96 protein-coding genes and 2 riboswitches (2 of these 98 only partly in view) are annotated in these 114578 nt (G+C 66.0%); of the genes, 57 read left to right on the top strand and 39 right to left on the bottom strand.

Going from position 1 to position 114578, the window contains the following annotated elements:
• From DES47_RS04515 to DES47_RS04435, 17 genes are all read left to right on the top strand, one after another.
• A protein-coding gene (locus DES47_RS04515; RefSeq protein ID WP_133699436.1) for an NADH-quinone oxidoreductase subunit A crosses the window boundary here: on the top strand, positions 1-130 show its 3' end. The gene continues 230 nt to the left of window position 1, outside the view; 130 of the gene's 360 nt are visible here — the last part of the coding sequence; the start codon falls outside the window, past its left edge; its stop codon occupies positions 128-130.
• 112 nt (positions 131-242) lie between these two features.
• On the top strand, positions 243-719 hold the full coding sequence (locus tag DES47_RS04510) for a NuoB/complex I 20 kDa subunit family protein (protein WP_047484384.1): 477 nt from the start codon (positions 243-245) through the stop codon (positions 717-719).
• A 12-nt stretch (positions 720-731) separates the two neighbouring features.
• Positions 732-1328, top strand: a complete 597-nt coding sequence (locus DES47_RS04505) for an NADH-quinone oxidoreductase subunit C (RefSeq protein ID WP_133699435.1) — start codon at positions 732-734, stop codon at positions 1326-1328.
• 74 nt (positions 1329-1402) lie between these two features.
• Positions 1403-2656: an NADH-quinone oxidoreductase subunit D gene (locus DES47_RS04500; protein ID WP_133699434.1), complete on the top strand. Its 1254-nt coding sequence runs from the start codon at positions 1403-1405 to the stop codon at positions 2654-2656.
• Between the two features lie 10 nt (positions 2657-2666).
• Positions 2667-3170: an NADH-quinone oxidoreductase subunit NuoE family protein gene (locus DES47_RS04495; protein WP_133699433.1), complete on the top strand. Its 504-nt coding sequence runs from the start codon at positions 2667-2669 to the stop codon at positions 3168-3170.
• Positions 3171-3184: 14 nt separating this feature from the next.
• Positions 3185-4522, top strand: coding sequence for an NADH-quinone oxidoreductase subunit NuoF (nuoF, locus tag DES47_RS04490; protein ID WP_208114918.1), 1338 nt, complete (start codon positions 3185-3187; stop codon positions 4520-4522).
• A 30-nt stretch (positions 4523-4552) separates the two neighbouring features.
• A complete protein-coding gene (gene nuoG / locus DES47_RS04485) occupies positions 4553-6880 on the top strand; it encodes an NADH-quinone oxidoreductase subunit NuoG (RefSeq protein WP_133699431.1) in 2328 nt (775 codons plus the stop codon).
• Positions 6881-6882: 2 nt separating this feature from the next.
• Positions 6883-7941 (top strand): NADH-quinone oxidoreductase subunit NuoH, encoded by a 1059-nt coding sequence (gene nuoH, locus DES47_RS04480; RefSeq protein ID WP_133699430.1) that lies wholly within the window; start codon positions 6883-6885, stop codon positions 7939-7941.
• Between the two features lie 13 nt (positions 7942-7954).
• Positions 7955-8452: an NADH-quinone oxidoreductase subunit NuoI gene (gene nuoI, locus DES47_RS04475; protein WP_133699429.1), complete on the top strand. Its 498-nt coding sequence runs from the start codon at positions 7955-7957 to the stop codon at positions 8450-8452.
• 40 nt (positions 8453-8492) lie between these two features.
• Entirely contained in the window at positions 8493-9140 is a 648-nt protein-coding gene (locus DES47_RS04470) for an NADH-quinone oxidoreductase subunit J (RefSeq protein WP_133699428.1), read from the top strand.
• A 1-nt stretch (position 9141) separates the two neighbouring features.
• The gene (gene nuoK / locus DES47_RS04465) at positions 9142-9453 is read left to right on the top strand and encodes an NADH-quinone oxidoreductase subunit NuoK (protein ID WP_133699427.1); all 312 of its coding nucleotides are present in this window, start codon (positions 9142-9144) and stop codon (positions 9451-9453) included.
• A 17-nt stretch (positions 9454-9470) separates the two neighbouring features.
• On the top strand, positions 9471-11510 hold the full coding sequence (nuoL, locus tag DES47_RS04460) for an NADH-quinone oxidoreductase subunit L (protein WP_133699426.1): 2040 nt from the start codon (positions 9471-9473) through the stop codon (positions 11508-11510).
• Between the two features lie 31 nt (positions 11511-11541).
• The gene (locus DES47_RS04455) at positions 11542-13017 is read left to right on the top strand and encodes an NADH-quinone oxidoreductase subunit M (protein WP_133699425.1); all 1476 of its coding nucleotides are present in this window, start codon (positions 11542-11544) and stop codon (positions 13015-13017) included.
• A gap of 13 nt (positions 13018-13030) precedes the next feature.
• Positions 13031-14512: an NADH-quinone oxidoreductase subunit NuoN gene (gene nuoN, locus DES47_RS04450; RefSeq protein WP_133699424.1), complete on the top strand. Its 1482-nt coding sequence runs from the start codon at positions 13031-13033 to the stop codon at positions 14510-14512.
• Between the two features lie 17 nt (positions 14513-14529).
• Positions 14530-14838 (top strand): DUF2818 family protein, encoded by a 309-nt coding sequence (locus DES47_RS04445; protein ID WP_133699423.1) that lies wholly within the window; start codon positions 14530-14532, stop codon positions 14836-14838.
• Positions 14828-15415 (top strand): NUDIX domain-containing protein, encoded by a 588-nt coding sequence (locus tag DES47_RS04440; RefSeq protein WP_133699422.1) that lies wholly within the window; start codon positions 14828-14830, stop codon positions 15413-15415. The genes DES47_RS04445 and DES47_RS04440 overlap by 11 nt, the downstream gene beginning before the upstream one ends.
• A gap of 31 nt (positions 15416-15446) precedes the next feature.
• On the top strand, positions 15447-15938 hold the full coding sequence (locus tag DES47_RS04435; RefSeq protein WP_133699421.1) for a DUF1178 family protein: 492 nt from the start codon (positions 15447-15449) through the stop codon (positions 15936-15938).
• A gap of 10 nt (positions 15939-15948) precedes the next feature.
• Here the strand turns inward: DES47_RS04435 and DES47_RS04430 are convergent, their stop codons facing one another.
• Complete coding sequence (locus DES47_RS04430; protein ID WP_133699420.1) at positions 15949-17355, bottom strand: FAD-binding oxidoreductase; 1407 nt, start codon at positions 17353-17355, stop codon at positions 15949-15951.
• The gene (locus DES47_RS04425; protein WP_166651854.1) at positions 17352-17696 is read right to left on the bottom strand and encodes a DUF2069 domain-containing protein; all 345 of its coding nucleotides are present in this window, start codon (positions 17694-17696) and stop codon (positions 17352-17354) included. The genes DES47_RS04430 and DES47_RS04425 overlap by 4 nt, the downstream gene beginning before the upstream one ends.
• A 91-nt stretch (positions 17697-17787) precedes the next feature.
• Here DES47_RS04425 and DES47_RS04420 point away from each other — a divergent pair, with 91 nt between their 5' ends.
• Positions 17788-19032 carry a YihY family inner membrane protein gene (locus DES47_RS04420; protein ID WP_208114897.1) on the top strand — a complete coding sequence of 415 codons (1245 nt, stop codon included), beginning with the start codon at positions 17788-17790 and terminating at the stop codon, positions 19030-19032.
• A gap of 60 nt (positions 19033-19092) precedes the next feature.
• On the opposite strand, the gene DES47_RS04415 is transcribed toward DES47_RS04420, so the two are convergent.
• The gene (locus DES47_RS04415; RefSeq protein WP_133699417.1) at positions 19093-19671 is read right to left on the bottom strand and encodes a helix-turn-helix domain-containing protein; all 579 of its coding nucleotides are present in this window, start codon (positions 19669-19671) and stop codon (positions 19093-19095) included.
• Between the two features lie 125 nt (positions 19672-19796).
• Here DES47_RS04415 and kbl point away from each other — a divergent pair, with 125 nt between their 5' ends.
• Genes kbl through DES47_RS04400 form a run of 3 tightly spaced genes read left to right on the top strand, consistent with a single transcriptional unit; the run spans position 19797 to position 22812 of the window.
• On the top strand, positions 19797-20999 hold the full coding sequence (gene kbl / locus DES47_RS04410) for a glycine C-acetyltransferase (RefSeq protein WP_133699416.1): 1203 nt from the start codon (positions 19797-19799) through the stop codon (positions 20997-20999).
• Between the two features lie 10 nt (positions 21000-21009).
• Positions 21010-21960, top strand: coding sequence for an NAD-dependent epimerase/dehydratase family protein (locus DES47_RS04405; RefSeq protein WP_133699415.1), 951 nt, complete (start codon positions 21010-21012; stop codon positions 21958-21960).
• A 21-nt stretch (positions 21961-21981) separates the two neighbouring features.
• On the top strand, positions 21982-22812 hold the full coding sequence (locus DES47_RS04400; protein WP_133699414.1) for a MipA/OmpV family protein: 831 nt from the start codon (positions 21982-21984) through the stop codon (positions 22810-22812).
• A 9-nt stretch (positions 22813-22821) separates the two neighbouring features.
• Here DES47_RS04400 and DES47_RS04395 read toward each other — a convergent pair whose 3' ends face one another.
• From DES47_RS04395 to DES47_RS04385, 3 genes are read right to left on the bottom strand one after another with little or no spacing between them, the layout of a single operon-like run.
• Entirely contained in the window at positions 22822-23148 is a 327-nt protein-coding gene (locus DES47_RS04395; RefSeq protein WP_133699413.1) for an Mpo1-like protein, read from the bottom strand.
• 15 nt (positions 23149-23163) lie between these two features.
• Positions 23164-23967: an alpha/beta fold hydrolase gene (locus DES47_RS04390; protein ID WP_133699412.1), complete on the bottom strand. Its 804-nt coding sequence runs from the start codon at positions 23965-23967 to the stop codon at positions 23164-23166.
• Positions 23964-25274, bottom strand: coding sequence for an O-acetylhomoserine aminocarboxypropyltransferase (locus DES47_RS04385; protein ID WP_133699411.1), 1311 nt, complete (start codon positions 25272-25274; stop codon positions 23964-23966). Before DES47_RS04385 ends, DES47_RS04390 begins: the two co-directional genes overlap by 4 nt.
• Before the next feature lie 92 nt (positions 25275-25366).
• Here DES47_RS04385 and DES47_RS04380 point away from each other — a divergent pair, with 92 nt between their 5' ends.
• Positions 25367-25834 carry a CBS domain-containing protein gene (locus DES47_RS04380; RefSeq protein ID WP_133699410.1) on the top strand — a complete coding sequence of 156 codons (468 nt, stop codon included), beginning with the start codon at positions 25367-25369 and terminating at the stop codon, positions 25832-25834.
• Between the two features lie 78 nt (positions 25835-25912).
• On the opposite strand, the gene DES47_RS04375 is transcribed toward DES47_RS04380, so the two are convergent.
• Both DES47_RS04375 and DES47_RS04370 read right to left on the bottom strand, forming a co-directional pair.
• A complete protein-coding gene (locus tag DES47_RS04375) occupies positions 25913-26278 on the bottom strand; it encodes a hypothetical protein (protein ID WP_133699409.1) in 366 nt (121 codons plus the stop codon).
• Positions 26279-26467 carry a hypothetical protein gene (locus DES47_RS04370; RefSeq protein WP_133699408.1) on the bottom strand — a complete coding sequence of 63 codons (189 nt, stop codon included), beginning with the start codon at positions 26465-26467 and terminating at the stop codon, positions 26279-26281.
• A gap of 119 nt (positions 26468-26586) precedes the next feature.
• Between DES47_RS04370 and DES47_RS04365 the strand changes: the two genes are divergently transcribed.
• The 8 genes from DES47_RS04365 to DES47_RS04330 all read left to right on the top strand — a co-directional run bounded on the left by DES47_RS04365 (position 26587) and on the right by DES47_RS04330 (position 36283).
• Positions 26587-27384 (top strand): DUF2189 domain-containing protein, encoded by a 798-nt coding sequence (locus tag DES47_RS04365; RefSeq protein ID WP_133699407.1) that lies wholly within the window; start codon positions 26587-26589, stop codon positions 27382-27384.
• Positions 27384-27602, top strand: coding sequence for a DUF2788 domain-containing protein (locus DES47_RS04360; RefSeq protein WP_133699406.1), 219 nt, complete (start codon positions 27384-27386; stop codon positions 27600-27602). Before DES47_RS04365 ends, DES47_RS04360 begins: the two co-directional genes overlap by 1 nt.
• Positions 27599-28216, top strand: coding sequence for a YitT family protein (locus DES47_RS04355; protein WP_133699405.1), 618 nt, complete (start codon positions 27599-27601; stop codon positions 28214-28216). The genes DES47_RS04360 and DES47_RS04355 overlap by 4 nt, the downstream gene beginning before the upstream one ends.
• A 58-nt stretch (positions 28217-28274) precedes the next feature.
• The gene (gene aroC, locus DES47_RS04350) at positions 28275-29372 is read left to right on the top strand and encodes a chorismate synthase (protein WP_133699404.1); all 1098 of its coding nucleotides are present in this window, start codon (positions 28275-28277) and stop codon (positions 29370-29372) included.
• A gap of 9 nt (positions 29373-29381) precedes the next feature.
• Positions 29382-30590, top strand: a complete 1209-nt coding sequence (locus tag DES47_RS04345; protein ID WP_133699403.1) for an MFS transporter — start codon at positions 29382-29384, stop codon at positions 30588-30590.
• Between the two features lie 149 nt (positions 30591-30739).
• Complete coding sequence (locus tag DES47_RS04340; RefSeq protein WP_133699402.1) at positions 30740-31903, top strand: efflux RND transporter periplasmic adaptor subunit; 1164 nt, start codon at positions 30740-30742, stop codon at positions 31901-31903.
• A 25-nt stretch (positions 31904-31928) separates the two neighbouring features.
• Positions 31929-35144: an efflux RND transporter permease subunit gene (locus DES47_RS04335; RefSeq protein ID WP_133699401.1), complete on the top strand. Its 3216-nt coding sequence runs from the start codon at positions 31929-31931 to the stop codon at positions 35142-35144.
• Between the two features lie 200 nt (positions 35145-35344).
• Positions 35345-36283 (top strand): exopolyphosphatase, encoded by a 939-nt coding sequence (locus DES47_RS04330; protein WP_133699400.1) that lies wholly within the window; start codon positions 35345-35347, stop codon positions 36281-36283.
• Positions 36284-36293: 10 nt separating this feature from the next.
• Here the strand turns inward: DES47_RS04330 and gntR are convergent, their stop codons facing one another.
• Positions 36294-37328, bottom strand: a complete 1035-nt coding sequence (gene gntR / locus DES47_RS04325; protein ID WP_133699399.1) for an HTH-type transcriptional regulator GntR — start codon at positions 37326-37328, stop codon at positions 36294-36296.
• A 161-nt stretch (positions 37329-37489) separates the two neighbouring features.
• On the opposite strand from gntR, the gene DES47_RS04320 reads away from it, so the two are divergent.
• Genes DES47_RS04320 through DES47_RS04305 form a run of 4 tightly spaced genes read left to right on the top strand, consistent with a single transcriptional unit; the run spans position 37490 to position 40843 of the window.
• Complete coding sequence (locus DES47_RS04320; protein ID WP_243748152.1) at positions 37490-37990, top strand: gluconokinase; 501 nt, start codon at positions 37490-37492, stop codon at positions 37988-37990.
• Positions 37987-38490 (top strand): TRAP transporter small permease subunit, encoded by a 504-nt coding sequence (locus DES47_RS04315; protein ID WP_133699398.1) that lies wholly within the window; start codon positions 37987-37989, stop codon positions 38488-38490. Before DES47_RS04320 ends, DES47_RS04315 begins: the two co-directional genes overlap by 4 nt.
• 3 nt (positions 38491-38493) lie before the next feature.
• Positions 38494-39798, top strand: a complete 1305-nt coding sequence (locus DES47_RS04310; RefSeq protein ID WP_243748151.1) for a TRAP transporter large permease — start codon at positions 38494-38496, stop codon at positions 39796-39798.
• A gap of 25 nt (positions 39799-39823) precedes the next feature.
• Positions 39824-40843 carry a TRAP transporter substrate-binding protein gene (locus tag DES47_RS04305; RefSeq protein WP_133699397.1) on the top strand — a complete coding sequence of 340 codons (1020 nt, stop codon included), beginning with the start codon at positions 39824-39826 and terminating at the stop codon, positions 40841-40843.
• A gap of 53 nt (positions 40844-40896) precedes the next feature.
• Here the strand turns inward: DES47_RS04305 and DES47_RS04300 are convergent, their stop codons facing one another.
• The 5 genes from DES47_RS04300 to gcvT form a co-directional block, all read right to left on the bottom strand.
• Positions 40897-41427 (bottom strand): SRPBCC family protein, encoded by a 531-nt coding sequence (locus DES47_RS04300; RefSeq protein ID WP_133699396.1) that lies wholly within the window; start codon positions 41425-41427, stop codon positions 40897-40899.
• Positions 41428-41594: 167 nt separating this feature from the next.
• Complete coding sequence (locus tag DES47_RS04295; protein ID WP_133699395.1) at positions 41595-42986, bottom strand: L-serine ammonia-lyase; 1392 nt, start codon at positions 42984-42986, stop codon at positions 41595-41597.
• Positions 42987-43077: 91 nt separating this feature from the next.
• The gene (gcvP, locus tag DES47_RS04290) at positions 43078-45972 is read right to left on the bottom strand and encodes an aminomethyl-transferring glycine dehydrogenase (RefSeq protein ID WP_133699394.1); all 2895 of its coding nucleotides are present in this window, start codon (positions 45970-45972) and stop codon (positions 43078-43080) included.
• A gap of 132 nt (positions 45973-46104) precedes the next feature.
• The gene (gene gcvH, locus DES47_RS04285; protein WP_133699393.1) at positions 46105-46479 is read right to left on the bottom strand and encodes a glycine cleavage system protein GcvH; all 375 of its coding nucleotides are present in this window, start codon (positions 46477-46479) and stop codon (positions 46105-46107) included.
• Between the two features lie 43 nt (positions 46480-46522).
• The gene (gcvT, locus tag DES47_RS04280) at positions 46523-47641 is read right to left on the bottom strand and encodes a glycine cleavage system aminomethyltransferase GcvT (protein ID WP_133699392.1); all 1119 of its coding nucleotides are present in this window, start codon (positions 47639-47641) and stop codon (positions 46523-46525) included.
• A gap of 49 nt (positions 47642-47690) precedes the next feature.
• Positions 47691-47798, bottom strand: a riboswitch (glycine riboswitch).
• Between the two features lie 9 nt (positions 47799-47807).
• Positions 47808-47914, bottom strand: a riboswitch (glycine riboswitch).
• A gap of 58 nt (positions 47915-47972) precedes the next feature.
• Here gcvT and DES47_RS04275 point away from each other — a divergent pair.
• The 4 genes from DES47_RS04275 to DES47_RS04260 are packed head-to-tail and all read left to right on the top strand — an operon-like array spanning position 47973 to position 51573.
• Positions 47973-48950 (top strand): rhodanese-like domain-containing protein, encoded by a 978-nt coding sequence (locus DES47_RS04275; protein ID WP_133699391.1) that lies wholly within the window; start codon positions 47973-47975, stop codon positions 48948-48950.
• Positions 48951-48966: 16 nt separating this feature from the next.
• Positions 48967-49776: a molybdate ABC transporter substrate-binding protein gene (gene modA, locus DES47_RS04270; RefSeq protein ID WP_133699390.1), complete on the top strand. Its 810-nt coding sequence runs from the start codon at positions 48967-48969 to the stop codon at positions 49774-49776.
• A 2-nt stretch (positions 49777-49778) separates the two neighbouring features.
• On the top strand, positions 49779-50450 hold the full coding sequence (gene modB, locus DES47_RS04265; protein WP_133699389.1) for a molybdate ABC transporter permease subunit: 672 nt from the start codon (positions 49779-49781) through the stop codon (positions 50448-50450).
• Positions 50451-50475: 25 nt separating this feature from the next.
• A complete protein-coding gene (locus DES47_RS04260) occupies positions 50476-51573 on the top strand; it encodes an ABC transporter ATP-binding protein (protein WP_133699388.1) in 1098 nt (365 codons plus the stop codon).
• 4 nt (positions 51574-51577) lie between these two features.
• Here the strand turns inward: DES47_RS04260 and DES47_RS04255 are convergent, their stop codons facing one another.
• The 5 genes from DES47_RS04255 to DES47_RS04235 are packed head-to-tail and all read right to left on the bottom strand — an operon-like array spanning position 51578 to position 55592.
• Positions 51578-52312, bottom strand: a complete 735-nt coding sequence (locus DES47_RS04255; protein WP_133699387.1) for an ABC transporter permease — start codon at positions 52310-52312, stop codon at positions 51578-51580.
• Positions 52309-53073: an ABC transporter ATP-binding protein gene (locus tag DES47_RS04250; protein ID WP_243748150.1), complete on the bottom strand. Its 765-nt coding sequence runs from the start codon at positions 53071-53073 to the stop codon at positions 52309-52311. The genes DES47_RS04255 and DES47_RS04250 overlap by 4 nt, the downstream gene beginning before the upstream one ends.
• Entirely contained in the window at positions 53049-54146 is a 1098-nt protein-coding gene (locus tag DES47_RS04245) for an ABC transporter permease (RefSeq protein ID WP_133699386.1), read from the bottom strand. Before DES47_RS04245 ends, DES47_RS04250 begins: the two co-directional genes overlap by 25 nt.
• A 28-nt stretch (positions 54147-54174) precedes the next feature.
• Positions 54175-55092 carry a glycine betaine ABC transporter substrate-binding protein OsmF gene (gene osmF / locus DES47_RS04240; RefSeq protein ID WP_133699385.1) on the bottom strand — a complete coding sequence of 306 codons (918 nt, stop codon included), beginning with the start codon at positions 55090-55092 and terminating at the stop codon, positions 54175-54177.
• 50 nt (positions 55093-55142) lie between these two features.
• Positions 55143-55592 carry a universal stress protein gene (locus DES47_RS04235; RefSeq protein WP_133699384.1) on the bottom strand — a complete coding sequence of 150 codons (450 nt, stop codon included), beginning with the start codon at positions 55590-55592 and terminating at the stop codon, positions 55143-55145.
• Positions 55593-55810: 218 nt separating this feature from the next.
• Between DES47_RS04235 and DES47_RS04230 the strand changes: the two genes are divergently transcribed.
• The 4 genes from DES47_RS04230 (at position 55811) to arsA (ending at position 60172) form a co-directional block, all read left to right on the top strand.
• Positions 55811-56305 carry an arsenate reductase ArsC gene (locus DES47_RS04230; RefSeq protein WP_133699383.1) on the top strand — a complete coding sequence of 165 codons (495 nt, stop codon included), beginning with the start codon at positions 55811-55813 and terminating at the stop codon, positions 56303-56305.
• A gap of 23 nt (positions 56306-56328) precedes the next feature.
• Positions 56329-56841 (top strand): arsenate reductase ArsC, encoded by a 513-nt coding sequence (locus DES47_RS04225; protein WP_133699382.1) that lies wholly within the window; start codon positions 56329-56331, stop codon positions 56839-56841.
• A gap of 7 nt (positions 56842-56848) precedes the next feature.
• Positions 56849-57922, top strand: coding sequence for an ACR3 family arsenite efflux transporter (gene arsB / locus DES47_RS04220; protein WP_133699381.1), 1074 nt, complete (start codon positions 56849-56851; stop codon positions 57920-57922).
• A 249-nt stretch (positions 57923-58171) separates the two neighbouring features.
• A complete protein-coding gene (arsA, locus tag DES47_RS04215; RefSeq protein WP_133699380.1) occupies positions 58172-60172 on the top strand; it encodes an arsenical pump-driving ATPase in 2001 nt (666 codons plus the stop codon).
• Positions 60173-60328: 156 nt separating this feature from the next.
• Here the strand turns inward: arsA and DES47_RS04210 are convergent, their stop codons facing one another.
• Both DES47_RS04210 and DES47_RS04205 read right to left on the bottom strand, forming a co-directional pair.
• Positions 60329-61744, bottom strand: coding sequence for a sensor histidine kinase (locus DES47_RS04210; RefSeq protein ID WP_133699379.1), 1416 nt, complete (start codon positions 61742-61744; stop codon positions 60329-60331).
• Positions 61741-62439 (bottom strand): response regulator transcription factor, encoded by a 699-nt coding sequence (locus tag DES47_RS04205; protein ID WP_133699378.1) that lies wholly within the window; start codon positions 62437-62439, stop codon positions 61741-61743. The genes DES47_RS04210 and DES47_RS04205 overlap by 4 nt, the downstream gene beginning before the upstream one ends.
• Before the next feature lie 191 nt (positions 62440-62630).
• On the opposite strand from DES47_RS04205, the gene DES47_RS04200 reads away from it, so the two are divergent.
• Together DES47_RS04200 and DES47_RS04195 are read left to right on the top strand one after the other, a co-directional pair.
• Entirely contained in the window at positions 62631-62933 is a 303-nt protein-coding gene (locus DES47_RS04200) for a c-type cytochrome (RefSeq protein WP_166651852.1), read from the top strand.
• A gap of 28 nt (positions 62934-62961) precedes the next feature.
• Complete coding sequence (locus DES47_RS04195) at positions 62962-64218, top strand: FAD-dependent oxidoreductase (protein ID WP_133699376.1); 1257 nt, start codon at positions 62962-62964, stop codon at positions 64216-64218.
• Here the strand turns inward: DES47_RS04195 and DES47_RS04190 are convergent.
• The 9 genes from DES47_RS04190 to DES47_RS04150 all read right to left on the bottom strand — a co-directional run bounded on the left by DES47_RS04190 (position 64187) and on the right by DES47_RS04150 (position 71447).
• On the bottom strand, positions 64187-65521 hold the full coding sequence (locus tag DES47_RS04190; protein WP_133699375.1) for an NAD(P)-binding protein: 1335 nt from the start codon (positions 65519-65521) through the stop codon (positions 64187-64189). The genes DES47_RS04195 and DES47_RS04190 overlap by 32 nt on opposite strands.
• A gap of 88 nt (positions 65522-65609) precedes the next feature.
• On the bottom strand, positions 65610-67292 hold the full coding sequence (locus DES47_RS04185) for an ABC-F family ATP-binding cassette domain-containing protein (RefSeq protein ID WP_133699374.1): 1683 nt from the start codon (positions 67290-67292) through the stop codon (positions 65610-65612).
• A 183-nt stretch (positions 67293-67475) separates the two neighbouring features.
• The gene (locus DES47_RS04180; RefSeq protein ID WP_133699373.1) at positions 67476-68666 is read right to left on the bottom strand and encodes an MFS transporter; all 1191 of its coding nucleotides are present in this window, start codon (positions 68664-68666) and stop codon (positions 67476-67478) included.
• The gene (locus DES47_RS04175) at positions 68657-69148 is read right to left on the bottom strand and encodes a MarR family winged helix-turn-helix transcriptional regulator (protein ID WP_133699372.1); all 492 of its coding nucleotides are present in this window, start codon (positions 69146-69148) and stop codon (positions 68657-68659) included. The genes DES47_RS04180 and DES47_RS04175 overlap by 10 nt, the downstream gene beginning before the upstream one ends.
• A 102-nt stretch (positions 69149-69250) precedes the next feature.
• A complete protein-coding gene (gene arsH, locus DES47_RS04170) occupies positions 69251-70006 on the bottom strand; it encodes an arsenical resistance protein ArsH (protein WP_133699371.1) in 756 nt (251 codons plus the stop codon).
• A complete protein-coding gene (gene arsC / locus DES47_RS04165; protein ID WP_133699370.1) occupies positions 69966-70391 on the bottom strand; it encodes an arsenate reductase (glutaredoxin) in 426 nt (141 codons plus the stop codon). The genes arsH and arsC overlap by 41 nt, the downstream gene beginning before the upstream one ends.
• 44 nt (positions 70392-70435) lie before the next feature.
• Positions 70436-70765, bottom strand: coding sequence for an ArsR/SmtB family transcription factor (locus tag DES47_RS04160; RefSeq protein WP_133699369.1), 330 nt, complete (start codon positions 70763-70765; stop codon positions 70436-70438).
• 59 nt (positions 70766-70824) lie between these two features.
• Positions 70825-71199: a BON domain-containing protein gene (locus tag DES47_RS04155; protein ID WP_133699368.1), complete on the bottom strand. Its 375-nt coding sequence runs from the start codon at positions 71197-71199 to the stop codon at positions 70825-70827.
• Between the two features lie 38 nt (positions 71200-71237).
• Entirely contained in the window at positions 71238-71447 is a 210-nt protein-coding gene (locus DES47_RS04150; RefSeq protein ID WP_133699367.1) for a hypothetical protein, read from the bottom strand.
• 396 nt (positions 71448-71843) lie between these two features.
• Here DES47_RS04150 and arsN2 point away from each other — a divergent pair, with 396 nt between their 5' ends.
• Positions 71844-73721 carry an arsenic resistance N-acetyltransferase ArsN2 gene (gene arsN2 / locus DES47_RS04145; RefSeq protein ID WP_133699366.1) on the top strand — a complete coding sequence of 626 codons (1878 nt, stop codon included), beginning with the start codon at positions 71844-71846 and terminating at the stop codon, positions 73719-73721.
• On the opposite strand, the gene DES47_RS29145 is transcribed toward arsN2, so the two are convergent.
• Complete coding sequence (locus tag DES47_RS29145) at positions 73609-74802, bottom strand: PEP-CTERM sorting domain-containing protein (protein ID WP_243748149.1); 1194 nt, start codon at positions 74800-74802, stop codon at positions 73609-73611. The genes arsN2 and DES47_RS29145 overlap by 113 nt on opposite strands.
• A 307-nt stretch (positions 74803-75109) precedes the next feature.
• On the opposite strand from DES47_RS29145, the gene DES47_RS04135 reads away from it, so the two are divergent.
• The 3 genes from DES47_RS04135 to DES47_RS04125 are packed head-to-tail and all read left to right on the top strand — an operon-like array spanning position 75110 to position 97104.
• Positions 75110-76741: a ShlB/FhaC/HecB family hemolysin secretion/activation protein gene (locus DES47_RS04135; protein WP_166651851.1), complete on the top strand. Its 1632-nt coding sequence runs from the start codon at positions 75110-75112 to the stop codon at positions 76739-76741.
• Positions 76738-77490, top strand: a complete 753-nt coding sequence (locus tag DES47_RS04130; protein ID WP_166651850.1) for a SapC family protein — start codon at positions 76738-76740, stop codon at positions 77488-77490. Before DES47_RS04135 ends, DES47_RS04130 begins: the two co-directional genes overlap by 4 nt.
• Positions 77491-77505: 15 nt before the next feature.
• Complete coding sequence (locus DES47_RS04125) at positions 77506-97104, top strand: leukotoxin LktA family filamentous adhesin (RefSeq protein WP_133699363.1); 19599 nt, start codon at positions 77506-77508, stop codon at positions 97102-97104.
• A 224-nt stretch (positions 97105-97328) separates the two neighbouring features.
• Here the strand turns inward: DES47_RS04125 and DES47_RS04120 are convergent, their stop codons facing one another.
• From DES47_RS04120 to DES47_RS04105, 4 genes are all read right to left on the bottom strand, one after another.
• Positions 97329-97856: a SagB/ThcOx family dehydrogenase gene (locus DES47_RS04120; RefSeq protein WP_133699362.1), complete on the bottom strand. Its 528-nt coding sequence runs from the start codon at positions 97854-97856 to the stop codon at positions 97329-97331.
• Between the two features lie 17 nt (positions 97857-97873).
• Positions 97874-98830 (bottom strand): Crp/Fnr family transcriptional regulator, encoded by a 957-nt coding sequence (locus tag DES47_RS04115; RefSeq protein ID WP_133699361.1) that lies wholly within the window; start codon positions 98828-98830, stop codon positions 97874-97876.
• 819 nt (positions 98831-99649) lie between these two features.
• Positions 99650-100369, bottom strand: a complete 720-nt coding sequence (locus DES47_RS04110; protein ID WP_133699360.1) for a hypothetical protein — start codon at positions 100367-100369, stop codon at positions 99650-99652.
• Entirely contained in the window at positions 100366-100821 is a 456-nt protein-coding gene (locus DES47_RS04105; protein WP_166651849.1) for a helix-turn-helix domain-containing protein, read from the bottom strand. Before DES47_RS04105 ends, DES47_RS04110 begins: the two co-directional genes overlap by 4 nt.
• A gap of 8 nt (positions 100822-100829) precedes the next feature.
• Between DES47_RS04105 and DES47_RS29140 the strand changes: the two genes are divergently transcribed.
• From DES47_RS29140 to DES47_RS04080, 5 genes are all read left to right on the top strand, one after another.
• The gene (locus tag DES47_RS29140) at positions 100830-101210 is read left to right on the top strand and encodes a DNA-binding protein (protein ID WP_243748148.1); all 381 of its coding nucleotides are present in this window, start codon (positions 100830-100832) and stop codon (positions 101208-101210) included.
• 340 nt (positions 101211-101550) lie between these two features.
• A complete protein-coding gene (locus tag DES47_RS04095; protein ID WP_133699358.1) occupies positions 101551-102249 on the top strand; it encodes a hypothetical protein in 699 nt (232 codons plus the stop codon).
• On the top strand, positions 102246-104300 hold the full coding sequence (locus DES47_RS04090) for a hypothetical protein (protein ID WP_133699357.1): 2055 nt from the start codon (positions 102246-102248) through the stop codon (positions 104298-104300). The genes DES47_RS04095 and DES47_RS04090 overlap by 4 nt, the downstream gene beginning before the upstream one ends.
• On the top strand, positions 104297-105307 hold the full coding sequence (locus DES47_RS04085; RefSeq protein ID WP_133699356.1) for a P-loop NTPase family protein: 1011 nt from the start codon (positions 104297-104299) through the stop codon (positions 105305-105307). The genes DES47_RS04090 and DES47_RS04085 overlap by 4 nt, the downstream gene beginning before the upstream one ends.
• Complete coding sequence (locus tag DES47_RS04080) at positions 105304-106638, top strand: hypothetical protein (protein ID WP_133699355.1); 1335 nt, start codon at positions 105304-105306, stop codon at positions 106636-106638. Before DES47_RS04085 ends, DES47_RS04080 begins: the two co-directional genes overlap by 4 nt.
• 196 nt (positions 106639-106834) lie before the next feature.
• Here the strand turns inward: DES47_RS04080 and DES47_RS04075 are convergent, their stop codons facing one another.
• From DES47_RS04075 to DES47_RS28630, 4 genes are all read right to left on the bottom strand, one after another.
• Positions 106835-107140 carry a helix-turn-helix domain-containing protein gene (locus DES47_RS04075; protein ID WP_133699354.1) on the bottom strand — a complete coding sequence of 102 codons (306 nt, stop codon included), beginning with the start codon at positions 107138-107140 and terminating at the stop codon, positions 106835-106837.
• A 220-nt stretch (positions 107141-107360) separates the two neighbouring features.
• The gene (locus tag DES47_RS04070; protein WP_133699353.1) at positions 107361-107954 is read right to left on the bottom strand and encodes a hypothetical protein; all 594 of its coding nucleotides are present in this window, start codon (positions 107952-107954) and stop codon (positions 107361-107363) included.
• A gap of 38 nt (positions 107955-107992) precedes the next feature.
• Positions 107993-108175, bottom strand: coding sequence for an MbcA/ParS/Xre antitoxin family protein (locus tag DES47_RS29700; protein ID WP_425057409.1), 183 nt, complete (start codon positions 108173-108175; stop codon positions 107993-107995).
• Between the two features lie 61 nt (positions 108176-108236).
• Positions 108237-108638: a hypothetical protein gene (locus DES47_RS28630; RefSeq protein WP_166651847.1), complete on the bottom strand. Its 402-nt coding sequence runs from the start codon at positions 108636-108638 to the stop codon at positions 108237-108239.
• Positions 108639-108972: 334 nt separating this feature from the next.
• On the opposite strand from DES47_RS28630, the gene DES47_RS04060 reads away from it, so the two are divergent.
• The 4 genes from DES47_RS04060 to DES47_RS04045 form a co-directional block, all read left to right on the top strand.
• Positions 108973-110550: an ATP-binding domain-containing protein gene (locus DES47_RS04060; RefSeq protein ID WP_243748147.1), complete on the top strand. Its 1578-nt coding sequence runs from the start codon at positions 108973-108975 to the stop codon at positions 110548-110550.
• An 83-nt stretch (positions 110551-110633) separates the two neighbouring features.
• Positions 110634-111773, top strand: coding sequence for a metallophosphoesterase family protein (locus DES47_RS04055; RefSeq protein ID WP_133699350.1), 1140 nt, complete (start codon positions 110634-110636; stop codon positions 111771-111773).
• Positions 111770-114436, top strand: coding sequence for an AAA family ATPase (locus DES47_RS04050; protein WP_133699349.1), 2667 nt, complete (start codon positions 111770-111772; stop codon positions 114434-114436). Before DES47_RS04055 ends, DES47_RS04050 begins: the two co-directional genes overlap by 4 nt.
• Before the next feature lie 62 nt (positions 114437-114498).
• On the top strand, positions 114499-114578 hold the start of the coding sequence (locus tag DES47_RS04045) for an HNH endonuclease (protein ID WP_133699348.1). The gene runs 790 nt beyond the window's last position; only the first 80 of its 870 coding nucleotides appear in the window; it begins with the start codon at positions 114499-114501; its stop codon lies beyond the right edge, outside the window.

The following is a 114578-nucleotide window of genomic DNA, read 5'->3' as shown; positions in this document are numbered from 1 at the left end:
CCTGTTTCCGTGGGCGGTGTCGCTGCGCGAAATCGGTGCCACTGGCTTCTGGGCGATGATGGTTTTTCTGGGCATTCTGGTCGTGGGTTTCATCTACGAGTGGAAAAAAGGCGCCCTCGACTGGGAATAAATGAAGCCCCTCGTCCGATGGATACATTGGCCGATCCCCCGAGGGGATGCGGGCCGGCTTGGGAGCGGCCCGGCGCTCGGCCCGCAGCGCGCTGTTGCAGATTGGAATAAATATGGGTATTGAAGGCGTTCTCAAAGAAGGCTTTGTCACCACCTCGGTGGACACGCTGATCAACTGGTCCAAGACCGGCTCACTGTGGCCAATGACCTTCGGCCTGGCCTGCTGCGCCGTCGAGATGATGCATGCGGGTGCCGCCCGCTATGACATCGACCGCTTCGGCATGCTGTTCCGCCCGAGTCCCCGGCAGTCCGACCTGATGATTGTTGCAGGCACGCTGTGCAACAAGATGGCGCCGGCGCTGCGCAAGGTCTATGACCAGATGGCCGAGCCGCGCTGGGTGCTCTCGATGGGCTCCTGCGCCAACGGCGGCGGCTACTACCACTACAGTTATTCGGTCGTACGCGGCTGCGACCGCATCGTGCCGGTTGATGTGTACGTGCCCGGCTGCCCGCCCACCGCGGAAGCACTGCTCTACGGCATCCTGCAGCTGCAGGCCAAGATCCGCCGTGAAAACACGATCGCGCGCTGAAGGCTGGCACAGATGAGCAAACTAGACACCCTCCAGCAAGCGCTGCAGACCCTGCTCGGTGAGCGCATCCGGTCGTTGACCAGCGCCCTGGGCGAGTTGACCCTGACCGTCGCCGCCAAGGACTACACCGAGGTGGCCACCACCCTGCGCGACCATCCCGAACTGCGCTTCGAGCAGTTGATAGACCTGTGCGGTCTGGACTACAGCACCTATAAAGATGGCCTGCACGAGGGGCCACGCTTTGCCGTGGTTTCGCATCTGCTGTCCATCAGCAAGAACTGGCGCCTGCGCCTCGTCGTCAACTGCCCGGAAGACGATCTGCCACGCGTCGATGCGCTGACCCCGGTGTGGAACTCGGCCAGCTGGTTCGAGCGCGAAGCCTTCGACATGTTCGGCATCATCTTTGACGGCCACGAAGACCTGCGCCGCATCCTGACTGACTACGGCTTCATCGGCCACCCGATGCGCAAGGACTTCCCGACCACCGGCCATGTGGAGATGCGCTATGACGCCGAGCAGAAGCGCGTCATCTACCAGCCCGTCACCATCGAGCCGCGCGAGATCACGCCGCGCATCATCCGTGAAGACAACTACGGCGGTCTGCACTGAGATGGCAAAGCTGCCGCGTCCCGCTTCCCAAGGTATTTCCGGCCACCGCGCATTGCGCGCTGCCTGAGGCTTCTATGGCTGATATCAAGAACTACACCCTGAACTTCGGTCCCCAGCACCCGGCCGCACACGGCGTGCTGCGCCTGGTGCTTGAGCTCGATGGCGAGGTCATTCAGCGCGCCGACCCGCATATCGGCCTGTTGCACCGCGCCACCGAGAAGCTGGCCGAGAGCAAGACCTTCATCCAGTCGCTGCCCTATATGGACCGTCTCGACTATGTGTCGATGATGTCCAACGAGCATGCCTACTGCCTGGCGATCGAAAAGCTGATCGGCGTTGATGTGCCGCTGCGCGCGCAGTACATCCGCGTGATGTTCTCCGAGATCACGCGTCTGCTGAACCATCTGCTGTGGCTGGGTGCGCACGGCATCGACTGCGGCGCGATGAACATCCTGATCTACTGCTTCCGCGAGCGGGAAGATCTGTTCGATATGTACGAGGCGGTGTCCGGTGCGCGCATGCATGCGGCCTACTTCCGCCCGGGCGGTGTCTACCGCGACCTGCCGGACAGCATGCCGCAGTATCAGGTCAGCAAGATCAAGAACGCCAAGACGATCGCACGCCTGAACGAGAACCGCTCGGGCTCGCTGCTGGACTTCATCGAGGACTTCTGCAAGCGCTTCCCGAAAAACGTCGACGACTACGAGACCCTGCTGACCGACAACCGCATCTGGAAGCAGCGCACCGTCGGCATCGGCACGGTCACGCCTGAGCGCGCACTGAACCTGGGCTTCAGCGGCCCGATGCTGCGTGGCTCTGGCATTGCCTGGGACCTGCGCAAGACGCAGCCCTACGAGGTCTATGACAAGATGGACTTCGACGTGCCGGTGGGTACCAACGGCGACACCTACGACCGCTATCTGGTGCGCGTCGAGGAGATGCGCCAGTCCAACCGCATCATCCAGCAGTGCGTGACCTGGTTGAAGGCCAACCCCGGCCCGGTGATCACGGACAACCATAAGGTGGCGCCGCCTTCGCGTGTCGACATGAAGTCGAATATGGAAGAGCTGATCCACCACTTCAAGCTCTTCACCGAAGGCTTCCACGTGCCCGAAGGCCAGGCCTACGCCGCCGTCGAGCATCCCAAGGGCGAGTTCGGCATCTACATCGTCAGCGATGGTGCGAACAAGCCGTACCGACTGAAGATCCGCGCCCCTGGCTTCTCGCACCTGGCGGCGTTGGACGAGATGGCCCGCGGCCACATGATTGCCGACGCAGTCGCCGTGATCGGCACGATGGACATCGTGTTCGGTGAGATCGATCGTTAATGGATCAGCGATGAGTACCGACTACATTCTTTCCGACGCCACCCGCGCTCGCTTTGATCGCGAGGTCGCCAAGTACCCGGCCGACCAGCGCATCTCGGCGGTGATGGCCTGCCTGTCCATCGTGCAGCAGGAGCAGGGCTTCGTGTCGCGCGAGAGCGAAGACGCGATCGCGGCCTATATCGGCGTTGCGCCGATCGCCGTGCACGAGGTCACGACCTTCTACAACATGTACAACCAGCGGCCGGTGGGCAAGTTCAAGCTCAACGTCTGCACCAACCTACCTTGCCAGCTGCGTGACGGCCAGACGGCACTGGACCATGTGTGCAGCAAGCTGGGCATCGAAGAGGGGGGCACCACCGCCGACGGCCTGTTCACCGTGCAGAAGAGCGAATGCCTGGGCGCCTGCGCCGATTCGCCGGTGCTGCTGGTCAACGACCGCCAGATGTGCAGCTTCATGAGCGAACAGCGGCTGGACGAGCTGCTGGACCTGCTCAAGACCAACGCCAACGCCTGATCGGGACCATGACGATGTTGGATCTCTCCAAATTTCAGGCCACGGGCGCCGAGACCTGTTTCCATGACCGCCATGTCGGCGCGCAGATCTATGCCGGCCTGGACGGCAAGAACTGGTCGCTGAAAGACTATGTCGCCCGCGGCGGCTACGAGGCGCTGCGCAAGATCTTGAAGGGTGACGGTGGCGAGGGCATGACCCAGGACCAGGTCATTGCCGAGGTCAAGACCTCGGGCCTGCGTGGCCGTGGCGGTGCGGGCTTCCCGACCGGCCTGAAGTGGAGCTTCATGCCGCGCCAGTTCCCGGGCCAGAAGTACCTGGTCTGCAACTCGGACGAAGGCGAGCCCGGTACTTGCAAGGACCGCGACATCCTGATGTTCAACCCGCATATCGTGATCGAGGGCATGGCCATCGCCGCCTACGCGATGGGCATCTCGGTCGGCTACAACTACATCCACGGCGAGATCTTCGAGGCCTATGACCGCTTCGAGGCGGCGCTGGAAGAGGCCCGCGCCGCCGGCTTCCTCGGTGACAACCTCTTCGGCAGCGGATTCAACTTCCAGTTGCACGCCTTCCACGGCTTCGGCGCCTATATCTGCGGCGAAGAGACGGCGCTGCTCGAATCGCTCGAAGGCAAGAAGGGCCAGCCGCGCTTCAAGCCACCGTTCCCGGCCAGCTTCGGCCTGTACGGCAAGCCGACGACGATCAACAACACCGAGACCTTTGCCGCGGTGCCCTGGATCATCCGCAACGGTGGCCAGCAGTACCTGGAAATCGGCAAACCCAACAACGGCGGCACCAAGATCTATTCGGTCTCGGGTGACGTCGAGCGCCCCGGCAACTACGAAGTGCCCATGGGCCTGCCGTTCTCCGAGCTGCTGAAGCTCGCCGGCGGTGTGCGCAAGGGCCGCACCCTGAAGGCGGTGATCCCCGGTGGTTCCTCGTCGCCGGTGCTGCCGGCCTCCATCATGATGGAGTGCACGATGGACTATGACTCCATCGCCAAGGCCGGCTCGATGCTGGGCTCGGGCGCCGTGATCGTGATGGACGACACCCGCTGCATGGTCAAGAGCCTGCTGCGCCTGAGCTACTTCTATATGCACGAGTCCTGTGGTCAGTGCACGCCCTGCCGCGAAGGCACGGGCTGGATGTACCGCATGGTCGAGCGCATTGCCAATGGCCATGGACGCATGGAAGACATAGACCTGCTGAACTCGGTGGCCGACAACATCCAGGGCCGCACGATCTGCGCGCTGGGCGACGCAGCGGCAATGCCGGTGCGGGCCATGATCAAGCATTTCAAGCACGAGTTTGTGCACCTGATCGAACACAAGACGGCCCTCGTGGCGGCCTGACGACGCAACGGATTGAGGCCTGGACTAGCTATGGTTGAAATTGAACTCGACGGCAAGAAAGTGCAAGTGTTGGAAGGCAGCATGATCATGCATGCGGCCGAAAACGCCGGCACCTATGTGCCGCATTTCTGCTATCACAAGAAGCTCTCGATTGCCGCCAACTGCCGCATGTGCCTGGTGGACGTGGAGAAGGCGCCCAAGCCGATGCCGGCCTGCGCCACGCCGGTGACGCAGGGCATGATCGTGCGCACCAAGAGCGAGAAGGCCATCAAGGCCCAGCAGGGCGTGATGGAGTTCCTGCTCATCAACCACCCGCTGGACTGCCCGATCTGCGACCAGGGCGGCGAATGCCAGCTGCAGGATCTGGCCGTCGGCTATGGTGGCAGCAGCTCGCGCTACACCGAAGAAAAGCGCGTCGTGTTCCACAAGAACATCGGCCCGCTGGTGTCAATGGAAGAAATGAGCCGCTGCATCCACTGCACGCGCTGCGTTCGTTTCGGCCAGGAGATTGCCGGCGTGATGGAGCTGGGCATGACCAGCCGCGGCGAGCACGCCGAGATCCAGACCTTTGTCGGCCGCTCGGTGGACTCCGAACTGTCGGGCAATATGATCGACATCTGCCCGGTAGGCGCGCTCACAAGCAAGCCCTTCCGCTACAGCGCCCGCACCTGGGAGCTGTCGCGCCGCAAGACCGTCAGCCCGCACGACTCGACCGGCGCCAACCTGATCGCCCAGGTCAAGAACAACCGGGTGATGCGCGTCGTGCCGCTGGAGAACGAAGACGTCAACGAGTGCTGGATCGCCGATCGCGACCGCTTCTCCTACGAGGCCCTGAACAGCGACCAGCGCCTGACTCAGCCTATGGTCAAGCAGGGCGGCCTGTGGAAGGAAGTCAACTGGACGGCGGCGCTGGAGTACGTTGCCAACGGCCTGAAGCAGATCAAGACGCAGCATGGCGCGGCCAGCATAGGCGCGATAGCCTCTGCACACAGCACCGTCGAAGAGCTGCACCTGTTGGCCGCGCTGGTGCGTGGCCTGGGCAGCGAGAACATCGACTTCCGCACCCATGCCGCTGACTTCAGCAACGCCGCACCTGCGGGCAAGGCGCAATGGCTGGGCCGCTCGGTGGCCTCGCTGTCGCAGCTGGACCGCGTGCTGGTGATCGGCTCCTTCCTGCGCAAGGACCATCCGCTGTTTGCCCAGCGCCTGCGTCAGGCAGCCCGCCATGGCGCCAAGATCCACAGCGTTCACGCGACCGAGGACGACTGGCTGATGAACGTGGCGCAGCGCGTCACCGTGGCGCCCAGCGCCTGGGTGCAGGCCCTGGCCGATATCGCGACCGCGATTGCACAAAGCAATGGCGCAACGGCTCCGGCCGCCGGCACCGCAACCGAACAGGCGCAGGCGATTGCCGCCTCGCTGCTGTCCGGTCAGCGAAAGGCCGTGCTCCTGGGCAACGCCGCCGCGCAGCACCCGCAGGCCGCCAGCCTGCTGGCGCTGGCCAACTGGATCGCCGCACAAACCGGCGCGACGGTCGGCTATCTGAGCGCCGCCGCCAACACGGTCGGCGCGCAGCTGGTCAAGGCGCTACCGGGGCAGGGCGGTCTGAATGCCGGCCATATGCTGTCCGCCGCCTCGCCGCTGAAGGCCGCGCTGCTGCTCAACGTCGATCCGCAGTTCGACACGGCCAACACCGCCGCTGCGCTGCAAGGCGTGGCCAAGGCCGATATGGTCGTGATGTTCAGCGCCTTCAAGACCGGCTTCGAACAGGCCGATGTGCTGCTGCCGATCGCGCCGTTCACCGAGACCTCGGGCAGCTTCGTCAATGCCGAGGGCCGCGTGCAGAGCTTCGTCGGTGTCGTCAAGCCTCAGGGCGAGACCCGTCCGGCCTGGAAGGTCTTGCGCGTGCTGGGCACGATGCTGGGCCTGCCGAACTTCGACTTCGAGACCTCGGAGCAGGTGCGCAGTGCCGCGCTGGGTGTGGACATGGACATGAGTGCGCGTCTGGACAACACGACGCAGGCCGCGATCAGCGTCGGCGCCGCAGCCAGCGGCATCGAGCGCATCGCCGACGTGCCCATCTACAGCACCGACGCGCTGGTGCGCCATGCCACTTCGCTGCAGCTGACCGCCGATGCCAGGAACGCCGCCGTGGCCGGCCTGCCGACCGCACTGTGGACGAGCTTGGGCCTGCAGGACGGCGACAAGGTCGCGGTCACACAAGACGGCGCCTCGGTGCAACTGCCCGCCCGCCATGACGCGGCCCTGCCTGCCAACACGGTGCGTGTGCCCGCCGGCCTTGCAGCCACCGCCGCACTCGGTGCGATGTTCGGCGAACTCTCGATCGCCAAGGTGTGACGATGATAGACAGCCTGAATCAATTCGGATCTTCGCTGCTGGGCGGCTTCTGGCCCGTGGTCTGGAACCTGATCAAGATCGTGGTCCTGGTAGCACCCCTGATGGGCTGCGTGGCTTATCTGACCCTCTGGGAACGCAAGGCCATCGGCTGGTCGCAGATCCGTCCCGGCCCCAACCGTGTCGGCCCCTTTGGTCTGCTGACTCCGATCGCCGACGCGGTGAAGTTGATCTTCAAGGAGATCATTGTTCCGACGGCGGCCAACAAGGGCCTGTTCTTCCTCGGCCCGGTGATGACCATCATGCCGGCGCTGGCCGCCTGGGTGGTGATCCCCTTCGGCCCGGAAGTGGCGCTGTCCAATATCAACGCCGGTCTGCTGTTCCTGATGGCCATCACCTCGCTGGAGGTCTATGGCGTGATCATTGCCGGCTGGGCCTCGAACTCGAAGTACGCTTTCCTGGGCGCGCTGCGCGCCTCGGCACAGATGGTCAGCTATGAAATCGCGATGGGCTTCTGCCTGGTCGTGGTGCTGATGGTCGCCGGCACGATGAATATGAGCGAGATCGTGCTCGGCCAGGGCAAGGGCATGTTCGCCGACATGGGCCTGAGCTTCCTGTCCTGGAACTGGCTGCCGTTGCTGCCCATCTTCGTCGTCTACTTCATCTCGGGTCTGGCCGAAACCAACCGCCACCCGTTCGACGTGGTCGAAGGCGAGTCGGAAATCGTCGCCGGTCACATGATCGAGTACTCGGGCATGGCCTTCGCGATGTTCTTCCTGGCCGAATACGCGAACATGATCCTGGTCTCCATCCTGGCCGTGACCCTGTTCCTGGGCGGCTGGCTGCCACCGTTCGACTTCCTGGGCTTCATCCCTGGCTGGATCTGGCTCGGCATCAAGACCTTTGTCGTCGTGACGACCTTCCTGTGGGTGCGTGCCACGTTCCCGCGCTTCCGCTATGACCAGATCATGCGTCTGGGCTGGAAGATCTTCATTCCGGTCACGCTGGTCTGGCTGGTCGTCGTGGGCCTGTGGATTCAGTCCCCGTTCAACATCTGGAAGTGAGAGAGATCTTCCTATGTCCGCAGTGACCTCCTTCAAGCACTTTGTGCAGAGCTTCATGCTCACCGAGCTGTTCAAGGGCATGCTCTTGACCGGCCGGCATTTCCTGTCGCCCAACATCACGGTGCAGTTCCCGGAAGAGAAGACGCCGCTGTCGCCGCGCTTCCGCGGCCTGCATGCGCTACGCCGCTACGAGAACGGCGAAGAGCGCTGCATCGCCTGCAAGCTGTGCGAGGCGGTATGCCCGGCGATGGCAATCACCATCGAGTCGGAAGTGCGTGACGACGGCTCGCGCCGCACCACCCGCTACGACATCGACCTGACCAAGTGCATCTTCTGCGGCTTCTGCGAAGAGAGCTGCCCCGTCGATTCGATCGTCGAAACCAGCATCTTCGAGTACCACGGCGAAAAGCGCGGTGATCTGTACTTCACCAAGGACATGCTGCTGGCCGTCGGTGACCGCTACGAGCCGAAGATCGCCGCCGAAAAGGAGGCCGACGCCAAGTACCGCTGATCGGGCGCCTGCCTGATCACCGTCCGCTTGCTGGAAACCTATGGATACCACGACCGCGCTGTTCTATGTTTTCTCCGCCGTGCTCTTGCTGGCGTCGTTTCGCGTCATCACGGCGCGCAGCACCGTGCACTCGGCGCTGTTCCTGATACTGGCCTTCTTCACTGCCTCCTGCATCTGGATGCTGCTGAAGGCCGAGTTCCTGGCCATCACCCTGGTGTTGGTCTATATCGGGGCCGTGATGGTGCTGTTTCTGTTTGTCGTGATGATGCTGGACATCAACACCGACAGCATCCGCCAGGGCTTCTGGAAGCATCTGCCACTGGCCGGCATCGTCGGCGCGCTGATTGCGCTGGAGATGGCTGCCATCCTGATGGGTGGTTTCCGCCTGACCGAGGCGCCGACCCTGAGTGCAGCGGCGCAAAAGCTGGGCAACACCAAGCTGCTGGGCATCGACCTGTACACCAACTACCTGTACCCGCTGCAGATCGCTGCCGTGCTGCTGCTGGTGGGCATCATCGCCGCCATCGCCCTGACCCTGCGCAAACGCAAGGACTCGCGCGCGATGAACCCGGCCGATCAGGTCAAGGTGAAGAAGGGCGACCGCCTGAAGATCATCAAGATGAAGTCCGTGGTGGAGGCTCCCGATGCTCCTGCCGCTCCCGACGCATCGAACAAGGGAGCCGCGTGATATGGGCGCTTTGACACTGGGCCATTTCCTGACCTTGGGTGCGATCCTGTTCGCGCTGTCGGTGATTGGCATCTTCCTGAACCGCAAAAACCTGATCGTGCTGCTGATGGCCATCGAGCTGATGCTGCTGGCGGTGAACCTGAACTTCGTCGCTTTCTCGCACTACCTGGGCGACATGGCCGGTCAGATCTTCGTCTTCTTCATCCTCACCGTGGCGGCGGCGGAGTCGGCCATCGGCCTGGCCATTCTGGTCGTGCTGTTCCGCAACCGTTCCACCATCAATGTCGATGAACTCGACTCCCTCAAGGGCTGAGCGAGGCGCACAAGAACATGTCTGCACAACTTTCACAGAACATGCTGCTCGCGGTGCCGATGGCACCGCTGGTTGGCGCCATCGTCGCCGGGCTCTTCGGCAAGCAGGTGGGCCGCCGCGGCGCGCACACCGTCACCATCCTGGGCGTCGCCATCGCCTTCATCCTGTCGGCCATGACACTGTGGAGTGTGGTCCAGGACGGCGCCCGCTTCAATGCCACCATCTATGAGTGGATGAGCGTCGGCAGCCTGAAGATGGAAATCGGCTTCCTGGTCGATGGCCTGACGGCAATGATGATGTGCGTGGTGACCTTTGTGTCGCTGATGGTGCACATCTACACCGTCGGCTACATGGAAGAGGACCCCGGCTACCAGCGCTTCTTCAGCTACATCTCGCTGTTCACCTTCAGCATGCTGATGCTGGTGATGAGCAACAACTTCCTGCAGCTGTTCTTTGGCTGGGAAGCGGTGGGGCTAGTGTCGTATCTGCTGATCGGCTTCTGGTACACCAAGCCGACGGCGATCTTCGCCAATATGAAGGCCTTCCTGGTCAACCGCGTCGGTGACTTCGGCTTCATCCTGGGCATCGGCCTGATCGTTGCCTATGCCGGCACCTTGAGCTACGCCGAGGCCTTCGCCAAGGCGCCCGAGCTGGCCAAGCTGAGCTTCGACATGCCGCTATGGGGTGGGGAGTGGATGCTGATCACCGTGACCTGCATCTGCCTGTTCATCGGCGCGATGGGCAAGAGCGCCCAGTTCCCGCTGCACGTCTGGCTGCCCGACTCGATGGAGGGCCCGACCCCGATTTCGGCGCTGATCCACGCCGCCACCATGGTGACGGCCGGCATCTTCATGGTCGCCCGCATGAGCCCGCTATTCGAGCTGAGCGACACCGCGCTGAACTTCGTGCTGGTGATAGGCGCGATCACGGCCTTGTTCATGGGCTTTCTGGGCATCATTCAGAACGACATTAAGCGCGTCGTCGCCTACTCGACCCTGTCGCAGCTGGGCTATATGACGGTGGCGCTGGGCGCCTCGGCCTACTCGGTGGCCGTTTTCCATCTGATGACGCACGCCTTCTTCAAGGCCCTGCTGTTCCTCGGCGCCGGCTCGGTCATCATCGGTATGCACCATGACCAGGACATCCGCAATATGGGCGGCCTGCGCAAGTACATGCCCATCACCTGGATCACGTCGCTCTTGGGCTCGCTGGCCCTGATCGGCACGCCGCTGTTCTCGGGCTTCTATTCGAAGGACTCCATCATCGAGGCCGTGCACGCCAGCCACCTGCCGGCCGCGCAGTGGGCCTACTGGGCGGTGGTCGTAGGCGTGTTCGTCACCGCCTTCTACTCGTTCCGCATGTACTTCCTGGTCTTCCATGGCAAGGAGCGCTTCCATCACAAGCCCTTCCCGGGCGAGCACGACCATCACGACGACCACGGCGAACACCATGACCCCCATGAGTCGCCCTGGGTGGTGACGGCGCCGCTGGTGCTGCTGGCGATCCCCTCGGTGGTGATCGGCTATCTGACGATTCAGCCCATGCTGTTCGGCGACTTCTTCAAGGACGCCATCGTCGTCAACACCACCCTGCATCCGGCCATGAAGGAGCTGTCCGAAGGCTTCCACGGTGCGGTGGCCATGGCCACGCACGGTCTGATGACACTGCCGTTCTGGCTGGCCCTGGGCGGCGTGGTTACCGCCTATCTGTTCTATATGGTCAAGCCGGCCATTCCGGCGGCGATCAAGAACGCCTCAGGCCCGATCTACAAGCTGCTGGACAACAAGTACTACCTGGACTGGTTCAACGAGAACGTACTCGCCGCGGGCACCCGCCTGCTGGGCACCGGCCTTTGGAAGGGCGGCGACCAGGGCCTGATCGACGGTCTGATCATCAATGGCTCGGCACGCGGTATCGGCAATGTGGCCGGCCTGGTGCGACTGTTCCAGAGCGGCTATCTGTACTGGTACGCGCTGGTCATGATTCTTGGTGTCATCGGTTTGATGACCTGGCAACTGTGGCCCTACCTCAACCTCAAGACCTTCCTGGGTCTTTGATCTTGAGCCACTACTCGGGCGGAGAATAAGAATGGGTTTGTTGAGTCTTGCCATCTGGTTGCCTATCGCGTCCGGTCTGCTCTTGCTGGCCCTCGGCCGCGATGATCAGGCCAAGGCCGTGCGCTGGGTCGCACTGATCGCGGCGCTGGCCAGTTTCCTGGTCACCCTGCCGCTGATCACCGGTTTTGACAACGCCACGGCGGCCATGCAGTTCAGCGAGAAGCTGGCCTGGATTGCCCGCTTCAATGTGCACTACCACCTCGGCGTGGACGGCATCTCGCTGTGGTTCGTGCCGCTGACGGCCTTCATCACCATCATCGTGGTGATTGCCGCCTGGGAGGTGATCACCGAGCGCGTCAACCAGTACATGGGCGCCTTCCTGATCCTGTCGGGTCTGATGGTCGGCGTGTTCTCGGCGCTGGACGGTCTGCTGTTCTATGTGTTCTTCGAGGCCACGCTGATACCGATGTACATCATCATCGGCGTCTGGGGCGGGCCGAACCGCGTCTATGCGGCGTTCAAGTTCTTCCTCTACACGCTGGCCGGTTCGCTGTTGATGCTGATCGCGCTGATCTATCTGTACTTCCAGTCGGGTGGCAGCTTCGAGATCCTGGACTGGCACAAGCTGCCGTTGGCCATGCCGGCGCAGACGCTGCTGTTCTTCGCCTTCTTCGCCGCCTTCGCCGTCAAGGTGCCGATGTGGCCGGTGCACACCTGGCTGCCCGACGCCCACGTCGAGGCGCCCACTGGCGGCTCGGTCGTCCTGGCCGCCATCATGCTGAAGCTGGGTGCCTATGGCTTCCTGCGCTTCTCGATGCCCATCGCCCCGGACGCCAGCCGCGAGCATGCCTGGTTCATCATCGCGCTGAGCCTGATCGCCGTGGTCTACATTGGCCTGGTGGCCCTGGTGCAGAAGGACATGAAGAAGCTGGTCGCCTATTCGTCGATCGCCCACATGGGCTTCGTCACACTGGGCTTCTTCATCTTCAACGAGTTGGGTGTGTCCGGCGGGCTGGTGCAGATGATCTCGCACGGCTTTGTCTCGGGTGCGATGTTCCTGTCCATCGGCGTGCTCTATGACCGCGTCCATTCGCGCGAGATCGCGGCCTATGGCGGCGTGGTCAACACCATGCCCAAGTTCGCGGCCTTCGCGATGCTGTTCACGATGGCCAACTGCGGCCTGCCGGCCACCGGCGGATTCGTCGGCGAGTGGATGGTGATTCTGGGCAGCGTGCAGTTCAACTTCTGGATCGGCGCGGTGGCAGCCACGGCCCTGATCTTCGGCGCGGCCTATTCGTTGTGGATGTACAAGCGCGTGTTCTTCGGCGCCATTGGCAACGACCATGTGCGCGAACTGCGAGACCTGAACGCCCGCGAATTCCTGATGATGGCCGTGCTGGCCGTGGCGGTGATCTGGATGGGTATCTATCCGAAGCCCTTCACCGACGTGATGCATACCTCGGTCGATGCGCTGCTCAAGCATGTCGCTGCATCCAAGCTGAACTGAGGGCGACTGGAAAATGAATAACATGAACTGGCTCCCGGTCTATCCCGAAATCCTGCTGCTGATCATGGCCTGCGTCGTGGCCCTGGTCGATCTGTTCGTCAAGGACGAGCGCCGCACGCCGACCTATTGGCTGACGCAGGTGTCGCTGGCAGCAGTGGCCGCCCTGCATCTGAGCTACTTCAACCGTGGCGACACGCTGTACGGCGTGCAGGGCATGGTCGTCACCGACCCGATGGGCCATTTGCTGGGCTTCTTTGCGGCCATCGCGATGATCATCACGCTCGTCTACGCGCGCCCCTATGTGCAGAGCCGCGACATGCTCAAGGGCGAGCTGTTCTCGCTGAGCTTGTTCACGCTCTTGGGCATCAGCGTGATGGTGTCGGCCAACAATATGCTGGTCATCTACCTGGGCCTGGAGCTGATGAGCCTGTCGCTGTACGCGCTGGTGGCGCTGCGGCGCGACCATGCGGTGTCCACCGAAGCGGCGATGAAGTACTTCGTGCTCGGTGCGCTGGCCAGCGGCTTCCTGCTCTATGGCATGTCGATGATGTATGGCGCCACCGGTTCGCTATCGATTCCGAAGATCTTCGAGGTCATCAGCTCCGGCCAGCCGAACAAGGCGGTGCTGGTGTTCGGCGTCGTCTTCATCGTCTCGGGTCTGGCCTTCAAGCTGGGCGTCGTGCCCTTCCATATGTGGGTGCCCGACGTCTATCAGGGCGCACCGACGGCCGTGACCCTGCTGCTGGGTGGCGCACCGAAGCTGGCGGCCTTTGCCATCACGCTGCGCCTGCTGGTGGACGGCATGATGGGCCTGGCGGTCGATTGGCAGCAGATGCTGCTGGTGCTGTCGGTGATGTCGATGCTGATCGGCAATCTGGCGGCCATTGCGCAGACCAACCTGAAGCGCATGCTGGCCTATTCGACGATCGCGCAGATGGGCTTCATGCTGCTGGGCCTGGCCTCGGGCGTGGTCAATGGCACGACCTTGTCGGCCGCCAATGCCTACAGCTCCTCGATGTTCTATGTCGTCACCTATGTGCTGACGACCCTGGGCACCTTCGGCATGATCATGATCCTGTCGCGCCAGGGCCATGAGGCCGAGAACATCAGCGATCTGGCCGGTCTGGCGCGCCGCAGCCCCTGGCTGGCCGGCGTGATGACGATCTTCATGTTCTCGCTGGCCGGCGTGCCGCCGACCGCGGGCTTCTACGCCAAGCTGTCGGTGCTGCAGGCCCTGGTCACCACCGGGTCGAGCTTCTACATCGGTATTGCCGTGCTCGCCGTGGTGCTGTCCCTGGTCGGCGCCTTCTACTATCTGCGCATCGTCAAGGTGATGTTCTTCGAGGAAGCCACCGACCTGGCCCCACTGAAGCCTGCCGGCGATGTGCGTGCGGTGATGGCGCTGAACGGCGCGGCTGTGCTGGGCTTCGGCCTGTTGCCCGGCGGCCTGATGGCGCTCTGCGCCGAGGCCATCGTCAAGGCGTTGGCCACCTGAAGGCAATGCACTGACACATGGGCCAGAGCGCTGCCGTCTGGCTGGTGCTGCTTGTTGCAGCGCTGGCCGCCAATCTACCGTATTTCAGTCCGCGCGTGCTGCTGGTCGGGCCGAAGCGCTATCCCAAGCCGTTCGCCTGGCGCTTGCTGGAACTGCTGCTGCTCGCCGCGCTGACTCTTGGCCTGGGCTTCCTGCTGGAAGCACGCCAGGGCCAGCGCCAGCCCCAGGGATGGGAGTTCTACGCGGCCTTCTTCTGCCTCTACCTGACCCTGGGCTTCCCTGGCTTCGTCTGGTGCTATCTGCGCAAGGGCTGGCATGAGCGCTGATGACAACGACGTCCATCTGATCGAGACCTGCGTCTCGACCGAACAGGTCTACCGCGGCCACTTTCTCGATGTCTGGCGTGATGTCGTGCAACTGCCCGACGGCAAGCAGGCCGGGCGTGAGTACATCAAGCACCCCGGTGCGGTGATGGTGATACCGCTGCTGGACGATGGCCGCCTGCTGATGGAGCGCCAGTACCGCTATCCGATGCAGCGCGTGATGCTGGAGTTTCCGGCCGGCAAGCTCGACGCAGGCGAGGCGCCTCTCGCCTGCGCCCAGCGCGAGCTGCTGGAGGAGACCGGCCACCGCGCCGCCGAATGGGCATATGCCGGTGTGCTGCACAACGCCATTGCCTACTCGGACGAGGGCATTCACATCTGCTTTGCCCGTGGCCTGGTGGCCGGTGCGCAGCAGCTGGACGAAGGCGAATTTCTCGAGCTCACCCGCTGCAGCGTGGCCGAACTCGACGCACTGGCCTGCAGCGGCGCGATGACCGATGCCAAGACCCTGATCGGCCTGCAATGGCTGCAGCGCTGGCAGGCAGGCGCCTGGCCCCTGAGCTGGCAAACCCTCACCTGAGCGGCGTGGCCATTCGCTCTATGATCCGTCCATGCTGGTACTGAATCTGTCTTGCACCCACGGCCACGGTTTCGAGGGCTGGTTTGGTTCGGGCGACGACTATGAGTCGCAGCAGCAGCGCAAGCTCCTCAGTTGTCCGATTTGCGGCAGTGAGCAGATCACCCGCCTGCCCAGCGCGCCAAGGCTGAATGTCTCGCATCTGCGCGGCGGTGCCCGGCCACCCGAGCCAGAGGAAGCGCCTGCAGCCAAGCCGGCGACCGCAACCGCCGTAGCAGCACCCGCCGCCCCGATGAACGAACAACTGCAGGCGCAGTGGCTGAAAGCCGTCGCTCATGTGATCAAGAACACCGAGGACGTCGGCGACCAGTTCGCCGAAGAGGCGCGCCGCATCCACTACGGCGAGGCCGAGCTACGCGGAATACGCGGCAGCGCCACCGCCGATGACACGGCCGCCCTGCTGGACGAGGGCATCGAGGTGGCTCAGCTACCGCTGCCGGTGGCCCGCAAGGGGCCGGTGCAGTGAGTCTGCGACTCTAAAGAACCCGGCCTGGGTTCAACAACCCTTGCGGATCCAATGCCTGCTTGATCGCTCGCATCAGGCCCAGAGCCACCGGTGACTTGCGCAGCGCCAGCTCCTCGCGCTTGAGCTGGCCAATGCCATGCTCGGCCGAAATCGAGCCCTGGAAGGCGGTCACCGCATCGAACACGATGGCGTTCACCGCATGCTCCTGCTCGCGCAGGAAATCGGCCGCCGAGCCCCCCTCGGGCGCCTGTACGTTGTAGTGCAGATTGCCGTCACCCAGGTGGCCGAAGTTGACCAGGCGCACACCGGGGAAGGCGGCCTTCAGCGCCGCATCGGTCTGGGCCACGAACTCGGGGATGCGCGACACCGGCAGGGCGATGTCATGCTTGATGTTCAAGCCTTCCTCGACCTGGGCCAGCGGAATCGACTCGCGCACATGCCACAGCGCCCTGGACTGCTCCAGGCTGGAGGCCACCGCCGCGTCCTCGATCACGCCGTTCTCCAGCGCCGTTTCCAGCAGGCCCTCGAACAGCGCCTGGGCATGGGCCTCTGACTCGGAGTCCGAGATCTCCAGCAGCACCGTCCATGGGCAGGGCGGCAGCGCCTGCGGCAGCAGCGGGAAGTGTTTTCGCACCAGCGACAGCGCAAAGTCGCCCATCAGCTCGAAGCCGGTCAGGCCCGAGCCCGCGCGCTGCTGGGCCAGGCCCAGCAGGGCCAGCGCCGAATCCAGCGTCGGGCAGGCGGCCAGCGCCGTCATCTTCGCCTGCGGGCGCGGATAGAGCTTCAGGGTCGCGCCGGTGATGATGCCCAAGGTGCCCTCGCTGCCGATGAACAGATCGCGCAGGTCGTAGCCGGTGTTGTCCTTGCGCAGGCCGCTCAGGCCCTGCCAGATCTCGCCCGCTGCCGTTACCACCTCCAGGCCCAGGCACAGCTCGCGGGTATTGCCATAGCGCAAGACCTGGGTGCCGCCGGCATTGGTGGCCAGATTGCCGCCTATGGTGCAGCTGCCCTCGGCGGCCAGGCTCAAGGGGAACAGCAGGCCCTGCTCGTCGGCCGCCTGTTGCAGCGCCTGCAGCACGCAGCCGGCGTCGACCGTCATCGTCAGATTGGCAGGATCCAGCTCGCGCACCTTGTTCATGCGCTGCAGGCTCAAGAGGATCTGGCTGCCGCTGGCATCGGGCACCGAACCGCCGACCAGGCCGGTGTTGCCGCCTTGGGGTACGACGGCCACGCGATGCTCGGCACACAGCCTCATCACCTGGGCCACCTGTGCGGTCGAGCCCGGCCGCACCACGGCCAGGGCCTTGCCCTGGAAGCGCTTGCGCCAGTCCAGCTCGTAGGACGAAAGGTCACCCTCGCTCAGCACCTGACTGTCGCCCAGCGCCTCGCGCAAGCCCTGCAGCAGGGCGGCGCTCATGATGAAACTCCAGCAGCGGCCAGCTTGGCGGCCTTCAAGCGCCCGCGCACATGCCAGGCGCAGGCCACGAACAGCAGCACGCTGAGCACGACCTCGGCGGCGGCCAGCTGGGCGCTGATGCCGCGGTCGCCATAGGCACGCACTGAGCCCTCGGCGGCATAGAGCCAGACCAGTAGGCTCAACCAGCGGAAGGTGTACATGCGGTAGCGCCAGATCCCCAGCACGCCCAGCATCAGCGGCAGCGCCTTGATGGCCAGCGTGCCGCGACCGGTGGGCGACAGCCACAGCTCCCAGGCCAGGCACAGGGCGATCAGGGCCAGCAGGCTGACCAGGGCCAGCATACGGCTTTGGCGAGCGCCGGGGGAGGGGAGCGAAAGCGGCGAGGCAGCGCTTGGAGAGATGGGGGCAGACATGGCTGGCATCATAGCCAGCATGAACGCTCTTCCTCCATCGACCCAAGACAAAGCGCGTGCCTGGCTGCAGCATGCCAACGAGACCTGGGCCACGCTGCAGCGCTGGCCCTGGTGGGACACGCTGCGCACACTGCGCATCCGCTTCCGCGACGACCGCCTGGGCCTCACCGCCGGCAGCCTGACCTTCACCACCATCATCTCGCTGGTGCCCCTGCTGACGGTGATGCTGGCCCTGTTCACCGCCTTCCCGATGTTCTCGTCCTTCCAGATCGCGCTGGAGAAGTACTTTCTGCAAAGCCTGATACCGCCCAATATCGCCAAGCCGGTGCTGGGCGCATTGACCCAGTTCGCCAGCAAGGCCAACCGAGTCGGATCGGTCGGTCTGGTCGTGCTGGTGTTCACCGCGCTGGCCCTGATGCTGACGATAGACCGCACACTCAATGCCATCTGGCGGGTGCAGCGGCCGCGGCCCATCGCCCAGCGTGTGCTGGTCTATTGGGCGGCGCTGACCCTGGGGCCGCTGCTGCTGGGCGCCAGCCTGGCCTTGACCAGCTATGCGCTGTCGGCCGGCAAGGGTTTCGTCAGCGCGCTGCCCGGGGGCCTGAGCTTTCTGCTCAATCTGATCGAGTTCGTGGTGCTGGCCATCAGCGTGGCCGGCCTGTTCCACTACGTGCCCAATACCCATGTGCGCTGGCGCCACGCAATGGCCGGCGGCCTGTTCGTCGCCGTGGGCTTCGAGCTGGCCAAGCGCGCGCTGGCCTGGTATGTCAGCCAGGTGCCGACCTACTCGACGATGTACGGCGCCTTCGCCAGCCTGCCCATCTTCCTGGTCTGGATCTATCTGGGCTGGGTGATCATGCTGCTGGGCGCCGTGGTGGCGGCCTATGCGCCCAGCCTGCAGATGCGCGTCGTGCGCCAGATCGAGGAGCCCGGCTATCGCTTCGAGCTGGCCCTGCGCGTGCTGCGCCAGTTGCGCCAGGCCCGTGGCGAGGCGGCCCATGGCTGGTCGGCGCTGGAGTTGGCCGACCAATTGCAGACCGACCCACTGCAACTGGAGCCGGTGCTTGACGTGCTGCAGGAGTTGGACTGGATCGCCCGGCTGGAGGAGGCGGGCGATCAACGCCTGACCCTGCTGTGCGAGCCGGCCAAGACGCCGGCCTCACCGCTGCTGCAGGCCCTGCTGCTGGTGCGCACACCGCATCTGGAGAGTGTCTGGCGACGCGGGGATTTGACCGATGCGACGCTGGCGGACTTGCTTGACTGAGTCCCGGGTTTCATCCGGGCTACAAAGCCCCCGTAGCCCGGATGCAATCCGGGGCCACGATCAGCTGTGCAATACCACCAGCAAGGCCGTCGCCACCGTCTTGCCCGTGTTCCGTATCGCATGCGCGCCATCGGCGCCATAGCGCGCCGTCTCGCCGGCTTTCAGCCTCTGTACCGAAGCCGCTGCGCTGACCTCCAGGCTGCCGCTGAGCACACTCAGATGCTCACGCGAACCGGGCTCATGCGCCGCTGACTCCAGCGCGCCGCCGGGCTGCACCGTCAGCTCGTACCACTCGAACTGGCCGGCCAGATCGATAGGCCCGAGGATGCGCAGCTGGCACAGGCCATCCGGGCTGCTCATGCTGGGCGTGGCATGGGCCGCGACCGTCTCGATCGCCGGGGCCGCCGGCCGCTCACCGCCCAGCAACTCGGACAACTCGACGCGCAGGGCATTGGCCAGCCGCCAGACCACGGCCACCGTCGGATTGGCCTGGTTGCGCTCGATCTGCGACAGCATCGACTTGGACACCCCAGCGCGGCGCGACAGTTCGTCCAGCGACAGGCCCTGGCCCTGGCGCATGGCCTGCAAGGTGGCGCCGACACGGGGGGGCTCTAGTGCGTCTTGGCTGGCATTGGACATGGCTAGGTTTTGAGGCAAAGTGGCTTGACCAGAAAAAGCAAATCTAAGATACTGCACGCAAGTTCGATATATCGAACTGTGTTCTGTTTAACGGATTTTCACGATTGTGCACCAGGAGCCCGACCATGACCACCCGCGATGACTTCTACGCGCACCTGCAGGCCGAGCTGGCCGGCATACGCGAGGCCGGCCTGTACAAGACCGAGCGCGTGATCACCACGCCCCAGGGCGCCCGGGTCCACACGCAGGACGGCCGCGACGTCATCAACCTCTGCGCCAACAACTACCTGGGCCTATCGTCCCATCCGGCCGTCATCGAGGCCGCGCATGAGGCGCTGCGCACCCATGGCTACGGTCTTTCATCGGTGCGCTTCATCTGCGGCACGCAGGACCTGCACAAGACGCTGGAGCAGCGTCTGTCAAAGTTCCTTGGCACCGAGGACACCATCCTCTACGCCGCCGCCTTCGACGCCAATGGAGGCCTGTTCGAACCGCTGCTGGGCGAGCAGGACGCCGTCATCAGCGACGAGCTGAACCACGCCTCCATCATCGACGGCATCCGCCTGTGCAAGGCCAAGCGCTACCGCTACAAGCACAACGACATGGCCGATCTGGAGCGCTGTCTCGAAGAGGCCAAGGCTGCCGGCGCGCGCTTCACCCTGGTCTTCACCGATGGCGTGTTCTCGATGGACGGCAGCATCGCCCAGCTCGACAAGATGCGCGAGATCACCAACCGTTACGGCGCCCTGCTGGGTATAGACGAATGCCATGCCTCGGGCTTCATGGGCGAGAAGGGCAGGGGCACGCATGAGTATCGCGGGGTGCTTGGCCAGATCGACATCATCACCGGCACGCTGGGCAAGGCCCTGGGCGGCGCCTCGGGTGGCTTCACCAGCGGCCGCAAGGAAGTGATCGAGCTGCTGCGCCAGCGCTCGCGACCCTATCTGTTCAGCAACACGGTGGCGCCCAGCATCGTCGGCGCCTCGATCGCCGTGCTCGATCTGCTGGAGGCCAGCACCGCGCTGCGCGACAAGCTGGAGGCCAATACCCTGTACTTCCGCAGCGCCATCCAGTCCGCCGGTTTCGACATCAAGCCCGGCACCCATCCGATCGTGCCCATCATGGTCTACGACGCGGTCAAGGCCCAGGCCTTGAGCGCGAGGCTGTTGGAGCTGGGTGTCTATGCCGTCGGCTTCTTCTTCCCGGTTGTGCCCAAGGGCCAGGCGCGCATACGCGTGCAGGTCTCGGCCGGCCACGAGCGTGCGCAGCTGGAGCAGGCGGTGGCGGCCTTCACTCAGGCCGGCCGCGAGCTGGGCCTGATCGCCTGAGGATGCATCCATGAGCCCCAAGATATTGATCATCGGTGCGAACGGCCAGATCGGCACCGAACTGGCGCTGAGCCTGGCGCAGAAGCACGGCTTCGACAGCGTCATCACCAGCGATGTGGCCCCCACCGGCCGAGTGCCCGGCCTGCGCCACGAAATGCTGGACGTGACCGACGCCGCGGCGCTGACCTCGGTCGCCCAGCGCCACGAGATCACGCAGATCTACCACCTGGCCGCGGCCCTGTCGGCCAGCGGCGAGAAGCACCCGCAATGGGCCTGGAACCTGAATATGGTGGGCTTGCTCAATGTGCTGGAGCTGGCCCGCCAGATGCGCATGGATCGCATCTTCTGGCCCAGCTCGATCGCCGCCTTCGGCCCGACCACGCCGCAGCAGCACACGCCCCAGTCCACCGTGATGGACCCGACCACCGTCTATGGCATCTCCAAGCTGGCCGGCGAGCGCTGGTGCGCCTGGTACCACGCCAACCATGGCGTCGATGTGCGCAGCCTGCGCTATCCGGGGCTGATCAGCTACAAGACCCCGCCCGGCGGCGGTACCACAGACTATGCGGTGGACATCTTCCACCAGGCGCTGAAGAGCGGCCGCTACAGCTGCTTCCTCGAAGATGGCCAGGCCTTGCCGATGATGTATATGCCTGATGCGCTGCGCGCGACGATAGAGCTGATGGAGGCCCCCAGCGCCAGCATCAGGCAGCGCGACAGTTACAACCTGGCCGGCGTCAGCTTCACACCGGCGCAGATTGCCGCGGCCATCCGTGAAGAGCTACCCGGCTTCGAGATCAGCTACGCCCCCGATTTCCGCCAGGCCATCGCCGCCAGCTGGCCGCAGTCCATCGACGACAGCGCCGCGCGCGAACACTGGGGTTGGCGCGCCGAGTACGATCTGAAGGCGATGGTGACGGATATGTTGATGCACCTCAAGGCGGCGATGCCGGCGGCCTGAACACGCTGCTATGCTGGACTGATGATCAGCCGCGGCCTCAAATTCAGCCTGTTATTCCTGGGGTCAGCCCTTGCCTGTGCATGCCATGCCCAGGCCGCCGACGCCCCACGTCTGCACTACGTGCTGGGTGCCCACATCAGCAGCCAGCCCGAATATGCGGGCGCGCCGAACAACAAGAGCCATCTGTCGCCGCTGTGGGCGGTGCAGTACGGGCGCTGGCGCATCAGCAGCTCGGGCGCCGGCCAGGTGATGGGCTTCGGCGAGGAGGTCCAGGGGCCGGGCGCCAGCACCGAACTGATCAAGAGCGATGCCCTGCGCCTCGGCCTGGCGCTGCGCGTGGACAGCGGCCGCAACTCCAAGGATTCGGTGCGCCTGCAGGGTCTCCCCGATGTGCCCCGCACCCTGCGTGCACGGCTGTTCGGCAGCTACGCCTTGACGCCGGAATGGCTGGCCTCGGCCGCCTGGTCGCAGGACCTGCTGGGGCGCGAGGGCGGCGGCATCCTGAACCTGGATGTCGGCTACCGCCTGCGCCAGACCCGCCACACCGAATGGACCGCCGGCGCCGGCATCACCGCCGGCACGGCGCGCAATCATCAGAGCTATTTCGGCATCACCCCTGCGGGCTCCATCGCCTCGGGCCTGCCGGTTTTCACTCCGGGCGCGGGCCTGCGCGATGTACATGCCGGCGTCGGCTTCACCCACGCCCTGAGTTCGCGCTGGATACTGTTCGGCTCGGCCGGCGTGTCGCGGCTGCTGTCGAATGCGGCGTTGAGCCCGCTGGTGCACCAGCGGCAGGGCAGTTCAGTGGGGCTGGGTCTGGCCTATCGGTGCTGCCGGTGGGGGCAGGACTGAATACGTCGGCTAGAACGGTACCTTGCCCGTCCAGATGTCCCTGTACATCACCCAGTCACCCATGAAGCTGTAGAGCGGGCGCTTGAACGAGGCTGGCCTGTTCTTCTCGAACACGAAGTGCCCGATCCAGGCAAAGCCGTAGCCGCACAGCAGTGCATACAGCACGAAGCGCAGCTGGCCGGTGGTCAGCAGCAACGCCAGGCAGACCAGCACCAGGGTGCTGCCCAGGAAGTGCAAGCGTCGGCAGGTCGGGTTGCGGTGTTCGCTGAGGTAGAAGGGGTAGAACTCCGCAAAGCTGTGCATGGCCTTGGGATCTCTCGTGCTGCTGCCGTCCATTGCGGTGCTCCTGGTTCAGGCACCCAGCGCCTGTCTCATCGCATTCAACACCTGTTCGGGCGCCTCCGTCATCAGTGAATGCCCCGCGTCGACCGTCAGCACCTTGGCCTTCAGCGCGGCGGCCAGCTCCTTGGTCTGCTTCGGTGACGTCATCTGGTCGCGGGTGCCGAGAATCAGCGTGCTCGGGCAGCTGAGCTTCGCTGCGTCATTGAGGCCCTGGTCATAGCTGTTGCACAGCTGGAAGTCATGCTCGAACAGATTCAGGCCGGTTTGCCCCGCCTGGGTGCGCCGCATCAGCGCCCGCTCGGCGCCATGCAGCCAGGTGCCCGGGCCGGGATAGGATGGCTTGGGCGCCCAGGTCGAATGCGAGAAGCTGTTGACCATATCGATGGCCTGCAGCGGCCGTTCGCGGGCGGTGGCCAGCAGGGCGTCCGACACCTTCATCGGATAGGCCGTGCCCAGCATCACCAGATGGCTGGCGCGCTGCGGTGCCAGGCCGGCCGCGGCCAGCGCGATCAGCGAACCCATGCTGTGGCCCACCAGGGCGGCACGCTCAACGCCGACGGCATCCAGCAGGGCCAGCACCCAGCGGGCCAGCGCCGGCATGTCGGCCAGCGGCTGGCCGCCGCTGCGTGCATGGCCCGGCAGATCGACAGCCAGCACACCGTGACCATGGTGGGCGAACCAGCGCGCCAGCAGGGTCCAGTCGCTGTGGTCATGGATGGCGCCGTGGATGAATACAACGCAGGGCAGGGCAGGGTCGAAGGGCTTGCCGCCGGTGTAGGCATAGGCCTCGACGTTGTTGACGATCAGCTTCATTGCGCCTTCTCCGCGGTCTTCAAGGCACGCTTCAGATCGTCGAGCAGATCGTCCGCGTCTTCCAGGCCTATCGACAGCCGTATCGTGCCGGCAGTGATGCCGGCCTGGGCCAGCGCCGCGTCGTCCATGCGGAAGTGCGTGGTGCTGGCCGGATGTATGACCAGCGAGCGGCAGTCGCCGACATTGGCCAGGTGCGAGAAGATCTTCAGCGCCTCGATGAAGGCCTTGCCCTGCTTGCGCGAGCCCTTCAGGTTGAAGCTGAACACCGAACCAGCGCCGCGCGGCAGCAGCTGCATGGCCAGTCCATGGCTGGGATGCGACTCCAGATCGGGATAGCCGACGCTTTCGACCAGCGGATGGGCGGCCAGGAACCGGGCCACCTTGCGGGCATTGGCCACATGGCGCTCCATGCGCAGCGACAACGTCTCGATGCCCTGCAGTATCAGCCAGGCGGTGTGCGGGCTCATGCAGGCGCCGAAGTCGCGCAGGCCCTCGCGGCGAGCGCGCAGCAGAAAGGCGCCGACCGTGCCTTCTTCGGTAAAGGTCATGCCATGGAAGCCGGCGTACGGCTCGCACAGCTCCGGGAACAGGCCGTGTTTCGCGTGTGCGGCATCCCAGTCGAACAGGCCGCTGTCCACCAGCACGCCGCCGACCACGGTGCCGTGGCCGGACAGGAACTTGGTCGCCGAGTGATAGACCAGATCGGCTCCATGCTCGAACGGTTTGATCAGGTACGGCGTGGTCAGTGTCGAGTCGACCAGCAGGGGCAGATGGGCCTCGTGGGCGATCTGCGAAATGTTCGGGATGTCCAGCACATCCAGGCCCGGGTTGCCCAGGGTCTCGCCGAACAGCAGCTTGGTGTTGGGCCGTATCGCCGCGCGCCAGCCGTCCAGATCACCCGGCTTGACGAAGGTCGTGGCAATGCCGAAACGCGACAAGGTGTAGTGCAGCAGATTGTGCGAGCCGCCGTAGAGTGCGCTGCTCGACACGATGTGCGAGCCCGCGCCACACAGCGTGGCGATGGCCAGGTGCAGGGCCGCCTGGCCGCTGGCCGTGGCAATGGCGCCGGCGCCGCCTTCGAGGGCCGCCACGCGCTCCTCGAACACGGCCGTGGTCGGATTGGAGATGCGGCTGTAGACATGGCCGGGCCGCTCCATATTGAACAGTGAGGCCGCATGCTCGCTGCTTTCGAACACGAACGAGGTCGTCAGATGCAGGGGCACGGCGCGCGCGCCGGTGGCCGCATCGGGGGCGGTGCCGGCATGCAGGGCCAGCGTATCGAAGCCGGGATCGGCGTATCCAGACATGGTGTCTCCGGGGTGTTGATGGCCTCGATTGTGTGCTATGTTGGCCACAAGATTCGCAGCCATCTTGAGCCATCCAGGGCGAGGAGACCCCCATGAAAGTCGTTGATATCTTGCGCGTCAAAGGCGGCACCCTGTTCACCGTGTCACCCGATGAAACATTGGCTCGGGCGGTCACGACCATGGCCGAGAGCGACATCGGTTCGCTGGTGGTGATGGAGCATGGTGACCTGGTGGGCATGCTGACCTTTCGCGAGGTCATTGCGGCGGTGGTCAAGAACGGCGGCAGCGTCGGCACACTGACCGTGCGCACCGTGATGGACGACCATCCGCTGACCTGCACGCCCGAGACCGAGATCGACGAGGTGCGCCGCATGATGCTGGGCCGCCATGCCCGCTATATGCCGGCGCTCAACGGCCGCACGCTGATGGGGGTGATCTCGTTCTATGACGTTGCCAAGGCGGTGGTCGACAGCCAGGACTTCGAGAACCGGATGCTCAAGGCCTATATCCGCGACTGGCCCGTCGACCAGGAGGCGCCGGCCGAGGACGGCAAGACCTGAAACCCTGCGCCTACCGCAGCTAGCTGTTCTCGATTCTGGCCGCCGTGCCGTTGCGTTTGACCGTCTCCAGCGCGGCATTCATCTTGGCGGGCTGGCATAGCAGTCGACGCGCTTGGCGGCGAGCTTCTTCAGATTGGAGTCGTTGCCCTTGGCTTCCGACAGGTGGATCTTGCCCGACTGGGCTGCGGCGATCAGCCGGGCCGAGAGCAGAAAGCCGGCGTTGGCGCCCACGGTCAGGCCGAGGAAATCATCGGGGAACTGCCGACGCGGCTTGGTCATCACCTCGGGGTTGCAGAAGAGCACCACGGTCTCGCGATAGAGCACCACGGAATAGGGGCCGAAATAGGTCCGTTCGCGTTTCAGGCCCGGAGGGAGCCGGCCCAGCGAGGTGCCGCTCTCCAGATCGACCAGCCCGCGCTTCCAGGACCGGGGCCTGAGTTCCACCTAATAGGCGGGCTTCAGCAACTCGGCCGCCTTGCCCAGCAATTCGACATACATGCCCTTGAACTCGCCGTTCTCGACAAAGGCATAGGGCGCATCGTCGTCGTCGCCGAACAGCACGACCCTCTCGACCGCGTGCGCACCGGGTGCAAGACAGGCAAGGACCACACAGCAGACGAGCGGGTGGCGCATGACAATCTCCTGGTTGAAGACACGGTCCCTGGCTATGGTCCGGTATCGCCATGGCACCATCGCTGGGGCTTGTCTTGCGTCAAGCCGAATATTCCTCCCTGATGTCAGCATAGCGCCCAATGACCCATCGTCTCGCTCAAAAAGCCCTGCAGGAGTCGCGCAGCTTCGGCGTGCGCCGCATCCCGGTCCTGCGCCCCCTGGGTTGGCTGGCCCGCGGCTGGACCGATCTGATGCGATGCCCCTTGCCCGGTCTGCTGCACGGTCTGGCGCTGGCCCTTTTCGGCGCACTGCTGTTCTGGCTGGCGCGGCACAAGTTCTGGTTGCTGGCCGGCGCCTTCTCCGGCTTCTTGCTGGTCGCGCCGATACTGGCCACCGGCCTGTACGCGGTCAGCCGCGCGCTGGAGCGGGGCGAGAAGGCCTCGCTGCGCACCGCCATGGCGGCCTGGAAGCCGCATGACGGCCGCTTGATCGTGTTCGGCCTGCTGCTCGCCTTTGCCGGCACCGGCTGGGTGATGACCTCGGCCTCGCTGATCACCGGCCTGGCGCCGGGTTTGGTCAATACGCCGACGGACTTTCTGCGCCATGTGGTGCTGGCCGAGCAGGGCCATCTGTTCGAACTCTGGCTGGGCCTGGGCGCGGTGCTGGCCGCGCCGGTGTTCGCCTCCAGCGTGGTCGCCATTCCCTTGCTGCTGGATCGGCAGATCGGCGTGCTCGGCGCCATATTCACCAGCTGGCGCGTTGTCATGGAACACCCGCTGCCGATGGCGCTGTGGGCGGCTCTGCTGTTGGCGTTGACGGGCCTGGGGATTGTCAGTGTGCTGCTGGGTCTGGTCGTCGTCGCGCCCTGGCTGGCCCATGCCAGCTGGCATGCCTACCGGGACGTGGTCGACACCTCGGGATTGCGGGAGCGGCCCTGATGTTCGGCTATACGGAGGAGCAGATCTCCTGGTTCGGCCTGAGCTTCGGCGTCGGCGCCTTCATGCTATACATGGTGTTCATCATCTTTCAGCTGGCGCGCGAGTCCAAGGCGGGGCGATTCGGCACCTTTGTGCTGTTCCTGGGACTTGGCGTGGGGCTGATAGGCTTTGCCGCCAAGGGCCTGATCAAGTTCTTCATGTCCGGCATCGTGGAATGAACGTCGCCACCCCGGCCATGCCGCCGCGCCACACGCTGTTTGACGATGCCCAGGCGCTGCTCACCGGCACGCTGTTCGTCGCCATCGGCCTGCTGCTGTTGCGCCAGGCCGGTCTGGTCACCGGCGGCACCGTGGGCCTGGCCTTTCTGGCCCATTACGCGACCGGACTGCCCTTTGGCGCGCTGCTGTTTCTGGTCAATCTGCCGTTCTACTGGCTGGCCTGGCGGCGCATGGGCAGGCGCTTCACGCTGAAGACCTTTGCCGCGGTGAGCCTGCTGGCCCTGCTCAGCGAACTGCTGCCCCGCTGGATCAGCCTGCAGTCGGTGCATCCGCTGTTTGCTGCCGTGGCCGGCGGGCTGCTGGTCGGCGCGGGCTTCATCATGCTGTTCCGTCACCGCGCCAGCCTCGGCGGGCTGAATGTGCTGGTGCTGTGGCTGCAGGAGCGTTTTGGCTGGCGTGCCGGCATCGTGCAGATGGCCATCGACGCGCTGATACTGCTGAGTGCCTGGCCCTGGATAGATGCGCAGCGCCTGGCCCTTTCGGTGCTGGCCGCAGCGGCGATGAACTTCGCGCTGGCGGTGAACCACAGGCCCGGGCGCTATATGGCCTTCTGATGCGTCCCGGCGCCGTCGCGGGGCTCTAGAATCGGACTCCGCTCACCCAGGAATCCGCATGTCCGGCAGCACTTTCGGCGAACTTTTCTGTGTCACCAACTTCGGCGAAAGCCATGGCCCGGCCATAGGCTGCGTGATTGATGGTTGCCCGCCCGGCATGGCCTTGAGCGAGGCCGACATCCAGCCCGAGCTGGACCGCCGCCGCCCCGGTACCTCGCGCCACGTGACACAACGCAACGAGCCCGACCAGGTGCAGATACTGTCCGGCGTCTACGAGGGCAAGACCACCGGCACGCCGATCTGCCTGCTGATCCCCAACACCGACCAGCGCAGCAAGGACTACGGCAATATCCTCGACACCTTCCGCCCCGGCCACGCCGACTACACCTACTGGCGCAAATACGGCCTGCGCGACCCACGCGGCGGTGGCCGCTCGTCGGCGCGGCTGACCGCGCCCATGGTCGGCGCCGGCGCGATCGCGCGCAAATGGCTGTTCGAGAAGTACGGCACCCAGTTCCGTGCCTGCATGACGCAGCTCGGTGAGCTGAAAGTGCCGTTCGAGGGCTGGGAACACACCTCGCGCAACCCCTTCTTCGCCGCCAATGCCAGCAGCATCGCCGAGATGGAGGCCTATATGGACGCGCTGCGCAAGAGCGGCGACTCGGTCGGCGCGCGCATCCATCTGGAGGCCACCGCCGTGCCGGTGGGCCTGGGCGCGCCGCTGTTCGACAAGCTCGACTCGGACATCGCCTACGCCATGATGGGCATCAATGCCGTCAAGGGTGTCGAGATCGGTGCCGGCTTTGCCTGCGTCGCGCAGCGAGGCAGTGAGCATGGCGACGAGCTGACGCCGCAGGGTTTTCGCAGCAACCACTCTGGTGGCGTGCTTGGTGGCATTTCGACCGGGCAGGACCTCAGCGTCGACATCGCCATCAAGCCGACCAGCTCGATACGCACGCCGCGCGCCTCGATCAACCGCGAGCTGGAGCCGACCACGGTCGAGACCTTCGGCCGCCACGACCCCTGTGTGGGCATACGCGCCACACCCATCGCCGAGGCCATGCTGGCCCTGGTGCTGATGGACCATGCGCTGCGCCATCGGGCGCAATGCGGTGATGTGAGCCTGCCGGTCCCGGCTATCGCGGCGCATAGCTGATCGCGGCGGATGCCCAGCAGCCTCAGCGCCGAGCAGTCCCGGCAAACCCTGTTCGCCTGCGCAAGCCTGTCCTGCGCCTACTTCGCCTATGTCGGCCTGTTCAGCCCCTTTGCCCCGCTCTGGTACAAGGAGCAGGGCCTGTCGGTATTCGCACTGGGCATGCTGGCCTCGCTGTCGAGCTGGACGCGCCTGTTCGCCCCCTACGTCTGGGGCACGCTGGCCGACCGCAGCGGCGACCGGGTCAGGCTGATCCGCTTCTCCTGTGCTGCCACCCTGGTCAGCGCGCTGGCCTTTCTGCTGCCGCTGAACGTCTGGACCCTGGGCCTGGCCGTGCTGGCCATGTTCACCTTCAATGCCGCCATCGTGCCGCTGACCGAGACGGTGGTGGCCTCGCAGCTGGTGACCCGCGAGGGCGGCATGGACGCCAAGCGCTACGGCCGCGTGCGCGTCTGGGGCAGCGTCGGCTTTATGGCCTCGGTGCTGGTGTTCGGCGCGCTGTTCGAGCGCGTCGGCATGGGCTACTTCCCCTGGGTGGTGCTGGGCAGCCTGCTCATGATGCTGGTGATGGCCTGGCGGCTGCCGGCCCACCATGACGAGGCCCGCCACGCCCATGCCCCGGCGCCGCCGGTGATGCAGGTGCTGGCCAAGCCCGAGGTGCGCTGGTTCTTTGCCGGCCTGACCCTGACCGTGCTGGCCCATGCCAGCCTCTATGCCTTCTTCAGCCTCTATCTGGACTCGCTGAACTACAGCAAGCCGGTGGTCGGCGGGCTGTGGGCGGTGTCGGTGCTGGTCGAGATTGTCTGGTTCGCCTTCCAGGGCCGTTGGCTGGACCGCGTGTCGCTGCACGGTTGGTTGCTCGCGGCGGCGCTGGCCTCGGCGCTGCGCTTTGCGGCCACGGCGGCCTTCGGCGCCGAGCTATGGGTGCTGGTGGCCGCACAATGCCTGCATGCGATCACCTTTGCCGCCCAGCACACCGCCTGCATCGCGTTGATCTCTCGCTATTTCCCGGGCCGCCTGCGCGGCCGTGGCCAGGCACTGTATTCGCTGATCGGCTACGGCCTGTCCGGTGTGATCGGCGGCCTGGGCGGCGCCGCACTGGCCAGCCGCTTCGGCTATGCCAGCGTGTTCTGGGCCGCCACCGTGGCGGCGCTTCTGGCGGCGCTGTGCTGCTGGCGCAGCATGCGAATGGACAGCGGGCAGATCAGCCGAGCCTCCTGAGCCAGACAACGCCCCAGGGCCTGTCCGCACCGGTTGCAGCCCATCATTGGATAACTGCAATTCGTCGCACTTGGCCTTTTGATTGCAAAGTGCGACCCTACACTGCGCGCAGTTTGTTCAGATTGAGACCAATTCAAGAGGGGATGACCATGCGCAAGCAGTGGCTGATTGGCGGAGTGACCGCGGTGCTCGTGGCGGGTGGTGCGACAGCGTTCTTTTTGACCAGCGACCAGGCCTCGGCCAAGTCGAAGAAGGAGGGCGGCGAGAAGCAGTCCCCGGCGCTGGAATTCGTCGGCAGCGAAGTGGTGCGGCCCACCCAGGCCAGCATCGCCTCGGTGATCGAGTTCTCCGGCCCGCTGGTCGCCCCCGGCACCGCCGTGGTGCGCGCAAAGTCCGCCGGCACCCTGCTCAGCTTGAATGTCGCCGAGGGCAGCCGCGTCAAGGCCGGCCAGGTGCTGGGTCAGGTGGACCTGGAAGAGCTGCGTCAGCGCGTCGTCGAGCGCAGCGCCTCGGTCGAATCGGCCCGCGCCCAGGCCGAGCAGGCCGAGCGCCAGCACCGCGCCAACGAAGGCCTGGCAGCGCAGAAGTTCATCGCCCCGACCGCCCTGGAAACGTCCAAGGCGGCCATGGAAGCGGCCCGCGCACAGTGGCTGTCGGCCAAGGCGCAGCTGGAAGGCAGCAACCTCAGCCTGCGCAATGCCGCGCTGCTGGCGCCTATCAGCGGCGTGGTCTCCAAGCGTCATGCGCTGCCCGGCGAAAAGTTGGCCATGGAGCAGCAGGTGCTGACCATTGTCGATCTGGCCAAGCTGGAGCTGGCTGGCTCAGTGGGCACCCACGAGGTCAGCCGGCTGACGCCGGGCATGGCCGTGCAGGTGCAGATCGAGGGCGCCGATGCTCCGGTCGAGGCCCGCATCGCCCGCATCGCCCCGGCCGCCGAACCTGGCACCCGTTCGATCGGCGTGACGCTTGAACTGGCCAATCCCAAGGAGCTGTTCCGCGCCGGGCAATACGCCACCGGCAAGGTCAGCATCAGCGACGAGGCCTCACGCCTGACCGTGCCCATCGCCGCCATCGGCAGCACGGCAGGCCAGGAACATGTGTGGATGATAGAAAAGGGCGCCCTGGTGCGCCGCATCGTCACCACGGGCCGCCGCGACACCCGCGAGGGCCGGGTCGAGGTGCTGCAAGGACTGACGGCCGAGGCCCAGGTGCTGGGCGCCCGCTTCGACAATCTGCGCGAGGGCGCCAAGGCCTCGATCGTGGCGACCAAGCCCCGGGTCGCCAGCGCGGCCACCGGTTCCACCGGCAACTGAATAACAACAATAAGGAGCGGCGATCATGTGGATGACCCGTGTTTCCATCCAGAACCCGGTCTTTGCGACCATGGTGATGGTGGCCCTGTGCGTGCTGGGCCTGTTCTCCTACGCCAAGCTGGGTGTCGAGCAGATGCCCGACATCTCGCTGCCCGGCGCCTGGATCGATGTGCGCTACCCCGGCGCTTCGCCTGAGGCCGTCGAGCGCGAAGTCGCCAAGCCGCTGGAAGAGGCGATGAACTCGATCGCCGGCGTGGACCGCATCCAGTCGCGCAGCTTCGAGGGCCGCGCCCAGGCCAGCGTCGAGTTCACCCTGAACACCGACATGAACCGCGCGATGCAGGACCTGCGCGACCGCGTCGCCGCCGCGCAGGCGGCCTTCCCCAAGGACGTGAAGGCGCCGACGGTGTCACGCTTCCAGGCCGACAATGCCCAGCCGGTGGTGGTGATGGCCCTGATGAGCCAGACCCGGCCGGCACGCGAGCTGTCGATGCTCAGCGAGCTGATCATCGCCAAGCGCCTGGGCCGCGTCGAGGGTGTGGCCAAGGTCGAGGTGGGTGGCATGGTGACGCGCGAGGTGCGCATCGATCTGGACCCGCTGCGCCTGCGCGCCTATGGCGTGACGCCGGCCGAAATCTCCAAGGCCCTGGCCGAGGCCAATGCCGACCAGCCCGTGGGCCTGCTGTCCGACAAGAACGCCGACGCCATCCTGCGCGTCGAGGGTCGGGTCAAGGACCCCAAGCAGTTCGCGAGCATGGTCGTGGCCCGCCGTGGCAATCTGGTGCTGACCCTGGGCGACCTGGGCACCCTGGTCGAGCGTGAGCGCGAGGCCGACAGCGTGGCCCGCATCAACGGCTCGCCGGCCGTGACCTTCAATGTCTTCAAGCAGCAGGACGCCAACATCGTCGCCACCGGTGACGCGGTCAAGGAGGCGATGGCAGAGTTGCGCAAGCAGCTGCCCAAGGACACCGAGCTGCGCCTGATCTATGCCAACAGCGACTTCGTCAAGGGCTCGCTGACCGGCCTGAAGCACACGCTGATCGAAGGCGCGCTGCTGACGGTGGCCATCGTCTTCCTGTTCCTGCACAGCTGGCGCTCGACCATCATCACCGGCCTGACCCTGCCGATCGCGGTGATCTCCAGCTTCATCGCCGTCCATGCCTTCGGCTTCACGCTGAACTTCATGACGATGATGGCGCTGAGCCTGTGCATAGGCCTGCTGATCGACGACGCGATCGTGGTGCGAGAGAACATCGTGCGCCACGTCGGCATGGGCAAGGACCACCACCGCGCCGCCGAGGACGGCACCAACGAGATAGGTCTGGCGGTGATGGCCACGACGTTCGCCATCTGCGCCGTGTTCGTGCCGGTGGCCTTCATGGGCGGCATCATCGGCAAGTTCTTCTACCCCTTCGGCATCACGGTGGCGGTGGCGGTGCTGGTGAGCCTGTTCGTCAGCTTCACGCTGGACCCGATGCTGTCCTCGATCTGGAAGGATCCCCCGAGCGATCGACTGAAGCGCCTGCCGGTGTTCAAGCAACTGATTGGCGGCACCGACTGGCTGATGGACTGGATGCATGGCGCCTACGAGCGGTTGATCCACTGGGCCTTCTCGGGCCGGCGCTACCGCCTGTTCGTGCTGCCGATTCCGGTCTGGGGCCGTCCGTTCTCGGCCGACGGCAAGCGCGACCGCACGCAGGCACGCCGCCTGCGCCTGGCCACGGTCACGCCGCGTGGCCTGGTGCTGATGGGCGGTGTCGCCAGCTTTGTGGCGGCCCTGGGCCTGGCGCCGCTGGTCGGCAGCGAATTCGTGCCGCAGACCGACCAGGGCTTCACTCAGCTGACCCTGCGCATGCCGGTGGCGTCGAGCCTGGAGCGCGGCAATGCCAAGGTGCTGCAGGTCGAGGAGCTGCTGTCCAAGTTCCCCGAGATCAAGACCGTTTCCACCGTCGTCGGCAGCACCGGCGAAGGCATGGCCACCGGCCGCAACCAGGCGGTGCTGAACATCTCGCTGGCCGACCGCGCCGATCGCAAACGCAGCCAGAAGCAGATCGAGGACGCGATCCGCGACGAGATCGCCAAGCTGCCGGGCGTCGAGATGAGCGTGGGCTTCGACCGCCCGGTCTGGATCACCATCCTGGGCAGCGACCCCGAGGTGCTGACCCAGGTCGCCAACCAGTTGGTCGAGACGATCAAGAAGGTGCCCGGCGCGGTGGACGTGGAAACCACCGTCAAGCCCGGCCTGCCGGCCTTTGCCGTTCGCCTGAAGGACTCGGCCGTGCGCGAGCTGGGCCTGACGGCACCGCAGATCGCCGCCTCGTTGCGCGCCTACGTCAATGGCGACGTGGCGACCTACTGGACCACGCCCGACGGCAACCAGGTCGAGGTACTGCTACGCCTGCCGCGCGAGCAGCGCGAGCGCATCGAGCAGATGAACAAGCTGCCTATCGCCTTCGCCAAGGACGGCTCGCCGATCTCGCTGGACCAGGTGGCCACCATCGAGCAGGTGTTCAACCCTGAGGTGATACGCCGCCAGAACCTGCAGCGCCGCGAGGCGGTGTATGCCGGCGTGCAGGGCCGCACCTCGGGCGAGGTCAATGAAGACGTGAAGAAGATCATCAAGGCCACCGAGCTGCCCCCGGGCACCAGCTTCATGGTGGACGGCGCCGGCAAGCAGCAGGCCGAGGCATTCAACGGTCTGCTGGGTGCGATGGGCCTGGCGGTGATCTTCATCTATATCGTGCTGGCCAGCCAGTTCGGCAGCTTTGTGCAGCCGATTGCCATCATGGCCTCGCTGCCCCTGTCGCTGATCGGCGTGATGCTGGCCCTGCTGCTGACCGGCTCCACCCTGAATGTGTTCTCGATGATTGGTCTGGTGATGCTGATGGGCCTGGTGACCAAGAACGCCATCCTGCTGGTGGACTTTGCCAACCATGCCCGCAAGGCCGGGGCCAGCGTGCCGGAGGCCCTGCTGCAGGCCGGCCTGATACGGATGCGCCCCATCATCATGACGACGATGGCGATGATCTTCGGCATGCTGCCGATGGCCATAGCGCTCAACGAGGGCGGCGAGATCCAGGCACCGATGGGCCGCGCCATCATCGGCGGCGTCATCACCTCGACCCTGCTGACCCTGGTCGTTGTGCCGGTGCTGTACTCCTATCTGGTACGTGAGCGCAAGCCGGCCAGGAAGTCGGCTGCGGCGGCGGACGACGGGATGGTGGCGGTGCCGGCGGAATAGGCATCGACAGCACTTGCAGCCAAGAAGGGCACCCGAACGGTGCCCTTTTTTCGTTCTGCCGCCGAACACCGTCGTGCAATGGGTGGCCAAGCGTTAACTATTGTTTCAAATGAGCCATCAGCCATTGGAAGCGGGCCGCCGCTGGGGGAGGGTGCTGCCTATCATGCGGGATACCGTTCCCTGCCGAGATAGGACGCCCCATGAGTCAAGAGCAAAAGAAATTCCGCCTGGTCACCCGCAGCGACTTCGATGGCCTGGTCTGCGCCGTGCTGCTCAATGAGCTGAAGCTGATCGACGAGATCACCTTCGTCCACCCCAAGGACATGCAGGACGGCAAGATCGCCATCACCGAGCGCGACATCACGACCAATCTGCCCTATGTGCCCGGCGCCCATCTGGTGTTCGACCACCATGAGAGCGAGACGGTGCGCAATACGGGCGAGCGTAAGAACCACATCATCGCGGCCCATGCCCCGTCGGCGGCCCGTGTGGTCTACAACTATTACGGCGGCAAGGCGGCGTTTCCGCGCATGAGCGACGCAATGATGGATGCCGTGGACAAGGCCGACTCGGCCCAGTTCAGCCGCGAGGAGATCCTCGAGCCCAGCGACTGGGTGCTCCTCAACTATCTTATGGATTCGCGCACCGGCCTCGGCCGTTTCCGTGAGTTCCGCATCAGCAACTACGCGCTGATGATGGACCTGATCAAGTACTGCGCCGATCACGATATCGGCGAGATCCTGGCCCTGCCCGACGTGGTCGAACGGGTCGAGTTGTACTTCCAGCACACGGCCCAGGCCCGCGATCAGATCGAGCGCTGCACCACGGTCCACGGCAATCTGGCCGTGCTGGACCTGCGGGGCGAAGAGACCATCTTCGCCTGCAACCGCTTCATGATTTACGCGATGTACCCCGAGACGAATATCTCCATCCATGTGATGTGGGGCCTGCAGAAGCAGAACACGGTGATGGCCACCGGCAAGTCCATCCTTGACCGCAGCAGCAAGACCAATGTCGGCGAGCTGATGCTCAGCTATGGGGGCGGCGGCCACCAGGCGGCCGGTACCTGCCAGATTGCCAACGACCAGGCCGACGCGGTGCTGGCGGAGCTGATCGCCAAGATCAATCTGGACGGCTGAGCGCCATCGCTCAGCTGCTCCCGCGCCGCACGATCTCGAAGCCCAGATCCAGCTGCGGCCGCTCCACCGCTTCGCCTCGCATCAAGGCCATCAGCATCCTCGCCGCCTCGGCGCCGATGGCGCTGCGCGGCGTGCGCACCGTGCTCAGTGGGGGCAACATCTGGTCGCTGCCGGTCAGGTCATTGAAACCTGCCACCGCCAGTTGATCGGGCACCTTGACGCCCAGGCGCAACGCAGCCAGCAGGGCGCCCTGGGCGAGGTCGTCGTTGTTGAAGAAGATCGCGTCCACATCGGGCGCCTCGCGGCGGATCTGCTCGAACAGGGCACCGCCCAGCGCCAGCGACGAGCGTTGTGGATCCAGCCATTCCAGCTTCGAATCAACCAGGCCGGCGGCTTGCATGGCCTGCCGGTAGCCCTGCAGTCGCTGCAGCGTGCGCGGGTCCAACTGGGCGGCGGCGAAGGCGATGCGCCTGCGGCCGCTGTCCAGCAGATGCTGGGTCATCGCCTGGCCGGCGTCCGACTGCGAAAAGCCGACGCTGTAGATGCCCGGCGCGGCCACCGTTTCCATCACATGCACACAGGGCACGCCGCTGCCGGCGATCAGCTGCTTGACCGCCTCGGTGCGGTCGAAGCCGGTGACGATCAGGCCGGCCGGGCGGTGCAGCAGGTAGCTGCGCAGCAGGGCCTCCTCTTCGGCCGGATCGTAGTGGGTGACGCCGATCAGCGTCTGATAGCCCGCCGGCAGCAGGCTGCGCTGCACGGCGTCCAGCAGATCGACGAAGAGGGCGTTGCTCAGCAGCGGGATCAGCACCGCCACATGGCTGCTGCGGCTGGAGGCCAAGGCGCGGGCAGCGGGGTCGGGCACATAGCCCAATAGCCGGACGGCCTGCTGCACCCGTTCGACCAGTTCGGGCGCCACGGCCCGCTCGCCGCGCAGCGCGCGCGAGACGGTGATGGGGCTGACGCCGGCGGCCTGCGCCACGTCGGCCAGGGTGGCCCGGCCACTGGAGCGGGGGCGACGCGTTGGTGCGGGACTGCCGGTCATTGGTGCGTGTTTTCCCTGATATGGTGCGTTGCGACTTGCGCCTAGGATAGCGCTATCCGATCCTCCGGTGCAAGCGTGTTAACACCACAGCAGCAGGGCGGGACGGCTCAGGGCGATCCAGCATCGCCTCTTTTTTGAATCAACAGGATAGCGCTATCCAAATGCAGAGCGTGGTTGTCATGGGTGTGGCCGGTTGCGGCAAATCGAGTCTGGGCCAGGCCTTGGCCGAGGCCCTGGGCTGGGTCTATATCGAGGGCGATGCCCATCACGCCCCGGCCTCGATCGCCAAGATGCGTGCCGGCATTGCGCTCACCGATGCGGACCGCAGCGGCTGGCTGGACACATTGGGCGCCGAGTTGGTGCGCCACCCGCAGGGCGTGGTGCTGGCCTGCTCGGCACTGAAGCGAGCCTATCGCGAGCGCCTGCGCGCGGCGAGGCCCGGCCTGGGCTTTGTGTTTCTGGAGATCACCCGCGAACTGTCGCTGCAGCGCGTGGCCGAGCGGGCCGCAGACCATCTGTTCCCGGTCAGCCTGGTGGACAGCCAGTTCGCCGCGCTGGAGTCGCCTGTCGACGAAGTCGGGGTGCTGAGCGTCGACGCCGCGCTGAGCCGTGGCGAACAACTGAACCAGGCACTGGCCTGGGCGAAAGGAGAGGGCGCATGAATGCGGAAACCCTGAAGAAGCCCTGGTGGCAACGCGCCAGCGAGGGCGCGATGGCGGCCTGCCTGGCGGTGATGGCCACGGCCGTCTTCGTCAATGTGGTGCTGCGCTACGGCTTTGGCAGCGGCGTGGCGGCCAGCGAGGAACTGTCGCGCCTGCTCTTCGTCTGGATGGTGTTCATCGGCGCCGCCGCGGCCTATCCCTTGGGCGAGCACATGGCTTTCACCAGCCTGCTGCTGCCGCTGCGCAACAAGCCGCGCGCCATGCTGGCCATGACGCTGTTGATACGCGCGGCCGTGCTGCTGGCCTGCGTGCTGGTCGGCTGGGGCGCCTGGCAGCAGGTCGTGGTCGGCCTCGGCAGCCATTCGGTGGTGCTGGGCTACTCCAGCGCCTTGCTGCCGCTGCCGGCCTTTCTGTGTTCGCTGGCCATCGGCTTGATGGCCCTGGTGGAGTTGCTGCGCCGCGCGCCGCTGGACTTCGGCCATCACGTCGATGTGGAGTGATTGATGATGCTGGCTTTGAGCAATGAGGCGCTGGCCTTTGTGATCTTCTGCCTGGGCATGCTGGTGCTGATGGGCATGGGCATGCCCATGGCCTTTGCCCTGGTGCTGACCGGCGCCGCCATGGCCTGGTCGCTGGACTTCTGGGATACGCAGCTGCTGGCGCAGAACCTGGTGGCCGGCGTTGACAGCTTCCCGCTGCTGGCCGTGCCCTTCTTCATCCTGGCCGGCGAGCTGATGAATGCCGGCGGCATCAGCCGGCGCATCATCACCATGGCTCAGGCGTGGGTGGGCCATATCCGCGGTGGCCTGGGCTTTGTCGCCATCGGCGCGGCGGTGCTGATGGCCAGCATGAGCGGCTCGGCCCTGGCCGACACCGCAGCGCTGGCCACCATCCTGCTGCCCATGATGCGAGCGCACGGCTACCCCATGCACACCTCGGCCGGGCTGATCGCCTCGGGCGGCATCATCGCCCCCATCATCCCGCCGTCGATGCCCTTCGTGATCTATGGCGTGACGACCAATACCTCGATCTCGGCGCTGTTCCTGTCCGGCATCGTGCCCGGGCTGATCATGGGCCTGGGGCTGATCGTGGCCTGGAAGCTGCAACTGCGCAAGATCGATCTGCCGGCCGGTATTGCGCTCCCGATCAAGGAGCGGCTGAGCGCCACCGTCAAGGCCTTCTGGGCGGTGCTGATGCCCTTCATCATCATCGGCGGCATGAAGTCGGGCCTGTTCACACCGACCGAGGCGGCCGTGGTGGCGGCCTTCTATGCGCTGGTGATCGCCTTCTTCATCCACCGCGAGCTGAGCCTCACCGAGCTGCACGGCGTGCTCGTGCGCGCAGCCAAGACCACGGCGGTGGTGATGTTCCTGTGCGCCGGCGCCCAGGTGGCCAGCTACATGATCACGCTGGCCGATCTGCCCGGCACCCTGACCGGCTGGCTGGGCACCCTGATCGAATCGCCACGCCTGTTGATGGCGGTGATGATGGTCACCCTGGTGCTGATCGGCACCGCGCTCGACCTGACCCCGACGATCCTGATTTTCGCGCCGGTGATGCTGCCCATTGCCGTCAAGGCCGGTATAGACCCGGTCTACTTCGGCCTGATGTTCGTGCTCAACGGCGCCATCGGCCTGATCACGCCGCCGGTGGGCACGGTGCTCAATGTCGTGGCCGGGGTAGGCCGCATGTCCATGCACCAGGTCATCAAGGGCGTGAACCCCTTCCTCTTGACCTACACCTTGATATTGATCCTGTTCACCCTGTTCCCGCAGATCGTCATCGCGCCGGTGGCGTGGATGCGCTGATTTTTCTCATCCCCAAGGAGACCTCATGAACCAATTTCGTCGCACCTTGCTGGCCCTGACGGCCGCATCGTTGGCCTTCGGCGCCAGCCTCGCCCAGGCGCAGGACATCAAGCCCCGCCTGATCCGCTTCGGTTACGGTCTGGCCGAGGCCAGCAACCAGGGCCGCGCCACCAAGGTGCTGGCCGAGAACGTCGAGAAGCTCTCCGGCGGCAAGATGAAGCTGCGCGCCATCGGCGGCGCGGCGCTAGGCCCGGACACGCAGATGCAGCAGGCACTGATCGGCGGCGCCCAGGAGATGATGGTCGGCTCGACCGCCACCCTGGTGGGCATCACCAAGGAAATGGCGCTGTGGGACACGCCCTTCCTGATCAACAACACCAAGGAGGCCGACGCGCTGCTTGACGGCCCCATCGGCGACAAGGTCAAGGCCAAGCTCGAAGAGAAGGGTCTGGTCGGCCTGGTGTATTGGGAGAATGGTTTCCGCAATCTGACGAACAACAAGAAGCCGGTCGCCAAGCTCGAAGACCTGGACGGCATCAAGCTGCGCGTGATGCAGAACGCCGTCTATCTGGACAGCTTCAAGACCCTGGGGGCGAACGCCATCCCGCTGCCGTACTCCGAGCTGTTCACCGCGCTGGAGACCAAGGCCGTCGATGGTCAGGAGAATCCCTACAACACCATCCTGTCGGCCAAGTTCTACGAGGTGCAGAAGTACCTGACGGTGACCAACCACGTCTATGCGCCGTGGATCGTGCTGGTCAGCAAGAAGTACTGGGACGGCCTGAGCAAGGACGAGCGTGCCGTGCTGCAAAAAGCCGCTGCGATCAGCCGCGACTTCGAGCGCAAGGACACCCGCGAAGAGGCCTCCAAGGCCCTGGGTGAACTCAAGGCCAAGGGTATGCAGGTGACCGAGTTGAGTGCTGCCGAAACCGGCCGCATGCGCGACAAGCTGACTCACATCAACGCAGGCATCGCGACCAACGTCGGCATGGAGCTCTGGAACGAGACCCAGGCCGAGTTGGCGAAGATACGCGCGAAGAAGTAAGCGTCGGCTTGAAGCGAACAAAGGCCCGCAGCTGCGGGCCTTTTGCATGGCGGCTACTTCTCCGCCGCCGCCTTCATATTCGCCAGTCCGGTCTCGAAGTCCTTGCCAATCATCTTGTCCATGCTGACGAACACGCTCATCAGCTTGGAGACATAGTTCATCGGCCCCTGCATCACCCAGACCACCTGGGTACTGCCATCGGCCTGGGGCTGAAAGCTGAAGGTGGTGCGGTTCTGCGCCTCGAAGGGATCGAAGAAGTCGAGCTTGATCTGCACCTGGCTCGGCGCGGTGCTGTCGGTGATTTCCATGCGGCCGCTGCCCACATCCTTGTTGCCCTTCCATCCGTAGACAGCGCCTTTGCCAGCCGGCGCGCCGCTGTGCGTACGCGTCATCGTCGAGTCCAGCTTCTCCCAGGGCGACCAGGCCGTCCACTGGTGAAAGTCATTGACCAGCGGATAGATCTTCTCGGCCGGCGCCTTGATGGTGATCTGGCGCTGCACGCTGAACGAGTCCGGGCGCGTGGCCGCAAAGCCGAGCAAGCCGACGATCAGAACAACGAGGCCTAGGGCAATACTTTTGAACATGGCTTTCTCCTGTGTTTCGGCGAAGGTTGGCGGCATTCCCGCACATGCAGAACGACGATTGGCGCGTCTTGCTTTCGACGGATCGCAGCCGTAGCCCGGATGCAATCCGGGGTTTGTGGCCTGATTCACGGTCGACGCCCCGGATTTCATCCGGGCTACCTCTCCGTTTAACACTCGACAATATTGACCGCCAGCCCGCCGCGGGCCGTCTCCTTGTACTTGGTCATCATGTCGGCGCCGGTGTCGCGCATGGTCTTGATGACCTTGTCGAGGCTGACGAAGTGGGTGCCGTCGCCGCGCATGGCCATGCGGGCGGCGTTGATGGCCTTGACCGAGGCGATGGCGTTGCGCTCGATGCAGGGGATCTGCACCAGGCCGCCCACCGGATCGCAGGTCAGGCCCAGGTGGTGCTCCATGCCGATCTCGGCGGCGTTTTCCACCTGTTCGGGCGTGCCACCCATGACCTGGCAGAGCGCACCGGCGGCCATCGAACAGGCCACACCGACCTCGCCCTGGCAGCCGACCTCGGCGCCGGAGATCGAGGCGTTTTCCTTGTACAGGATGCCGATCGCCGCGGCGGTGAACAGAAAGTCATAGACGCCGCGCTCGGTGGCACCCGGCACAAAGCGTGTGTAGTAGTGCAGCACCGAGGGGATGATGCCGGCCGCGCCATTGGTCGGCGCGGTGACGACGCGGCCGCCGGCGGCGTTCTCCTCGTTGACGGCCAGCGCGTAGAGGTTGACCCAGTCCATCACCTGCAGCGGATCGCGCAGCGCGGCCTCGGGGTTGGAGGTCAGGTCTCGGTACAGCTGCGCGGCGCGGCGCTTGACCTTGAAGCCACCGGGCAGGATGCCCTCGGTCCTGCAGCCGCGCACCACGCATTCCTGCATCACCTTCCAGATGCGCATCAGGCCGGCCTCGGTCTCGGCATCGCTGCGCCAGTGGCGCTCGTTGCGGCGCATCAGCTCTGCAATGCTGACCCCATGCTCGGCGCACAGGCGCAGCAGGTCGTCGCCGCTGTGGAAGGGGTAGGGCAGCACGGCCGTGTCCGGCGCGATCACCTTCTGCTTGCTGCCATCGCTGGCCACCTCGTCGCTGACAACGAAGCCTCCGCCGACCGAGTAGTAGGTGCGCTCCAGCAGCAGCTCGCCCTGCGCGTCGTAGGCCGCGAAGCGCATGCCGTTGGCGTGGAAAGGCAGGCTCTGGCGGCGGAAGAACACGAGGTCCTTGGCCTCGTCGAAGGCGACTTCGTGCTCGTTCAGCAGGCGCAGCTTCGAGCCCTCGCGTATGCCGGCCAGTATCTGCGGCACGGCCTCCACGTCCACCGTGTCCGGCTCATGGCCGGCCAGGCCCAGCAGCACGGCCTTGTCACTGCCGTGGCCCTTGCCGGTGGCGCCCAGCGACCCGTACAGCTGCGAGACCACGCGGGTGGTGCGCTCCAGCACGCCCTCATGGCGCAGGCGCAGCGCGAACAGGCGGGCGGCGCGCATTGGGCCGACGGTGTGCGAGCTCGACGGCCCGATGCCGATCTTGAACAGGTCGAATACGGAGATGGCCACGATAGTGCTCCTTCAGAAGTCCAGCAGATGGAATAACGGCCATGCCCTTCGTGAGGACATGGCCGCTAGGTTCAGTCGGCGTGCAGCCGTATCAAGCGTAGTCGCTGACGGGAGGGCAGCTGCAGCTCAGGTTGCGGTCGCCGTAGACGTTGTCCACACGGCCCACCGGCACCCAATACTTCACACGGCGCAGCGACGCCACCGGATAGGCCGCCTCGTCGCGGCTGTAACCATGGCTCCAGTCGGCCTTCATCAGGTGCTCAGCGGTATGCGGGGCGTTGATCAGCGGGTTGTCCTCGCGGCTCCACGTGCCTTGCTCGACCTTCTCGATCTCGCCGCGGATGGCGATCATCGCGTCGCAGAAGCGGTCCAGCTCGGCCTTCGATTCGCTCTCGGTCGGCTCCACCATCAGGGTGCCGGCCACCGGGAAGCTCAAGGTCGGGGCATGGAAGCCGTAGTCGATCAGACGCTTGGCCACGTCTTCGGCGCCCACGCCGGAGCTGTCCTTCAGCGGGCGCAGGTCGAGGATGCACTCGTGGGCCACACCGCCGCCCTTGACGCCTTCGATGTTGCCGCTGAAGTGGATGTCGTAATAGCCGTCCAGGCGCGCGGCCACATAGTTGGCCGACAGGATGGCGACCTCGGTGGCCGATTGCAGGCCCTCGGCACCCATCATGCGCACATACATCCAGCTGATCGGCAGCACGGCCGCATTGCCCAGCGGCGCGGCGGACACGGCACCAATGGCCGCCTCACCGCCAATACCCGCTGTGCGATGCGCCGGCAGATGGGGCACCAGATCGGCGACCACGCAGACCGGGCCGACGCCCGGGCCGCCGCCGCCGTGCGGGATGCAGAAGGTCTTGTGCAGATTCAGGTGGCTGACGTCACCGCCGAACTCGCCCGGAGCCGCCACACCGACCAGCGCATTCATGTTGGCGCCGTCAACGTAGACGCGGCCGCCGTGGCTGTGCACCAGCGCGCAGATCTCCTTGACCTGGGTGTCGAACACACCGTACGTCGACGGGTAGGTGATCATGATGGCCGCCAGATTGGCGCTGTGCTGCTCGCACTTGGCCTTCAGGTCCACCAGGTCGATATTGCCTTCCTTGTCGCACTTGGTGACGACCACCTGCATGCCCACCATCTGGGCCGAGGCCGGGTTTGTGCCGTGGGCCGACTCGGGGATCAGGCAGATCTTGCGATGGGCCTCGCCACGCGCCTCATGCCAGGCCTTGATGATCAACAGGCCCGCGTACTCGCCCTGCGAGCCGGCATTGGGCTGCAGTGAGATGCCCGCATAGCCGGTGGCCTGGCACAGCCAGGCGCGAAGCTGCTCGTCCAGCAGTTCGTAGCCCTTGAGCTGGTCGCGCGGAGCGAACGGGTGGATGTTGGCGAACTCGGGCCAGGTGATGGGAATCATCTCGCTGGTTGCGTTCAGCTTCATCGTGCAGGAACCCAGCGCGATCATCGTGCGGTCCAGCGCCAGGTCCTTGTCGGACAGCATGCGCAGATAGCGCAACATCTCCGTTTCGGAGTGGTGGGTGTTGAACACCGGATGCGTCAGGTAGGCGCTGGAGCGGGCCAGCTCGACCGGGATCAGCGCGGCAATGCCCTTCTCGAACGACTCAAAGCCGATCACGGGCTTGCCTTCGGCGAACACAGCCAGCACGCCATGCAGATCGGCGCGGGTCGTGGTTTCGTCCAGCGAGATGCCGATGCTGGTGGCAGAGGCGCGGCGCAGGTTCATGCCGGCCGACACTGCCGTGGCCAGCAGGACCTCGGTCTTGGCGCCGGTGTTGACTTCCAGCGTATCGAACGAGGTTTCGTGCGCCAGGGTGAATCCAAGCGACTTCAGCCCTTGCGCCAGGATGGCCGTGTAGCTGGCCACGCGCAGGGCGATGCGCTTCAGGCCCTGCGGGCCGTGGTAGACGGCATACATGCTGGCCACGACGGCCGGCAGCACCTGGGCGGTGCAGATGTTCGAAGTGGCCTTCTCGCGGCGGATGTGCTGCTCGCGGGTCTGCAGCGCCAGGCGGTAGGCAGGCTTGCCGTGCGAGTCGATGCTCAGGCCGACCAGGCGGCCGGGCAGCGAGCGCTTGTACTCGTCCTTGCAGGCCATGTAGGCGGCGTGCGGGCCGCCATTGCACATCGGCATGCCGAAGCGCTGGGTCGTGCCGATGGCGATGTCCGCGCCCTGTTCGCCGGGCGAGGCAATCAGGGTCAGCGCCAGCAGGTCGGCGGCGGCGATCAGCAGACCTCCCTTGGCATGCACGGCATCGGCAATCGGCTGCAGCGCGCGCACGCGGCCGGTCACGCCGGGGTATTGCACCAGCGCGGCAAAGCACTCGGTCTGGCCGGCGGCCTCGGCCGGGCCGACGACGACGTTGATGCCCAGCGGCTTGGCGCGGGTCTGGATCACTTCCAGGCTTTGCGGCAGCACGTCATCGGCCACGAAGAAGGTCTGGCTCTTGCTCTTGCCCACACGAGCGGCCAGTGTCATCGCCTCGGCGGCCGAGGTGGCCTCGTCCAGCATCGAGGCGTTGGCGATGGCCATGCCGGTCAGGTCGCAGATCATGGTCTGGAAATTGACCAGCGCCTCCATGCGGCCCTGCGAGATTTCGGCCTGGTAGGGCGTGTAGGCCGTGTACCAGGCGGGGTTCTCGAGCACGTTGCGCAGTATCACGCCCGGGGTCAGGGTGCCGTAATAGCCCTGGCCGATGAAGCTCTTCAGCACCTGGTTCCTGGACGCGATGCCCTTGAGTTCCGCAAGCGCCTGGGCCTCGGTCAGCTCGGCGGGCAGCTGCATCGCATTGGCGCGGGCAATCGAGCGGGGCACGATGGCTTCGATCAGCGCGCGGCGCGAGGCCGAGCCGATCACCGACAGCATCAGCGCCTCGTCGGTGGCATCCGGGCCGATATGGCGGGCCTGGAATTCGGCGCTGTTCTCGAGTTCGGCAAGCGGCTTGTGGGCAGACTTCAACATGGCAATCCTTGGGGGCGCGGGGCTTGCTTGTGGCAAGGCGCGCCAGTAAAACTCACGTAGCCCGCAGGGAGGCCACAGGCCGGAGTGCGGGGCAAAGAAAGATCCCGGATTTCATCCGGGCTACCAAGACGATCAGCTGTTCTTGACCAGCTCGTCGTAGGCGGTGCTGTCCATCAGCGCGTCCAGCTGGGCGGGATTGCTCAGCTTGACCTTGAAGAACCAGCCGCTCTTCAGCGGGTCGGTGTTGGCCAGGGCCGGGTCATTGCGCAGGTCTTCATTGACGGCGGTGATCTCGCCATCGACGGGCATGTACACGTCCGCGGCGGCCTTCACCGATTCGACGACGCCAGCCACTTCCTTCTCGGCATAGCTCTTGCCGACCTCGGGCAGATCGACATAGACCACATCACCCAGCGCGTCCTGCGCATGGACGGTGATGCCCACGGTGGCGGTGCCGTCGGCTTCGATCTGGACCCATTCGTGGTCGGCGGTGTATTTGATGCTCATGTGTTGCTCCGTTGTCTTGGGAAAAGTTGATCAGCCGCCGAATTTACCCGCGGTAGTAACCGTTCGGTGTGAACGGGGTCGAGGTGACGGTCATCGGCACGCGCTTGTCGCGCACGATCGCGAACACGGCCGTGCCCTGCGCGGCATGGCTCGAAGGCAGATAGCCCAGCGCCACCGGCTTGTTCACGGTGGGGGCCAGGGTGCCGCTGGTGACGACGCCCAGCTCGGTGCCGTCCTCGGCCACCAGTTTGGCGCCTTCGCGCACCGGCATACGTTCGCTGCTGACCAGGCCGACGCGCTTGCGGGCTGCGCCGTTGACGAGCTGGTTGTCGATCACGGCAGCACCGGGATAGCCGCCGGCGCGGGCGCCACCGGCGCGGCGCACCTTCTGGATCGCCCAGGTCAGCGAGGCCTCGACCGGCGTGGTCTCGGTATTGATGTCATGGCCGTACAGGCACAGGCCGGCTTCCAGGCGCAGCGAGTCGCGTGCGCCCAGGCCTATGGGCATGACCTCGGGCTGGGCCAGCAGCTTGCGGGCCAGGGCCACGGCCTGATCGCCGGCAACCGAGATCTCGAAGCCGTCTTCGCCGGTGTAGCCGGAGCGGGTCAGGAAGGTGGGGATGCCGTCGAGCTCGAAGAAGCCGCCGGTCATGAAGGTCAGCTTGGCCACTTCCGGGTTCAGGCGCGACAGCGCGGTCACCGCCTGCGGGCCCTGCAGGGCCAGCAAGGCCTGGTCGGGCAGCGGCAGCACCTGGCACTTGTCGCCAATGGTGGCCTGCATATGGGCGATGTCCTGCACCTTGCAGCCGGCGTTGACGACGACGAACAGGTCGTCCGGGCGGCGGCAGATCATCAGGTCGTCAAGAATGCCGCCTTGGGCATTGGTGAACAGGGCGTAGCGCTGCTTGAACACGCCAAGGTCGATGACGTCGACGGGGACTATGGTTTCCAGGGCGGCGGAGGCGCCGGCGCCGATCAGGCGGACCTGGCCCATGTGCGAGACGTCGAACAGGCCGGCCGCGGCGCGGGTGTGCTTGTGTTCGGCCATCACGCCGGCCGGGTATTGCACCGGCATGTCGTAGCCGCCGAAGGGCACCATCTTGGCGCCGAGTTCGATATGCAGCGCGTGCAAGGGGGTCTTGAGGAGTTCAGCAGCAGACATATGAGAGATTCCGAGGGCAAACTGTTCAACCACCGAATTTCGGTGGGGGAATGCCCTCGCTGTCCGCTTTACCTGAGAGATTGGCCGGTCCATGGTGGAACCAGCTTGCCCCTTCGGTGGATGGGCTCGAAACCCATCTCTCTCCAGTGAGGAACGCCCAAATCAGGGCGCTTCATCAGTCCTTTTGCCTGAGCGTTCGAAGCCGTGCTTGTGCCACCTGCCTCTGCGCCTTCGGCGGCTCTCATATAGAGAGCTCTCTCCTGACGAGCCGCGATTGTAGCCTCAAGTCCGGCTCGGTTATGCTGGACCGAACCCACTCGGCGAACCCATCTTGGACCATCTGATTGCGCTGCTGATTGAACATGGCGTCGGCCTGGTTCTACTCGTCACCCTGGCGGCGCGCCTGGGCGCGCCGGTGCCGGCCTCGCCATTTCTGGTCGTCGTCGGCGCGCTGACGGTGGGTGGCCAGATTTCGCTGCCCGGCGCCTTCATCGCCTCGATGCTGGCAAATATTCTCGGTGATGGCGCCTGGTTCCTGGCCGGCCGCAGCTATGGCTATCGGGTGCTGAAGCTGCTGTGCCGCATCTCGATGTCGCCCGACTCCTGCGTGCGCCAGAGCGAGGCCTTTATCACCCGCTGGGGCGGTGCGTCGCTGATCGCGGCCAAGTTCCTGCCCGGCATCTCGGTCGTGGCCCCACCGATGGCCGGCGCTCTGGGCATGTCCAACCGCGCCTTTCTTGCCTTTGAGGGCCTGGCTGCGGCGATCTGGACGCTGCTGTTCCTGGGCCTGGGCGTCGGTTTCAGCGGCCAGATTCAGCAGATCCTGGAGGTGCTGACCGGCATGGGCAAGGTGGCGCTGATCGCGCTGGCCGTGCTGCTGCTGATCTTCGCCGCGCAGCGCTATCTGCGGCGGCGCATGTTTGCGCGCGATGTGGCGATGGCACGCATCAGCGTCGCCGAGTTGCGCGACTTGATGGCGCAAGACCCGGCCCCGCTGGTGATAGACGTGCGCTCGGCCGCGGGCCGCGAGATCGACCCGCGCCGCATTCCGGGCGCCCTGGCCGTCGAGCTCGATCAGGTGCTGCGCCGCTCGGCCGAATGGCCCGCCGGGCGCGAGATCGTGCTTTATTGCAACTGCCCCAACGACGCCTCGGCGGCCCGGGCCGCCGGCCTGCTGGCCAGACAGGGTCTGACCCGGGTGCGGCCGCTGGCCGGCGGCCTGGACGCCTGGTCCGAGGCCGGCCATCCGCTGGAGCGCCACGAGGCGGCCGCCGGCCGGGCGACAATGGCGCCACACCCGACTCCCTGAGCTCAGTCTTGCACGGATGAACCTGCCCCTTTTCCAGACCCTGTTCCAGACCCTGGCGCGACGGCTGTTCGGCATCCTCGCCGCAATGCTGCTGATGCCGACCCAGGCCCAGCCCACCATCGCCGCCGCCTCCGACCTGAAGTTCGCGCTGGACGAGATCGCCGCCGCCTTCCAGGCCAGCTCGGGCCAGACGGTGAAGCTGGTCTATGGCTCATCGGGCAACTTCTACCGCCAGATTGCCCAGGGTGCGCCATTCGAGCTGTTCCTGTCGGCCGACGAGGACTTCGTCTTCAAACTGGCCGATCAAGGCCTGACCCCCGACCGTGGCCGGCTCTATGCGATCGGGCGCATCGTGCTGTTCATTCCGAAGGGCTCGCCGGTACCTGTCGATGCTGCATTCGACCCGCAGCTGGTCCAGCTGCGCAGGGCCCTGGGTGAGGGCAGGGTGCTCAAGTTCGCCATCGCCAACCCCGATCACGCGCCCTACGGCCGGGCTGCCACGGAGGCCTTGAAGCGCCTGGATCTCTGGGCGGCGATACAGCCCCGTCTGGTGTTGGGCGAGAACGTCTCTCAGGCGGCGCAGTTCGCCGTGTCGGGCTCCACCCAGGCGGGCATCTTTGCCTACTCGCTGGCGCTGGCGCCGCAGTTCGGCCGTGCGGGCAATGCGGTGCTGATTCCCGAGACCCTGCATCAGCCGCTGCGCCAGCGCATGGTGCTGACCCGCAAGGCCGGTGCGGTGACCGAGGCCTTCCACGCCTATCTGCAGCAGCCTGCGGCGCGCGCGGTGTTCGTGCGCCACGGTTTTGCGCTGCCGGGCGAGCAATAGGCATGGACTGGCAGGCGCTGCGCCTTTCCGTCTGGCTGGCCCTGGCCACCGCCCTGATCCTGCTGCCGCTCGGCGTGCTGGCCGGACGCTGGCTGGCCAGCAGCCGCCACCCGCTGCGGCCGCTGGCGGAGGCCCTGCTTGCGCTGCCGCTGGTGCTGCCGCCCACGGTGCTGGGCTACTACCTGCTGGTGGCCATGGGCGGCGCATCACCGCTGGGCCAGCTGTACCAGGAACTGACCGGCCAGACGCTGGCGTTTTCGTTCGGCGGCCTGCTGCTGGCCAGCCTGATCTTCAACATCCCGTTCGCGCTGATGCCGATGCAACGCGCCTTCGAGGCCATTCCGGCCGAGCTATACGACGCCGCCCGCAGCTGCGGCCTGAGCCCCTGGCGCACGCTGTGGCATATCGAGCTGCCGCTGGCCTGGCGCGGCATTCTCAGCGGGCTGATCATGACGGCCGCCCATACGCTGGGCGAGTTCGGCGTGGTGCTGATGGTGGGCGGCAGCATACCGGGCGAGACCAAGACCATTGCCATCTCCATCTACGACCGGGTGCAGGGCTTCGACATGCAGGCGGCGGGCCTGATGTCGGCCACCCTGCTGGTGGTGTCGCTGGCCACCTTGCTGAGCACCGCCTGGCTGACGCGCCGGCGCGGGCCGGGACCGCGCGGTTGAGATCGCAGGGTTATAGCGCGCCCCCATGCTGAAACTCGAACTCCACCAGGCCGGCCCGATCGCGCTGAACGTCCAGCTGCATTGCGCGCAGGGCGAGCTGCTGGCCCTGGTCGGCCCCTCGGGCAGCGGCAAGACCAGCGTGTTGCGCGCGATCGCCGGGCTGCTCGATGTTGAGCAGGGGCGTGTCGAGCTGGGCGACGCCGTCTGGCTGGACACCGAGCGCGGCGTCAAGGTGCCGGCCGAGCGGCGGCCGGTGGGCATGGTGTTCCAGCACTATGCGCTGTTCCCGCATCTCAGCGCCCTGGACAATGTGCGCCTCGCGCTGCCGCGCGGCGCCGATGGCCGCAGCGGCAAGGACGCCGCCCACCGCCTGCTGCAGGACATGCAGCTCGACGGCCTGGCCGCGCGCCGCCCGCACCAGCTCTCGGGCGGCCAGCGGCAGCGAGTGGCCCTGGCCCGCGCCCTGGCGCGCAGCCCGGGCGTGCTGTTGCTGGACGAGGCCTTTGCAGCCGTCGATCAGCCGACCCGTCAGGCCCTGTACGACGAGCTGATCAAGCTGCGCGAGCGGGTGGGCGTGCCCATCGTGATGGTCACCCACGATCTGCGCGAGGCGCGCCTGCTGGCCGACCGGATGTGCATCATCGAGGCCGGCCAGACCCTGCAGGACGGCCCGCCGGAGCAGCTGATGTCACGCCCGCGCAATGCCCGTGTGGCGGCGCTGGTGGGACTGCGCGACATCCATGCCGGCGTGTTTCACAAGGCCGGCCCTGGCCAGGCCCGGCTGCGCTGGGGCGACGGGCAGGCCGGCCTGGATCTGCGCACCGCCGACAAGGGGCGCCTGGACGACGGCACGCCGGTGCGCTGGGTGATTGCCGGGGAGCATGTGCAGGTGCATCTGCGCCCGCCCGAGGGCCCCAATGCGGTGGCCTGCACCTTGGAGCGCAGCCGCAGCCTGGGCGAGATCACCACCATCGAATGCCGGCTGCAGAACGCACCCCATGCCTTGCTGCATCTGGAGCTGACCACCCGATACGCGCGCCAGCTGGCCCTGGCGCCCGGCAGCCCGCTGTTTCTGCAGCTGGCGCCACAGGGCATTCACATCATGCCGGTGAAGAATCCCTGAGCATTCACCGCACCTGCCAGGCCCTGGCTCGCTGCAGCAGGCGCTCGAACATCAGGTCCACCGTGATCGCCAGCAGGCCGACCAGCAGCGCGCCCTGGATCACATAGGCGGTGTTGAAGCCGCTCAGGCCGATGATGATGGGCGAACCCAGGGTCTTGGCGCCCACGGTCGAGGCAATCGCCGCCGTGCCGATATTGATCACCACCGAGCTGCGCACGCCGGCCAGCAACACCGGCAGGGCCAGCGGCAGCTCCACCTGGCGCAGCACCTGACCGGGGTTCATGCCTGACCCCAGGGCTGCCTCGCGCAGCTCGGGCGCAAGAGCGTCCAGCCCGGCCAGCGTGGCCTGGACGATGGGCAGCAGGCCGTACAGGGCCAGGGCCAGCAGGGCCGGTGCCGCGCCAAAGCCCACCAGCGGCACGGCCAGGGCCAGCACCGCCACCGGCGGAAAGGTCTGGCCCAGTGCCGCCACCCGCTCAAGCAGGGGCCGGAAGACACGCCCGGCCGGGCGCGTGACCGCCACACCCAGCCCCACCCCGACCAGCGTGGCCGCGGCACTGGACAGGGCCACGATCAACACATGGGCGCCAAGCAGGGCGGCGAACGAGTCCTGCTCGTACAGCGGCCGGTCGAGCTCGGGGAACCAGCTGGCGAACAGCGGCCTGGTGTGCGCCATGCCCAGCGTCAACAGGGTCAGCGCGGCCGCGGCCCAGACCAGCGGGTCGCGCCCGATCTTCATGGCTCGCGGCCCGGCGGGTCGCCCAGCGCCAGGCCCAGGAAGGCGGACACCGCGGGGCCTGCCGGCCGGGTCATCAGCTCCAGCGGCGTGCCGCTTTGCAGCAGCCGGCCGCCGTCCAGCAGGTGGATGCGAGTGCCCAGGCGCAGCGCCTCGTCCAGGTCATGGGTGACCATCAGCACCGTCTTGCCCGTGCTGCGCTGGATATGCAGGAGCTCGGCCTGCAGCGCGCGGCGCGTCACCGCGTCCAGCGCAGCAAAGGGCTCGTCCATCAGCAGGATCTCGGGGTCGGCCGCCAGCGCCCGCGCCACGCCGACACGCTGCTGCTGGCCGCCCGACAGCTGGTGCGGGTAGCGCTCGGCCAAGGCCTGGTCCAGATGGAGCAGGGCCATCAGCTCGGCCGTGCGCGCGGCGATGCGCGCCGGTGGCCACTGCAGCAGGCCGGGCACGGTGGCGATGTTCTGCGCCACCGTCCGGTGCGGGAACAGGCCGGTGGACTGGATCACATAGCCGATGCGCCGGCGCAGCGCGGTGGGTTCCTGATCACGCACTGGCAGGCCGCCAACGAGCACCTGGCCGCGGTCTGGCTCCAGCAGCCGGTTGACCATGCGCAGCAGGCTGGACTTGCCCGCACCCGACGGCCCGATCAGCACCGCGAACTCGCCCGGCGCAATGCGCAGCGAGACCTTGTCGATGACGCGCTTGCCACCCAGGCTCAGGCCGACCTGCTGGAACGCAATCATCGCGCCCGTTCCCCAGCCCATGCCCGGCTCAGCGCCCTGAACATCGCGTCGGCCAGCAGCCCCAGCGCCAGCACCGGCAGCACGCCCAGCAGGACCAGATCGGCGGCGCTGCTCAGCAGGCCCTGGAAGATCAGGCTGCCCAGGCCACCGGCACCGATCAGCGATGCGACCACCGCCAGCCCCACCGTCTGCACGGTGGCGACGCGCAGGCCCGCCAGCAGCAGCGGCAGAGCGATCGGCACTTCGACACGCCAGAAGATCTGTCGCGGGGTCATGCCCATCCCTCGAGCGCTGTCCAGCACGGCCGCTGGCACCTGCTGCAGCCCGGCGGCGGTGCTGCGGGTGATGGGCAGCAGGCTGTAGAGCACCAGGGCCAGCACGGCCGGCGCGAGCCCAATGCCTGCAAAACCCCAGCGGCCGAGCTGCGGCCAGGCCGCGGCGAGCAGCGCCAGCGGAGCGATCAGCAGGGCAAACAGGGCGATCGAGGGAATGGTCTGTATCAGGTTCAACACAGGGAACAGTGCCTGACCCAGACGCCGGCTGCGCGCCGCGGCCACTCCGAGCGGCAGGCCGATCAACAGGGCCGGCAGCAGCGTGGTCAGCACGATCTGCAGATGGCGCCGCAGCGCGTCATGGAACAGCTCCTGGCGGTTGGCGTATTCCTTCATCAACGCAAGCTGATCCAAGGCGCCGCCGGCCAGCATCAGGGCCAAGCCGCAAGCCAGACCCGCTGCGACGACGGCTGCGATCCAGCCCTGCAGCGCATCTGCGATCGCCAGCAGGCAAACAGCGGCCAGCACCCAGAAGCCTGCGCCGAGCGAGGTGCGGGCGAGCGTAGCGCCTTCGGCCAGGTGCGTGGCGGCATCACCGGCGGTCCACAACAGACCCAGCAGCAGTGCTGCATTGCCCACTGCAGACGCCAGCTGCCAGCGACGCGTGGGCGGCATGAAGACACCCATGATCAGCAGCAGAACGGGCAACGCCAGCAACGCGGGGGCCAGCTCGATCAGCGCAATCGCCCGTCCGCTGGCGAGGCGGTTCGGAGCATGGCTCAGAAAGCTCAGACTCAACGCCGCCGCCAGGCCCAGCGCCATCAAAGCCGCCTGCACGGGATTGCGAGGCCTATTTGACAAAGCCCTTGGCTTTCAGATACGCGGCGGCCACCTGTCTGGCGTCCTGCCCCTCGACGGCGATACGGGCATTGAGCATCTGCAGGGTCGGGCCGTCCAATGACTTGAACACCGGCGCCAGCAACTCCTTGATGCGCGGGTACTGCGCCAGCGTCTCGGCGCGTATCACCGGTGCCGGGGCATAGACAGGCTGCACGCCCTTGGGATCACTCAGCACGACCAGGCCCAGCGCTGCCAGCGAGCCGTCGGTGCCATAGGCCATCGCGCCATTGACGCCCGAGGTCTTCTCGGCCGCGGCCTTGATCGTCACCGCGGTGTCGCCGCCGGCCAGGGCCAGCAACTGGTTCTGGGCCAGCTTGAAGCCGTAGGCGGCCTGGAAGGCGGGCAGGGCGTCCGAGCGCTCGATGAACTCGGCCGAGGCTGCCAGCTTGAACTGGCCTCCGGCCGTGATCCACCGGCCGAACTGCTCCAGCGTGGCCAGCTTGTGGGTCTGGGCCAGGTCTTGCCGTACGGCGATGGCCCAGGTGTTGTTGGCAGGTGCGGGCTCCAGCCAGACGAGGCGATGCTTCTCAAGATCCAGCGCCTTGACGCGTTCGTAGCCGTCCTTGGCGCTCTTCCAGGCAGGATGTTTTTCGTCGGCAAAGAAGAAGGCACCGTTGCCGGTGTACTCGGGGTAGATGTCGATCTGGCCGGCGGTCAGCGCCGTGCGCACGATCTTGGTCGCCCCCAGCTGCAGCCGGTTCTCGGTCTTGATGCCGCCCGCCTGCAGCACCTGCAGCAGGACCTGACCCAGCAGGGCGCCCTCGGTGTCGATCTTCGAGGCCACGCGCACGGCCGGTTGCGCCTGCGCCAGCGAGGCGCTCAACATGATCGCCAGTCCCGTCAGGCACCCTCCGATACTCAAGCCCATGGCATGTCTCCGCCGCTTTGGTCGCCCATCATAGGGCCGGGGCTCAGGACTCAAGGCTCGGGCTGGCGCACCATCATCACCGGCACGGGGCTGCTGCGCAGTACCAGCTCGGCATCGCTGCCCAGGGTCAGCCGGCTCAGGCCACGGCGGCCATGGGTGCCCATCACGATCATGTCGCAGCCGCACTGCTTGGCGGTATCGATGATGGCCTCGGCCACGCCCTGCTGACCGGCCTCCCGCAACAGGATGTTGCAGTCGAGGCCGCGGGCCTTGGCTCTTTGCTGCGCCTCGGTCAGCAGCGCCTCGCCCAGGCGCTGCCAATGCAGACGCGCCTGTTGATAGGCATTGGCCGGAGCCCGCTCCATGTCGAACGGCGACTCGTCGATCAGGTGGAGCAGACACAACCTGGCCTGCAGCCGCTCCGCCAGCGCCATGGCCTCCTGAAAACCGCGCTCGGCAGTGGCGCTGCCGTCGATGGGCACAAGCAGGCTTTGGTACATGGTCCACTCCATCCTTGTCGGTCGGGTGTCGTCATTTTTGCGCAGGTCCGATGGGTCGCGCTTGCGGTGCATCAGCGCCCGCCCGTCATGAAATTGACATAGTCGCTTGCTAATGTCCGCCTATATTTCCATTAAGATCGAAATATGAAATTGTTTCCAAGGGCTGCTGAACTCGGCTGCCAGCTCCCATTCAATCCCATTCTTCTCCAGGCTGCCCCATGACGGAAAGAACCTACAAGGTGCTGTTTCTCTGCACCGGCAACTCGGCGCGCTCCATCATCGCAGAGGGCTTGATGAGTCATCTGGGCGCGGCACGCTTCCAGGCCTTCTCGGCCGGCAGCCATCCGACCGGGGCGGTGAATCCGCTGGCGTTGCAGACGCTGTCACGGCTGCATGTTTCGATCGACGGCTTCCGCAGCAAGAGCTGGGATGAGTTCGCCGGGGTGGGGGCGTCCGATCTGGACTTCGTCTTCACCGTCTGCGACAAGGCCGCAGGCGAGGTCTGCCCGGTCTGGCCGGGCCAGCCGATGACCGCACACTGGGGCGTCGAAGACCCGTCGGAGGTGCAAGGTTCGGAGGAGACGAAGCTGCGCGCCTTCACCGATACCGCGCTGATACTGAAACGGCGTATCGAGCTGATGCTGGCGCTGCCGCTGGAGCGTCTGGACGCGATGTCTCTGCAGCAGGAGCTGCACAGGCTCGGCAAGGTCTGACCCCAATGAACAACGGACCCCTGATGAGCTCACATATCCTGATCCTCTGCACCCACAACTCGGCGCGAAGCGTGCTATCCGAGGGCATGCTCAACCACTTGGCGGCCCGGCTGGGCCGCGATGTGGTCGCGCATAGTGCCGGCAGCGCGCCGAGCGGCCGCCTCAATCCCTTTGCGATCGAGGCGCTGAACAACGCGGGCATCGCGACCAGCGCCTACCGCAGCAAGAGCTGGGACGAGTTCACGACGCCCGACTCGCCCGCACTGTCCATCGTGATCACGGTCTGCGACAGCGCCGCCGCCGAGCAGTGCCCGGTGTTCTTCGGCAGCAACCCGGACGGCGGCCAGCCGGTCAAGGTGCACTGGGGCTATCCTGATCCATCGAATGCCGAGGGCGGCGACGAAGGCAAGCGCCGCGCCTTCGAGCTGACCCGCCAGGCCATAGGCTACCGCATGCTGCAGCTGCTGGCCCTGCCTCTTGACACCATGGACAGGGCAGCGCTGCAGACCGCCCTGATCGAAATCGGCCGCAGCTGAGACAAGCATGAGCACCACATTCGCCATTGAGAAGCCCACCGCCCCGGCGCCCATGAGCCTGTTCGAGCGCTACCTGACCGTCTGGGTCCTGCTGTGCATCGCGGCCGGCATCGCGCTCGGGCAGCTGATGCCCGGGGTCTTCCAGGCCGTCGGCCGCATGGAGTACGCCAAGGTCAATCTGCCGGTGGGCCTGCTGATCTGGGTGATGATCATCCCGATGCTGCTGAAGGTTGACTTCGGGTCGCTGCATCAGGTCAGCCAACACTGGAAGGGCATAGGCATCACGCTGTTCATCAACTGGGCGGTCAAGCCCTTTTCGATGGCCCTGCTGGGCTGGATCTTCATCCGCCAGGTGTTTGCCCCCTATCTGCCCGCCAATCAGCTCGACAGCTATGTGGCCGGCCTGATACTGCTGGCCGCCGCGCCCTGCACGGCGATGGTCTTTGTGTGGAGCCGGCTGACCGGCGGCAACGCGCTGTTCACGCTGTCGCAGGTGGCGCTGAACGACGCCATCATGGTGTTCGCCTTCGCCCCCATCGTGGCCCTGCTGCTGGGCATGTCGTCCATCATCGTGCCCTGGGACACGCTGATCACCTCGGTCGTGCTGTATATCGTCATTCCGGTGGCTATCGCCCAGCTCTGGCGCAAGCTGCTGCTGGCCAAGGGTCAGGCCAGCTTTGATGCGACGCTGGCGCGCATCGGCCCCTGGTCCATCAGCGCCTTGCTGGCCACCCTGGTGCTGCTGTTCGCCTTCCAGGGCGAGGCCATCATCAAGCAGCCGCTGGTGATCGCGATGCTGGCCGTGCCGATACTGATACAGGTCTTCTTCAACTCCAGTCTGGCCTATTGGCTGAATCGCCGCGCCGGCGAGTCGCACAGTGTGGCCTGCCCCTCGGCGCTGATCGGGGCCTCCAACTTCTTCGAGCTGGCGGTGGCTGCCGCGATCAGCCTGTTCGGCTTCGACTCCGGCGCGGCGCTGGCCACCGTGGTCGGCGTGCTGATCGAGGTGCCGGTGATGCTGCTGGTGGTGCGCTGGGTCAATGCCAGCAAGGGCTGGTATGAGCGTGGTGCGCGAGTCTGAGTCCCCGGCTTGATGCCGATCAAACGCTGCCGCTGACCGCGGTGCATGCTTTGGGGTGCCTCTGCGACTACTTCGCAGGGCAACCTCAATGGTACGAACTCACCCATCCCTGTTTTCCCCCGAAGCATCGGTCAACCATGCAGCCGTGCGCGTGCGCCAGGAGCACAACAGCAAAACGTTGCGCCGAAAGGCCACCCCCGGCGGCAAACACATCTCTCGTCATTGATTGAAGGAAAAGGGGGAAGCGCAATGGAAGTCAAAGTCCTGGGTTCGGGATGCAGCAAATGCCACACCACCATCGCGATGATCGAGCGGGTGGCGAAGGAGCAGGGCGTCGAGGTGGCTATCGTCAAGGTCGAGGATCACGATGCGATCCGGAGCCACGGAGTCACGGCGACGCCGGCAGTCATCATCGATGGCCGGATCATGCACAGCGGCGGGCTGCCTTCGCATTTGGAAGTGCAGGGCTGGTTGAGGCCGGCACAGCAAGCGATGGGCTTTCTGAACCAGGCCACACGACACCTCTTCTTCACCGGCAAGGGGGGCGTCGGCAAGACTTCTCTATCGACTGCCGCGGCCCTGACCCTGGCCGACTCCGGCAAGAAGGTGCTGCTGGTCAGCACCGACGCAGCGTCGAACCTCGATGAGATGCTGGGTATTGAGCTGCGCAATATCCCTACGCCGGTGCCCGGCGCGCCGGGCTTGTCCGTGCTCAATATCGACCCCGATACGGCGGCCGAGTCTTACCGGCAGCGGGTGCTGGCCCAGATGGGCGCGGGCGCAAGCGACACCGAACTCTCGACGGTGCGCGAGCAATTGTCCGGCGCCTGCACCACCGAGATTGCCTCCTTCGACGAGTTCGCCTCGCTCTTGTCCGACAAGGACGGGCGCTTCGATCACATCGTCTTCGACACGGCGCCGACCGGCCACACACTGCGGCTGCTCAGTCTTCCAAAGGCCTGGAGCGGTTTCCTTGAAGGCAATGACCGCGGTGCCTCCTGCCTCGGTCCGCATTCGGGCCTGAAGATGCAGGAAGAGCGGTTCAAGGCGGCGCTCGACGCGCTGAGCGATCCGGCCCAGACCACCGTCATCCTGGTGACCCGGCCCGACAAGGGCGCGATTGCCGAGGCGGCGCGCACGTCCGAAGAGCTGCACGAGCTGGGGCTGCACAACCAGCGCCTCGCCATCAATGGCGTTTTCCGTGCCAGCACAGGCACGGACGCCGTGGCTGGCGCCATAGAGGCGCTGGGGCAGCAAGCGCTGGACGAGATGCCGGCGTCGCTCAAGGCCTTGCCTCAGGACACGGTGCCGCTGCGTGCCTTTGATACGGTGGGCCTGCCGGCACTGCGGGCATTGCTTTCATCGCGAGCATCAGCTGTACCGGTGTCAAACACCGCCGACACCGAGCCCGCTGTCGCAGGGCACGATCTGGCGGCCCTTGCCGACGAACTGGCCGCGGCAGGCCATGGCTTGATCATGGTGATGGGAAAGGGCGGCGTGGGCAAGACCACCGTGGCCGCGGCCTTGGCCATCGGTCTGGTACAGCGCGGCAAGACCGTGCACCTGAGCACCACCGATCCGGCCGCGCACCTGGCCGGCACCCTGGACGGCGAGGTGCCGGGCCTGCGCGTGGACCGCATCGATCCCAAGGTCGAGACGCAGCGCTATGTCGACAAGATCATGGCGGCCAAGTCGCCCCATTTGAACGAGCAGGAGCAGGCACTGCTGCTGGAAGACCTGCGCTCGCCCTGTACCGAGGAGGTGGCCGTCTTCCACGCCTTCTCGCGCATCGTCAGCGAGGCGCGCAGCGCCTTTGTCGTGCTGGACACCGCGCCCACCGGACATTCGCTGCTGTTGATGGATGCCACCGGCGCCTATCACCGGCAGATGATGCGCGAATTCGAGGGGCAGGGCGGCGCACGCGTCGTGACCCCCTTGATGCGTTTGCAGGACGGTGCGTACACCAAGATCATTCTGGTGACCTTGCCGGAAGTGACGCCGGTATCGCAGGCCGCCGCGCTGCAGGACGACCTGCGCCGCGCCAGCATCGAACCCTATGCCTGGGTGCTCAACAAGAGCGTGCTGGCGGCCGGCACGCAAGACCCCCTGCTGGCGGCGCGCCTGGACGGCGAGCGCAAGCAGATGGCGCGCATGGCGGCCGGGCTCGCCAAGCGCAGCTTCATCGTGCCCTGGCTGACCCGGCCACCGATTGGCGGCACCGAGTTGGCCAGGCTGGTGAGCGGCCCGTAGCGCAACTCCAGGCTGCTGGAGGCGATCCAGGCCTCGCAGCTCAGCAATCACAAGGCCAACGCGGTGGATCGCGGTGCTCAAGCTGCTCGGAACGCGCAGTCACACCGTTGGCGGCATGATCCTGCAGCAGGCGCCCTGCCTGGGGCCGATCGGCTGTCAGGTCTTGAGCGGCGGCCCGAACACCAGCCGCGCCACCGCGCCGGTGCCGTCGTCGCGGGCCTGAAGCGTCAGCTGTGCGCCATGGTGCTCGGCAATGGCCCGGGCGATCGAGAGGCCCAGCCCGGCACCGCTGCTGTCAGGACCGCGGCGGTGGCGCTCGAACACCGTGGCCGCCAGATCGGCGTCGAAGCCAGGGCCCTCATCCTCGACTTCCAGCAGCGCGCCCGGGGCCAGATCACGCGTGCGCACGGTGACCCGGCCGCCGCCATGGCTCAGCGCGTTGTCGATCAGGTTGGACAGCAGTTCCTGCAGTTCGTCCTCCCAGCCGACGACCACGGCCGGCAGCAGCTCGAAGCCGAGGTCGATCCCGGCCTGGCGGGCGCGATCCACGAACAGGCCGGCACAGGCCTCGGCCACATCGGCCAGGTCCACCGTTGCGGGCGCCTGGTTGCTGCCCGCCTCGGAGCTCGACCTGGACAGGCTCAGCACGCGCTGCACCATGTGCTGCAGACGGGCGACCAGCACCTGCATCGTCTGCAGCCGCTGCAGGAACTGATCATGCGCCGGCCCGTTCGGGGTGGTCGCATGGTCCTGCATGGCCATTTCGAGCTGCAATGACAGCGCCGCGATCGGCGTGCGCAGCTGATGCGCGGCGTCGCCTATGAAGGCCTGCTGTGCATGGGCCGAGTCACGCAGCCGGGCCATCAGCAGGTTCAAGGCCTGTGCCAGTGCGGCGACCTCGGCCCCGGACTGTTCGACCTCGAAGGGCCGCAGATCGCGATGCGCCCGACCGGTGATGTTGCGGGTGAAGCGCTCCAGCGGGGCCAGTACGCTGCGTGTGCTGAGGTAGAGCCCCAGCAGGGCGGCCACCAGCATGGCCAGCCCGAGGCGCAGTGAGCGCATCTGCATCTGCGCGCGGGCATCGCCGCGCTTGTTCAACGTTTCGGCCACGACGATGACTCCGCGTTGGCCCGGGCCCTGGCGGCGCAGCACCAGCACCCGGACGGGCTGCTGGTCCAGGCTGGCGCTACCTGCCGTGCTGAGCGAATCGGAACCTGCGCCGGCATGGGGTGCCAGCCTGGCGTCGCCCCAGACCAGCTTGCCCGGGCCGTCGAAGATGGCGATATAGAGCCGGTCCAGTGGATCGGCCTGCAGCAGGGCCTGCGCCGAGACCGGGAGGTCGGCTTCGAGGTCATTGTCGGTGTCGATCTCCAGCCGGGCGGCCAGCGCGGTGGCGGTGTTCAGCAGGGCCTGATCGAAGGCCTGATCGGCCAGGCGCTCGGCGCCACGCAGATCCAGCAGCAGGGCCGCACCCAGCACCAGCGTCAGCGACAGGCCCAGCGCCGACAGCAGCCGTGTGCGCAGCGGGAGCCGCCGCAGACCCGCGCTCACACCGCTGGCGACAGCACTCATGCGCACCGGGCCGCGGAGCTGCCAGCGGCCGGTGTGTCGATCAGTCGGTAGCCCAGTCCTCGTATCGTTTCAAGCTCCAGCGTCGAGCCGGCGAGCTTGCGCCGCAGCCGGGAGATGTGCAGCTCGATGGCATTGGCGCTCAGCTCGTATTCCCAGTGGCTGAGGCTGTTGATGAGCTTGCGCTTGGTGACGATCTTCGGGCTGCTCAGGGCTAACTCGAACAGCAAGGCCCACTCCTTGCGGGTCAGCGGCAGCGGCCGGCCATTCAGCGTTGCGGTCTGCTGGGCCACGACCATGCCCAGGCTGCCCAGCGTGACGTCGCCGCAGGCACTGGCTTGCGAGCGCCGCAGCAGGGCCCTCAGCCGGGCCAGCAGTTCGGGCAGCATGAAGGGCTTGGCCAGATAGTCATCGGCACCGAGATCCAGCCCGCGCACCTTGTCCGACCAGTCGTCGCGGGCCGTGATCAACATCACGGGCATCTGCTGCGCCTGCGAGCGCAGCCTGGCCAGCAGGCTCAGTCCGTCCATGCCGGGCAGGCCGATATCCAGCAGCAAGGCATCGTAGGTGGCGTCGCCCAAGGCCTGCAGCGCGGACTCTGCGCGCTCGACTGCATCAACGCTGTAGGCGTCGCGGTGCAGGGCTTCGGCGAGGCTGGCGCGCAGGCCGGGGTCGTCTTCGACCAGCAGGATGCGCATGCGGCTCAGTCCTTTCGATGGCGGGCGAGGCGCCAGTGTGCGGACATTCCTGCAGCGGTCTTTGACAAAAGGCAAAGCCCGATTGCATCCGGCGTAACAGCGCGTTTCCGACAGGATTTCGACAGCATGGCCCAGCTACACCTGAGGCCCAGCGCACTCTCACCATCCTGCAAGGAGTCCTTATGCGATGCATGCAATCTGTCAAGACCGGCGCACTCATGCTGGCCTTGATTCCCTGTTCCGGCGCCTGGGCGCAGGCCACCGTGCCGCCGCCCGGGCGCCTGCTGGCGTCCAACTGCTTTCAGTGCCATGGCACCAACGGCAAGGGGCCGGGCTTCGAGCGTCTGGCGGGCGAGTCGAGCGACGAAATCTACAAGGAGCTCAAGGAGATGCAGTCCGGCAAGGAGGGGCAGGGCCTGATGACCAAGCACGCCATGGGCTACACCGACGCGCAGCTTCGCGCCATGTCGAAGTGGTTCTCGACCCAGCGTTGAGCCTTACCAATCAAATCAGGAATCCGCAATGAAACGACGTGAAATTCTCCAGGCCGGTCTGGCCGCGGCGGCTGCCGCCGCTGCCTTGCATCCCCTGTCCGGCCAGGCCGCGAGCTCCGGGGGGCGGGTCATCGTGGTTGGCGGCGGCATGGCCGGCGCCACGGTGGCCAAGTATCTGCGCATGTGGAGCAACTACACGCTGGAGGTGACGTTGATCGAACGCAATCCGGCCTATCTGTCCAACATCATGAGCAGCCTGGTGCTGACCGGCCAGCGCTCCCTGTCAAGCCTGCGTTTCGGCTATGAAGCCCTGCAGCAGCGCCATGGCGTCAAGCTCGTCTTCGATGAGGTGCTGGCCGTCGATGCGGCGGCGGGGTCGGTGCGGCTGGCCTCAGGCAACAGCCTGAAGGCGGACAAGATCGTGCTCGCGCCCGGCATTCGATTCGACGCATTGCCGGGGCAAAAAGACCCGAGCCTGATGCCCCACGCCTGGTCGGCCGGCGCTCAGACCGAGTTGCTGGCCAAGCAGCTGGGCGCGATGAAGGCCGGCGGCACGGTGGTGCTGACAATACCGAAGACACCGTACCGCTGCCCACCCGGCCCCTACGAGCGGGCCTGTCTGCTGGCCGACTGGCTGAAGGCGAAGAAGCCGGGCAGCAAGCTGCTGGTGCTTGATGCCAACCCCGACATCGTGGTCGAGCAGGACAACTTCTCGAAGGCCTTTTTTGGTCTGCACGCCAATGTGATCGAGTACCACCGCGGCGTCGAGATCTCCTCGGTCGACGAGTCACAGATGATGCTCTACACCAATGGCGGTGCGGTGCATGGCGATGTCATCAATCTGATTCCTCCGCAGCGGGCAGGGAAGTTGATCGAGCAGACCGGCCTGGCAACGGCCACCAATGGCCGGTTCGCACCGGTCGATGTGCTGAGCTATGCCAGCCTGGATGCGCCTCGCATCCACGTGATCGGAGACTCGAGCGCCACCACGCAGCCCAAGGCCGGCCACATTGCCAATCAGGAGGCCAAGATTTGCGCGGATGCCCTGGTGCGCTACTTCGCGGGTGCCTCGCCCGATGCGGCACCGGTGACCAACTCGGCCTGCTTCTCGACCATCACGCGCACCCAGGCCTCCTGGCTGTCCGTGGTGTTCCAGTACGACGCGCTTTCAAGGACGATGAAGTCCGTGGCCGCCAGTTCGGCCGCATCTACCGGATGGAGCAAGGACAACTTCGAGGACATGAACGAGTGGTTCAGTGCCTTGATGGCGGACTCCTTTGCCTGAAGCGAGCGGGGGCAGGGCTCGCCTCTGCCTCGACCCTCGCAGCCACCGCCAGCGCCGATCGCACCGCGCTTTCCAGCAGCGGCACGCCGGTTTCGGCGTAGGAGCCGCACCACCAGACGCGGCGTTGCGGCTGCGCGTGCAATTGCTGCAGCGAGGCCAAGGCTGCGGCGCTGCCGGCGTCGACCAGCGGGCGCTCGAAGCGGGCCTGGCCGATGACGCTGCCATCTCGCGGCGAGCGCTGCGGCATCACGGTCTGGAACAGCGGCTCGGCATGGCGCAGCCCCGGATGTACGCGGTTGATCCAGATCGTGCTCTCCGGCTGTTCATGTTCGGCGCAGACACGGGCGTTCACGGGCGACCAGTCGGCGCGGCGCCGGGGCATCAGCCCGGTGTCGCGATGCATCAGCACCTCCAGCGCGCGGTAGCGGAAGGCGGCCATCGCCGCGGTCTCGTCCGGCGCGGCGTCGGCCAGCAAGGTGAGGGCCTGGTTGGCCTGCGTGGCGAACACAACGTGGTCGAAGGCCTCCTCGCCCGTGACGTGTTGCACCGTCACCCGGCCGGCACCGGCATGTCGGGTCGACGAGGCCGCGCCAGGCTGGCGCCGAACGGCCACCACGCCAGCCTTGCATTGCACGCGTGTGATGCCAGCCAGCAGCTTCGCGGCCACCGCGTCGGCGCCGTCGCGCGCGCGGCGCACGCTCTGGCGCGCCACGCCAGCGGCGGCATAGCCGGCGACTACCGCAGCCGGGTAGGCGCGCGCGTCTTCGGTGCTGCAGGTGGCTATGGTGGCGATGGCCGGCAGCAGCAGGCCGTCGACGAACTCGGGGGAGATGCGCTCGGCAGCGACGAACTCGCCGATGCTCGCGCCACCCAGGCCCCCAGCCGCCAGCGCCGCGCGCGCCCGGGTCTGGAAACGCAGCGCGCCCTGCACGATGCGCCACCCGCGGGCGCTGGCCACATCCTGCGGCAGCACATAGGGTAGAGACCAGCCACCAAGACGCGCATTACGCCAACGGAAGTAGGCCAGCCCGTCACAGTCACTGAAGGTGGTGGCGTAGTCCACGGGCTCGGTGGCCACGCCGAGCTCCGCATACAGGCGGGTCAGCGTGGGGTAGTAGCCGGGGTAGAACACGCGCAGCGGCACGTCGATGCGCAGGCCTGAGGAGGTGGCGTCCAGCGCCACCGAGCTGGCCACGAAGCCAGGCACCGCATGGCGTTCGAACAAGGTCACCGCGTGGCGCCGCGACAGCTGCCACGCGGCCACCAAGCCGGCGATGCCGCCACCGATGACGGCGATTTCCATGGGTGCAGGTTAACCGGTGTCACCAGAAAATGCATCCGGGCCTGCAACGACAGCCGACTGTGCCTGCCACAGCGGCGGCGGTGCAGCGTCAGCGGCCGACTCGATCCGCTGCCTGCTGCGACCGCTGGGGGCTCGAAAGCTGGTCGGTACCCAATCGTTCCACTGACGTTAATTTCCAACCGCCTGTGCCAGCCACCAGCAGGTCAGTGAGTCCAATCTCGGCCAGGAACGTGTGGTCATGCGACGCGACGATCAGCGCTCCCTGATAGTGGGTCAGCAGCTTCTCCAGGGCCTGCAAGGATGGCAGGTCCAGATGATTGCTGGGTTCGTCAAGTAGCAGCAACTGCGGCCGCGCTTCTGCGTAGAGAGCGCAGGCCAACGCTGCCTTGAGCCGCTCACCACCGCTGAGCGATCCGCTGGGAACAGCGACCTTCTGGGCGTCCAGTCCCAGTTGGGCCAGCCTCATACGCAGCTCGCTCTCGCTCAGCGTGGGATTTGCCGCTTGCGCCTGTTCAAGCACCGGGCGCGTCGCATCCAGCAGGTTCAACCCCTGGTCGAGATACGCCAGCCGAGCACTCACTCTGCGGGCGCCTGCCTCGGCTTCGATCTGACCTGCGATGACCCTGAGCAAGGAGGTCTTGCCGCAGCCATTGGGCCCAAGGATGCCGATACGCTGTTGTCCTGTCACGAGCAAAGTGATGTGCCGGGTCGCCTCGGGAACAAAGGGAAGTCCTACCTTGTCCAGCTCCACCACGACTCGTTGAGCGACACCGGGGTTGAGGGGCGCGTGCATGTGGATTTGCGTATCGTCGGCAACTTGTGCGGCGGCTTCGCGCACACACTGTGACAAGCCGAGCTGCGTTTCAGCCTGCTGCTTGCGCAGCTTCCCCATCGATTGTTCGCTGCGCCCCTTCTGACGGTCGAGCAGACACCTTGCCTGGTTCGCCTCCTTGCCATCGCGGGTTCCGCGTGCCTGCCGTTTCTCCTGCCGCTCACGTTGCTCGCGCATGAACTGCTGTTCACGCTGCCGATGAAGTCTGGCGCGCGCAAGCTCGGAGCGCGCGTTCTGCTGCTCCTGTTCCTTGGCCTGCGAAAATTGCGCGTAGTTGCCGCCGTAGCTGCGCAGGCCCAGCGAGGACAGTTCAACAATTCGTTCCATGCAAGCCAGCAGCTGCCGGTCATGGCTGATCACCAGCAGTCCACGCTGCCAGCGCTGGAGCCATGCAATCAAGGCCAGGCGGCTTGGCTCGTCAAGGTGGTTGCTGGGCTCGTCAAGAATCAGGAAGTCTGCGTTTGACAGCTGGGCGCCGATCAAGGCTACCCGCATCAGCTCACCGCCGCTGAGCACACTTGCCGACATGTCGGCATCCAGATGCTGCAGCCCCTGTTCTGTGAGCCTCTGTCGAAGCTGCTGGCCAATGTCCCATTCGTCACCGAGCAGATCGAAATCAGCCTGCGTGAATCTGCCCGCCTCAATGCGTCTGAGCGCATCCAATTTGCCTTGCACGCCGGCCAGCTCCGCAACCGTGGCGCCAGCGGGCGGGCTGATCTGCTGCGCGAGGTAGTGCACCGTGCCTGTTCGACGGCAATGTCCACGTGAGGGCTGCAGCTGGCCTGCAAGAATCCGCGCCAGAACGGTCTTGCCGCAGCCGTTGCGCCCCACCAAACCCGTTTGAAGCTGGTCAAAGGTGTTGTTGAGATCAGAGAAAAGCGTTTCGCCGTTTGGCAGGACGTAGGACACGCCCTCCAAGGAGAGAAAGGAAGTCACCATCAATGTTCCAAAGATGCAAAGAGCTCCCCCGCGCAGTGGGGGCAGTGGAGGTTTGCCGTCTTATCAACGGCTGCATCAATGGCGCATGGGACTTTTTCTCGGGTAGGTTTCTCTGCGCGGAATTATAGATAGGTCCGGTAGCGAGAGCGAACACCGGTCGCCATAGGTTCGACAGCCGCCGGCTCAATGGGCCGCCGGCCTTGGCATCAGCAGCAATGCACCGAAGGCCGCCAAACCCAGCGCGGCGGTCAACCACAGGGCCTGAGCCCCCCAACGCTCGAGGCAGACGCCGAACAGCCAGGGCGCCAACGCCTGGGTCATGCGCGCCGGCACGGCGATCAGGCCCTGGCGCTGGCCATAGCCCTGCGGGCCGAACAGCACCAGGGGCAGGGTGCCCTTGGCAATGGTCAGGATGCCGTTGCCGGCGCCGTGCATCAACGCGAACACCATCGCCACCGGCGCGCCGAACAGGGTCAGCAGCGTCGCGCCGATCGGGTGCATCAAGGCCGCCAGCCGGGCCGACAGCAGCGGGTGAACGCGGCGCAAGAAGCCGAACTCCAGCAGCCGCCCAGCGACCTGGGCCGGCCCCACCAACGCACCGATGGCCACCGCCGCCGCCAGACTCGCCCCGCCGGCCTGCAGCAGCTGGGGCAGATGGGCCGCCATGGCGGTGCTGGTGAACCAGGTGGCGGCAAACACAAAGGCCAGCAGCCACACCGCCTTGCGTGAAGCCGGCTGATCGACCGTGGGCGCCTGACCTGCCAGCGCAGGTGCAGCGGGTGCCAGTGCCACCGCCCGGGGCAGCCGCCAGTTCAGCGGCAGGCCCACCAGCAGATGCAGCGCCGCCCAGGTGAAACAGGTGCCGCGCCAACCGAACTGAGCCTCCAGCACCGTGGACAGCGGCCAGCCGACCGTGCTGGCGAAGCCGGCGATCAAGGTGATGCCGGTGATCGCGTTTCTCGATTCGCGGCCGTACAGCCGCACCAGGGCCGCGAACGCCGCCTCGTACAGACCGCTGCCCATGGCCACGCCCATCAGCAACCAGGCAGCGAACAGGCCGACCACACCCTGGGCCAGGCCCAGCGCCATCAGGGCCAGGGCAAAGATCACGCTGGTGCCCATCAGCACCGGTCGCCCGCCGAGCCGGTCTATGGTCTTGCCAGCACGGGGGCCGAGCAGGGCGGAGACGATCAGCGCCGCGGAAAAGGCGGCGAACACCGTCGGCGTGCTCACCCCCAGATCGCGCGCCATCGGCGCGGCCAGCATCGCCGGCAGGTAGTAGGACGAGGCCCAGGCCAGCGTCTGCGCGGTGCCCAAAGCCGCGACGGTGCCGATCTGGCGGGGCGGGATGTCGGCCTGGCTGTTCAACGACATGATCTGGACTCTTTGCGTTCCGGCGGCGGGAGGCAGCAATTGGCTGCGGTGTCTTCGCGCAATGCCTTCATCAACAACAGCAGCGACGACTCGACGACGGCGCGTTCTCGCTCGCTCAAGGCGCCGAGCAGGTGCCCGGCATGGTCGTCAAGCGTCCGGTTCAGTTCATCGACGGTGCGCCGCCCCTCGGCGGTGAGCGTCACGAGCCAGCTTCTTGCGTCGGACGGATTCGGCTCCTTGCTGACGAGGCCGCGTTCGACCATGGCCTCCACCGCCCGCGACACCCAGCTCTTCTCCAGACTGACCCGTGTGCCGAGCTCGGACAGAGGCACCGGGCCGGAACGGTCCAGCTCGGTCAGCAGATGGCATTGGGTGTTCGTGGTGTGGCAGCAGTCGGCCACCACGCGTTGCGCCCGGGTGTACAGGCGCGCGACCTCACGCAGCAGGCTGCCGGTGTGGCTCTCGTTTGGGAATGTGGGCATGTCGTGGCGTATAGCAACTATTTGAGCGCACCATAGCGGCCGGGCATATCGTTGTCAATGGCAACCAGTCGATCCAAGAAAGCGGGGCATGCCCCGCGAGTCTCAGATTGCCGCCTGATTCACCCGTTTGGACAGCTGCTCGGCGCTTTCCTTGCGTTCGCTGTAGCGGTCCACCAGATAGGGGCTGGCATCCCGCGTCAGCAGGGTGAACTTGAACAGCTCCTCCATCACGTCCACCACGCGGTCGTAGTAGGCCGAGGGCTTCATCCGGCCCTCCTCGGTGAACTCCAGAAAGGCCTTGGCCACCGAGGACTGGTTCGGTATCGTGACCATGCGCATCCAGCGGCCCAGCACCCGCATCTGGTTGACGGCGTTGAATGACTGAGAACCGCCGGACACCTGCATCACCGCCAGCGTCTTGCCCTGGGTCGGGCGGACGGCACCCGAGCTCAGCGGTATCCAATCGATCTGCGACTTCATCACCCCGGTCATCGCGCCATGGCGCTCGGGCGAGCACCACACCATGCCTTCGGACCACTCGGCCAGGCGGCGCAACTCCTGCACCTTCGGATGGGTGTCGGGCGCGTCATCGGGCAGGGGCAGACCGGCTGGGTCGAAGATCTTCACCTCGCCGCCCATCGCCTCGAGCAGGCGCGCCGCCTCGAAGGTCAGCAGCCGGCTGTAGGAGCGTGCCCGCAGCGAGCCATACAACATCAGGAAGCGCGGGCGGTGCTGCGAGGGCGCTGCGGCGGTGAGGCGCTGCTGGGTCGGCACATCGAACAGGCCGGCGTCCAGGGCGGGGAAGGTGGGCGGGGTCTCAAGCACGGCGGGCTCCGGTGTCGGTGACGACTTCGCCATCTTCCTTGGTGAAGGGGACCAGCTTCGGCACGGGCAGCAGTTCCAGCACACGCTCGGACGGCCGGCACAGGGCCGTACCCAGCGCCGTAGCCACGATAGGGCGGTTGATCAGGATCGGGTGCTGCAGCATGAAGTCCAGCAGTTGCTCGTCCGTCAGCGCCGGATCGCTCAGATGCAGCTCCGCATAGGGCGTGCCCTTTTCACGCAGCAGATCGCGCACCGAAAGGCCCATGGCCAGCACCAGCTGCCGCAGCCGCTCCTTGGTTGGCGGCGCTTTCAGGTACTCGATCACCTCCGGCTCGATGCCGGCGTGGCGAATCAGGGCCAGGGTGTTGCGGGAGGTGCCACAGGCGGGGTTGTGATAAATCGAGACGTGGTGGGGCATGACGGAATGAGACGAGTTAATGAGGTGCTGGCTGCGAACGCAACTCAGCAGGGGCAGGCGGCAGATGTATTGGCCGGTGTGCAGGCGGCGTTGTTGCCGCAGCAGTTCTCGGTCAGGTAGCCGAGCAACTCGTTCATCTGCGCATAGTGGGCGCGGTAGATCAGGTTACGGCTGGCGCGCTCCTGCGTCACTAGCCCGGAGTTGGCCAGCTCCTTCAGGTGGAATGACAGGGTCGCCCCCGGAACCTCCAACACCTCCTGCAGGGCGCCGGGCGTCATGCCGGCGGGGCCGGCAACCACGAGCGCCCGGAACACCTTCAGCCGCAAGGGCTGGGCCAGTGCGGCTAAGGCTTTGATCACATCCACATCTTCCATAATTTCATTATTATGGAAATAGCTTGATCCTGCAACTGACCCGCCAGGGCCAATGCCGATCAGCCGTTGGCCACAACCATATGGTTATCGACGCTCAGCACGCCCTTGACGGTGGCGGCCACGCGGGTGGCCCGGTCGCGCAGGGTCGCGTCGGGCGCCGTGCCGGTCAGGTCCACCAGGCCATCCTTGGTGTCGACCTTGATCTGCAGAACGGCCAGGCTGGGTTCCTCGGCCAGCTCGATCTTGATCTTGGCGGTGATGGCCGCGTCGGCCAAAGCGATCTTGGCCTGCTCGGCGGTGTTCGCCACCTTGGCAACCGGAGCTTCAATCTTCGGTCCGGCCTTGGCTGCGGTCTCTACGGGCTGATCACAGCCGGCCAGCATCAGGGCAGTTGCGGCGGTGGCCAACAGGGTCATGCGCTTGATTGCATTCATGGTTCTTGCCTTTCGGTGAGTGATATGAAGAAGCGGAGTCAGGCCAGGGGGCAGCAAAGCGCCGGCGGAAAGAAGTTCCTGCCGACCATCGCCCGGACAAAGAGGTAGTCGTTCCGGTCCTGCACCGGCAGTGCATCGAGATCGACGTGGCCGAGCTCATCGCAAGGGAAGACAAAGCTGCCGGGGCCGGCGCACGCTTGAAAGCGGACCTCGACGTGCCTGGCAGCAAAAATATGGGCGGTGCTCATGATCAGCTCCTGCATTGATTCCTGTGACAAGGATCGCCGCTGAGCCGGCCCGAGACCATAGTCCGAAGGCGGAATGGACTGTCGGCGCGCTGTCCGCCTGCGATGGCGCCGATGTCCTACAGATCGCCCGCATAGGCCGCGAGGTGTTCGGGTCACCAGGGCAAGCCCACGGGACGTGCAGCTGGCTTGCATCATTCCTATATTTCCACTAATATGGAACTGTCGGATTGGGCAGCTGCCTGATCCGTCACCCACCAAGGGCTCGATGCAGAGCCCTTTCATTGCGACACTTAGGTGCTATACACAACCATATCGCTCCTTGCGGCCCAGGGTATTGCGCGCGGGCAACAGCGCCATAGGCCGTCTGCCCGCCGCCAAACGTCAGGAATCGTCATCATGTCTCTGAACCGAATCTCTATTCGCCAAGCCGGCGCTGCCGACTGGCCTCAGATTTCCGCCCTGCTGGCTGCCAACAAGCTGCCGCTCGATGCCGCCCAGGCACACCTGAACCACTATGTTCTGGCGCTCAGCGGCAGTGAGGTCGTCGGCACGGCCGGTGCCGAGGTCTATGGCGACATCGCGCTCCTGCGCTCGGTCGCGGTGGCGCCGGGCCTGCATCGCCAAGGCGTCGGCAAGGCCATGGTCGGCCTGATCCTCGACGAGGCCAGGCGGCGCGGCATTCGCCAGATCTATCTGCTGAGCGTGACCGCGCCCGAGTATTTCGCCCAGTTCGGCTTCAAGCGCGGCCCGCGCGAGCTGGCGCCCAAGGCGCTGCAGGCGTCTGCCGAGTTCCAGGGCGCCTGCCCGAGCTGCGCTGCGCTGATGTCCTTGACCCTGATTGCCGATGTGAAGCCGCGGGCCGGTGAGCTGCCGGTCGCCGTGCTGGGTGCCGGCCCGGTGGGCCTGGCCGCAGCGGCGCACTTGCTCGAGCGTGGCATCACCACAATGATCCTGGAGGCCGGTCCATCGGTCGGCAGCAACCTGCTCGACTATGGCCATGTGCGTCTGTTCTCCCCCTGGCGCTATGACGTGGATGCGGTGATGGCCAAGATGCTGGCGCCCACCGGCTGGCAGGCACCACCGGCGGAAGAACTGCCGCTGGCCCGAGAGATCGTCGAGCGGGTGCTCCAGCCCTTTGCAGCGCTGCCTCAGGTGACCGCAGCCCTTCATCTGAACACCCGCGTCATCGCCATCAGCCGCGAAGGCTTCGACAAGGTCAAAACGGTGGGCCGCGACAAGGCGCCGTTCGTGATCCGGGTCGAGCGCGACGGTCAGGCCGTCGAGCTGCGCGCGAGGGCGGTGATCGACGCCACCGGCACCTGGGGCCAGCAGAACCCGATCGGCAGCAACGGGCTGCCGGCCCTCGGCGAGCGAGAGCTGGCCGACGCGATCTTCTACGGCATTCCCGACGTCAGCGGCCCGCTGCGCGAGCGTTATGCCGGCAAGCGCACCTTGGTCGTCGGGGCAGGGCATTCCGCCGCCAATGCCTTGCTGGCCCTGGCGGACCTGGCCACCGCCGAGCCCAGGTCGCGCCTGGCCTGGGCCGTGCGCACGCCAACGCTGGCGCGCGTGTTCGGCGGCGGTGACGCCGATGCCCTGCCGGCCCGTGGCCGCCTGGGCAGCCAGCTGAAGGCCCTGAGAGACAGTGGTGCGCTGGAGTTTTTCAGCGGCCTTCGCATCACCGCCCTGAAGCGTGAGAACGGGGCCATCACTGTGGAAGGCATCGATGCGCAGGGGCAACCGGTGCGCGTGCCCGGCATCGATGAAATCGTCAGCGCCACCGGCCAGCGCCCCGACCTCAGCCTCACGAGCGAGCTGCGGCTGAAGCTGGACCCCTGGCTGGAGTCGAACGAGGCCCTGGGGCCGCTGATCGACCCGAACCTGCACAGCTGCGGCACGGTGCGCCCGCATGGCCACCGCGAGCTGTCGCATCCCGAGCCGGGCTTCTACACGCTGGGCGTGAAGAGCTATGGCCGCGCGCCGACCTTTCTGATGGCCACCGGCTTCGAGCAGGCACGCTCGGTGGCGGCGGCGCTGGCCGGCGATCTGGAGGCGGCCGACCGAGTCGAGCTCGACCTGCCGGAGACCGGAGTCTGCAGCGTTGGCGCTGCCCCGGAAGCGGACTCGGCCGGCGGCAGTTGCTGCAGCGCCGGGCCGGCGCCTATGGTCGCAGCCGTGCAGGCCGCATCCGCGGTGCCAGCACCTGCAAAGGGGGGCTGTGGGCCGAAGTCCTGTGGCACCGCTGCCGCGGCACCGGCACGCTGCTGCGGCTGAGATGGCCCTGGGCGACGCCGTCTGCAACTAGCGCTCCAGATGTCGCAACACAAGGGCGGCGCCGCGCCACACCAGCCAGCAGCGCCAGCCCGGCGAGCAGCGTCGCCCACGTCCCCGGCTCGGGCACCGCGGGGTAGATGCCGGCGAGTTCGCCGTCGAAGGCCAGCCCTTGGGCGCTGACCAGCTCGGCGTCGAACGAATGCGCGAAGTAGCCAGTCGCCTGCGAGGTTGTGCCCTGGCCCATGGCCTGGACGAACAGGTTCATGTCGCCCGTGATCTCCAGCATATTGCCGACAAAGGTGGACACGATGTAGCGGCGCAGGCTCGTGTCCGGGAAGTGGCTCAGCTGGTCGGACGCGCGGATGTTGTTATCGATGAAGTCGTAGTTGTTGGCTGACGGCAGCGTGCCACCCACCCACTCGCCGGGGGGCCCCCAGCGCGACTCGATCCGGCCTTCGGCGCCGGCCCAGGCGTCGACCTTGGCGTCGAACAGGACGTGACCGTAGTAGCCGAAACCCATCACCTCGGGCGGACCGCACTCGCCGCAGCCGGGCACACTTTGGTTCAGGTCGACGATGCGGTAGTCCACGCGCGCGTCGACGCTGGCCAGAGAGCGCGCGTTGCCATAGGTTGGCATGCCGCCGAACACCAGCGGGTTGAGCCACCCGGCGCCGATCTGCCCGTCCACTCGCAGCAGCACGTCGAACTGCACCGGCGCGCCCCAGCTCAGGCCCGACGTGCCAGGCAGCACTTGCACATGCTTGAAGAAGCTGGCGTCGGTACTGGCGGTGAACAGGTTGGCCGCCGACGGGTGCCACGCGCTCAGCGCGGCCACGCCGCGCAGCGTCTGCTGCGACGCCGCCGCCGTGCCCCGGTGCAGCGACTGCTGCAGGCCGCCCGACAGCGCGCTGTCCAGCGACAGCGGCGCCAGCACGGCCGCCTCGGCCGCGCCTGCCGACACGCTGCTGCTGAGCCCGTTGACGTCCCGGATCGTCACGTCGGACGAGGCGATGGGCGCAGCCTGGGCCAGCGGCCCCAGCAACGCCACGATGGTGGCGATCAAGCTACGCGACGTGGACATTTCGACTCTCCTGCGGAGGGTGGACGACGCCATGCAGTGTGAGGACGGGTCGCGCGGCTGGCATTGAGCACGATCAAGCACAGTGCTTCGCCACGATCGCAGACGAGTCATACCGATTCCACGGTCTTCGCATTGATTGGAGTCAATGCCCCGGGTGGGTCCTTCGGACATGCTTGCTGGGGTTCGTGGCCGACAAGTTGATCGTACTGACGAGGCGGCCCTGTTTTGGAGGAAGCTCTTGCATTCGGCCAAGAATCGCCGCGCCTTACATGCGGCCCGCTTTTTGTTGCCTGCCATGACCGGGGCGATGCTAGGCGCTGCGCTTGCCCAGGCACCGCCCCCCGGGCAGGATCCGGCGCAGATCCAGCGCCAGCGTGAGGAGCTGGAGCGTCAGCGCCTGCAAAGGCCCAGCCCCGACATAGCACCGCGCCTGAGCGCGCCGTCGACCACCAAGGTGTCGACGCCAGAGTCCACGGCCAGCTTCATGCTGCTCAGGGTCGAGACCGGCGCCAGTCAATTGCTCACCCCGGCCGAGCTGGATGCGGCGATTGAGCCGCAGCTCGGCAAGCCGACCACCTTTGCCGATGTGCAGGCGCTGGTGCAACGGATCAATGCCCTGTATTACGAGCGGGGCCATCTGACGGCCCGTGCGCTGGTGCCGGCGCAGAAGATCCAGGACGGCGTGCTCAAGGTGCAACTGGTCGAGGCCACGCTGGCGCGCATCGATCTGCCCGAGGCCACCCGCCTGTCGCCGGCCTTTGTGCGTGGCGTGATTGCCACGCGCGAGGGCGAGTTGATACAGGTGCCGCAGATCGGCGGGCAGTTGCAGCGCATGCACCGCGGCAGCGACACCCGACTGGCCCTGAGCTTCGTGCCGGCCGAGGGTGAAGCCGTGGGCCAGAGCGTGATCAAGGTGGAGATCGATGAGCCACCGAAGTGGAGCGGCCGCCTGTCGCTCAGCAACGAGGGCAATGCCAGCGTCGGCCGCGACCAGTTGAGCTTTGCCGGCGCGCTGAACAACTGGCTGGGCTATGCCGACAAGCTGGCCCTGCTGGGCATCTACTCGGAGGGCGCGAGCTCGCTGAGCCTGAACTACAGCGCCGTGCTGGGCGCCTCGCTGGCCCGCTTCGGCACGCGGGGCAGCATCGGCCTGTCGGCCGGCAACACCAAGACCGTGTCGGGCCCGCAGAACGATTTGATCGTCGACGGCGGGTCGAGCGCCTTCACCCTGGGGCTGAGCCAGCCGCTGCTGCTCCGGGGGGCCTGGACGCTGGAGGCCGGTGCCTCGCTGGGCGAGTCGCGCTCGAACACGACCATTGCCGGCGAGCGCTTCTCGGACGTGCGCATGGGCAGCCTGGCCGCTTCGCTGAGCCTGGGCTACCAGACCGAGGTGGCAAGCCTGGGCAGCACGCTGAACCTGTCGCGTGTCCATACCCGCGCGGCGAACATCGCGGCGCGCGACAGCACCGTCAGCCAACTGAGCTTCAACGCCTACCGCGAGTTGTTCGAGGTCTGGTCGCTGCAGGCCCATGGCACGGCCCAGTTCACCTCGGCCGTCAATCTGCCGGCCGCGCTGCAGCTGCAGCTGGGTGGGCCGGGCAGCGTGCGCGGCTTTGCCTCGCCCAGCGCCAGCGGCGACCGTGGCGAGACAGTAACGCTGGAGCTGCACCGTCAGTTCGCCGCGGGCGAGCTGGGCAACATCGACGGTTTCCTCTTCATCGATCACGGCCGCGTGCGCATCGAAGGCACACCGGCCACGCAGCTGTCCAGCGCCGGTCTGGGCCTGAACTGGCGGCGCGGCATCTGGAACCTGTCGGCCAGCCTCGCGTCTCCGCGCAAGACGGACAGCGTGCCCTCGGCCAAGACGGAGTTCTACCTGCGCGTCAGTGTCGATCTGGACGGATGGTTCAACCGAAGCAGCCAGCGGAGCCCGCGATGACCTCCATGCTGATCTACGAGAAGCCGGTGGGCCTGCACCGTGAGCGTCACCGCGACCTGCGGGTCGGGCCCAGCGCGCAGCGCTATGCCTTCGCGCGCGACACCAACTCGGTGCTGCTGGCCGCCAGCGAGCTGCCGCAGGCAGGCCTCGACTACCCCTGCGTCTTCGTCAGCACCGACGAGGGCCCGGCGATGGCAGCGTTGCTGGGCCTGCGCGACCGTGAAAACCTGTTCGTCGATGCCGCGGGTGACTGGCAGAGCGGCAGCTATGTGCCGGCCTTCATCCGTCGCTATCCCTTCGTGCTGGCGCAGACGCCCAGTGCTCAGGAATACACCGTCTGCATCGACGAGTGCTACCCCGGCCTGAACCGGGTCGAAGGGGAGCCTTTGTTCGACGCGGATGGCAGCGACAGCGCCTGGCTCGGTCAGGCCAAGCAGTTCCTGATCCAGTTCCGCCAGGAGATGGAGGCCAGCCGCGCGTTCACGCAGCGTCTGGCCGAGCTGGACCTGCTGGTCGAGCGCGCCATCGACTACCCGCTGGCCGGCCGCAGCGCCAGCCTGAGCGGCTTGCTGGTGGTGGACGAGCACCGGCTGCTGGCGCTGCCGGCGCAGGAGCTGGAGTCGCTGTTCCGCCCCGGCTGGCTGGGCCTTGTCTATGCCCATCTGGGCTCGCTGGGTCTGCTGCCGAGGCTGGCTCAGCGCCTGAGCCTGCGGCTTGGCCAGGCCGCCGCGGCCCCACAGCTTCATTGATCAGGTAGAGCCTTCATGAAACCCATCGCCCGACCGTCGCGCCCGTTCTTGCAGCAGCGCAGCCAGCGCCTGTGGCGGCGCCGCGGGCGCACGGGCCACAGCCCTCGTGCGCTGGTCCGCCTGCTGGCGCTCACCCCGCTGGGGGGGGCGGTGGCGGCGCTGACGGGCCTGCCGGCGATCAGCGCCTGGGCGCAGACGCAGGCTAATGTCATCAAGCCCGACGGTCGCACGCAGACCGCGCTGCAGGTCAGCGGTACGCGCACCGACATCAGCACTGCAACCCTGCGTGGCAGCAATGCCTTCAACAGTTTCAGACGTTTCGAGGTCGGCCAGGGGCAGACGGTGAACGTGCTGGTGCCCGTCCAGGCGCAACGCGTCATCAACCTGGTCACCGAGGCGCCGGTGCGCGTGGACGGCGTGCTCAACGGTCTGAAGGATGGCAGCCTCAACGGCAAGCTGGTCTTTGCCGACCCCTACGGCCTGGTCTTGGGCAAGGAGGGCGTGATCAACGTCAACAGCCTGCACATCGTCGCGCCGAGCAAGGCGCATATGGACGCGATGCTGGGCGCGCAGGGGCAGATCGGCGAGGCCGCGGTGGAGCAGCTGCTGCAGGGCCGGGCCCCGCGCAGCGCCGAGGGCCGGGTGCGCATCGACGGGCGCATCAACGCGCTGGAGCGGGTGCGCATCGAGGCCGGCGGCATCGAGGTGGCCGGCACGATACGCGCCGGGGCCGATGCCGCCCATGACGCGGCCTTCCGCAGCGCCGTCAATGCCAATGGCCTGAGCTCGGCCGTCGGCATGGTGGAGCGCGGCGGTGTGATCGAGCTGGTCGGCGACGAGAAGCTGCTGGTGTCGGGCAGCGTGGTGGCCGCACAGCATAAGGCGCCGAGTTTGGAGTCGGGCAGCAGCCCCGCTGGCGCGGGCCTTGGTGGACAGGTGCGACTGCAGGGCGGCGACATCGAGCTGCAGGCCGGTTCGCTGATCGATGTGTCCGGCGTCAGCGGCGGCGGCAGTGCGGTGATCGGCGACATGCGGAGTCAGGTCTTGCCATCGGCCGCGCCGGCCACCGAGGCTCCCCGGGCGGCGGCACCGGCAGAGCCTCCCGCGCCGCTGACGCAGCGTCTCGTTCTTTCGCCCGGCGCCCAGGTGCTGGCCGATGCCACACAGGACGGTGACGGCGGCAGCATCCGGTTTCTCAGCGATGACAGCACCGACTTCGGCGGTCTGGCGCGTTCGCGCGGTGGCGCGTTGCGGGGCAACGGTGGCTTCGTCGAAGTCTCGGGCCGGCGGCGCCTGCAGCTCTACGGCCTGGTCGACACCAAGGCGCCCAAGGGTCGCACCGGCACGCTGCTGATCGACTCCGACACCCTGCACATCATCAACGGCGCCAGCGGCGACAGCAGCTGCCTGGATCTGGGCACCAGCGGCGACTGCAGCGTCACCACCGGCACGGTGCAGACCTTGGCGGCGAGCAACAATGTGCTGCTGCAGGCCGAGACTGCCATCACCCTGGGCGGCAGCGATGGCGCCGCGGCGACGCTGGACCTGAGCAGCGCCTACACCGACAGCACCGATGTCATCACCCTGGTCAGCAAGGACATCACCTTCAATGCCAACTCCCGGCTGCTGACCGGCGGCGGCGCTGTCAAGCTGATCGGTCTGGGCAGCCTGTCGGCCGGCGACCTGGGCACCGGCGAGTTCAGCTATCAGAGTTCGATCAGCTGGGGGCCGCTGTCCATCGGAGCCAAGGTCGAAGGCGGCACCGTGCATCTGAACAGCGGCGCGGTCATCATCACGCGCGGCGTGGCGGCCGCGGCCGATGCCGAGAGCGCGGCCCTGCTGCGCAATGGCGGTGCGGTCACGCTGCGCGGCCAGCGCGTGCAGCTCGACGCGGGTTCCAAGATATTGGCCCAGTCCACCGGCAGCGACGGGCATCTGGGCGGCGCCGTCGAGCTGACGTCCTATGCGCTGCAGCAATGGAATCTCGGCAAGGCGACTGCCGAGAGTCAGGTCGTGCTGGCGGGCACGGTAAAGGCCGAGACCATCACCGCGAATGCGGTCGCGCGGGCCGAGGCCACGCCCGACGGGGCCTGGGGCTTTGCGCTGCAGGGCGGCCTGATGGCCATCGGAGCCTATGCCGGCATGAATGCGGCGTACCACGAGGCCGAGGCGAATGCGCATCTCGACGTGCAGGGCACGGCGCGGCTTGACGCAAGCAGCACGCTGTCGCTGCATGCGGCCTCGCTGAACAAGGCGGCCGGCTCGGTCTATCTGTTCACCCAGGCCGAGGACGGCACCGATCTGTTCTCGGCCGCGGTGGCCTATGTGAAGACCGGCGGCATCGCCGATCTGCTGGTGAGCAGCGGTGCGCAGCTCAAGTCCGGCGGCAAGCTCTCGGTCGTGGCCCACAACGACGCCACGGCCAAGAGTTCTGTCAAGGTGCTGAGCACCAATTCCAAGGGCGGCGCCGCTGTGGGCGTGGTCGAGACCGATGTGTCGGCCTATGCACAGATCGCCGCCGGGGCGGACATCCAGGTCGGCTCGCTGGAGCTGCTGTCGCTGCAGACCGGCAATGTGCGCAATATCGCCAAGTCCACCGAGGCGCAGCGTAAAGCCACCGAGCAGGACCCGAATCCGCCGCAGGCCTCGGTCGGCGTGTCGGTGGCGGTCAGCAATATCAAGGCGCACAGCACGGCGCTGCTGGACGCCAGCCTGGCCCAGGTCGGCGACGTCACCGTGGTGGCCGACACCGCCCTGTGGCAGAACTACATCGCGGCGCGCAACGATGTCGGCGGTGATCCCTCGCTGGTCGGCAAAGTGTCCTTGGCGGTGGCGAGCAAGATCCTTCCGTTCTCGTCCGGCCAGCAGGTGCTGGGCGACTGGCTGGCCGCCAAGTCGGACACCCTGGCCGGCCTGTCCAAGGGCGCGCCGACCTTCAAGCTCGGCGCGGTGGTCACCGTCAACGAGACCGATCTGGGCTCACAGGCGCACATCGGCGCGAACGCCATTATTGTGTCCAGCGGCAAGGTGGCGGTGCTGGCCCAGACCGAGGACCGGTCCATCCATAACATTGCCGAAAGCCGGGCCAGGACCAAGGATTCGATCAGCAACGGCCCGGCGCTGAGCCTGGCGGTGGCGGTGGGCCTGTACGACCACGCGGCCGAGGCCACGGTGGGCGAGGGGGCCCAGATCACGACCACGCAGTTCGGCCTGCAGTCGCAGATCTACCAGCCCTTGGACGTGACCTGGCTGGCCAGCTTCGGCAGCGGCGGCATTGCCAAGCCGTCCGAGCTGTTCGCCCACTTCACGCCACCCAATCTGGGCATGCCTCAGCTGGTGTTCACCTCCTGGGCCACGGCCCTGACCGAGCAGGAGATAGACCCCAAATCGACCGATCCGAACAAGGCCGTGGCGGCGGCCGGTGCGGTCAACTGGACGGCCTTCGGCAACAGGTCCACCGCATGGGTGGGGTCCGGCGCGCACATCACGTCAACCGGCGCCGACACGCCCTGGAGCATCGCCTGGACCACGCCGACCGCGCCGCTGCTGGACGGCGACACCAGCATAGGCGGCGAGCCGGTGGGCTCGCTGGGCAATATCCTGCGCGAGACCCAGGAGGCGGTGGACAAGGTGGCGGGCCTGGCCAAGAACGCGGTCGGCGAGATCACCGACTGGCTGGACGGCGCCCCGGTGGTGCTGGGCATCACCTTGAAGCAGGCGGCGAGTTTCGGCAAGGCCGTCGATGTGCAGGCGCGCAATGAATCGAGCTTCCTGACGCTGACCGGCCAGCCCAGCGCCTTCGGCTTTGGCGGCGTCAAGCTGGGCGTGCAGGGCGGGCCGTTCGCGGCCGGCGCGGCCTTCAACTACGCGGGCTCCGAGCACCGCACGGTGGCCGGCATCGACGATGGCGCGGTGGTCACGGCCAGCCTGGGCACGGTGGGCGTCGAGGCGCTCAGCATCGACCGCATCATCGCGGTGGCGCCGACGGCCGGCCGCGGCACCGGCTCGGTGGTCAACCTGATCGCCGCCTATGCGGAGCTGGACAACCTCACCGCGGCCGTCGTCAGCAACAAGGCCCAGGTCGCGGCCAAGGCGCTCGACGTCGTGGCCACCGAGGATGTGTCGGTCTGGAGCGCCTCGGGTGCGGCGGCGTTCGGCGGCAATGCCAATGCCGTGGGCGTGGCCGTGGCGGTCAACGAGCTCGACGGCCGTACGCTGGCGGCGATTGCCGACCCCGGCACCTTGGAATGGGGCGCCGTGCGGCCCGAGGGCTTCAGCGGCCGCTCGGCCACGGGCAGCATCACCACCGACGCGCTGCGCGTGCTGGCCGCCACCCAGGGCACCAGCGGCGCCGTCAGCGCCTCGGCGGCCTCGGTCGAGAGCGAAGACCCGGATTCCAAGCCCGACGAACAGGTCAAGGAGGCGCCCAAGAGCGGCCTGTCCAAGAAATGGGAAGCGCTGAAGACCAAGACCAGCGAGCTGCGCGCCAAGGCGGTGGCCAAGCTGCAGACCAGCGACACCGGCAAGATCGCCAAGGCGCGCAACTTCCTGGCCGACAAGATCAAGGAGAAGGCCGCCGCGGCCGACCCGGTCAAGCCGACCCCGCCCAAGCTGTCCATCGCCGCCGCCGGCAGTGCGGCCGTCAATCTCGGCAAGCTGGACAGCCGGGCCCTGGTCCAGGGTGCCAGCTTGAAGGACGGCGCCGGCAGCCTGAACACGGTGACCGTGCGCGCCAGCAACGAGACGCACCAGTACGCCGTGTCGGGCTCGATCGCGCTGCTCAAGCTCAATGCCCCCGAGACGCAGACCGGCTACGGCGTCTCGGGCGCGGTCACCGTCGATATCGAGGACAACGACAGCAGCGCCCGCATCGTCGACAGCAGCATCAGCGATGCCGGCACGGTGCTGGTGGAGTCGCTCAGCGCCGGCCAGCGCATCTCGGCGGGCCTGGGCATTGCCGGCAGCAGCGGCAAGAAGCCCAGCTATATGCTGGACGTGTCCTACTCGATGACCGAGTCCGACAACGACACCCTGGCCGCCATCGAGGGCGGCACCATCACCGGCTCGGCCGCGCGCAAGTCGGTCGTCGAAGTGCTGGCCTATGACCGCACCGAGACCGGCGTCGGCGCCGGTGCGCTGACGGTGCAGAAGAACAAGGGCGGCGCGGTGGGCGTGGCCATCGGCGTGGCGCTGGTGCGCAACAGCACCGATGCCAGCATCGCCGGCACCACCGCCACCCAGGCGGGCCGCGTGGACGTGCGCGCCTTCGACCCGGTCGTGCTGGGCATTGGCGCGGCCAGCCTGGGCTACAGCAAGGAGGCGAAGAGCTTCACCCTGGAGGGCAGCGTCAGCTACGGCGAGGTGGAGAACAACAGCCGCGCCTTCATCGGCAACCGCGGCGCCAGCCCGGCCAGCATCAACAGTGACGCGCAGATCACGGTGCAGGCCACGGACCTGGTACCCGCCGCCTTCAAGACCCGCTTCGAGGCGGTGCTGGCCGCCGATGGCACGCCGCCGGCCGACAGCGAGTACGACTTCGGCGCCTCGCTGCGCGCCGGCGATCAGGAGGCCTTTGGCGGACAGGCGATCGGGCAGGGCCAGCCCGGCGCGCTGGTGATCGGCGTGGCCGGCGGCATCGCCGTCGGGTCCGGTGAGGCGGCCGGCGCCTCGGCCTCGGTGTCGCGGGTGGCCAATGTGCATGAGGCGCTGGTCGAGGGCGCCACCTTGACCGGCGCCGGCGTGGCCGTCGATGCGACGGACGCCTCACTGATCGTCAATGTCGGCCTCGGCGTGGGCGGCACCAGCAGCAAGATCGCCTTCGCCGGCTCGGTGGCGGTGACGATCAACGACAACCGGGCCACGGCGCGCATCGGCGAGACCGGCAAGACCACCAGCGTGACCACCACGGGCGCAAGCGGTACAGATGGCCTTGGCATCACCTCCGCCACCAGCGACCGCGCCTTTGCGGTGGCCGGCGCCCTGGCCATCTCGACCAGCGGCACGGCCGGCGGCCTGGCCGGGGTGGTCAGCACCGGCTCCAATGTGGCCGAGGCGCTGGCGCGCAATGCGACGCTCAGCGTGGGCGGCAGCGCCGGCGCGGCTCGGGTCGAGTCGACCACGGCCAGCCAGCACATCGGTGTGGCGGCGGCGGGCGGCTTTGGTGACAAAGCGGCGATCAACGGCTCCTTCGTCGTTCACGATGTGTCCGACCGCACCACCGCCTCGGTGACGGACTCCGGCGTCAGCGCCGGCCACGTGCAGGTGCGCGCGGGTGACAGTGACAGCCTCGCGGCCCAGGTCTACAGCGGCGCGGGCTCGATCGGCTTCTCGGGCAAGGTGGCCGGCGGCGCGGCCGTCACCGTCAACACCGTCGCGCTGGAGCGCGAGGCCAGCATCGAGCGCTCGGCCGTCACCGTCACCGGCACGGCGGCGGACGCCCTGCTGGTGCGGGCCGACACCGGCGTGCGCATCATCGGCGTGACCGTGGCCGGCGGCGGCGCCACCACGGCCAGCATCAATGGCGCGGCCAGCGCCAACACCGTCACCAACACCACCAAGGCCCAGATCGAGGGCTCGGGCGTCAACGCCGCCGGCGCGGGTGTGCAAATCCTGGCGCGCGATGTCTCCGACGTCGATTTCGGCACGGCCGCGATCAGTGTGGCCGGCAAGGTCGGCCTCGGCGCGGCGATCGCTGTCAACCGCATCGACAACGACGTGTCCGCTCAACTGCAGGGCAGCGATGCCCAGGGTGCCAGGCATGCGCTGGGCGCGGAGTTCAGTGCCACCGATCTGCGCGTGGACGCGAGCAGCGATGCACGCCTGGTCAACGCCGCTTACGGCATCGCTGCGGGCGGGCAGGTGGGCGGCGCGGGTTCGATCAGCGTCAACATCGTCGATACGGACGTGACTGCGCATATCGGCCGCGGCGCATCGGCCAGGCTGGAGGGCAGCGCGGCGGTGCAGGCCACCAGCGAGGACGACATCAAGTCCTTCGCTGGTGCGCTGGGCATAGGCAATGGCGCCGGCGTCGGCCTGTCGACGACGGTGAACCTGGTGCGCGGCAGCACCCAGGCCAGCATCGGCGCCGACGACGAGACGCAGGTCAAGCTCGATGCCAAGGGCAATGGGGCGGGCCTGCTGGTGCACAGCGGCGTGCTGACCCAGCCGCTGCCGGGCGTGGCGGCCGCGGGCACCAACCCGTCATCGTTCGACGGCCTGGCGGCGATGAGCGATTACGACGCCACCCGCAAGAAGATGGTCGAGGGCACGAAGACCATTCATGGCGTGGCCGTCAATGCCGCGTCGATACGGCATGTGCTGGCCTTCGACACCGCCATCGGTGGCGCCGGCGAGGGTGTGGGCATAGGCGCCAATGCCGGGGCCCACGTGATCAGCAGCGCCACCACGGCCGAGGTCGTGGGCGCCGAGCTGAACCAGCGCGAGAGCACCGGCCTGGCCGCGGCCCAGGCGCTGGACGTGCAGGCCAGCAGCCACCATGTGATGAGTACCTTCGCGCTGGGGGCAGGCGTCGGCGCGACCGCAGGCGGCAGCGCGGCCCTGGGCGGCGATGTGTTCGTGACCCGCACCAAGGCGAATATCCGCGATGCCAAAGTCAAGGCGCAGCAGGATGTGACGGTGCATGCCGGCAATGAATCGGCCCAGTCGTCGATATTGATCGGCTTTGCTGCCGGCTCCGGCGCGCTGACCGGTACCGCCGGCGTGGTGGTGTTCGATGCGGAGGTGCAGGCGGCACTGCTGGGCGGCGAATCGCGCTCGGGTCGCGACACCATCGTCGACGCCGACAACGCCGCTGTCGTGAATGTGATCTCCGGTGCGGGCGCGCTGTCGGCTGGCGGCGGCGCGGCCGGGGCGGTGACGGTGGTCGTGTCCGACACGCTGACCGAGGCCCTGGTCGGCCGGGCCGGTGCGGCCCAGGGCTCGACGCGGGTGTCGACCGGCGGCGACCTGACCGTACAGGCCGACAGCAGCGGCGCCGTCAATACCTTCACGGTGGCCATCAGCGGCAGCGGCGGTGCGGCGGGCGCCGCCATCGGCGCGGTGGCGGTGGTGACGAACCAGACCCGATCCGCGGTCAGCGGCGCCGATCTGGAGGTCGGTGTCGCGCCGAACTGGGTCTATGTGGCGCCCGGCGGTGGCGGCAGCAGCGAGATTGGCGACGGCCCCAGCGACGGGCCGAGCACCAGCACCGGCCCGGCCATCGGCGCGCTCAATGTGCATGCCAGCGACCATGGCGTGATCGCCCAGGAAAGCGGCGCCGCCGGCATAGGCTTCGGCGCCGGCGGTGTGGGCGGCACGGTCTCGGTGCTGGTGACGCGGGCCAATGTCGCCGCCAGCGTGGACGCCAGCGAGGTCGATGCCGGCACCATCAGCCTGCTGTCACTGAACCAGCAGCAGCATCAGGCGGCCACGGTGGGTGTGGGCGTGGGCGGTGGCCTGGGGGCAGGTTTTGCCGTGTCGCTGACCATGCTCGGAACCGGCAGCCCGGAAGACAGCGACGCCTTCGGCAGCGGCAGCAACGCCAAGGGCTCGCAGCTGATGGATGCGGCCATCCGTCTGACCCAGGGCAACCGCCTCGGCGAGACCGCCGACACGATCAGCACGACCGAGCGCAGCAGCCTGCAGGCGCAGGGCCAGCGCGACATCGGCGGCACGCTGCGTGACGCCGGCAGCAATTCGGCCGCCTCGACCGTCAGCGCCAGCACACTGCGCGCGGGCGGCAATGTGACCGTGCAGGCCGATCAGGAAAGTTCGCTGAAGAACCTGGCCGGTGCGGCGGGCGTCAGCCTCGGCGTCGGGGCAGGGGGCTCGGTCGGCGTCAGCTATGTGTTCAACGCCACCGCGGCCGATGTCACGGCCAGCACCATCACCGCCGGCGGTGCGGTCAGCCTCAGCGCCGAGTCGCGCGATGTCAGCGGCAAGCAGGCGCTGGACCTGACCACCATCGCCGGCGGTGTCGGCTTCGCCGGCCTCGGCGCCTCGGTGGGCGTCGCGCACCTGAGCAATACCGTGTCGGCCCAGGCCGATGGCACGATCACCGGCGCCAGCGTCGCCATAGCCGCAAGCGACAGCACCAGCGCCAGCGTGAGCAACGTGGCCGCGGCCGCCGGCGGCGGCGCGCTGGGCATTGCCGTGTCCACGCTGGACCGCGGCGGTTCGGTCAATGCCTGGGTGAACCGGGCCGGCGGCAGCGGCAGCTGGGTCAACGCCCGCACCTTGGACATCAGCGCGCAGGCCAGCGGCAGCAACACGGTGATCTCGCGCGCGGTGGCGGCCGGCCTGGCGGTGTCGGGCAATGGCGCGGCGGGCACCGTCGACGACACCATGCAGGTGCGCGCCGGCATCGGCGACAACAGCCGCATCAGCGTCAGCGGCGACCCCGAGGACGCCAGCCATGGCAGCAATGTGCTGGCCCAGCGCGCGGTCAATCTGAGCAGCGAGGCCTGGGGCGTCGGCGTGTCCGGCGGCGTGCAGCTCGGTGGCTCGGTGGCGCTGGTGACACTGGGGGGCGACACCACGGCCAGTGTCGGCCCGTCGGTGCAGTTCGATGCCGCCGGCGCGCTGAGCGTGGCGGCCGAGGAGAACGCCGCCAATGCCCTCGCCGCCAAGGCCACGGCCTCGGGCGGCGGCTGGACGGCGGCGCTGAACGCCAGCGTGGCGACGGTCAGCAACACGGCCGTGGTGCAGGCCTCCATCGGCGACGCGACCCTGCTGCCCGACGGCGATGTGACCCTGGTCGCCCGTCATGCCGCGGCCCAGCACAGTGAGGCCAGCGGCGTCCCCGTCGGTGGCCTGCTGGCCCTGGGCGGCAATGTGGCCGACACCACGACCACCGCCGGCACACAGGCAACACTGGGTAATGTGAAGACCTCCGGCCAGCGCCTGGGCGACCTGTCGGTGGCCGCCATTGGCAGCGACAGCAGCACCGCCAAGGCCACGGCCGGCGGCGGCGGATTGATCTCCGGCCAGGCGGCCGTGGCCAACGTCAAGGATTCGAGCACCACCCTGGCCGATCTCAAGGCCTGGGGCGCCACGGCCAAGGCCGATGCGGCCGGCTACACCCTGCACGCCGGCAAGCTGAGTGTCGACGCCGAGCACCATGGCAGCGTGCGTACCGATGCCGACACCGTCAATGCCTCGGTGGTCGGCGGCAGCGGTGCGTTCGCGCTGAGCCAGGTCAACAACAGCGTCACGGCCCGGCTGGGCAACGATCTGCAGGCCAGCGCGCTGGGCCTCAGCATCAATTCGCTGAACCAGTCACAGGAGCTGGACGGTGGCGACAACGCCGCCGGTGCCGGTGGCGGCCTGGCCAACGGCAGCGCCGTGCAGGCCGGCACGCGCTTCACGACGCAGTCGACGGTGAGCGTGGGCGAGCGCGTGGGTCTGACCGTGTTCGGCGACCCGACCAGCGACCATGCAGGCACCTTGGCCCTGGCGGCGCACACCGATCTGAGCGCACGCACCAAGGGCTCGCTGAACACCGGCGGCCTGGTCGATGTGCCCTTTGCCGATGTGCAGGCGGTCTCCGACGCGCACAACACCGTCAGCGTCGGGCGCGATGCGGTGCTGCGCAGCGTCGGCGATGTGGTGCTGGGCACCACGGCTCTGAACCAGATGAATGCCGACAGCCTCGTCAAGACCTATGGCGCGGTCAGCGTGGCCGGCGGCACCAGCAATGCCAGCGCCGGCCAGACCGACAGCATCAGCCTGGGCAGCAACGCCCTGCTGCAGGCCTACGGCAATGTCAGCCTGGCCACCGGCCGCGACGCGCTGGGCGGCCTGAACCTGGTGCAGGCGCAGGCGATGACCGATGTCTACAACTACACGGCGCTGCCCATCACCACCACCAACTCGGCCGAGGCCAGCAGCACCATCACGGCGGCGGTCGATCTGGCCGGCGGCAGCCGCATCGAGGCCGGACGCAGCGTCTATCTGCGCACCTTCAGGGGCGATCAGGGCAGCAGCGCCCATGGCGAGGGCCACAACCCCTATCTGGAGCTGTTCAGCCTCAGCACCGACGACAGCCACGCCCATGCGCCGGTGTTTGCCGGCAGCGTGGCGGTGAACGGCCAGGTGACAGCGGGCTACTACCGGCTGCGCGACCTGCGCATCGATGCGAGCGGTCAGCTGACGCAGACCGTCGACCAGCCGGCCCTGGCCCTGCCGGTGCAGAGCTTCACGATGGACGCCACCGGTGGCTATCACGATGCCACCGGTCAGCTCGTCGATCCGGCCCTGGCTCTCAAGCCCAAGGACTACATCGCCCGCATCGACGGCTTCAACCCGAGCCGCTACTACGACAGCGGCGCCAAGGAGAAGCTGGGCAATGTGCCCGACCAGGCCATGGGCGCCTATGCCTTGCCCGACCTGTTCGTGGCCGGCGGCAATGTCGAGGTGTCCGCGCCCAGCGTCAGCGGTAGCGGCAGCCTGCGTGCGCAGGGCGGGCCGCTGATACGGGTGGCCAACGCCAGCAACCGCTATCTGCTGGCCAATAGGATGGCCATTCCCGATGCCGACAGCGGCGGGGCGGTCACCTTCCTCGGTGGCGCCGTCAAGCCGGCTGGCCTGTCAACGCAGGAGGTGGACAAGGGGCGTGCGCCGGCGATCGATCTGCACAACAGCTACAACACGGCATTCGGCGGCCCGGCCTCGGACATCGTGTTCCAGAGCGGCGCCTCCGGCACGCCGACGGTGCGCAACCCGCGCGGCAGCTTTACCCTGGTGAACGACTTCGGCAATGCCTGGGGTGCCGCCCCCGATGCGCTGACGGTGGACATCCAGGTGCCCCAGGGTACCTTCGTGCTGGAGAGCACGGGCTACGCCAAGATCGGTGGCACGCCGCAGAACGAGTGGGCCTCCTGGGACGCCCTGGTGCGGCCCAGCGACGCGTTCAACTTCATCGACACCGTCGCCTATGCCCTCTACATCCGCTGGGGCATAGGCAGCTCGACCGACGCCGTCACCTACTCGAGACAGCTGCAGGGCATTGTCGAGAACAAGGGCTCGGGCTCCGGCTACCTCTTCCGCAAGAACCTGGGCAACCAGCAGTTCAAGAGCGGCGGCAACTGGTACGACGGCCACTACCTGTTCGACACCTTGCAGGTCAAGACCCTGGAGGGCACCCGGCCCAAGGCCATCAACGGCGTCACCAGCCCGGGCCTGCTGGCCAACCGGGTGGACATCAGTGCGCGCTACCTGGACCTGAACGCGCCCATCCTTGCGGGCACGGCACGCGAGGTCGACGTGACCATCAACAACACCAAGCTGTACCGCAAGGACGGCCGGTTCTGGGCCGGCCCGCAGTACAGCTTCTTCGAGTGCGTGCTCGACCCCAGCTGCCGCGCCCGCAACGCGCTGCGTGCGCAGGAAAACGGCCTGTACGAGGTGCCGGCGGCGTCTCTGACCTACGGCGCGAGCAGTCCCAGGCTGACCGTGACCTTTGACCCCAGCACCCGGCGGGTGAGTACCGCCAGCATCGGCGGCAGCAGCCAGGACGCGGTGAAGCTGACCGGCATCATGCTCAACAGCAATGCCACCGGCTCATCGAAGATCGAGCTCTCGACCGGCGCGATGAAGCTGAATCTGCAGAACAACTCCGGTCTCGAGATCGACCTGCCGCGCATCGAGACCAGCAGCAACAGCCAGGGGGTGATACAGATCACCGACAACGGCCAACTGGCCAGCGTCTACAGCCCCAAACTCAAGCGCAATGTGGTCGCGCCGCTGACCACCTGGTACGTCAGCACCGATGGCCAGCATGTCGACATGTACCAGGACCGTCTGGCCAGCGACTATGTCGGCCTGACCCCGGTGCAGGGCACCAGCACCGAGAACGGCGCCAGCACGACCAGCTATCTGCCCAGGCAGGGCTATCGCTATGACTGGACGCGCCAAGCCACGGCCACACGCCGCATCGTGCCCGGCCAGTACTGGGACTATTTCTATGCCACCGACTGGGAGTTTCTCGACGAGCAGGGCAAGGCCACCCATCTGAGCACGCCGAGCTGGAGCGTGGTGTCCTCGGGCGTCAGCCTGAATCCGGCGCTGAAGGACATCAACTACAGCTATCGCTTCGACGCCAGCGCCGGCTTCGACTACTGGAACGTGACCTACTCGAACAACGGGCCGGCGAACCGCCTGTTCGGCCTGGCGACCTCGGCCACACTGATACAGCGAAGCAGCGTCAGGGCCGATCATCCGGTGGCCATCGGCTTCAAGGGCTTCGGCACCGGGGGCATCACGATCGGTTCCAACGCCAGCGCCCATGTGGGCAAGACCATTTCCAATGCCGGTGGCGACACCAGCATCAGCGTCACGGAGGCCGGCAAGCTGGTGGGCCATGATGGCGGTCTGATCACGGCCAGGAATCTGACGCTCAGCGCCGCTGGCGATCTGGGCGGCGACGGTAGCAGCCAGGCGCTGAACATACGGCTCAACGGCGGCGTGCTGAATGCCGAGGCGGGCGGCAATCTGGCGCTGGACGCGTCGTCCGCACTGAGCCTGGGCAGTGTCAGCGCCGGCAGCAGCGCCTCGGCCGGTCGCTTGAGTGTTCGCGCCGATGGCGACATCACGGCGGCCTCGGCGGCCAGCGTCGTCAAGGCCTTCCAGGTCGAGCTGGAGAGCCGCACCGGCCGCATCGGTGGCGCAGGTGCCGATCAGGCGCTGAACGTTACCGTCAGCAGCATCGGCGACCAGGTCTCGAAGCGCGGCATCATCAAGGCCCAGGCGCTCGGCGATGTGAAGCTGGATCTGACCGGTGGCGATATCCGGGTGGACAAGATCGTCGCCACCGATGGCAATGTGTGGATCAACACCCTGGGCTCGCTGTTCGACTTTCACGAGGGCGAGGGCCTCAGCGGCCGTGCCAATGAGGATCTGCTGGCGCTGTGGCAGGGCCAGCTGCATCTGGCCGGGGACCGGGGCGCGGCCGCGGCCGACACCCTGACTCACACCATCGCGCCGCTGGATCAGCAGGTCAGCCGTGACTACCGCGACTACTGGAGCCTGCGCGCGCTCGGCACGCTGGGCAGCGGCGGCCGCTCCATCACCCTGAGCAGCGCTGGCCTGAGTACCCTGCGCGCGCAGACGGCTGCACGCCTGGGCATCGCTCAGCCCAGCGACGCGCAGGTGAATGCCTGGGCCAACGAGTTGCTGGCGCGCTACACCGGTACGTTCGACAGCCTGTTGGGCGCCAATAGCTGGCAGAGCCGGCCCGAGTTCCAGGCCCAGGCCGCCAACTACCGCTTCAGTGCCGACCGCTACAACGAGTACTGGCAGCTGAGGAATGCCACCAGTGGCGGCGTGCTCACCTCCGCGGGCAAGGACGCGGTGCGCGCGATGGCCGCCACCGTGCTCGGCGCGGCGCCGAATGATGCCCAGCTGCAGGCCTATGTGAACAGCCGCTTCAGCGCCCTGGCGGGCGACTTTGCCTCCGGTCTTGGGGCCAGCTGGGCGACGCAGGCGGCATTCCAGAGCTACGACCCGGTCTATCAGTTCGCCGGCGATGCCGCGCTGCTGCAGCGCTACGCGACCGGCAGCTACTGGGGCCAGGACCGGCTGGAGAACTCGATCCGACTGACGGCGCTGAACACCGGCAGCGGTGGCGGCACCGGTGAGATCGAGCACCTCAACATCTCGGGCAAGACGGTCACGCTGACCAGCAGCGGCGCCACCGCCACGCTGGGTCGTGACAATGGCTTCCGCACGCTGCCCAGGGGTCAGGCCTTGAGTCCGGAGGACCGGGACGCCCTTTCACTGGCCGTCGCCCCCGGCGACGTGCAGACCCTGGCCGACGCCGATGGCAACATCATCGGCCTGAAGGTCAGGGATAACCGGCCCTTCTTCCTGCGCGCCGGCCAGCAGCTGGACGCCAGCTTCAACGGCCAGCTGTTCGTGCAGGCCGAGGGCGAGCTCAAGCTAGGCAGGGTGCTCAGCACCGGCGGCCTGCGCCTGCTGAGCCAGGACGGCCTGAGCGTGGCCGGCGCGGCCGCCGGCCCGCAGCTTGAGGGCACGATCCTGGTGCTGGATGGCGGCCGCGGCAGCATAGGCTCGGCGGCGCAGCCGCTGGTCATAAAGAGCGATGAGCTGAGCCTGGTCAGGGCCGACGGTGACATCCACATCGTGCAGCCGCTAGGCAATCTGGTGCTCGACCTGATGGGCGCCGGCCAGACGGTGGACCTGCGTGCCGAGACCGGCAGCATCCGTCAGAAGGAGACCGGTCTGCTGTCGCTGAGCGGCCATGACCTGAATCTGTGGGCGGCCGGCGATATCGGCGGGCCGGACGGCAGGAACCTGGAGCTGCGCACCACCGGCGGTGCGCTGACCCTGCACGGCCAGGTTGCCTGGATAGGCGCCAGCGGCGAGGCCCTGCGCCTGGGGACCTCCGCGCTTGCCAGTGACCTGCTGCTGAGCGCGCCGGAGACGACCGACCTCATCGTGCAAGGCAAGGTGACGGCAGGCGGCAAGGCCACGCTGCTGATGGGCGGCGACTTCATCACCCGAGATCAGGCCTCGCTGCAGACGCAGGGCGATGTGTCGCTGCTGGCCGGGGGCGCCGACATGGCGGCAGGCAGCAGCCTGCGCAGCGAGGCCGGGGCCCTCGGCCTGAATCTCAGCGGCGGCGATGCCCGCGTGGCGAATCTGTTCGGCCAGACCGGCGTGGCGATTGAGGCACCTTTGGGCCGCATAGCTGCCGCTGGAGCGGCGAACCGGATCCAGGTCGGCGCGCCCGCTGGACTGCTGGCTTTGAATGTGCAGAACAGTGCGGGCGCCGGTGTCGGCACCAACGCCCTGCCGCTGCAGCTGGACGCCGCGCGCGTGGCGGTGCGCAGCCGCAGCGGCGGCCTGTTCTTCAAGCTGCTGCAGCCCGACGTCGTGCTGGAGCAGCTAGGTCTGGACAGCGGCGACCTGTTCCTCGGTACCGAGGGCAGCCTCAGGCTGCAAGGCGGGTTCAGCAGCGCCGGCAATATCCGCTTCCAGGTCAAGGGCGCGTTCGAGGCGGCCGGCTCCCTGTTCGCCCGCGGCGCGGGCCACCTGCTGCAGGTCGATGCCGGTCAGATTACCGTGGCGGGGCTGGCCCGCTCCGATGGGGACTTGGCGCTGGCCAGCCGAGAGGGCGACATGAGGCTCAGCGATGTGCAGGCACTGGGTTCGATCGCGCTGCGCTCGGCCCGGTCCCTGCAGCTGAGCTCGCTGACCGCGGGCGGCGATGCCGATGCGCAAGCCGCCACGTCGCTGCAGGGCGGCTCGTTCGACGCCGCTGGCAGCCTGGCACTGGGCGCGGGAGCTGCGCTGGATGCCGGTGGTCTGGGTGCCGGCAATGCCCTGTCGGTTTCGGCCAGTGGCGCAGCCACGCTTGGCGCACTGAAGGCGGGGACCTCGCTGTCGGCCTCAGCCGCCTTGCTGACGACGGATGCGCTGCAGGCGGGGGGCGATGTGTCGCTGCTGGCGGACGGCCTGCTGACGGCGAGGACGGCCGCAGTCGGCGGGAAGCTCGATGCACGCGCCGCCGAAATCCGGCTCAACGGCGCTACGGTTGGGCGCGCGGCCACCCTGCAGTCGGGTGCAGCACTGGCCATCGGTCGCCTGGACGTGGGTGACGGACTGAATATCACAGCGGGCGCTGCGGCGATCGGCCCACTGCAGGTGGGCGGCGATTTGCGCATGGACGCGGCCGTGTTCGACGGCCAGTCACTCGACGTGGTCGGCAACAGCAGCGTGACGATCACCGGCGAGTTCAGGGCCGCTGCGCTGCGGCAGCAGGGCGACGCCCTGCTGCGTGCAGCCTCGCTGTCGGGTGCCGGCGTGACGATTGGCGGCACGGCAAGCGTCAGCAGCACGGAGGGAGGCATCAAGTTCGACCGGTTGAGCATCGGCGGCAATGCCGCCCTGCAGGCCAAGACCTCGGTCCTGCTGGGCGCGCTCGATGTCGGAGGCTCGCTGAAGCTGGACGCCGAACGGGCAGAACTGGCCAGCGTCGCCGCCGCGGGCGCGGCGCACTTGAGGCTTGCGAAGGATTTGGCCGTCGCCGGCCAGCTGGTGTTCGGCGCGGACCTCGATCTGCGCGCCGACAGCCTCGCTGCCGATGGTCTCCAGGTCGCTGGCGCCACCGCCGTGGAGGTGCAGAAGGCCTTGTCCGTTGGCGCGGTGAGCCTGGTTGGTTCTGCCGACATCAAGGCTGGGGAGTTGCAGTTGAAGACGCTGACCGCAGGCGCCGACCTGAAGCTGGACCTGCGCAGCGCAGGCCTGCAGGCCGACAGCCTGCAAGTGGCCGGCGACACGCGCCTCCAGGCCAGGAGCGACATTGATGTGAGGCAACTGCTGAGCGGTGGCCGCCTGGAGCTGCAGGCGCGAGACCTGCGGGTGCAGGACATGCAGGCCGGCGGCGATGCCCAGCTGCAGCTCGCCGGCGATTGGCAGTTGACGCAGCGGGGCAGGTTCGACGCGGACCTGAAGACCGAGGCCGCGGGCATGACACTGACCGGTCCGGTCCAGGTTGGCGGCGCCGCGGCACTGCGCACGGGCAGGCTGCTGGCCGGCCAGCTGCGGGTGGGTGGTGCCACAAGCATCGTGGCCGAGGCCGATGTCGAACTGGACAGTCTGCAGAGCGGTGCACAGCTGGATGTGCAGGCCCGCCATTTCCGCGCGAACGACGTGCAGGCCGGTGGCGACGCGAAGCTGGCGCTGTCGGGAGACTGGCTGCTGGGTGAGGGCGGTCATTTCGGCGCCGGCCTCAGCGCCACGGCGGCCCGCATCGATTGGGCGGGGCCGGTGCAGGTGCTGGCCGCGGCCGATCTGCGCGCGCGGGCGGGCCTGAGCCTGACCACACTGGATGTGGGTGCCGCGGCGCGCGTCGAGGCGGGCGAGCTGAGCGGCAAGCGCATCTCCAGCGGCGGTGCGAGCAGCTGGCTCATCGATGCCGGGGGCATCGCGCTCGAGCAACTGGAGGTCGGCGGGGCGGCCAGCCTGGACACCAAGGGCTCGATGCAGATTCCGCAGCTCGATGTGGCGGGGCCGCTGAGGCTGCAAGCCGGCGACCTGGTAAGTTCGATGCTGCATGCGGCGGGCGATGCCGCGTTGCAGCTGAGCGGCAAGCTGGAGATCACCGAGCTGGGCCGTTTCGACGGCGATCTGAAGGCGCAGGCCAGTGTCATGAGCTTCGGCGCGCTGAAGGTGGGCGGTTCGCTGACCTTGTCGACCCCGCCGACACCGGCGGTGGCCGGGCTTGGCGCCGCATCGGCGCAGGCCTTGGCGGCGGCCGAATTGCCCGCGGGTGCGGTGCACATGGCCGGTCTCGAGGTGGGTGAGAGCGCCGAGATCAAGCTGACGGGCGCCTTCGAGCTGCAGGGCAGCGGCATGGTCGGCGGCGATCTGTTGCTGGTCGCCGATGCACTGACCCTGCGCGATCTGACAGTCGGCCGGGCGCTGGACCTGCAATCGGCCCATGACCTGAGTGCCAGTTCGATCACATCCGGTGCTGGCACCAGCCTGCGGGCTCCGGATGCTGTCAAAGTCGGCAGTCTGGACGTGGCCCGAGAGTTGCGGCTGCAGGCCGGCAGCCTGACGCTGGGTACGCTGAATACCGCCCTGGACGCACGGCTGCAGATGAGCCGCGATGCCACGCTAGGCGAGTTGCGTTCCGGCGGCCAGGTCGAGGTTGACGCGGCTGGCGACCTGCGCCTGGATGTGTTGGTGGGGCAGGGCGATGCCAGCCTGAAGGGCGCGCAGCTGCGGCTGGGCGAGATCAGCAGCCAGGGCCGTCTGGACCTGCTGGCGACGCAGGACCTCCAGGGACAGACGCTGAACGCTGGCGTGCATGCACGGCTGCGCGCCACCGGGGCGATTCGCATCGGCAGCCTGAGCGCGCCGACAGTCGAACTGGAGGCCGGACGCGAGATGCGGCTGGATGTGCTGCGCGCCGACACCGCCGAGCTGAGCACGGCCACGCAGATCGCGTTGCGCGAGGGCCGCATCGACGACAGCATCAAGCTCCATGCCGATCAGATCTCGGGCGGTCTGGTGTCCACAGCCGGCGATGGCCTGCTCACCGAGCTCGGCGGTGTGGACGAGAGGCCCGCCACGCGCATCGAGCTGGCCGTGGACACACCGCTGCGCTGGCAGGTGCCGCTGCTCAACGCGGTGGAGGCCCGGCTGACCACCACCGGCGAGTGGACCCGCTTCGACCTGGCTCGCATCACCGGGGCGATGAGGCTGGGCACGCCCGGGGGTGCGATCGAGATGAATAACCGTTCGCTGCAGCCCAGCGCCACCGCCGACGTCCAGCTGTATGAGCCGGACCGGACCTTCATGCTGGAGCGTGACGGCAAGCGCCTGAGCACGACGGCCTTCCTGCTGGCGCAGCGCCCGGATCAGATCATCACGTCGCCCCGCATCTGGTCGCAGGTCAACGGCCTGCCATCGCAGACGCCGCTGCAGCCCGCGAGCCTCAGCCTGGCGGGCTTGCGGGCCGGACCGCTGGCGGCCATGTTCCCGCAGCTGCGCCGCACCGAGGATGGCGGCTGGGACTTTGAGGCCCTGCTGCGCGAGAACCCCTCGGCGGCCCAGCAGACCGTGGCCGTCGGCGAGCTCGAGTTCTGAGCCGTCGCCTTGCCGCTCGGCAGGCCTGGCCCGGTGCAGCGCCTGCGGCACCGGGCAAGGGCAGCTATTCGGCTTCGGCCAGCATGAAGCAGTTGCGGCCCGACTCGACGTGCTTGATGGGCTCGACATCGGCCACATGGACAAAGATGTCAACCGCCCGGCCGTCAACGATTCTCGGCAGATAGGTGGCAAGGCTGTGCCGTACACCGTTTCGCCGGACCTTGCTAGGCACAGTACAGATAGACATTCTGTGCCATCGCCCCGGCCGCGACGTTGGCATAGGCCACGCGCTGCGCGGCGGGCACCAGCGACATGCGGCTGTGATCCGCCACAAAGATCAGATCGAGGTCGGCATCGTCAACAAAGTCCTGGTAGCCGGTGACGCGCCGCACATCCGACGCAGCGAACAGGCGCAGCTGATGCAGCCCCGGCTCGTAGCGGTACAGGCCTTCAGCCATCGCTGCATAGAGCACGATTTCCTGGGCGTTCATGGCGCTGGGCGCCGTGCGGCCACCCAACTTGCTGCGATTGATGCCGGCCGCGGCCCACAGCAGATCGCCGAGCGTCTGCGGCTCCAGGCGGCCGGGTTTGAACTGGCGCCGCGACTGCCGTTGTGCCAGCGCTTGCATCAGCGGCATGCCGCCGTCGATCGATGCAGTGGGCAGCGTCACGACACGATCAGGCGTTCCAGTCAGAGGCCGAGGAGCCAGATGGCCCATCAAGCCCATCGCCAGCTTCGTCAGGGTGTTCATCGAAGGCTCCTTTCGAATCAAGCCGCGTGCGAGTGCTTCGTGGCCGTCGCTCCGGGCCTGGGATGATCGATGCAGATTCCGCCGGACGTCACCGCGCCGTCGAAGCCGAAACCCTGCCGCCCTGCGACCCAGCTCAGCTCCCGCGCGTTCGAACGCGGCAACAGCTCGGCGGGGGCCGAACTCGCCTTGGCCCGGACGCCGATGTCATCGATCGACCGGCGCGTGCTGCGTGCAAAGGTCTTCAGCTGGGCCAGGTCAAGAATCTCGACCTCGCGGTTGTTGACGTGCAACCAGCCCCAGTCGGCGAGCACGCTGAAGCTGCGACTGACCGTCTCGTGCGCCACGCCCAGGTGGCTGGCGATGTCGCGACGGCCCATGCGCAGCAGCAGGCGCACCGGCGATTGTCCGCAGGCCTTCATCTGCTCGGACTGCAGCACCAGAAAGCGCGCCAGGCGCACCTCGGCAGCGACGGCAGCCATCAGGTCGGCGATCTCGGCCGCCCGGGTTAGCTGACGGCTGACGGCCAGGTGCAGCAGGCGGTCCAGCGCCGGCACCCGCTGCAGCAGCGCGAACAGCTCCCGCACGCTGATCGCGAACACCCGCGCGTCCTCCAGCGCCACGGCCGCGGTCGGGTGCTGGCCCAGGCAGACCGCGTCATAGCCCAGCACCTCGCCGCGCCGCGCAAAACCCAGCACCTGCTCATAGCCGTCTTCAGCAGTGCGGTAGATCTTGAACGAGCCCATGCTGACGAAGTGGATCGCATCGATCTGGCCGTGCTCATGGAACAGGGCCGTGCCGGCGCGCAGGGGCCGCATCAGCACGGGGCAGCTATCGCTGGCTGGGCCGGTTTCGGCGTCGGCGTCCATCAGCCGCAGCAGATCGGAGAGGCAGGCGCGGGTCGTCGCACCGGCTTGCGCCGCACACTGCGGTGCCGTCGAGGAAATGACTCTGTATTGCCGCACGGACTGGTTCATCGCTACCCCTTATTCTTGCTGCCAACGTGATCCCGATGCATCACGCTGCAAGCATGAACAAAGGCCCGCTCACAGGCCATCGGCGCAGACTTGCCTTTGGCCCCGGAGTCTTCCGCCCCGATGGCCGGAAGTCCTAGGCAAGACTCGGAGTATTCCGAATCTGCGCCGCAGTGGTGCCGAGTTCGAGTCCAGGGCAGGGCGTCGCGAGGAGCGCCGGCTACGCCCATCAACCAGCGGCAAGCACTATGAAGTTCAGGGGCGCCCATTGACCGACGACCGATCGCACCGTCTCGGCCGCCGATCGATCATTGGACACAGGCCGTGGCTTGCCTGCGGCTTCTCGACCCTCATGCGACCTTGATCCGGCGCAAGTGCCTGCGCCTTCGCCATCGTCAGGACTGTTGCGTAAACACACCATCCATCCGGGTGCCGCTCATATCCTGTCAGCCCGGGAGTCCAGCAGTGGTCGACGGCGCAGAATCACGGCAGTTGAGAGTGAAGTCTGTGCGCGGCGGCCAGTGGTGGTGAATGTTGTGCGAGCCGGCCACGAGCAGTTTTCGCTGGCCGTTTTGGGCGTCTTAGAGAGCATGGGTACAGAGTTCACTTAGTCCGGCCACTAGTGACGGGCTGAGGTGATCGCTGCACCGTACGGCGGTATCTAAGTGCTTGATCTTTAAAGAATGTCACATGACCGCGTACAACTTTCACTTCACACGGTTCAAACGCCAAGGTTGTGCCACACGGCCGATTCGAGGCTAAGGTTGTGTGATACGGCCAGTACAGGGTGAAAGTTGTGCCAGCCGGCCACAGCGATTCTGGTTATTTGCCTCTGCGCTTGTCTGAAATTTGTTGCGGCCGAAGATCTGAGTTCAGTTCGAGCATCAGGCGCTTGTCGGCCCGCAGTTCAGTGAACAGGCTTCTCGTAAGCCAAATCGAAATCAGAACTGTCCCGATCAGATAGCCAACCAATTGGCCGCGGCTCAGCGCTCCGTCGACTTCCATTCGCCAGAAGATCGCACCGGGCCATACAGTGAAGAGCGTGACAGCACCGTACGCCGCGATGCGCCGAGCTGTCAGCCCTCGCAGGCGAAGCCCGGTGGGGGCTGTTTCGACTTCGCCGTTTCGCACAAGGCGCGCAAAGCGATCTCGTTTGCCCTGAAGGCTACAGACGGCCAATGCGAGCCGCATCTTGGGCTCGTCGACCGCGGACTGGAGTTCGTAGTCGGCTACGGCGCTCGATAGCGAGAAAAGGGCCTCAAGAACCGTGCCATCGTCGCCCGTCTCATCGGCAGCCATGCGAAGCATGGTCTTCTGCTCACAAATCAGCGCTATGGCCTGGCGCAGGCGGCCGCTGAAAGCAGAACTAACGAGTCGCCGCAAAACGTTGACCGGACGACAAGCGTCACGGTGCCAGCGCAGCGCGCCTTCGATCTTCTGAAACTGAAGGGCTGTCAGGCCGATAGCTCGCTGGGACGAGAGCATCGCGAGCTTCAGCGAGAGCTCGGTGATGCGTTCGCCAGTCAGCAAGATAGCCTTCATGCCGCCCTGGACCTTAGAAGTTTACTAAGGCGTTCTTCGACCTCGCCCTGGCTTCCAGAGTCTTCGCGCAGCCAGCGATAGAAGAGGGTGACGCGTTGGTAGCGGGAGTATTCGTTGAGCGGTTTTCCATCAGCGTCGTTCGGGTTAGCGGCATCCCAAGCCTTGACGCGCTCCCAAAGATCAGCGTCAAGCGGCTCCAGCGCCGCCGCATCGCGCCCATAGACGACGTAGTCAACGTCGACCTTGGCGCGGCGCAGTCGTTCAAGGACCGGCGTCTTCAGAGTGTTGCGGCCTTGTTCGTAGTTCTGCAGGGCGGACAGCGCCACACCTAGGATCTCGGCGAGGTGTTCCTGCGTCAGCCCTAGCCGCACGCGCTCGTCACGAAGCCGTTCACCCAAGGTCTCGGGCGGTGGCGGCGGGAACTCAGGGTTTTTTCTAGGTCGACCAGCCATGGGAGTTATTGACATCCACCCAACAGCGCGCGCAGACTCGCGCTGAAAGAAAGACTCAAGAAGTTAGTAGTTTTGATTTGTTTGGATTGCTTCGAACAGTGGAACACAAACAGGTGAGCATCCCGTCTGCGGAAGTTCCAGTTGACGGCCAGCGCGCGTCGCCGATGTTGCCGGCGGCTGGACTGAAGTCACCAGCAGAAGCGCACCAATGGTTTGCCGATCGTGGCATCACGATCTCCGAGTGGGCATTGGAGCGTCAGTTCAATCCGGCCTTGGTGTACCAAGTGCTCGCCGGCACGCGCAAGGCGCTGCGAGGGACGAGCTTCAAGATCGCCGTCGAGTTGGGCATGAAGCGCAAGCCCACGGATGACATTGTCGAAATGGCCTGAAATTTCAGGCAGATCGAGGAGGTGGTATCAGGACAGGACTACACCATCAGTCCGAATCAGGGCCCCAAAAACGCCAAGCGCGCCAAGGACTGCGAATCCAGAGGCGCGCTTGCACTTTCGTGCTCTTTAGGGAGGCAATGAAGTGTCTAGCGTATCGGTGAAGCCGTCAAGCGGCTCTTAGCCTTTCCAACCGCTGCCCGCGGGAAAGGCCCGACGAGTCAGGACAACTCGTCCAGCACCGCTGCGCGCGCTATAGGTGCGCAGAGCCCATAGCTATTGGCTTGAGGCCGTCGGGCGTCGTCCGGGCGGGGCTCGACGCCGACCGTTTGGACACGTCCTCATGAAAGACCAGCAAGACCACTCGGTCGTCACCTACTGGGGCGGCCGCGCAGAACGCTATCGCGAGTTCCCCAGGACTCAGGTGCGCGCCCATGACCCTTTCGATGTACAACCACTGCAATTCGGTCACGAGTACCACTACGAGGCCTGGGTGTTGGAGCGCTTCTCCGCCGACACCAAGTCAATCACGCGCAAGCCAACGGCAGTAACGGCCACGATCAGCGGCGTCGAGGTGAGCGCCACAGCCACGTTTGTCGTGACCCGCCGCGACGACTCGCTCGCTTACGTCCTTGCAACTAAGACGGACGCCACGACGACGGAACTGCGTCAGCTCAGGCGGATCGCCGCCGTCAACGGGGCCTCCGCGGTGCACCGGACACGCCCGGAGATTCGTGCGCGCGTGGACGAGTTCTGGTTCCTGGACCGCCTGCGTCAGGCCGCGACCATCTGGGTCGGGAAGGGAGAAGAACTTGATGTCCCTTTGGTCGCTCTCCTGGCGACCGGTCGCAAGACCCTCACCGAGCTCTGCGCGTCGATCAGGGCGCCGAAGGATCTCATACGCGCCCGACTGGCCCGGCTGCACGTTGCCGGAAAGCTGGTGATCGATCGTGAGCACGGAGAACTCGGGGCCAACGCCCTCACGGTAAGCGCGCCTTCGGATGGCATGGCTCCCTCGTCGATCAGCGAGGTAACTCTATGAGCCATCCCTCGAATTCGGAAGATCGTCGCAAGGCGATGCTACTCAAGGTGCCCAAAGACTTCAAAAAGATCGAGTCGTGGCCCGATGTGGACGACGAATTCATTGAAGAGAGGTACCGCCCGCGAGTCAAGGCCCTGCGCCACGCCGCCAAGTTGTTCTTGCTGAACCAGTCGGCCGCCGAACTCGGCAAGGCTGCCAACATGCGGCCGTCTCGGGTACTGGACTATCTGGATGTAGCCATTGCGCCTTGGGTCGAGGGAACCGGCATCACCGGCGTGCGGGCGTTTGTGCCCTATCTTGTCCAGAAGGAAAGGACTCGTAGGGCGGATCTCCCGGTTGTCGAAGAAGGCCATGCAGAGACCGCAGGCTTCGGCGGGGCCTTCGAGAAGCTCTTTGCAGATCATCCCGCGATCGAGACCGAGCTGACTAAATTCCTGAACGGTTACAAGCGTCCGAACAAGGTGACGCCCAAGACACTCCATAACGAATTTCAATTGATCTGCAAGGATCAGAAACTCACGGAAAGAGACTATCCGCTGAACTGCGAGAGCAAGGGGTTTTGGCCTCTTTGCCGGTGGTTCAAGACAAAGTATCTTCCCGAACATTTGATGCCCCACATCCGGCGCAACAGTGGCCGAGCCGCCGCGGTGGCCGCCGGTCATCAAATGGGAGACGGCGAGAGCAGGACGCCGCGCTGCGACTATCTCGCCTGGGTAATAGACGAGTGCGATAGCAACATTGAAGGGAAGGTGGAGATCCCATCAACTCGTTGGGGCGGGGAGGTTGTGAAGATGCGTCGCTTCCCCGTGCTGCGTTTGCGCAGCACCGGTGACTTCGCGGTGAACATCGCATTTCATGTCTGCTTCACGCGACAGGCCAAAGGGACAGACATCATTCAGCTGTTCCGCAATGCGGTGCTCGGTCAACCCATGCCACCGATGGTCGATCCGAACATGCGTCCGGTGGACGGGGCTGGATTTCCGCAGAACCTCTTCAAGGAGCTGTCTCTCGTCGTGCCCATTGTTGTGTATTTGGACAACGCACTGGCCCACCTGTTCAATGACTTGCAGGAATTGGTCATGCGCCTCTTCGGCGGCCGGGTGGTCTTGGGCGCGCCGGGCAGTCCAAAGGGCCGGCCCGAGATCGAATCGAACATCCACCGCACCCGCAAGTGCTTCGTCCTGCAATTGCCGGGAGCGCTGGGAAGCGGCCCGCAGGACCCGCTGCGTCAGATCGCCGCGCGTCCCACCGAGCAACTCGTGCACGCCAACCATATCGCGCAGGGCATCTATTGCGTGCTGGCCAACGAGAACGTCTCAGATACCTCGAGCGCGGGTTATCTGGACGGCTTTACTCGCCTGAAGGCCCTGCTGGCTCGCGGAGACTTTGAGCCCAACTATCTGCCTGAGCACAAGAGATCTCCTTACAACTTCTGTGCGCCCATCCGCAAGCGCGTGCAGTGCGACATTACGAAGTCCGGGCGGCTGCCATTCATAAGATTCGGAGATCGACGCTATTCGTCGCAGTGGCTCAAGTCCAACCCGCCCGATGGGGTGAAGGAGTACTGGGTCCTGCAGGACTCTGACGACCTGCGAACGGCCATCTTGCTTGATGACCGCATGAGCTACGTGGACACGCTGAACTGCGAAGGAGCTTGGGGTCGCGTGCCCTTCGACAGCCGCATTCAGCAGATTTACGACCGCCGCAAGCGCGCAGCCCGGTTCAAACTGCAACCGCGTGACCTGCCGCTGTTCGAGGTCTTGCAATTTCTCTGCGACGGAGCCAAGAGCGACTGGTCGATGGCACAGGACTACGCCTACTTCATGACCTATCTCAAGAGGATGGTGAGTCCGGAGGAACTGGCCACGGCGCAGATGGAATACGGTTTCGAGGACGTTCCGATGGTCTATGCCGACGGCTACGTGCCCCCGACCAGATCCGCAACGCCGGCCCCTGCACCGGCCGGGTACGTCACCGCAGCGCCTCGCGCCGCGCCGGTGGCGCCCAGACTTCCAGCGCGGCGGTTTTCTGTTCCCAGAGGCATGCGATGAGCGGCGACGTCGGGGGCGACCATCACTCGGAAAGCTCAACCTCCTTCTTCGAAGGCATTGCATGGACGCCGCAGATCGAGGAAGCGGCGCAGATCGTTGCACTTTGGATGACCTGTGACCTGTGTGGCGCCGGCTTTTGGGGCCTGCCTCGCGTAGGTAAGAGTGAGTTCTCCAAGTACCTCGAAAAGGTCGCCTCCGAGATGTTTGGCGGCACCGTGGCTGTCGTGCTGCTCAACTTCGATGGCGAGGTATTTGACAAACCTGAGAAATTCCTCGTACGCGCCCTTGTCAACCTGGACGTCCGCGCGATCACGGCACGTTTGCCCGCCGTCTTACGAGTCCGCCTGGTGGATGCAATCTGGGAAAAGTGCACGCCGAAGACCGAGCGCGTCCTCGTCATTGCCGATGAGATGCAGAACGTGGCTCCGGCGGTCTACGGCCAATTCGCGATCCTCGAGTCCAACATCGCCAAGCGGTTCAAGCCCTTCATGCTCGTCATCGGACAACCGGAATTGCAGAGCACGGTAGCTAATCTGCGCAAAAGCATCAATGTCACCGGCCGGCTATATCAGGAAGTTCGCGAGTTTTGTGGGCTCTCCTTCCAGCAGCTCGAAGAATTCCTGCGGGTTCTCGACGGCGAGGAGTCCAGTTTCACGATGCGGCATTTCCCGGGCCGAGCGGTCGGGGGTTGGTCCATAGTTCAGCTGGTTGCACCCATCAAAGCTGCGGTCCTTTCGCTGGTGGACCTAGACAAGCTCGGTCTCGATCTGTTCTTGCCGATGGCCATTGTTCGGTCGACCCTGATCTACCTATTTCTGATTCTCAAGGACGAGGCCAACGTCGAGATCGAGGTGGGCGCCGAACACGTGCTGGAGGCGTTTCAGCAGAACGGATTTGTCAATGACATCATGGCCTACACCAAACCGAAGCGACCAGACCCTCCGAAGCCATCCAAGCGACCCAAGTCGCCCCCGGCGCTTGAGCCGCCAGGGGACGCTGCGCCATGACCGGTGGAGCTAGCGCGTGGAACTTACGAGGTAAGACCGTTGCCGATCCCGACCTTGAGAAGTCCGCCTATATCGTCTTCGCCGAGTTCTGTTCGGCCACGATGATTCAGATAAATGAGATCAAAGAGTTCCTTCCCAAGTTGGGACGCCAAGTGTCGGTCTTTCATCTTAGTGACCGCCGAGCACGAGAACTTGCGGGCGCGATGGGCGTCAACTTGCTTCTTTGGAACCATGCGCGAGGCGCCGATCTCCTTTGCGGTCGCACGGGAAAGCGCGTCTTCCTAGACCAGCTCCGCTATTGCCCCTTGTGCCTCGCCCAAGGGCAACATTCCACGCTGTTCCAGCTGACGCAGGTCACGAAGTGTCCGATTCACATTGAGCTGCTCAGGACGGGCTGCCCGCACTGCCGTGATCCAATATCCACCAATGTGCTGGACGTTGCGCGCAATCACTTGCACTGCGGCGCCTGCGGCCGCAACCTTGCGCCCGGGGTAACTCACGGTTCCTTGCAGCAGCACCTCGCCCATCCATCGGCAAAACTGTTTGCTCCGCTGAGGAAGGCGATTGGTCGGGGTCCGCAAGCTAGAGACTTGCGGAGCGATTTGAACTGGGACAAGCGCCCCGATGAGGTTGTGGCGAGCCCGATACTCACGAGGCTACATCACGTCCACAGTGTCTGGGGTGACGACGCTGGTACTAGCGATTTCCTGAAATTGGAGGCTGAGTACATTCGCGTCGATGTAGATGTCGAGGGCGACATCGAGCACTCTCGGCAACAGTCGATCATCTTCCTCGCAATGCAGTACACATTTGAGGGCCTGGCTTCACGGCTCAGGCGTATTGTTGAACTCGGAGACATACCTCAGGGCATTCTCACTCGGGGTCGCGTGGACGAACAGGTCAGCGCCGTAACGGCTGCGTTCTGGCAAGCTGCGTTGGTAGCACGCGTAGACCAGGTCCTGTGCGGAAGTAGCCCGATCCTATTGGGTTGGCAGCCTTGGTTTTCCCGGTGGCTGCCTGCTCACATCGATGCCAAGCTCTGCGTGCTCTCAAGGGCGGTGCGTATGCTCTTTGTTCGGTGTCTCATCAGGATGGTTCGATTGCGATATGGCGTGCAGGTGGCGTGGCACAGTCCACCTGACTGGTTCCTGTTTCTGCCGCCATGGCGCCTGGTTGCCTCGACCGACCCTCGGTATCTGGATCTGCAAATCCGCAGAGTAGTGGCCGAGCACATGCTGGAGCGCCTCGTCTTAAGGTACCGCGAGCATCAGTTGCTCACGATGCCGACCGGCGCCTCTCCGTTGGAGCTTATCGCCGAACGGCCCGTGTAAGCGCGACGAGGAGCCTATCCCTGAGGCAGTCGCAGGCTTGAGCGCCATCCGTCCTGCCTACGACAGACGGTGCGGTGCGGACTGCCGATGATCATGTCGCTTGTCGCTGGCGTTTACGAGTTGGTGCGGCGCTTGGCTCCAAGCTGTCGGAAACACAAACTCTCACGGCTACCCCCCATCGCGGACGCGGGGATGCTCAGGGTTTCTTTAGGCTTTCGCGAGAGCGGCGCCCGATTTTGTGTACATGTCGGTCTGCAATAGCACCGAATCTGAAGTCAAGATCTCTAGAGAAGTCCATGAATTGGATGCCAAGCGCATTGCACCAAGCATGCAGTTCAATAACGTCAAGTCGCCGCACGCCGCGCTCGCACTTGCTGACGTCACTCTGGGTCGAATGAAGACGCTCGGCGACCTCCGCCTGGGACAAGCCGGCTGCATTTCTCGCCTCTCTGAGGGCCGCTAGTAGCGTCTGCTGCTGTTCTGTATAAAGCGTTTTTTTCATGGGCCACAAATTTGTGACCCACGATGCAGGCGAATTCAGATTATGCGAAAATCGCCTTTTCTGACCCGCTGTGTATGAGTTCGAAGTGGATGGCCAGATTGAAGGCCGGGCACCACCTCAATAGCCAGGGACAAAGCGCGCGCAGGTTAGGCGGCGAGCTGCCAGTAAGCCTCGATACCGGTCTGGCCAAGATTTTCAGCAACGATCACGTTGTTGTGGATCATTGACCGCAAACAGCGCGCCACGCTGCGCGCAAAGCCAGTGCATCGGCCAACGCGTGGTGACGCTGGAGTCCTCGATACAAAGCGGATTCGAGCCAGCTCGCCTCAGCGGCCATTGCCCCTTCGACTCGCCCGGTAATGTGGTCGATATTTTGGGGCTCAAGCAAGGGAGCAACTCGATCCCATATGCTCGCCCTCCTCATGGCGTCTCGCAACAGGGCGAAGTCGTCGTCGTAGTCGTATGCCACGATGATCTTCCCGCCGATGTCCGCAGCGCAGGCAATCAACCACTCTCCGGCTCGATTCCCCAATTCCCGTGTCGAGCACTTCGAGTTTGCCACTTTGTTGAATTGAGGAATCACGGTGCCGCGAGTGAACTCGCTGGAAGCACGAAGCCGCATTTGGCCGATGGGATCCTGAACAAGATCAAGCTCTTCATAGATCTCCAGCCCCTTCAGCGAAACCATCGAGACGCTCAGCAGGGCCGGTGATGCGAGGTCGGTGAACTCAGTGTCAAGAAAGATCATCTCAAGGAGTTCATCGAGTGAGAAGTTGCTGAAGCCGATCCGGATAGGAGCCATCGCCAGCCACATATGGCCGAAGCACGCTCAGCGCGTTCATGCTGATGTACTCAGCCAGGCAGACCTCCCCGCATTCGCTCAAGAAGGGTTTCCACTTGGCGCTGGCCGTCCTCGCTTGTCCACGCTTGCGTCGGTGTTGCTCCGCCGAGCTCTGGCAGGGGCTCAGCAAGCCAGGTATCCAGCCAAGTTGAGAGAGCGTCAACGTCTTGGGTGCTGCCGCTTTCCTCGATCATCTGGCCCAACTTTTCCAGCAGTACAGGCTTCGCCCCAGCGTTCATAAAGGCAGGCATCCCATCAGGCGATGAACACTGCATCAAGCATCCATGACGTCTTCTTGTCGTAGCGAAGCAATAGCCAAGTCTCATCGCGTTGCTGCACGAGGTGGCGCCTCAGGCAAACATGACCTGGCCAACGATCCTTGGGCAGCAGCTGCCGCAATAGCCAGTCCGTCTCTTCTTGTGCAAATCGCGCGGCAGCCGCTGCGACATTTGCGGCGCGTTGGTCGGTGAACCCGAACGCTTCCAGGCGAGCCGAAGTTGCCTCCAGATCGGGACCGAGCGCCACCCCTAAGAACTTGCCTCGCCTGTGAGCCACCATTTGGACCTCAAGACACAATGTCTCAAAAAAGGCGATTTTCGCATATTTTACTTCTACCTCGAAGCCAGTCAGCAATTGAGTGCCGCGTTGCGCTGCCACGCGGCACAAGCCCCAGGGTTAGTTGAAGCGCGTGGACGGGCCTGGCCCTATTCCAATCGCGCCATCGAGTGCGGTCTTCGCCCGCGATCGCGGGTGAACCCTGAGCTTTGCTGCGCAAGAACTGCCAGGCTGTGTAGCAGAATCCAAGGTGGTTTTTGCCCGCAGACCATTCCGATGAGGACGGCTGATGGCTCTGAATATTTCAGTACTCTGAGAGGAACGGAGTTCTGCAATATCGTCCAAACAATGACTACCAAAAAGCGTGGCCCGATCAATCCCCCCGTTATCGACAGTTCGCCCCACGTCTGCGGGTGAATATGTTGAGCAGTCGATATTGGAATCTTTGGCAGATGGGCTGCCTGATGCGTACACGCTGTTCCATGGGGTTAGTTGGGCCGAGGTGCACGCGGCTTTTGATCGCCACGGCGAGCTTGATGTCGTGATCGTTAATTCAGCGGGCGATGTCGCGTTGCTGGAGGTCAAGGCAGGGCCAATGAACCTCGCGGCGGGACACTTGTTTAAGCGCTACGGCAGTGAGAACAAGGACGTGTCTCGGCAGACGGAGACTCAATTCAAGGCAGTCATGCATCGACTGCGGTCGTCTGGCCTAGGCGCAAGGTTGATGCACTTCCTGGTGCTGCCCGATCAAAAGGTTGAGAACCACAGCGCGATTTCATTCCCTCGTGAGAGGATTGCAGACGCAGGTGACTGCCTTGATCTGCCAGGGTTTATCCAGCGGACGCTCGGAGCCGGTCGCTCGGATCCCTTGGCGGAACGGGTTTGCGCGTTCTTTGAGAATCGACTGTCACTTGAGCCCGATGTATCTGCGCTGAGTGGCAGGCTACAGCATCAAGTGAGCAGGATTTCCGGCGGGCTTGCGAGTTGGGTGCCGCGCATCGAGGCGCCCAGTGGCGCAATTCGCGTCTGCGCCACTGCAGGATCGGGCAAGACGCAATTGGCGCTTCGTTTGCTTCGCGATGCTAGGAGCGCAGACTTAAGGGCGGCCTACGTCTGCTTCAATCGCCCGCTGGCCGAGCATGTGCGAGACATTGCCCCGCCTGGCGTTCAGGTCCACAGCTTTCACCAACTGTGTTGGGAGCGAGACGGCAGGCCGGTGGGCGTGCCGAACTTTGCCGCGATGACTCAGCGCTACCTGACAGCTTGTCTTGCAGCCGCACCAGACCTGGACTTGCTGGTCGTTGATGAGCTGCAGGACATGCAAGCCGATTGGGTGCAAGCGCTCATTGCTCGTCTCAAGCCTAGTTCTCAGCTCTACCTGCTGGACGACCCTTCGCAGTGCCTCTATACCGACCGGGAGGAAATCGAAGTGGCTGATGCTGTCGTGGTGCGTTCGGATGAGAATTTCCGTACCCCGCAGCAATTGGTTCAAACCATCAACGCCTTGCGATTGACCCCTGATGCGGTGCTGGCGTGTTCGCCGTTCGCCGGCGACGTTCCAGGACTGCATGCCTACAAGGTGGACGGCGGCAGCCTGGTAAAAGCCACCATCAAGGCAGTGCAATGCTGCCTCGACAAGGGCTTTGGGTTTGACGACGTGGCTGTCCTATGTTGGCGCGGGCGTGACAGCTCGCGGCTTATGAATGAGAGCCAACTTGGCGAATGGCGGGTGCAGCACTTCGATGGCAGCTACGACGAGCAAGGGCAGCCAAACCGGACGGAGGGCGACCTGCGTCTGGAAACGTTGCGCCGCTTCAAAGGCCAGTCAGCCAAGGCCGTTGTGCTGACCGAGGTTGACTTCGAGCAATTGGGTCCGTTGCAGTGCCGCATGCTGTTTGTCGGACTAACTCGTGCCCGCATGCATCTGGAGCTGGTACTCAGTGAAGCTGCCGAGCGGGCGTTGATCGCACGGATGACGGAGGGTGGCGCACCTGGTGAGCCACCCGCAAGCTAGATTGAAGCGGAAGACTCCGCACTAACGGGTCGACGAACTCGCGCGGGCACCTAGGCAGGACAACATTCAGGGGGAACAAGAGCATGCCGATATTCCTGCACAGCGCCGATTGGCAGATCGGGCGCCTGTACGCCAGTTTGCCGCCGGAAGACGCTGTTCCTCTGGCGGAGGCTCGCATCGCTTCTGTTGAGCGATTGGCCGAGCTGGCCACCGAACATTCGGTTGATGCCGTTTTGGTGGCGGGCGATGTGTTTGATGCCCAAACTGTCTCTGATCGGACGCTCCGTCGCCTGTTCCTAGCCATGGCCAGCTACAGCGGTCCATGGGTGCTGATTTCGGGGAACCACGATGCAGCGTTGACCGAGAGTGTCTGGACCCGCGCGATGCGCTTGGGCGTGGTGCCTGCCAACGTGCACTTGGCCTTGCAGCCTGAGCCGGTGTTGCTAGACGCCATTCGCACCGCCGTGCTGCCCGCGCCGCTGATGCAGCGCCATACCTTCGGCGATAGCACTGCTTGGTTTGATGAAGCAGCAACACCTGATGGCTGGCTTCGCGTGGGCCTGGCCCATGGCAGCGTGCAGGGCATCCTGCCCGACACCGTGGATTCAGCAAACCCCATCGCGGCCGACCGAGCCAAACGCGCTCGGCTTGACTATCTGGCCTTGGGAGACTGGCATGGCACGAAGCGGATTGACGAGCGCACCTGGTACAGCGGCACCCCGGAGCCTGACCGCTTCAGAGCCAATGATGCCGGGCAGGCGCTGCTGGTGGAGATCAGCGGCCCAGGTATCAGGCCCTTGGTCACAAGTTTGCCGATCGGCAAGTTCCAATGGCAGAGCCTGGCAATCACGGTGAACGTACCTACCGACGTGGATCAACTGCTCGCCACGCTGCAGGCCTTGCCTGTCAACACAGTGCTGGACATAGCGCTGCAAGGGCAGGTGACGTTGGCCGACCATCAACGCTTGCGGACCGGCCTGGGCGAAGCGGCAGCACGCATTCGGCACATGTGTGCGGATGAATCCCAGCTGCGCATGACCCCCAGTGTCGAGGACATCTCGGCACTGCAAGCTGATGGCTATCTGGCTGACATCCTGGCCGAGTTGCGCGATGAGCAGAATGCCGAAGGCGAGGCTGCTCAAATTGCCCGTGACGCCCTGGCACTGCTCAGCATTGCTCTATCGCAGAGAACACCAGTGGGCCAAGAGGGAGCAGCTGCATGAGCATGCAATTGACACGGCTCCGCGTCGAGCAGCTCCGCCAGTTCCGCCAGTCCTTTGAGCTGCGAGAGCTGACGCCAGGCCTCAACATCTTTACCGGCCCCAATGAGGGGGGCAAGAGCACGCTGGTGCGAGCCATCCGTGCCGCGTTCTTTGAGCGATACCGCTCCAAGGTCGTGGAAGATCTTCGTCCTCGCGGCGATAGCAGTGCAATGCCTTCGGTGGAAATCGACTTCACGCTGAACCAGCAAGCAGGTCGTTTGCACAAATCATTCCTGGGCTCGCGGGCTCGCTGCAGCTTGACACTAGGCGACAGGACTTGGGATGGGAGCGACGCAGAAGACCAGCTGGCCACGCTGCTTGGTTTTGGCTATGCCGGCAAGGGGGCCAGCAAAGCCGAGCATTGGGGGATTCCGGGCCTCTTGTGGGTGGAGCAGGGCACCGGGCAAGAGCTCGCCGAAGCCGCCACGCACGCGCGTGACCACATTCACACGGCCTTGCAGGAGCGCATCAGCCAGTCCAGTGCGGGCAGCCTGGCCGCCACCGGCGGAGACGAACTATTGGCCGAGTTTCAGGCGCAGCGCGACGAACTACTCACCAGTGCAGGCAAGCCGCGCGCGGCCTATCAAGACGCCATCACCCAAGTGCAACAGTTACAGCACACCCTGGGCGAGGTGGACGGCCGCGTTGCGACCTATCAGCAGCAGGTGGATCAGCTCGCCCGGCTGCGCGCACAGCACCTACAGGACGAGCAGACACGCCCCTGGGAGCCTTTGCGCGAGCAGTTGGCAGTGGCCCGTCAGACAGAGCAAGCACTCGCGCAGGGCGCCCGACAACTGGCTGATGCCAGCGCAGCTCTGCAGCAAATGCAGCGTCAGCGAGAACTGCTGCTGGAGCAGATTCAATCCCATGAACGTTTGCAGGTACGCCTTGCTCAGGGGCGTCTGCATTGTGAGCAAGCAGCCCAGGTGTTGCAGCAAGCAGGTGAAGCCGCAACTTTGGCCCAGCGGCACGCCGACGAGGCGCAAGTCTCCGCTGAGCAAGCCCACGAGACCTTTGCAATGGCCCGTCAGGAGGCAACGCGCGCCAACCTTCAGGTGCAATGGCAAGCTGCTTCCGAAGCGCTCGATCGCCACCAGCAGACGCTGCAAACCTTCCTCGGCAGCCAGCAGCAATTGGATGAACTCCAGGCTCAAGCCGCTACATGCACTTTGACTGAGGCCGATGTGCATGAGCTGCGGCAGCTTGAGCGTGCTTGGCAGGACCTGACGCTGCAGCGCACGGCCGTGTCGACGCGCTTGCAGTTCACCCTTCAAGAAGGGCAGATCATTGCGTTGCAAGGTTCATCAGGTGCCGAGCAGTTGCAAGGGCAGGGGGAGCGCCTGCTGGCCAATCCAGTCAACCTGAGCCTGCCAGGTCTGGGTGAACTGACCATCACTCCCGGGGGGCAGGACCTGGCTGGATTGACCAAGGACTGTGAAGCAGCCCAGGCTCAGCTGCAGCACCGACTGCAGGCGCTGGGATTGGTCGATGTGGCTCAGGCCGAAGCGCACTTAAGCCAATTCCAGACGCTGCTGATTCACATCAAGCATGCGCGTCAAGCCCTCAAGCAAATCGTTCCGGAGGGGCTTGATCGGTTGAAAGAACGCCTTGCGCAAGCCGAAGGGCAGATGCAGTCCAGCCAGACGGCCCTGGCTCAGTTGCCGGAGGCTCCTGCGCAGCCCGCGTCGGCTTTGGAGCCCGCCGAGCTTGCCCAGCAGGCCGCCGACAGCGTGGCCTTGCGGACCCGGTCGGTGCTCGCTGATGCCCAACAGCGGCTTGCCCGCGCCGAGGTCGACCACCAATCGCGAGGTCGTGAACTGGAGCTCGTGACGGAGGAGTTGAACAACTCGGAACGACAGGCTCGGCAACAGCAAGCTCAGCAGCAGCTGGGTCAGCTTGCGCAGGATTTGCTTGTGCAAACCGCGCTTGTCCAAGAGTGCACACGCGTGCTCGACCAGGCGCGGCCTGACATCGTCCAGCAAGACATCGAGCGGCTAAGTCGCAGCGTCGGCCAGTTGGAGCAGGCCCATAGCCAACGTCATACCGAGATCCAAGTTCTGGACCACGCATTGCAGCAGGCCGGTGCGGCCGGTTTGGACGAACAGCGCCAGACCGCTGCCGGTGATCTGTCGCGTGCTAGCCAACGCGTGCAGGAGTTGCTGCGCCGCGCCCAGGCGCTCAGCTTGCTGTGCGCCAAGCTGCAATCCCGCCGGCAGGCCGCGCTCGCCAAGCTTCAGGCTCCACTGCGGCAACACCTGCAACGCTACTTGCAGCTGCTGTTCCCGCACGCCAGCGTTGAAGTTGGGGAACAACTGACTCCCGATGTTCTGCTGCGCCGAACGGCCACAGGGGCAGAGGACGTTGGAACCTTCGCGTCCTTGAGTTTCGGCGCCCGAGAGCAACTAGGCCTGATCAGCCGCTTTGCCTATGCGGACCTGCTGCGCGAAGCGGGCCGGCCCACCTTGCTGATCCTCGACGACGCCCTGGTACATAGTGACGGCGAACGTTTAGGGCAAATGAAAAGGGTGCTGTTCGATGCCGCCCAGCGCCATCAGGTGTTGCTCTTCACCTGTCACCCAGAGGACTGGCGCGATATGGGGGTGGAGAGCCGCGCCCTTGGTTGAGTTTTATCTCAGCTAGCAATCCGGGCTCAATGTGAGCCACCAAGACCAACTACAAGAACTCTATGACCCAGCACTTCGTCCAGTATCACAAGTTAAGCGAGAACAACCCGGTCCCCGACACCTTCACTGCAAAGACGTCAAA

It is taken from the genome of Roseateles toxinivorans, assembly GCF_004362525.1.
GTDB classification, from domain to species: domain Bacteria; phylum Pseudomonadota; class Gammaproteobacteria; order Burkholderiales; family Burkholderiaceae_C; genus Paucibacter; species Paucibacter toxinivorans.
The sequence above is the reverse complement of the archived record's forward strand: the minus strand, read 5'-3'. Positions and strand labels throughout refer to the sequence as shown.

What these genes read in the sequence shown, in the direction of transcription:
- DES47_RS04510 (WP_047484384.1), top strand. Translation starts at nt 243, where the DNA reads ATGGGTATTGAAGGCGTTCTCAAAGAAGGCTTTGTCACCACCTCGGTG.
- DES47_RS04505 (WP_133699435.1), top strand. Translation starts at nt 732, where the DNA reads ATGAGCAAACTAGACACCCTCCAGCAAGCGCTGCAGACCCTGCTCGGT.
- DES47_RS04500 (WP_133699434.1), top strand. Translation starts at nt 1,403, where the DNA reads ATGGCTGATATCAAGAACTACACCCTGAACTTCGGTCCCCAGCACCCG.
- DES47_RS04495 (WP_133699433.1), top strand. Translation starts at nt 2,667, where the DNA reads ATGAGTACCGACTACATTCTTTCCGACGCCACCCGCGCTCGCTTTGAT.
- nuoF (WP_208114918.1), top strand. Translation starts at nt 3,185, where the DNA reads ATGTTGGATCTCTCCAAATTTCAGGCCACGGGCGCCGAGACCTGTTTC.
- nuoG (WP_133699431.1), top strand. Translation starts at nt 4,553, where the DNA reads ATGGTTGAAATTGAACTCGACGGCAAGAAAGTGCAAGTGTTGGAAGGC.
- nuoH (WP_133699430.1), top strand. Translation starts at nt 6,883, where the DNA reads ATGATAGACAGCCTGAATCAATTCGGATCTTCGCTGCTGGGCGGCTTC.
- nuoI (WP_133699429.1), top strand. Translation starts at nt 7,955, where the DNA reads ATGTCCGCAGTGACCTCCTTCAAGCACTTTGTGCAGAGCTTCATGCTC.
- DES47_RS04470 (WP_133699428.1), top strand. Translation starts at nt 8,493, where the DNA reads ATGGATACCACGACCGCGCTGTTCTATGTTTTCTCCGCCGTGCTCTTG.
- nuoK (WP_133699427.1), top strand. Translation starts at nt 9,142, where the DNA reads ATGGGCGCTTTGACACTGGGCCATTTCCTGACCTTGGGTGCGATCCTG.
- nuoL (WP_133699426.1), top strand. Translation starts at nt 9,471, where the DNA reads ATGTCTGCACAACTTTCACAGAACATGCTGCTCGCGGTGCCGATGGCA.
- DES47_RS04455 (WP_133699425.1), top strand. Translation starts at nt 11,542, where the DNA reads ATGGGTTTGTTGAGTCTTGCCATCTGGTTGCCTATCGCGTCCGGTCTG.
- nuoN (WP_133699424.1), top strand. Translation starts at nt 13,031, where the DNA reads ATGAATAACATGAACTGGCTCCCGGTCTATCCCGAAATCCTGCTGCTG.
- DES47_RS04445 (WP_133699423.1), top strand. Translation starts at nt 14,530, where the DNA reads ATGGGCCAGAGCGCTGCCGTCTGGCTGGTGCTGCTTGTTGCAGCGCTG.
- DES47_RS04440 (WP_133699422.1), top strand. Translation starts at nt 14,828, where the DNA reads ATGAGCGCTGATGACAACGACGTCCATCTGATCGAGACCTGCGTCTCG.
- DES47_RS04435 (WP_133699421.1), top strand. Translation starts at nt 15,447, where the DNA reads ATGCTGGTACTGAATCTGTCTTGCACCCACGGCCACGGTTTCGAGGGC.
- DES47_RS04430 (WP_133699420.1), bottom strand. Translation starts at nt 17,355, where the DNA reads ATGAGCGCCGCCCTGCTGCAGGGCTTGCGCGAGGCGCTGGGCGACAGT.
- DES47_RS04425 (WP_166651854.1), bottom strand. Translation starts at nt 17,696, where the DNA reads ATGCTGGCCCTGGTCAGCCTGCTGGCCCTGATCGCCCTGTGCCTGGCC.
- DES47_RS04420 (WP_208114897.1), top strand. Translation starts at nt 17,788, where the DNA reads ATGAACGCTCTTCCTCCATCGACCCAAGACAAAGCGCGTGCCTGGCTG.
- DES47_RS04415 (WP_133699417.1), bottom strand. Translation starts at nt 19,671, where the DNA reads ATGTCCAATGCCAGCCAAGACGCACTAGAGCCCCCCCGTGTCGGCGCC.
- kbl (WP_133699416.1), top strand. Translation starts at nt 19,797, where the DNA reads ATGACCACCCGCGATGACTTCTACGCGCACCTGCAGGCCGAGCTGGCC.
- DES47_RS04405 (WP_133699415.1), top strand. Translation starts at nt 21,010, where the DNA reads ATGAGCCCCAAGATATTGATCATCGGTGCGAACGGCCAGATCGGCACC.
- DES47_RS04400 (WP_133699414.1), top strand. Translation starts at nt 21,982, where the DNA reads ATGATCAGCCGCGGCCTCAAATTCAGCCTGTTATTCCTGGGGTCAGCC.
- DES47_RS04395 (WP_133699413.1), bottom strand. Translation starts at nt 23,148, where the DNA reads ATGGACGGCAGCAGCACGAGAGATCCCAAGGCCATGCACAGCTTTGCG.
- DES47_RS04390 (WP_133699412.1), bottom strand. Translation starts at nt 23,967, where the DNA reads ATGAAGCTGATCGTCAACAACGTCGAGGCCTATGCCTACACCGGCGGC.
- DES47_RS04385 (WP_133699411.1), bottom strand. Translation starts at nt 25,274, where the DNA reads ATGTCTGGATACGCCGATCCCGGCTTCGATACGCTGGCCCTGCATGCC.
- DES47_RS04380 (WP_133699410.1), top strand. Translation starts at nt 25,367, where the DNA reads ATGAAAGTCGTTGATATCTTGCGCGTCAAAGGCGGCACCCTGTTCACC.
- DES47_RS04370 (WP_133699408.1), bottom strand. Translation starts at nt 26,467, where the DNA reads ATGCGCCACCCGCTCGTCTGCTGTGTGGTCCTTGCCTGTCTTGCACCC.
- DES47_RS04365 (WP_133699407.1), top strand. Translation starts at nt 26,587, where the DNA reads ATGACCCATCGTCTCGCTCAAAAAGCCCTGCAGGAGTCGCGCAGCTTC.
- DES47_RS04360 (WP_133699406.1), top strand. Translation starts at nt 27,384, where the DNA reads ATGTTCGGCTATACGGAGGAGCAGATCTCCTGGTTCGGCCTGAGCTTC.
- DES47_RS04355 (WP_133699405.1), top strand. Translation starts at nt 27,599, where the DNA reads ATGAACGTCGCCACCCCGGCCATGCCGCCGCGCCACACGCTGTTTGAC.
- aroC (WP_133699404.1), top strand. Translation starts at nt 28,275, where the DNA reads ATGTCCGGCAGCACTTTCGGCGAACTTTTCTGTGTCACCAACTTCGGC.
- DES47_RS04345 (WP_133699403.1), top strand. Translation starts at nt 29,382, where the DNA reads ATGCCCAGCAGCCTCAGCGCCGAGCAGTCCCGGCAAACCCTGTTCGCC.
- DES47_RS04340 (WP_133699402.1), top strand. Translation starts at nt 30,740, where the DNA reads ATGCGCAAGCAGTGGCTGATTGGCGGAGTGACCGCGGTGCTCGTGGCG.
- DES47_RS04335 (WP_133699401.1), top strand. Translation starts at nt 31,929, where the DNA reads ATGTGGATGACCCGTGTTTCCATCCAGAACCCGGTCTTTGCGACCATG.
- DES47_RS04330 (WP_133699400.1), top strand. Translation starts at nt 35,345, where the DNA reads ATGAGTCAAGAGCAAAAGAAATTCCGCCTGGTCACCCGCAGCGACTTC.
- gntR (WP_133699399.1), bottom strand. Translation starts at nt 37,328, where the DNA reads ATGACCGGCAGTCCCGCACCAACGCGTCGCCCCCGCTCCAGTGGCCGG.
- DES47_RS04320 (WP_243748152.1), top strand. Translation starts at nt 37,490, where the DNA reads ATGCAGAGCGTGGTTGTCATGGGTGTGGCCGGTTGCGGCAAATCGAGT.
- DES47_RS04315 (WP_133699398.1), top strand. Translation starts at nt 37,987, where the DNA reads ATGAATGCGGAAACCCTGAAGAAGCCCTGGTGGCAACGCGCCAGCGAG.
- DES47_RS04310 (WP_243748151.1), top strand. Translation starts at nt 38,494, where the DNA reads ATGATGCTGGCTTTGAGCAATGAGGCGCTGGCCTTTGTGATCTTCTGC.
- DES47_RS04305 (WP_133699397.1), top strand. Translation starts at nt 39,824, where the DNA reads ATGAACCAATTTCGTCGCACCTTGCTGGCCCTGACGGCCGCATCGTTG.
- DES47_RS04300 (WP_133699396.1), bottom strand. Translation starts at nt 41,427, where the DNA reads ATGTTCAAAAGTATTGCCCTAGGCCTCGTTGTTCTGATCGTCGGCTTG.
- gcvP (WP_133699394.1), bottom strand. Translation starts at nt 45,972, where the DNA reads ATGTTGAAGTCTGCCCACAAGCCGCTTGCCGAACTCGAGAACAGCGCC.
- gcvH (WP_133699393.1), bottom strand. Translation starts at nt 46,479, where the DNA reads ATGAGCATCAAATACACCGCCGACCACGAATGGGTCCAGATCGAAGCC.
- gcvT (WP_133699392.1), bottom strand. Translation starts at nt 47,641, where the DNA reads ATGTCTGCTGCTGAACTCCTCAAGACCCCCTTGCACGCGCTGCATATC.
- modA (WP_133699390.1), top strand. Translation starts at nt 48,967, where the DNA reads ATGAACCTGCCCCTTTTCCAGACCCTGTTCCAGACCCTGGCGCGACGG.
- modB (WP_133699389.1), top strand. Translation starts at nt 49,779, where the DNA reads ATGGACTGGCAGGCGCTGCGCCTTTCCGTCTGGCTGGCCCTGGCCACC.
- DES47_RS04260 (WP_133699388.1), top strand. Translation starts at nt 50,476, where the DNA reads ATGCTGAAACTCGAACTCCACCAGGCCGGCCCGATCGCGCTGAACGTC.
- DES47_RS04255 (WP_133699387.1), bottom strand. Translation starts at nt 52,312, where the DNA reads ATGAAGATCGGGCGCGACCCGCTGGTCTGGGCCGCGGCCGCGCTGACC.
- DES47_RS04250 (WP_243748150.1), bottom strand. Translation starts at nt 53,073, where the DNA reads ATGGGCTGGGGAACGGGCGCGATGATTGCGTTCCAGCAGGTCGGCCTG.
- DES47_RS04245 (WP_133699386.1), bottom strand. Translation starts at nt 54,146, where the DNA reads ATGGCGCTGGGCCTGGCGGCGGCGTTGAGTCTGAGCTTTCTGAGCCAT.
- osmF (WP_133699385.1), bottom strand. Translation starts at nt 55,092, where the DNA reads ATGGGCTTGAGTATCGGAGGGTGCCTGACGGGACTGGCGATCATGTTG.
- DES47_RS04235 (WP_133699384.1), bottom strand. Translation starts at nt 55,592, where the DNA reads ATGTACCAAAGCCTGCTTGTGCCCATCGACGGCAGCGCCACTGCCGAG.
- DES47_RS04230 (WP_133699383.1), top strand. Translation starts at nt 55,811, where the DNA reads ATGACGGAAAGAACCTACAAGGTGCTGTTTCTCTGCACCGGCAACTCG.
- DES47_RS04225 (WP_133699382.1), top strand. Translation starts at nt 56,329, where the DNA reads ATGAGCTCACATATCCTGATCCTCTGCACCCACAACTCGGCGCGAAGC.
- arsB (WP_133699381.1), top strand. Translation starts at nt 56,849, where the DNA reads ATGAGCACCACATTCGCCATTGAGAAGCCCACCGCCCCGGCGCCCATG.
- arsA (WP_133699380.1), top strand. Translation starts at nt 58,172, where the DNA reads ATGGAAGTCAAAGTCCTGGGTTCGGGATGCAGCAAATGCCACACCACC.
- DES47_RS04210 (WP_133699379.1), bottom strand. Translation starts at nt 61,744, where the DNA reads ATGAGTGCTGTCGCCAGCGGTGTGAGCGCGGGTCTGCGGCGGCTCCCG.
- DES47_RS04205 (WP_133699378.1), bottom strand. Translation starts at nt 62,439, where the DNA reads ATGCGCATCCTGCTGGTCGAAGACGACCCCGGCCTGCGCGCCAGCCTC.
- DES47_RS04200 (WP_166651852.1), top strand. Translation starts at nt 62,631, where the DNA reads ATGCAATCTGTCAAGACCGGCGCACTCATGCTGGCCTTGATTCCCTGT.
- DES47_RS04195 (WP_133699376.1), top strand. Translation starts at nt 62,962, where the DNA reads ATGAAACGACGTGAAATTCTCCAGGCCGGTCTGGCCGCGGCGGCTGCC.
- DES47_RS04190 (WP_133699375.1), bottom strand. Translation starts at nt 65,521, where the DNA reads ATGGAAATCGCCGTCATCGGTGGCGGCATCGCCGGCTTGGTGGCCGCG.
- DES47_RS04185 (WP_133699374.1), bottom strand. Translation starts at nt 67,292, where the DNA reads ATGGTGACTTCCTTTCTCTCCTTGGAGGGCGTGTCCTACGTCCTGCCA.
- DES47_RS04180 (WP_133699373.1), bottom strand. Translation starts at nt 68,666, where the DNA reads ATGTCGTTGAACAGCCAGGCCGACATCCCGCCCCGCCAGATCGGCACC.
- DES47_RS04175 (WP_133699372.1), bottom strand. Translation starts at nt 69,148, where the DNA reads ATGCCCACATTCCCAAACGAGAGCCACACCGGCAGCCTGCTGCGTGAG.
- arsH (WP_133699371.1), bottom strand. Translation starts at nt 70,006, where the DNA reads ATGGCGAAGTCGTCACCGACACCGGAGCCCGCCGTGCTTGAGACCCCG.
- arsC (WP_133699370.1), bottom strand. Translation starts at nt 70,391, where the DNA reads ATGCCCCACCACGTCTCGATTTATCACAACCCCGCCTGTGGCACCTCC.
- DES47_RS04160 (WP_133699369.1), bottom strand. Translation starts at nt 70,765, where the DNA reads ATGGAAGATGTGGATGTGATCAAAGCCTTAGCCGCACTGGCCCAGCCC.
- DES47_RS04155 (WP_133699368.1), bottom strand. Translation starts at nt 71,199, where the DNA reads ATGAATGCAATCAAGCGCATGACCCTGTTGGCCACCGCCGCAACTGCC.
- DES47_RS04150 (WP_133699367.1), bottom strand. Translation starts at nt 71,447, where the DNA reads ATGAGCACCGCCCATATTTTTGCTGCCAGGCACGTCGAGGTCCGCTTT.
- arsN2 (WP_133699366.1), top strand. Translation starts at nt 71,844, where the DNA reads ATGTCTCTGAACCGAATCTCTATTCGCCAAGCCGGCGCTGCCGACTGG.
- DES47_RS29145 (WP_243748149.1), bottom strand. Translation starts at nt 74,802, where the DNA reads ATGTCCACGTCGCGTAGCTTGATCGCCACCATCGTGGCGTTGCTGGGG.
- DES47_RS04135 (WP_166651851.1), top strand. Translation starts at nt 75,110, where the DNA reads ATGCTAGGCGCTGCGCTTGCCCAGGCACCGCCCCCCGGGCAGGATCCG.
- DES47_RS04130 (WP_166651850.1), top strand. Translation starts at nt 76,738, where the DNA reads ATGACCTCCATGCTGATCTACGAGAAGCCGGTGGGCCTGCACCGTGAG.
- DES47_RS04125 (WP_133699363.1), top strand. Translation starts at nt 77,506, where the DNA reads ATGAAACCCATCGCCCGACCGTCGCGCCCGTTCTTGCAGCAGCGCAGC.
- DES47_RS04120 (WP_133699362.1), bottom strand. Translation starts at nt 97,856, where the DNA reads ATGAACACCCTGACGAAGCTGGCGATGGGCTTGATGGGCCATCTGGCT.
- DES47_RS04115 (WP_133699361.1), bottom strand. Translation starts at nt 98,830, where the DNA reads ATGAACCAGTCCGTGCGGCAATACAGAGTCATTTCCTCGACGGCACCG.
- DES47_RS04110 (WP_133699360.1), bottom strand. Translation starts at nt 100,369, where the DNA reads ATGAAGGCTATCTTGCTGACTGGCGAACGCATCACCGAGCTCTCGCTG.
- DES47_RS04105 (WP_166651849.1), bottom strand. Translation starts at nt 100,821, where the DNA reads ATGGCTGGTCGACCTAGAAAAAACCCTGAGTTCCCGCCGCCACCGCCC.
- DES47_RS04095 (WP_133699358.1), top strand. Translation starts at nt 101,551, where the DNA reads ATGAAAGACCAGCAAGACCACTCGGTCGTCACCTACTGGGGCGGCCGC.
- DES47_RS04090 (WP_133699357.1), top strand. Translation starts at nt 102,246, where the DNA reads ATGAGCCATCCCTCGAATTCGGAAGATCGTCGCAAGGCGATGCTACTC.
- DES47_RS04085 (WP_133699356.1), top strand. Translation starts at nt 104,297, where the DNA reads ATGAGCGGCGACGTCGGGGGCGACCATCACTCGGAAAGCTCAACCTCC.
- DES47_RS04080 (WP_133699355.1), top strand. Translation starts at nt 105,304, where the DNA reads ATGACCGGTGGAGCTAGCGCGTGGAACTTACGAGGTAAGACCGTTGCC.
- DES47_RS04075 (WP_133699354.1), bottom strand. Translation starts at nt 107,140, where the DNA reads ATGAAAAAAACGCTTTATACAGAACAGCAGCAGACGCTACTAGCGGCC.
- DES47_RS04070 (WP_133699353.1), bottom strand. Translation starts at nt 107,954, where the DNA reads ATGTGGCTGGCGATGGCTCCTATCCGGATCGGCTTCAGCAACTTCTCA.
- DES47_RS29700 (WP_425057409.1), bottom strand. Translation starts at nt 108,175, where the DNA reads ATGATCGAGGAAAGCGGCAGCACCCAAGACGTTGACGCTCTCTCAACT.
- DES47_RS04055 (WP_133699350.1), top strand. Translation starts at nt 110,634, where the DNA reads ATGCCGATATTCCTGCACAGCGCCGATTGGCAGATCGGGCGCCTGTAC.
- DES47_RS04050 (WP_133699349.1), top strand. Translation starts at nt 111,770, where the DNA reads ATGAGCATGCAATTGACACGGCTCCGCGTCGAGCAGCTCCGCCAGTTC.